The following is an 88,390-nucleotide window of genomic DNA, read 5'->3' on the forward strand; positions in this document are numbered from 1 at the left end:
AGGTTACGCAACGCACAGAAGAATAATGCAGTAGATAACTAACTAATTCGTAACCTATTACTATTATGAGCGATTACCCAATGCTCATTTCCAATAAATTACACTCTTTTCGTAACTTCGGTTTGCAAAATTATGAAAAAAAACAAGTAAGTTGTAACCCTATATAGGCTCAAATATAACGTTTTTTAACGAATGGCAGCTAGCATATCAAATAGGAGAAAGAATAGAAAGAAGCACAACCACTCCTGAAGTAAAGATGCGATATAATATGTACCGTAAGGTGAAGCTTGCTTCGCGGTGAATGCGGTAGCTATCGGGGTGGCAGCAGCTATCTCCGTGAAATTCCGCCAACCTGAAACTGGGACGCTGACCGGATGCATCGGTATGTTGTGTCTGTCCGTCTGTGTGATGATTGCCTTGTATAACGGATGCGGCTTCTGGACCTATGAACTGCTGATGTTCGCATTACTTTTCACAATGGGACTGACCTTTACTTCCTCCACCACCTTGGCGATGGATAGCGAACGCCGTTACGCCGGAGCAGCTTCCGCCCTGTTGGGAGCACTCTGTTTTGCTTCCGGAGGTATTGTTTCTCCGTTGGTCGGCTTGGGAAATATCCTTGTATCTACCGGAGTTACATTTGTGGTCTGCGCCATCTGTTCCCTGCTTTGTGCACTATGGGCGATGAGGAAAGTACCGATGAAAGTAGCAATGTGCCGGATTTTCCGTTAAAGTGAGATTGTTTCAAAAATAAAAGTCATGAGGAAGTTAAAGCTTAAACTCCCTCATGACTTTTATAATTTACTACCAGCATAATTATAATTACTACCAGTATAAACAGACTGAAATAAAACTACAGTTTTATCTCTTCCGTGAATATCTCCCCGAAACGATTCTTAACCACCACCTTGACAGATTTTGCATCTTTAGAAGGCTGTGCACGGAAAAGATGACGTGTGCGATAACCCGTTTTCTTTCCCTTTACCATATTGATATAATCCTGATCCTCATCGTCAAAAGCCTGCATAGCACCTTTCAACACTCCATCCTCGTACCAGTTTACCGTATACGTCCAGTCCCAATCCCAGATATTGGCTACCACATAGTCTTTCTGGCTTTCAAACTCTCCCGGTTGGTAAAGCCGAAACTGATAGTCCGGCGAACACCCTGTTGCCTTGTAACGCCATTTCACATCATCACCTTTCACTTGTACCACCAGATAACCGTTTGGTGCTCCGCAACGATTCACGTGTCCTGCCCACCATGCGCCGCAGGCCGCTCCGATATTATGTTCGTAAATGGTAGGGGCGGGCAACTGATTTTCATAAAAGTGCGTGTGTCCGGAGAAAATATGTACTTGGTAAGGCCTCAACAGTTGGAAAAGCGCATTGGCGTTGCGCGCATTTCCCCCCGCAGCTACCGTGTTATTAGCTACTGGAGCGTGAACGTTCAGGAACACGATATTTCCTTTAGGCACATAACTTAAATCTTTTCTCAACCAGTCCAAATCTTCCGGCGTGAAGCGTTCCGTGTATTTCTTGTTGCCGTCGTAATCAATATCCTTCATTGCTATCACATGCACTTTACCGATATTGAATGAATAGTTGGCCGGGCCGAATGACTGATAATAATTCTGTTCCCCATAACCATCCGCCGGATGATCCGTCTGCGTTATAGATTTGTAGAGCAGGTTGAAGTCGTGGTTTCCCATCAGTTGGAACATCGTCATTCCCAAGTTGGACACCGCTTGCCGGTAAGGAGCGTACAGGTTCATGGCATCCCACACCAGATCCCCCAGTCCCATGCCGATGATTTCGAAGTTCTTTAGTGAGTCGGCAGTCTGTTTCAGATCGGGCACTGTTTCCGTGCGGAAGCGGTCCAGTTGCTTTTCGTTTCTCACTTGCGGGTCGGAAAGGACGATGTAGACGAATTCATCCACCGGCTTCTGCCGTTTAGTCAATACGAAGTCACATTGGTTTTCGCTTTTCCCGGCATCCAGATATTGATAGAAACCATCTGCTACCCCCTCTTTGGAAGGAAGCTCATACGCTGCCGGAGTAGAGATGTAAACCATTGGATAACGTGTCGGATCAGTGTTCAGAACATAATTTCCTTCTGCATCAGTCGTATTGAAATGTGCCCCGTCTGTCACCACTACACCGCTGATGGGTTTACCTGTATTATCTTTCACACTACCTTTCACCACCGTCTGACCAAAGGCGGCAATAGCGTTCAGCTGGAAAAGCAAAACCGCTGCAAACAGCGTTTTTCTAAAATTGATCTTTTTCATTGCTTATAACTTTCTTAAAGTAACCTGATTGAATAATGCGATAATTTCTTCCGGTTCATCTGCCGACTTGAGAGCCTCCTCAAAAGACTTGCTGTTATCATCGAAACACATCACATTGGCGCAATCCAGAATATGACCCATGTTGAATGTAGCAACTTCCCGGCTCACCTCTTCTTTCTTCAATGCCTTCTTATAATATTTATTCACCTTATTAACCGCCTTGTAAATAGAAGGCTTCAAAATTTCGACCGAAGAATCCGTAAATCCGATTGTTACATCATACTCATGCGTATAATTCTGGATGAAAGTATTCCATTTTCCGGTAATGTCACTCCCCAGATAATGTTCCGCTTCAAACACTGGTTTGGTAGTCGGGATTTCTCCATACACGTCGAATATAAACACCGCTTTCGGCTTTTTGCCTACGGGAGTAGCTTCTTTTTCGTTTTTGGAAATATGGTTTTTTCCGGAGATATTCTCGTTCATGGCGAGCTCTCCTTTTTGCGCCGTTGCTGCCATCGTTATAACTAACACAACAGCCATACTGATTATTCTTTTCATATTCATTGAATTTTAAAGATTGATTGAAATGATAATTATTGCCGCAATCTTGGTGACCGACACATTCATTTATTGCTGCCACATCAGTCGGATATGGAAGTCATCGCCTCCCATGTTCGCTTTAGCCGCCTGATAATTCTTCAGATTAGTACGCTGCAGAGCAGATGGATATTTAAAGCGTTTCGGCATTTTGTTATTAGCATTTGCGATGCCGGGCCCCACAGGTAACACAGGAAAACCGGTACGGTTATATTCAAACCACTGCTGATAATCGCAGAAGAACAGTGCGACAAACTTCTGGTTCATGATTCGTTCCAGCGTATCATCATAAGCAGCTTCCGGATTTTCAAAATAATGGTCAGGCATTTTCTGTCCCCACTGTTCGATAGCCGCCTGCACTCCCTTCTGATAAGCCTCTTTGGCAGCGCTACTTCCTCCGTCGATCACTCCTTTTTTCAGTAATTCCGCTTTGATGAATTCCACTTCGGCATAAGGCATCATGGCAAGTTTCATAGGTGCCTTCGCCATTTCCTGATTCAGTCCCGAAGCAGTGATTGAAGGGAACGTCTGATAACCGCTGGGCAAACCCACATAATCTTTAGTCTGGTCGGGGAGAGTGACCTGTGTTGCATACACCTGCAGACGGGGATCGTTCCAACCTTTCAGCAGATTAACAAAGAACTCTGAAATCTGAACATAAGAAGTGAAATCCTGTGGACGGGTGAGCGGAGCTTCCTCCGGATAAGTTCCGCTGATGGCAAGCAGGGCAGCATCATCGTTCGATTCGAATACCGGATAAGTGGCGGGATCGGTCAGCATGGTACGCAGCTCCTGTTTCGCGTTGAATTCCGGCACGTCGATCACCCGGAGCAGTGCACGCAGACGGAGCGAGTTGCAGAACTTCTTCCATTTCAAAATACCGGTTGCATCCCCTTTGGACGTCTTGTACAACATTTCGCCCGATTGGTTGTAGATCAACCCGTTAGCTTTGTCGAACAACTCGTTAGCTGTTTTCAGATTGTCGATAATCTGTTGGTACACCTGCTGCTGGGTGTCGAACTTCGGTGCAAGTATTCCCTCGTCGGCGGAGCAGGCTTCGCTCATCGGAATATCACCGAAGGCATCCGTCAGAATCTGGTATAACCAACATTGCAAAGTCAGCGATATAGCATCGTAGTTGGGTTGTTTGGAGGCTTCCGGCAATTTTCCGGTGAGGCGCATCATCTCTTTGGCGTTGTTGATCCATTTATAATAAGTAGTCCATGTGCCGTCTCCTTCGCTGTCCGTCATATACCACCATCCCACACCGTTGGTGCTGCTGGTAGATACGGCGCATTGCATCAGGTCGTAGGTATAGCTGTTGTAGCGTTTCCAGTTGTAGACCGATGTTTCGTATAAAATCGGGTTGAGCAGCGTGCCGGGATTCACCTCATCCATGCGGGTGGGGTCTGTATTGAGTTCGTCGAAGCTGGTGCAGGAAGTCGTGCAGAGAGCTCCGCACAAAGTCATTCCCCATACTATATTTTTGAAAAGTTTATTGGTTTTCATAAGTCAGTGTTTAAAAAGATACGTTAATATTCAGTCCGAAAGTACGTGCCGTAGGCAGTGAGCCCGTCTCCACACCGGTCACCATCGAACTTCCGTTGAGGGCGGCAGATTCGGGGTCGAACAGAGGATAGTCAGTGATACAGAACAGGTTGCGTGCGTAGAGTGCCACCGATGCTTTGCTGAACGGTGTTTTCTTCAGTGTGCTGTTCGGCAACTTGTACTCCAGTCTCATTTCGCGCAACTTGAGGAATGAAGTGTCGAACGTGTTAGTTTCCACATTGGCCATCCGGTAATATTCCTTATAATAACTTTCCACGGTCACCACTTTGGTGTTTGGCGAGTAAGTTCCGTCATCGTTCTTCACTGTTCCCGGAGCAATCATGTACATCCCGTCTTGTGGTGAAAGTCCGGCGGCAGCGATGCGCGGGTCGTCTTTCGACATATAAAATTCCGTTCCCGGCAGACGTCCGTTCAGGGTATGTTGCAGTTTTCCCTGTTCCGTCATTTTGTGGTGCGAGTGCGAGTACATTTTACCTCCCACCTGTCCGTCGAGCAGGACGCTAAGCGTGAAGTTCTTGTAAGAAAATTCATTGTACAGTCCGGCTTTCCATTTCGGATAGGCCGTGCCGACGTATTCGATCTCTCCCGAACGTTCGGGCAATCCGTTGTCGTTGATGACCACATTTCCTTCCGGGTCGCGTACCAGTTTATATCCCCAGAGATCGCCCGTAGTTCCACCCACACGTCCGATGATAGACACACTACCGATACTGCTGATTAACTGGTTCTCATCCGCCCCTTCCGCCAGTGAGAGAATCCGGTTCTCGTTCTTAGACCAGGTGAAAGTAGCATTCCATCGGAAATCCCTGCTGACTACCGGAGTAACGTCCAACTGGATTTCGTAACCGCGGTTGCGGACGCATCCCGAATTGATGGTAGCTTTGCTGTAACCTGTGGTCGGGTCCATCGGAGCATCCAGAATCTGGTTTTTGGTGCGGTTATAATAGAATGTGAAATCGAGTCCGATGCGGTTGTGAAACATACGGAAGTCGAATCCCGTTTCGTAATTGGTCGAAATCTCCGGTTTGAAATCCTGATTATAGAGCGTAGAAGATACGATGGCCGATCCGGGGAAATCGCTCGTGCCATAATAGGGCGATGTCTTGTAAGGGTCTGTGTCATTGCCCACCTGTGCCAGCGAACCTCTCACTTTCAACAGACTGATCTGTTCCGGCAACGTGAACCACTCGTTCATCACTGCACTGACGCTGACCGACGGATAGAAGAAAGAACGGTTACTTTTCGGCAGGGTAGACGACCAGTCATTGCGCCCGGTGACATCGAGAAACAGTTTATCCTTATACGAGAAATTGGCCGTGAAATAAAGACTGTTCAGCGCTTTCTTTTTGATAACCGTCTGCACGTTCGGGTTGGAAACACCGTTTGCCAGTTTGTATACTCCCGGCGTAATCAATCCTACCACCGAGGCAGCCAACATATCGTAGCTTTGTTGCATCATGTTTCCACCTGCCGAAGCGTTGACACGCAATCCGTTGGCGAATGAATCATGGTAAGTAAATAAAGCATCGCTGTTTAATTCATAATCGAACACATTCTGTTTCTTGAAAAACCCGTTTCCGAAAACCACGTCACTGATAGGACGATGCTGTTCGCGTTGGTCGGCTGACAACTGGATACCGGACCGGATCATGAAATCGAATTTACTGTTGATGCGCAGATTGGCAGAAATGGATGATACATTACTGTGTTTCTCCGAAGGATTTTCAGATTCGTATAGAATGACATACGGGTTTCCGATAAAGGAACTGTACGGTTGGAGCTGTTTCACATTTTCCTGTCCGGTACGCCACATCGGACGCAACCAGTCGAGGTTGACATTCGGATTCTGGAAGATAAGGAAGTAGGAGATAGAGTTACTGTTATATCCCAGTGCAGGCGTGTTGTTGAGCTTGCGGTACGTATAACTCGACTTGAAATTAATGCGCAGTGCCCTCGAAATCTGCTGTTGGGCGGAAACCATGGCGGTGATACGCTGGAAACCTGTATTGGGGAGAATCCATTCGTTCTTAGTGTGGGTGATGGACGCCCGTACGCTGCCCCGGTCGGATTTTCCGGTCAAGGCTACCGAGTTGGTCAGGGTGTATCCTGTCTGGAACAAATCTTTGCGGTTGTTTTTGTACGCTACCCAAGGGGTGGCAACAGAAGCGCGTCCCTGCGTTACGGGGTCATATTGGTAGAACAACCTGTTGGCGTCGAAACGTGCTCCGTAGGCGCTACTGGTTCCGCTAGTGCTTGCGTAACTGCCGTCTTCCGCTTTCCCGTAAGAGTAATAGGGCTGGCCTTCGTAGATAGAACCTGCCGGACCGATATTGCTCGGCAATCCCTGTCCGAATTCATACTGGTAATCGGGCCATCTCATCACATCGTCAATACTGAAGTTACCGCTGTAAGACACACCGATACCTTTGGGTGCACCCGCTCCCGATTTGGTAGTCACCATAATCACGCCATTGGCTGCACGCGTACCGTACAAGGCTGTCGCACTGGCCCCTTTTAATACTTGGATGCTTTCGATATCATCCGGATTGATGTCGGAGAATCCGTTACCATAGTCCACGGAAAGTTCGCTGTTTGAACCTGCACCGTAGGCAACACCCGGATTGGTCATCGGACTACTCATCGGTACACCGTCCACTACCACCAATGCGTCGTTTCCGTTCTGGTTCAGCGAGACGTCCCCCCGCAGCGAGATACGGCTCGAATTAAGCGGACCACCGGAAGAGATAACACTCAATCCGGCTACCTTGCCGTTCAGTGCCGTCGACCAGTTGGTGGGCAGGGCACTCGTAATCATATCCCCTTTCACGGTTTCCGTGGCATATCCCAATCCTTTTTCTTCACGTTTGATCCCCAGGGCAGTCACCACCACATCATTCAGTTGTTGCGACTCTTCCGCCAGTTTTACGTTCATCGTATTGCCTGCATAGTTCTTCTGTAGCGTTTTATATCCCACATAACTGAATACAAGCAAATCCTTTTGAGTCAATGTTTTCTTAGTCTTCAGGGAGTAGTTTCCGTCGATGTCGGTCACCGTGCCGTCTGTCGAGTTTTTCACAGCTACGGTAGCCCCGATTAACGGTTCCCCGCCTTCACTTGTGATTTTTCCTTTCACTGTTGTCTGTGCGTATGCAGAGCCACAGCACAAGAGCCCAATCGACAGAGAAAGCAGCCATTTGTTTCTTTTCATAATCTTTTACCTTGCTTCTTTTAATTTATTAAATGAAATAAAGTTATTCACACCCGTGTTTTTGTTTCACGGTGCAAAGGAATGCAAGGCAGATTAAGATAGTATTACAGATCTGTTAACAATCTGTGTTGTGCGATAAATACAAATTAATAAAATAAATGGAGGCACGGATTACACGGTTTTAGTTAATAAAAGAACCGCGTAATCCGTGCCTAATAATCTAATAATAAAAGATTATTTTACTTGATTAGATAGAATACTTACTCTGATACTCTTTCGGCGACATTCCCTCGTGCCGTTTGAAGTACCTTCCTAAATACGACTGATCGGGAAAACCAAGTCGGTCGGCTATTTCCTGAATCGTCAGTCCGGTGGATTGAAGCAACACTTTTATCTCCAGGATGGCAAAGTCGTCGATAATCTTTTTGGCAGCCTCGCCCGTCACGCTTTTGCAAATACCTGTCAGGTATTTGGTGGAGATACACAGTTTGCTGGCGTAGAAAGTCACTTCCCGTTGTGAGATACAGTTTTCATGTACCAGTGCGATGAAATTCTTAAAGATTTCATCCTGCCGGCTTCCTCCTTCGATTTCCTGTCGGTCGAAGTAGCGGTAACACTTATCATAAATATCCAGCATAAACGACTGGAGATGATTTTTGGCGATCTGGTTGCGGAAACGGTTTTCACGATCGTTGTATATAGCTGTTGTGGCACGCATTAACCCGTTGATTGCTCCTGTGCTTTCATCCTTGAGTGTATAGCACGGTTTTTCTTTGATGAACCGGAAGAAGATCGGCTCGAAACGGAGGCAGGCTTCGCGAAACATTTCTTTGGGAAATCCGAAGAAAGAAGCTGTGAAATCGCTGCTGTTGCCATTGATGCGGATAATCGTTCCCGGCAAGAGCACGATTTGAGTGTTTTCTACTATTTCATAGTCTTTCAGGTCGATTGTGACGTGTGCCCATCCGCTTCTGCAAAAATAGATGGCACCCCCTTCCAGTTTCCACAGGCGTTGCATAATTGGAGACAGGTTTTCGTCCATTCCGGCAACGAACGGTTCATAAAGTATGGCTAGGCTAGAGTTTTTTGATTCCATTGTTGTTCTTATTTTGGGTACAAAAATAGGACTTTTTCACTAAATATCGGTTTTAATGTTCCTAAAATGAACAAAACTGAAGATACTAAGTCCAGTTTCCTATGAAGAAAACAGTCTACCTTTGCCGCGTTCAAAAATAGTTAAATAGGTAACAGAAAATGAGTAAAAAGGTATGTAAAGTGAAGCAAGGGCTATTGTTGCTCTGCTGTATGGTAGCTGCTACGGGCTGTAAACAAGCTCCTCCGGCACAAATGGAAACAGAATACGAAGTGATGACCGTTTCTCCGGCCGACCGGATGATTTCAAGCGCCTACTCGGCGACCATCCGCGGACGTCAGGATATTGATATTTACCCCCAGGTAAGTGGTACGCTGACTAAAGTCTGTGTAACGGAAGGGCAGCGTGTAAAGAACGGACAGACATTGTTCATCATCGACCAAGTGCCGTATGAAGCTGCTTTGCAGACGGCAGTGGCAAACGTTGAATCGGCCAAAGCCTCTCTGGCTACAGCGCAACTGACGTATGACAGTAAAGAGGAACTGTATAAAGAGAACGTAATTTCCTCTTTCGATTTGAGTACGGCAAAAAACTCCCTGTTGGCTGCCAAAGCACAGTTGGCACAGGCCAAGGCGCAGGAAGTGAGTGCCCGCAATAATCTTTCTTATACGGTTGTGAAAAGTCCGGCCGACGGAGTGGTAGGCACGTTGCCTTACCGTGTAGGAGCTTTGGTTAGTTCCGCCCTTGCCCAGCCGTTGACTACCGTTTCCGACAATTCGGATATGTACGTCTACTTCTCCATGACGGAAAACCAATTACTGGGACTGATCCGCCAATACGGTTCTAAAGAGGAAGCATTGAAAAATATGCCTGCCATCGACCTGCAACTGAACGATAAGTCAGCCTACTCCGAACGGGGACAGATTGAATCTATCAGCGGAGTGATCGACCGTTCGACGGGTACGGTCAGCCTGCGTGCAGTTTTCCCGAACAAGGAAGGATTGCTGCATAGCGGTGGTGCGGGTAATGTGATTGTTCCTGTTCAAAAAACAGCTGCGCTGACCATTCCACAGGCTGCCACTTTCGAAATACAAGATAAGAGATATGTCTATAAGGTAGTGGACGGCAAGGCTCAATCCAGCCAGGTACAAGTGACCCGTGTCAATGGCGGTCGGGAATTTATTGTAGATGAAGGATTGGCACCGGGAGATGTGATCGTGGCAGAAGGAGTAGGTTTGCTTCGTGAAGGTACTCCGGTCAAGGCAAAGGCTGCTCAAACTCCAGTGGCAGGAGTGACAAATGCTAATCAATCCTCATCAACAGAGACAACAACGAAGTCTCCGGCAACTACTACTACTGAAAATTAAACAAGGAGGAATCATTCATGAATTTAAGAACCTTTATAGAACGCCCCGTATTATCGGCAGTCATCTCTATCACGATTGTCGTAGTGGGTATCATCGGGCTGTTCAGCTTGCCCGTTGAGCAGTATCCCGATATTGCTCCGCCTACCATTATGGTGAGTACCACCTATTATGGCGCCAGTGCGGAAACATTGCAGAAGAGTGTTATTGCGCCTTTGGAAGAGGCGATCAACGGAGTGGAAGACATGACCTACATGACTTCCTCCGCCACCAATTCCGGTTCGGTGAGCATCACCGTCTATTTTAAGCAGGGCACAGACCCCGATATGGCGGCTGTCAACGTGCAGAACCGTGTATCACGTGCTACGGGACAACTTCCGGCGGAGGTAACCCAGGTCGGTGTGACCACTTCCAAGCGTCAGACGAGTATTCTGCAGATGTTCTCATTGTATAGTCCGGACGACAGTTACGACGAGAACTTCCTGTCCAACTATATCAGCATCAACCTGAAACCGCAGATTCTTCGTATCTCCGGTGTGGGCGACCTGATGATTATGGGCGGTGAATATAGTATGCGTGTATGGATGAAACCGGACGTGATGGCGCAGTACAAACTGATTCCGTCCGATATCACCGGTGTGCTTGCCGAGCAGAATATCGAATCGGCTACCGGTTCGTTCGGTGAAAATTCCGATGAGACTTATCAGTATACGATGAAGTACACCGGACGTCTCATTACTCCCGAAGAATTCGGGGATATCGTCATCCGTTCCACCGACAATGGCGAAGTCTTGAAACTGAAAGACGTTGCCGATATCCAACTGGGACAGGACAGCTACGCTTACCACGGTGGTATGGACGGTCATCCGGGTGTATCCTGTATGGTGTTCCAGACGGCAGGTTCCAATGCGACCGAAGTAAACCAGAATATCGACAAACTCCTCGAAGAGGCAAGCAAAGACCTTCCGAAAGGCGTGGAACTGACGCAGATGATGAGCTCCAACGACTTCCTGTTCGCTTCCATTCATGAGGTGGTGAAAACGTTGATCGAGGCTATCATTCTGGTTATCCTTGTGGTGTACGTCTTCTTGCAGGACTTCCGTTCTACATTGATTCCGCTGGTCGGAATTGTGGTTTCCCTGGTGGGTACGTTTGCTTTCATGGCGATAGCCGGATTCAGTATCAACCTGCTGACCCTGTTTGCGCTAGTGCTCGTTATCGGTACGGTGGTGGATGATGCCATTATTGTCGTCGAGGCGGTGCAGGCGCGGTTCGATGTGGGCTACAGGTCGTCATATATGGCAAGTATCGACGCTATGAAAGGAATCAGTAATGCCGTTATCACCTCTTCGCTGGTATTTATGGCGGTGTTCATTCCGGTGTCCTTCATGGGCGGCACTTCCGGTACGTTCTATACCCAGTTCGGTTTGACGATGGCGGTTGCGGTAGGTATCTCCGCTATTAACGCGTTGACTTTGAGTCCGGCTTTGTGTGCACTGCTGCTGAAACCTTATATTAATGAAGACGGAACGCAGAAGAACAACTTTGCGGCACGCTTCCGTAAGGCTTTCAATTCGGCTTTCGATGTGATGGTGGATAAATATAAGACGATTGTATTGTTCTTTATCAAGCGCAGATGGTTGACATGGTCGTTGCTGGCTTGTTCCGTGGTATTGCTTGTGTTACTGATGAATAACACGAAGACCAGTCTGGTACCCGACGAAGATCAGGGTGTTATTTTCGTGAATGTAAGTACGGCGGCAGGCAGTTCGCTGACAACGACGGATAAGGTGATGGAACGTATCGAAAAACGCCTGATAGAAATACCTCAACTGAAACACGTGCAGAAAGTGGCCGGTTACGGATTGTTGGCAGGACAGGGTAGTTCGTTCGGTATGTTGATTCTCAAACTGAAACCGTGGGACGAACGTCCGGGTGATGAGGACAATGTGCAGTCGGTGATCGGTCAGGTATATGCGCGTACGGCTGATATCAAGGATGCCAGTGTGTTCGCCATCTCCCCGGGTATGATTCCGGGTTACGGTATGGGTAATGCGCTCGAAATCCACATGCAGGATAAGATGGGCGGTGATATGAACGAGTTCTTTACCACCACCCAGCAATACTTGGGAGCTTTGAACCAGCGGCCTGAAATATCGATGGCTTATTCGACGTTCGACGTTCGCTATCCGCAGTGGACGGTAGAGGTGGATGCGGCTAAATGTAAGCGTGCAGGTATCACGCCCGATGCAGTGTTGAGTACGCTGTCCGGTTATTACGGTGGACAGTATGTGTCCAATTTCAACCGTTTTTCTAAAGTGTACCGTGTCATGATTCAGGCCGATCCGGTGTTCCGTTTGGACGAAACTTCCCTCGATAATGCTTTTGTGCGTATGTCGAATGGAGAGATGGCGCCATTGAGCCAGTTCGTTACGCTGACCCGTAGCTACGGTGCGGAATCGTTGAGCCGTTTCAATATGTATAACTCCATTGCGGTAAATGCGATGCCGGCCGACGGATATAGTACGGGAGACGCCATCAAGGCTGTGCAGGAAACTGCCGAACAGTCTCTTCCGAAAGGCTATGGCTATGATTACGGAGGTATCACCCGTGAGGAAAACCAGCAGAGCGGTACGACGATCATTATTTTCGGTATCTGCTTCCTGATGATTTACCTTATTTTGAGTGCGCTTTATGAGAGCTTCATTATTCCGTTCGCTGTGCTTTTGAGTGTGCCTTGCGGATTGATGGGTAGCTTCCTTTTCGCCTGGATGTTCGGACTGGAGAATAATATTTATCTGCAAACAGGTTTGATTATGTTGATCGGTCTGCTGGCGAAGACGGCTATTTTGCTGACGGAATATGCTGCCGAACGTCGTAAAGCAGGTATGGGGCTGATTGCTTCTGCGGTCAGTGCGGCTAAAGCCCGTCTGCGTCCGATTCTGATGACGGCATTGACGATGATTTTCGGTCTGTTCCCGTTGATGATGTCAAGTGGAGTGGGAGCCAACGGTAACCGTTCATTGGGTACGGGTGTAGTAGGTGGTATGACCATCGGTACGTTGGCGTTGCTCTTCATCGTGCCTACTTTGTTTATTGCTTTCCAGTGGTTGCAGGAACGTTTGCGTCCCGTGCAGAGCGTCCCGACGCATGACTGGCAGATTGAAGAAGAAATCAAAGTGAGCGAGGAAGAAAAATCTAAAGCTGGAAAAGAATAATTGATGATTAAAGGTTTTAGACCTGAATTAAAATAAGAACTAATGAGAAAAATAATCATTCTGTCCGCAGCAACGCTTATATTGAGTAGTTGCGGTATCTACAATAAATACAAACCGGTATCGGAAGTTCCCGAAGGACTTTACGGCAGCGAGTCTGTTGCTGCCACCGATACGGCAAACTTCGGTAACCTCTCGTGGCGGGAGGTCTTTACCGACCCTTATCTGCAGAATTTGGTGGATTCGGCACTCTTGCGCAACACCGATATGCAGACTGCCCATTTGCGTGTGAAAGAAGCGGAAGCCACGCTGTTGACGTCCAAACTGTCTTATCTGCCTTCTTTGTTTCTGGCACCGGAAGGAGCTGCCAGCAGCTTCGACCGTGGAAAGGCTACACAAACTTATTCGCTGCCCGTGACTGCTTCGTGGGAACTGGATATTTTTGGAAAGGTGACAACAGCAAAGCGTCGTGCGAAAGCTGCCTACGAACAGAGCAAGGAATATGAACAGGCTGTCAAGACGCAGTTGGTAGCATCCGTTGCCAATACGTATTACACCTTGCTGATGCTCGATTCGCAGTATGAGATAGCTGTGGCTACCGAAGCTGCCTGGAAAGAAAGTGTAAATGCCACCCGTGCCATGAAAAAGGCCGGGATGGTGAATGAGGCCGGACTGGCGCAGACGGAGGCTACCTACTTCAATATATGTACCACCGTACTCGACCTGAAAGAGCAAATCAATCAGGCGGAAAATTCACTGGCACTTTTACTGGCAGAAACTCCCCACAAAATACAGCGTGGCAAACTGGGAAATCAACAGTTGCCGGAAAACTTCTCCGTGGGTGTTCCCTTACAGATGCTTGCCAACCGTCCTGACGTGCGTAGCGCAGAATTTTCGTTGGCACAGGCTTTCTATACAACGAATGCCGCACGTGCCGCTTTCTATCCTTCCATCACGTTGAGCGGCAGCGCAGGGTGGACAAACAGTGCAGGGAGCATGATTGTCAACCCGGGTAAGTTCCTGGCCTCCGCCGTGGCTTCCCTGACGCAGCCTTTGTTTAATAAAGGAGCGAACATCGCCCAACTGAAAATAGCGAAAGCCCAACAGGAGGAAGCCCGCCTTAGTTTCGAACAGACCTTGCTGAACGCAGGCGTGGAAGTGAACGAGGCACTGGTGCAGTACCAGACTGCCCGCGAGAAAGCCGACTACTACAACAAGCAGGTGGCTTCTCTGCAAACAGCAGCCAAGAGCACAAGCCTGTTGATGAAACATGGCAACACCACTTATCTGGAAGTATTGACCGCCCAACAGACGTTGCTCAACGCGCAACTGTCACAAGTGGCGAACCGCTTTACCGAAATCCAAGGCGTAATCAATTTGTATCAGGCATTGGGTGGCGGCCGTATGTAGGGAGGTATGTATGAATCCAGAAACACTGCGTTGCCGGATACTCGACTACACCAAGCGGGAAATGTACCAGCATGGTGCCGACGGGTTGACGATGGATGATATAGCCAGGGGAATGAAGATGTCGAAGCGGACACTCTACAAGCTCTTTCCCAGCAAAACGAGTCTGTTCCGTGTCTGTCTTTCTGATTTTGCTAACGGAATCAGAAGCCAGATCCAGCAAAAACAGATACGGATGGACAGCTCGTGCATGGAGGCACTTTTCATCACAGTGGATGGCTATCTCACCCTGCTTCATTCGCTGGGGAAGAAGTTGCTGATGGATATTGCTACCGACAGGGAATACCGTGCTGCTTTCGAGCGGGAGGAGGCTTTCTGGTTGCAGCAGTTGATTGATGTCTTGACGCATTGTAAGATTTGCGGTTATCTGCTTCCCGGAGTCGATCCCGACCGTTTTGCACCGGATTTGCAGGAGGTCATCTACCAGAGCAGCTTGCAAGGCACCCCGTACCTGGTGCAGCGTATGTTGAACTATACGCTTCTGCGGGGGCTTTTTAAGATGGACGGTATCCGTTATATTGACGAACACCTGAAACCTGATAATTTGAATGTTTGTGTATGAAGAGAAAGAGGTGGACTACCCTGCAAAGGGAGCTCACCTCTTTTTATTTTCTTCGTTCGTAAACGGTTGGTTACAACATAGTGCCTTTATGAATCCGATTACTTTATAACCCTTCGATTATGCTTAAAGGTAAATCGGTACATTCGGCGATAGACTCATTGTCTATCCCTTTGGCTTTCATGTTCCGGGCTATTTTCAGCTGGGTTTCTTGTGCACCTTTTTGTTCAGCTGCATCCATTGTCACCAAATAATCTCGGTACACTTTGACGCTATTGTCGTATCGCTCCCTGTCTTCCGGAGACATAGAAGCCACATCAGCGATATCTTCCAATTTCTCGAAGACAGCTTTTCGTGCCTTGAACGGCATGCGTTTTAAAGTTTCCATATTATTTAATATATAAATCCAACGTTCAAAATTCGTTTCGCATTCCTCTTCGTTTTTGTTGAAGAGAGGGAGGGCGATAAAGATTTCCCGGAACTTATCCGAGAAGAGTTCTCCTGTTTCCCTGTCACTTAGAATAACATCTGTGCGGAGTTTTATGTTCTTGTCGATAATGAAATTCATCAAGAAAACTCCGTATACGGCTTTTATTTCAAACTTCCATTCATTGCCTACCCTTCCTTGATTGATGATGGCACGCGATAAATAATAAATCGAGCGTTCTTTGAAGTTGCTTTGCATACGGTTCTGCATTTCAACGATGATTTTTTCGCCTGTGTCCGTGGTGCAATATACATCATAGATAATACCTCGTCCTTCCGGATAGAGCGGCAATTGCTCATTATTCAAAAACTGTAAGTCCGTTATCACTCGTTCACCTTCGAGCAGGTCGTTCAGAAATTCGATTAGTAAATCCTTAGACACTTCTCTGCCGAATATTAGTTTGAATCCGTAGTCGGTGAACGGATTGATAAATTTACTCATTGTTTTGGGTCGCTTCTTTTTATGTTTTGCAAAGAGACGTTTCTCTTTATACATAAAAAAGAGGCTTTTTCTTCGTACTACAAAGGTACGATAATTCTTGGTTTTCCATCCCTTTTGCAGTAAAAATAAAAGGTTCCTTGTTTATAGGCAGACTTTTCCGCTTTATCTTCCCCTGATTAGCTTTTTCAGTGTCCCGTTGTAGGTGTTTTCAAATTCCGTCGGATGATTGAGTGCCCAAAGAATGTAATCACCCGGTTCATTCTTTTTGAGTAGGGTAGGGCGGTATTGGGAACTAAGAATTTTCCATAAAATACCGCCGGGGCCTCCCAATTCTTTACGTCGGGCAAGGGCGACAATCGCTTTTACGGTCTGTTCGTTCCGGATGCCGATAGTTTGCATATTAAGTAGAAGTATAGCTTCCGAGCCTCCTCCCGCTTGCATCCCTTCCGAAACCGTTTCTTTTCCAATCGATTTATCCAAAGACAAACCCTCTACAACGACAGGCGAAGCCTGAAAAACGCTGTTTGACGGAACGGGCGGCATGCTCCTCTCATTCTCCTTTCCGTCTTTTCCTTCCCTCTCTGTCTCTATGTCTTTTTTTATTTCAGGTTTGATTTCATTTTCCATATTCCTTTCCTGTTTACCTTTGATATCTGTATCCGTTTCTTCTTTTGTTTGTGGCATTGTTGTAGCAAATTCATGGGGTTTTGTAACATCTTTGCCGGAGTCATCCGTATTTTCCGGTTCTATTTCACTACTCTCCTCCTTGATAATCCAGAAATGTTCCAGGGGTAATTTATATTTTCTCCGGCTGTCGGTGATGATTTTATGATATTGTTCCTGAATCGCCTGTGAAGTCAGTACGCCATACTCCTTATATATAAGATCATCGAACAGCCCCACTGACAGGCAATCATCAATGATGGCCTGCATTTCCTCCTCCCCGCAACACGCTTCCTGGGCGATGTCGAAAAGAGTGTCTTTGTTCCACAAAATATAATAACCTTTTTCTTTATAGATGAGGCAGAGCAGCGAAGTGAGTGCGGCAATCCCTGCCGCGTGGTGGCGACAGGAGATGCGGCGTACTTTTCTGTCCTGCAGAAAATTGACATCGAGGGGGAAATAATCTAATCCGGGTTTGGAAATGCGGGCCATGATGATAAAATGCTGGTTGTAAATGGTTGATTATTACTGAATAAATTCTGCTTTTACATCGAAGCAGGGGCAAGATTTTATATACTCGTCAGGTGAGATAATGCCGTCTCCATTGAGGTCAGGACTGGTGTCCCGATGCCCTATCACCTGCTTCAGAGAAGGGAAGACAAGGCGCAAATCTTCTACCAGCCGGACGAGCGCTTCACGTTGCGCTTCCGTTCGTGTGTCGGCAGGCCGGCCGTTCCTGTCCAATCCGCCAATGTAGCAGATGCCGATAGACCGATGGTTCCAACCTGTACAATGCGCTCCGTCGAGAGCAACATCTCTTCCCGGTTCTATCGTACCGTCGAGACGGATGACGAAATGATAACCGATAGAACGAAAACCACGTTGACGATGCCAGCGGTCGATGTCGGTAGCGGTAAAATCCTGTCCCGCACGAGTGGCGGAACAGTGGATGATGATCGTGTCTTTCATGGCAGAATCCTCCTTTCCTGTTTGCAGACGGCACGTGAGATAACCCCGAACGCAATAGCCTCCTCTTTGGACAGTTGGCGGTAATATTGCTTTGTTACTGAATGGAGCACCGGAGAGAAGGGAGCATCCATCGGCGGCGTTATCGTTTGATTAGGCATGGTGGGCCGATTAGGTATTGTCGTCCGATTAAGCACTGTGGTCTGGTTAGGCCTTGTCTGAACCATAATAAAAGCATCTCCCCGATGATGTTGCACACGCAAGGCGTGTTGTTTCACGCGGTCCGGATGCTTTAGTTGGAGGATAAGCCAGTTTCGGTGCGCAGGCTTCAGACGTTCCTCTCTGACCATTTCTTTCATAGACGGGTAGGCACGCAATACTTTCCCCGTTGCATCCGTAACGGCGAAAGGTGTTTGATGAGATCCCACTCCCGTACGTCGTAATCCCGTCCGGATGGCGTGCATCATATTGGTGTATGCATCGCACCATTCGAGGTTTGACACGTGGTTGTTCATCGTATTGCCATCGAGGTGGTTAATCTGTGGCAGCTGCTCCGGGTTGGGGATGAATGCTTTGGCAACCAAACGATGAATTTTGTATTCGATACAAACACCTTTATTCGGCAGTATGACAGTTTCGTAACCGGTCCCCATGATTTTGGCACAAAGGATCAACTTTGATCTGCCCTTGAAACTCAATACCCGTCCGTGATCTGAAATCATATAGTCGGGGTTTTCTTCAATAAATCTCCAATTTTCCATACTTGATATTGATAATGTTAATAAAATTATACTCTGTTAAAAAATAATCGTTTTTCTGAATCATGCGGGGAGAAACGGCGTTTCCTCCATCTGTTAAACGGCGCTTTCTGGTGCGGAGAAACGCTGTGGTCTGTATGTGTTAAACGGCGTTTCTTCCTCCTCCTCCGTATGAGGTTCGAGCCGTTCGGCACAATGAATCAGAAACTCCAGTTCTTCCCGGCAGCCTTGAATGGCCTCGTATAGCGAATCTACGTTATACTGTCTGCAAAGCGCCTCCCATTCTTTTCGTTCCTGCCCGTTCATTCCGTTCTTTTGCAGATTCATTTTTACTTGTTGCTGTCTTGCCCGTCCGTTTCGATATCCAGAAAATTTTCAGCGTGAAAGGTGCGCCAGCCTTTGGCTTCGATATCATAGTAGACAACGAACGTATTTTCCGGTTTGGGTAGATACGGACGGTGGAAACTATGTTCATATCCGGTGAGGGTGCCGGTGGCATGTCGGATGGTTCCATCCTGTTTGGTGTAGCGGAAACAGACATTTCCGTGATGCATCTGCCGGATGAGAGCCCCTATCCGGTGAGCCGTGACGAGTGCATCGTGCCGGTTCATACCGTTGTTTTGCCGGATGACGGCAGCTTGCTTCATTAGCTGTACCCGTTGGAAGGAATGATTTTTTTCAGTTTCAGTCATTTTGATTCGTTTTAATGATTTGATTATGGGGACAAAGGTAGAGAGCAGGTAATGCAAAGGCTGTCCAAGCTTGAACCATAATGAAACGTTGAAACTTTTAGTGCAGGAATGCTTTCTCTTTTTTAGCGCAAATCACAGCTTTTGGAACGAGTGATTTCTTTCCTCTTTGGCAGATTTTATTTCATCTATTTTCTTGATAATACCGGTAAGGTAGAAAATGGGTACCCCAAACCCTCTTTCTTTGTGAAAATATGGATGAAAAATATAGAATGTGTCATGCTTGAACATATATGTTAAAATAAGCATTGTACTTTTGTCGTGAATTTTATATGTAAATATTAAATAAAATGTAAAAAAATGACTAAGGTAGAAAGAGAAGTGGTTTTTAACAGTGAAAATGGTCAGAAAGAAATGACCGGTGTACGTCACAGCGACGATGATGTTAAGAAGAAAGTAATTGATTGTGTTTTTAAGTTGGGGCAACTGAATAATATTCCAGAAAAATATGTTGAAAAGAATTCGGATTGTTCGCGTTCGTCCGTGGGGCGTGTGTACAGGTGTAATTTCGACGGTCGGAGTCCTATACCAAATTGGACAACTATCTTTAATTTTTTCTCTTGTGTGATTGGAAAGGCAACGATTATTGTCAATATTCCGGAGGTGTTGTGCTGGATTCTGAAGCTTTTTCTAGGAGATTCTGCGGATGTAGGCTATACAGTTGATGATAGTCATCATATTCGTATAGATATTCAGTTTCATGACGATAAAACACTGTTCCTGGAGACTGGTGAAAAGGAAGGAAAGGTGAAGAAAAAAGATGGAAAATAGAGGAAAGCGGGAGGGGAATTACCAAGTTCTTGATGAACTTGGTACATTATTGATAACGAACTTTCCATCGAGGTCGGTGGTGGTTCCTATAGATGTACCTTTAACTAAAACGGATGCTCCTATGACGGGCTGGTTGTCTTCCTCGGAGAAGACAACGCCCATTACCTTTCTGGAGGTTTGAGCGATTGCCAGGCTAATGCCTGCTAGCAGGCAGGTTAATAACAGCGTTAGTTTTCTTTTCATATAGTTTTTATATAGTAGAATAGTCTGTTTTGCTATCTTACGATTCGCAAAAGTAACCACTTTTTTAGAAAAACAAAGAAAAATATGAAAAAAATATGAATTTGTGCTGTCGATACAAAATACTTGTAGCAAAAGGACTTAAATACAAGATAAGTACATGAAAGGCGGTTTCTTATTTCTTTTTGGTGATTAATAAACGAAAATAAGTATCTTTTTGATAAATAAATGTGGATAAATTCGTAGATAAGATGTTTAATAACACATAATAATCTGCAAATAAATAATTGCAGGTAGAAAAAAGATAGTTTATTGGACAAAGAAAGAAATTCTATCCGTAGTCTCTTATATTAATACCCTAATTGGGGAGACGAGAGTTGCTGCCGGACTTGAAGTTTGCTACATGAAAGATATTTTCTACCTTTTCAGTAAGTAGATAAAAAGCAAAAAAGGACGATTTATTTTGCGTTTCACTTCCTTTTTTGCTTTTCTTATTCCCCTTTCTGTATTTTCTTTTTTATATTTATTAAATATTTTGTGCTCAAGCACTTATGGAAGGAGGGGCAGAAAATGCATGAGTTCATCAAGAACTTTGCAAATCACCTATGTCGGCATGAAGTCGCAGGATGTTCCCATCAAGTCCGGGACCATCAAGGTAATGATGAAATCCGATTCCGAAGTATTACAGGAAGTGGTAGTGACCGGTATGCAGAAAATGGATAAACGTCTTTTTACCGGAGCCACCAAACAATTAAATGCCGATAATGTGAAGCTGGACGGTTTGCCCGACATTAGTCGCGGACTGGAAGGTCGTGCGGCAGGAGTTTCCGTTCAGAATGTTTCGGGCACTTTTGGAACTGCCCCCAAGATTCGTGTGCGTGGAGCCACTTCCATTTACGGAAGTTCCAAACCGTTGTGGGTTGTTGACGGCGTGATTCTGGAAGACGCCATCGACGTAGGTCCCGATGATCTTTCCTCCGGTGATGCCGAGACACTGATTAGTTCCGCCATAGCCGGACTGAATTCCGACGATATCGAGAGTTTCCAAATTTTGAAAGACGGTTCGGCAACCTCCATTTACGGTGCACGTGCGATGGCAGGCGTTATCGTAGTCACCACTAAGAAAGGACGTGCCGGAGTCAGCAAGATCAGTTATACGGGCGAGTTCACCACCCGTGCTATCCCCAGCTACAAAGAATTCAATATCATGAATTCGCAGGAACAGATGGGAATCTACAAAGAAATGGAACAGAAAGGCTGGTTGAACAGTGCCGACCTTTTCCGCACCAGAGACACCGGAGTGTACGGTCGTATGTACCGCCTCATCGACGAATACAACAACAGTAACGGCCAACGCGGACTGCTCAACACCACCGAAGCCCGTAACGCTTACCTCCGCGAAGCGGAAATGCGCAACACTGACTGGTTCGACGTGCTTTTCACCAATGCCGTTTCGCAGAACCATTCCGTCAGCATCACCGCCGGAACGGAAAAATCCTCTTTCTATGCCTCCTTGAGTGCCATGCTCGATCCGGGTTGGTACAAGCAGAGCAAGGTGAAACGCTACACGGCCAATGTGAACACAACCTATAATATATATAAAAATCTGTCGCTCAACCTCATATCCAACGCCTCCTACCGCCAGCAGAACGCGCCGGGAACGATGAACTCCACCCTCGACATCGCATCAGGAAAGATGTCCCGCGGATTCGACATCAACCCTTATTCATACGCGCTCAACACAAGCCGCACACTCGACCCCTCTGTGGACTATATCAGCAACTACGCCCCATTCAATATTCTCCACGAACTCGACAATAACTACATCGAAATCAATATGGTCGATGTGAAATTTCAAGGCGAGATGAAGTGGAAAGTGATTCAGGGACTCGAATTGAGTGCCCTCGGAGCCGTTAGATACCAGACTTCATCGCAGGAACACAACGTGCTCGACGACGCCAATCAGGCAATCGCCTACCGCACCGGTATGGACGACGCCACCATCCGCGAGCAAAACAAATTGCTCTATACCGACCCCGACAACCCATACGCCCTGCCTATCACCCTGCTGCCCGAAGGCGGTATCTACCAGCGTCAGGACCGCCGTATGCTGGGACTCGATTTCCGTGGAACACTCTCATGGAATCATCTTTTCGCCGAAAAGCACATCACCAACTTCTTTGCCGGAATGGAAGTGAACAGCCTTCAAAAAACATATTCCTCTTTCCAAGGCTGGGGAATGCAATATTCGATGGGGGAAATTCCGTCCTACATCTACCAGTTCTTTAAGAACGGCATCGAATCCGGTTCGCGCTATTACAGCCTGGGACACTCCGAAACCCGGAGTATAGCCAGCTTCTTCAACGCCACGTATTCTTACGACGGACGCTACACCCTCAACGGCACTTTCCGCTATGAAGGAACCAACCGCATGGGACGCAGCCGTTCATCCCGCTGGCTACCCACATGGAACCTGTCCGGTGCCTGGAACGTGCATGAAGAATCTTTCTTCAAAGCGCTGCAACCCACCCTTTCCAACCTGACACTGAAAGCCTCATACTCCCTCACCGCCGACCGCGGCCCGGCGGAAGTGACCAACTCGCAAGCCATCATCCGCAGCTTCTCGCCCTACCGCCCCTTTACCGACATTCAGGAAACGGGACTTTATATCGATGACATCGAGAACAGCGAACTCACTTACGAGAAAAAGCATGAGCTGAACATCGGCATCGACCTCGGCCTGCTCGAAAATCGCATCAACTTCTCCGCCGACTGGTACCAGCGTAACAACTACGACCTGATCGGTGTAGTCCCCACACAGGGAGTAGGCGGCGTCATCAACAAATATGCCAACGTAGCCACCATGAAATCTCACGGTGTGGAATTTACGCTCTCCACCCGCAACATCCGCACGAATGATTTTTCATGGAACACAGACTTTATCTTCTCCTATGCCAAGAACGAAGTCACCCAGCTGAAAGGACTCACAAGTATGATGGAACTCGTTTCCGGCAACGGCTTTGCCCGCGAAGGATACCCCGTGCGCGGACTCTTCTCCATCCCTTTTGCGGGACTTGATGAAGACGGTATTCCGCAATACCTCATCGACGGAAAAGTGACTAGCACCAGCATCAACTTCCAGGAACGCGAAAAACTGGATTACCTGAAATACGAAGGTCCTACCGATCCCACCGTCACGGGAAGTTTCGGTAATGTATTCACCTATAAAGGCTTCAAACTAAATGTCTTTATGACTTACTCTTTCGGCAACGTAGTCCGCCTCAACCCGGTGTTCAACTACAAATATTCCGACCTTACCGCCATGCCGCGTGAATTCAAAAACCGCTGGACTGTTTCCGGCGACGAAGCGAGAACGAATATCCCGGTGATACTTAGCGACCCGCAATATAGGACGAATACATCGCTTTATCTTGCCTACAACGCCTACAACTATTCTACGGAGCGCATCGCCAAAGGCGATTTTATCCGCATGAAAGAAATATCACTGATGTATGAGTTCCCGAGAAGCTGGATCGCTCCTGCCAAAATATCCAACCTGTCGCTCAAGTTGCAGGCTACCAACCTCTTCCTGATCTACGCCGACAAGAAGTTGAACGGGCAGGACCCCGAATTTGTGAACACCGGAGGGGTGGCATCCCCCGTTCCGCGTCAGTTTACCCTCACCCTGCGTCTGGGACTGTGATTGTAACCCCCAATAGAGAACCCGAAAAAATATACGATAGATGAAGACGAAAATAAACCATATACTCCCTGTGCTGCTGCTCACCGCAGCTTCCGGTCTGACTACCGTTTCCTGCAATGATTTTCTGGACAAAACACCGGACAACCGCACGGAACTGAACACCGACCAGAAAATAGCCAAACTGCTTGTATCGGCCTATCCCGACGTATCGCCCAACGAACTGTTCGAACTCTACAGCGACAACTCCGATGATAGCGGCCCCACCTACGGTTACTACCAGCTTTCCGAAAAGGAATGTTACAACTGGGAAGATACCAAAGAGGAATATCAGGACACACCCAATTCCCTTTGGGGAGGTTATTACGGTGCAATTTCAGCCGCCAACATGGCACTCAAGGCGATAGAGGAGAAAGGAAATCCGGCATCGCTCAACCCGCAGCGCGGTGAAGCACTGGTGTGCCGTGCCTACTGCCATTTCATGCTGGCAACTATCTTCTGCAATGCTTATGACACTCATGCCTCCGAATCGTTGGGAATCCCCTATATGGAAGACGTGGAAACCACCGTGTCTCCCCGTTACGAGCGCGGCACGCTGGAAGAAGTGTACCGGAAAGTGGAGCGTGACCTCCTGGAGGGAGTGGAACTGATTTCGGACGACGGATATTCCGTCCCCAAATACCATTTCACCCGCAAGGCCGCCTATGCCTTTGCCGCCCGTTTCTACCTTTATTATATGAAACCCGATTTCTCCAACTGCGACCGGGTGATTGACTTTGCCACCCGTGTGTTGGGCAGCAACCCCGACGACCTGCTCCGCGACTGGGAAGCATTGAGCAATCTTTCCGTGAACGGAAATGTGCAGGCAGATGCGTATATTGCTTCTTCCAATGAGGCCAACCTGCTGATAAGCAGCACCGTCTCCAACTGGGGCGCACTCGGAAGCGACTACCTGGTAGGCCCGCGTTACTTCCACAACCAAACGCTCGCCACCAGCGAAACCTGTCTTTCTGCAGGACTGTGGGGCAGCTCGGATTATTTGTATCTGAAACCTTTCTCTACCACCGGATTTGTAGCCAGCATCCTGCGCAAGAGCGGACTTTATGATGGCGGCTACCTTTATTATATGCCGGTATTGTTTTCAACGGACGAAACCCTGCTTTGCCGTGCCGAAGCATACGCGTTGAAGAAAATGTACCCCCAGTCGGCTGCCGACATCACGAGCTGGCAACGTGCCTACACCCGCAACAAATCGGCCCTGACACCCGACCAGATCAATGCGTATTATGATAAAATGAATTTCTACACGCCTTTCACGCAACAGACGCCCAAGAAACAGCTAGCTCCCGATTTCACTATCGAGGAAGGGATGCAGGAAAATATTCTTCACTGTATTCTGCACATACGCCGTGTCACTACCCTGCACGAGGGGATGCGCTGGCCCGATATCAAACGGTACGGTATTATGATTTACCGTCGCAACATGGCTACTCAACGTGTCACCGACGAAATGCCGCCGAACGACCTGCGCCGTGCCATCCAGATTCCGCGAAACGTGATCGTGGCGGGAATGCAACCTAACCCGAGAAGAAACTAACAGAGAAAAAAGTGAAAATTATGAAGAAACAGATCATTTACTCTTTGCTTGCTCTCACCACAGTCTGCCTGGGGGCTTGCAACAATAACGACGAGATAGACACCGCGAACAGCATCTTCTCTACCGAACCTCTGGAGAGAAATGCTTTCGATTACTGGCTGCTCGACAACTACACCTATCCTTATAACATCGACTTCATGTACCGCATGAAGGATATCGAGAGCGATCATAAATACAACCTCGTGCCCGCCGACTATGACAAAGCGGTGGCACTGTCGAAAATCATCAAACACGTCTGGATGGACGCTTACGTCGAACTGGCAGGAATGGATTTTCTCCGTGTCTACGTACCCAAGACATTCCACCTCATCGGATCGCCCGCCTACGAAAGTAGCGGTAACATGGTGCTCGGCACGGCAGAAGGCGGGAAGAAAATCACCCTCTACAACGTGAACGACCTCAACATAAAGAAGATCAATATCGAAAAGCTCAACGAGTATTATTTTGAAACGATGCATCATGAATTTGCCCATATCCTGCATCAGAAACGGAATTTCGACCCTTCTTTCAACCGCATCTCGGAAGGAAAATACGTGGGAGCCGACTGGTATTACTACATGACCGCCCAGGGTGCCATGCCCCGCACGGACGATGTGGCCTGGTCCGACGGTTTCGTGACGGCTTATGCCATGAGCCAGTCCAACGAGGATTTTGTGGAAAATATAGCCATGTACGTCACGCATACGCAGGCCTACTGGGACAATATGATGACGGCAGCCGGAGAATCGGGCGCTGCCATCATCAACAAGAAATTCACGATTGTCTATAACTATATGCGCGACACATGGGGGATCGACCTCAACGAACTTCGTAAAATCGTGCTGCGCCGCCAGCAGGAGATTACCGAAATTGACTTGAGCACTATTCAATAAGTGCCGGTCACCTCTTGTTTTTTTGATTGACGATTGGATGATTATTTAATTACACATTATTATGATGAAGAAAAATAGAACGATATATTTCCTGTTGGCCCTTGTCTGCCTGGGTTTGCAGTCGTGCCTCTTTCAGGAAGAAGATTATTTTGACGATTCGTCTGCCAACCGTGCCACGGCCGATGTGAAGCGTTGCAGCGAACTGCTGGAAGCAGCACCCAACGGATGGGTGATGGAATATTACGTCGGTAAGGACTACTCGCTGGGAGGTATTACCCTGCTTTGCAAGTTCGACGGCCAGCGGGTGACGATGGCTTCGCAGATAGCGGGAGCGGATGAGACGGTCAGTTCGCTTTATAGCGTCAAGTCCGAGCAGGCAACGATGTTGTCTTTCGATACCTACAATTATCTGGTGCATTATTTCGGTCAACCACAGGGAAGTATGGCCGACGACCCGAACGGAACGCTCGGAGGCGACTACGAATTCGTGATCTCCGATGCCACCGCCGACCGTATCGAACTGAAAGGCAAGAAATATGGCAACCGCATCGTGATGAAGGCTTTTTCTGCCGACCAGACGTGGAAGCAATATCTCACCCGGATAAAGAAAGTGGAAGACGATGCTTTCTTTTATGAATACGACCTGCGGATGGACGGACTCTACACCGGGCAAATGCTACGCAGCAACTATACGTTCATTGTGACCTATTATGACGAAGTTGGAAAGGTGCATCAGAAAACCGTACCTTTTATGTTTACCACCGACGGAATGCGTTTTCACGAACCGGTGACGATAGACGGACAAACCATGCAGAATTTTGTCTGGAAGAACGAGGAGATCAGCTTTGTTTGTACCGACGAAGGAGCTACGGAGGTGAAACTGGCGGGTGTCTATACTGCCGGGTATCAAAGTTACGACTATTATCCAGGCACTTACCAGATGGATTTTTATCGTCTGAACGATGCGACGAACCAGATGGAAGTGGCTTCGCAGGAGATTCAACTGGTGAAGGACGAGGACGGCAAGAGCTATTGGCTCAAAGGACTCGAATATGACATTCTGGTAACTTATGACAAGCCGCGTGGCGGACTTTCCATCTTGCCGCAATTTTTGAAGAAAGTACAGGGAGGTTACGTGTATCTGGCTATGTGGGATTTGATGAATGATTATGTTTTGCGCAGTTCGGCAATCGGTCTTATCAGTTATCCTACCACCGACGGCATTTATCTGGTGGACAATGGAGTGTGGATGGGTGAAATCTCCGGATTTATCTTCGGTGTGTACGACTCGCAGGATGAGGAGGCCTCTTTCATGGGATACACGGATGCAGTTGCAGCAATCAGGTTGATTAAAAAAACAATAGAAGAATGATATGATGAATAAGTTAGTTATACTGTTATTATCTGCGTGCTGTTTGCTGATGACAGCGTGCGACAAGGAAAACGATGAAACGGCACAAGGCTTCCGCATCATGAATGCGGACGTCGATCTGGCAGCCGGAGGCGGAACGGTGGAAGTGGCTTTGCAGGCTACCGGAGAACTGACTGCCGTTTCGGGTGCGGACTGGTGCAGGGTAATCGAAGTGACAAACGAAAAGATAACTTTGCTTGCCAGAGCCAATTATGAATATACGTCACGTGCCACGCAGGTGACCGTGAGCGATGGTAATAGCGAACAGAAAATTGTAGTGACGCAGGAGGGAAATATTTTTGCTCCCGACTCCGACCAGCAGGTGATACGCTTCGGAAATGCTCCTTCACAGACGATTGTACGTGTGAATAGTTCGTTTGATTTCAAAGTGAGCGTGCAGCGGGGAATCGACTGGGTGGAGGTGCCGGCTGCTTCAAAAGAAGATGGTTTCTTGCTTGTGTTGAAAGAGAACAAAACCGGAAATCCCCGTGCCTGCCAGTTATTGGTCAGCACCAATGAGGGGCGGAAGTTCCTTTACTACGTCTACCAGTATGAAGCGACGGACCTGCTTGGAGTGTGGGGAAATAGCCGGATTTATGTGAAATGGGATACGAAGAATATCGAAAACGCCTATCCCTTGTCGGCTACTGAAATTTCGAAGAATGTCGATGGCGAGGGATATACCATTAAGATGTCGTTGGCAAATACTCCGGCAGCGCAATATCTGAAAGACCCCGCAAAGGCTACGATTTCATTGCAGGCTACCTATGAAAATGGATCGTTTGTGGTTCCTATCGGTGCGGCACAGAAAGACTTTACGGTCGTGGAAGAAGTTGCGGATGAGGTGGCAGAAGGCGCTTCGGACGGAACGTCAGGTGGAGTATCGGACGGAACATCGGATGATGGGGCAGGTGTTGTTTTGCAAACCCTGTACGGCTTTTCTGTAGCGGCTTCTTCCAATATTTATTCGAAAGGAAATTTCGGTTTCGCTCCTGTGCTTTATCAGGACGGTTCTGTCGGAGTCAGTTTTCAGGACGTGACCGGAGCACCGGAAAGCGGATGCTACCTGGCGATAGCATTGTTTGACGGACAGCAGTTCCTGACCGGGACACTGAAAGATTGTATCCTTTTCCCGGATATTGCACTTTTCAGATAAAACGAACATAACATTGATGAATAAAGAAAAGAACTACCGTTGTGAAACGGAATGAGAATTTACTAATTCTCTCTTAATTTAACTTTACTATATGACAGGCGGGGATACTCGTGCGAAGAATGGGAATCCTTTTCCCGAGCTTACTCCGCCTTTTTTATGATTCCCGGTCGCTACGGAAGTTCTTTTCAATGATGTAAAATATATAAATCAGTCTGATATGGATAAGAAAATAATGAAGTTATTGGGTGTCTGCCTGTTCGCTGTTGCGTCTGTGGGGGTGTTGACCGCTTGCAGTGACAATGACGCCGAAAATCCGGAGGGAGGAAAACCCGGTGGAGAAGACGTAAACCCGGCGCCGGAAGTGGTGGAGTTTGTCAACTCCAACCTGGTGTACTGGGGAGATAAAGACGGAGTGGGCACAGATCATTTTGTATTGACGCTTTATACGGATATGGAAGTAGATGCTACTGGTAATCCGATAGGACCGGGCAAGATCATGGCGTTCAGCCTGAATGTCCCGCCATTTGCTTCGGAAGCTACGGAATTTCCGCTCCCTGAAGGCACTTTTGATGCAGCATTGAACGGATACACGTTTGATGAATGGACATTCAACCTCGGATATATGAATCAAATCGATCTCCCGACCGGAAAGGTGGATATTCCTGCCGGAACTTTCTACGGTGATGTGAAATCTTACTCTACGAGTGTCGATGCCGATTTGCTTTCCGGTGGTAAAATGACGGTGAAACGGCTGTCCGGTGGTGAATATTCGATTAGCGGAACATTGGTGGGCGATCTTTCCTTGAAACGTTATTTCACCTATACGGGAAAAGTAATCACCATCGACCGTCACGAAAGCAAGGATGAAACTCCTAATTCTACGCTGACCACCGATATTGCACTGAATGGATGGACGCAAGCCCGCCTGCAGGATAAGGGCGATTCTTATTATCTGCAAGATGAGTCGTGCCGGGTAGTCGAGCTTTATCTGGCGGAAGAGAGTATAAGTCTTGTCGACACTTGGCCGGCCGGTAATGGAAGAGTATTGAAGGTGGAATTTTTCGTGGAATGGGCTACGGATGTAACACAGGGTATTCCGGCAGGTACTTATACGGTGGTGGCGCGTGATAAGGAATCATATGGTATCCCGCGCGAGTTGCTGAAACCGGGAAACATAGCTTCGGGCTATCCTAACGGCTTTACTTATCCGGGAGGAACCTGGTATGAGAAACTTCAGAACGGAGCCATGAAAGAATATGCACGCATAGACGGCGGAACCATGACTGTGGCACGCGACGGTGACAAACACACGCTGACGATAGATTTTATTGACTGTGATAAGGAACACCCGAATCATGTACGTACCACTTATTCGCAGGATGCTCCTATTACCGTATTTGATTATCGTCCGCAGTAAACACGGGTGGATGGCATCATTTTACTAATAACGCGATTTTATAATTAACCCAAAAAACGAGAAATATGAAAACTAGATTTATTTCCTTTTTCTTATTCATGTTGGCAATGAGTTGTTTTGTGGCATGTAGTGACGATGATCCGGCCACTGATCCCGAACCGGAGCCGGAACTGGAACCTGTGGAAACAGTGAATACGTATACGTATAAGGATAAGACGATACAAGCTAAATCGGTGTCTTGTTTTGAACAGGATGGCATTGTGTATGTGTGTATGAGTCCGTTGCAGAGTTTGGAAACGCTTGAAGACTTTATGAATAGCGGAAAGGAATATGTGATGCTGGGAGTGGATAAGAGTCTGGTGGGCAGTCCGGTTACGGTAGGCAGCTCTGAAGGTGACGATTATGTGCTTTATTACATGGATGCCGATGGTGAGGCTATTGTAGCCGTGGACCCTTACGAATGGGAAGAGGTGCTGACGCAAGGCAAGATCACTTTGACGATGACTCCGGGTGAGAATGAGATATCGGCTGTGAAAGCTACTTTTGATTGTACGCTGAAAAGTGGCGGTAAGTTTACAGGGGAGGCTGGTTGTAGCTACAAGGCTCCTGCAAAGTTGCCCAGTGAATTTTCTTTCGGAAGTGAAGTGCGTCCGTTGAAATCGGCGGTGGCTACTGTCATCGGAGGGATTCAATACCTTTATCTTAGTCCGGACGCGGGAGTGACAACGGTGGAAGATATGTCGGACACGGAGTTCCTGATGATCGGAATCAATCCGGATATGTTGGGACAGGTATTGGATATCACGTCTTATGACGGTACGGATTATGCTTTCTATAATATGACAGAATTGGGAGCTGACGATCTGGGTGCGGTGGAGCCTTATGGATGGTCTGAAATATGTTCGGCAGGTAAGTTCAAAGTAGAAAAGACGGACGATCATGTGAAAGTAACTTTTAGCTTTACTTTGCTTTCGGGTGAAAAGTTCGAAGGTTCTTATGAGGGTGCTTATTCTGAAATTAAGCAGAGTACGACGAATATATTAACGTTGAACGGAGAAAAAACGCGTGACATCAAAGCTACTTTCTATGAAAAGACAGATGCAGGAGTAGCGTTGTATCTCACTCCGTCGGGAATTTCATCTGCTGCGGACTTGGAAAATGTAAACTCGTATTATGTGCGCCTTTTTGTTCCGAATGCAGGACTTAACGGGCAGGAGGTGGATATTACAGATACCAATCTGGCTTTTGAGTTTACTTATTATAGCCCGTATGACGAAGAAAGAATACAAATATCCAAAGGTCACCTGGAGGATGCGGCAGGTACGTTCAGTGTATCGAAATCAGCGGATAATGAATATTCATTGACGCTTAACCTCAAATATTTGGGTGATAATAGCCTTAAAATATCAGGTAACTATAACGGTGCTTTCGCGGTGTATGATACGACGATCCCGAATGAATATCGCTTAGGGGCGGACGGTACTCCGGTCACTATCCAGTCTGTGGTGATAGATAAGACGGATGCGGATATTTGTGTTATTTACCTTTCACGACAACCAGGTATCACTACTGTGGCGGGAATGTCGGCAGCGGATGCAGTGGTGCGTCTTTCGAAAACAATGCTGGATGGAGTGCTCCGCGGATTCTCCGGTGATGATGAAAATGTGAAAATCTCGATTACGTATGAAGGAGTGACTTACAGTCGGGCTAATACCACATTGGGCAATCTGGCTCTGGGAGGCCGGACTTCGGTGTCTCTTCAGGGCAATGAAGTTGAAATGACTTTTGAAGTGGTAGGTATTAAGAAATATGGCGATGCCAGTTTGTCCGGCTACTATAAAGGTGCGGTGACAGTAATAGAGTGACGATTTAATGAAGTGTATTCATGAAGAAAATCTTATTGAAATATTTAAATTTATATGTTTTATCGGGATTGCTTCTGGTGGGTTTTGCCGGATGTAGTGACGATAAAGATAATGATCCGGTAAATCCCGGTCCGGATGTGGAGGAATTGCCTTCCATCGGTACTTATTCATTCCGGGGGGAAGCGAACAGGATCGTGTCCGGTGAGGCTACTATGGACGGTGGTTATTTTACCTGTATCTTTTCTCCGGAAAAGATACAGGACGGGAAAACTAGTACTTATTTTTTGTTTTCTCTGGGTATGTATTGGGAGGGGCAAGTGGTGGATGCATCGACCTTGTACCAAAACGACCAGTATTTCTTTATTTACGAAGATCCGTTCTATTATTATTCCCAATATAAAAGGGTGACGGGAACGTTTTATGTGAAGCGTAACAACGATGAGAATGTTACTGTCAAATTGAATCTGCGGCTTCACGACGGTGTCCGTTTTAAAGCGGAGGTTACAGCCGATTTGATGAAGCCGTCGGGAGAAGGTACTCCGGAATGATATAATCCTTTTTTTATATAATGAGCGGACAGTTCGTTACAGATTATCTTGGACTCTTTATAACAGCAATCAGCAAGTTATAATTTGATTCGCGTGATCTGTGATGAAATGTCCGCTTTGCTTTGGCTTGCCTTTTTTCTTGCCTTGTTTGGCTTTATCTTTCTCCGAATGATATTTTCTTTGTAAAAGAGTCGTTTCAGGGCTCTCCTAAAAACTTGAAGAACAGCCTTACTTGTGCCGGAGTGAGCAGGATGGCTTTTTCACTATATCCGGTTTGAGCGAGTGCGGCTTGCAGTGCAGTGTTCTTGGCAATCCAACTACGGAGGGTGCGTCGTGCCGAGGCGGACTGTATGTGAGGTAGGTAAAGTCCGGCCAACTGGCTTTTGCTATAGGCTTGTATGCGGGTACGGCTCTCTGTTTCTGCTTTTGGAGTTGTTTCTGTTTTCATATTGACTGTTTTTTAGAGGTTTATTTTGTATGAACTCATGCAAAGGTACGCCTTTTTATGTCGGTTGGTTCTGTTTTGTACAGAAGCCTTTGTAGGCATGAATCGTATCAAATTGTGTTTGTCTGTTCTCTCTTGCGACGGGTTGTAACATCGTGTTTCCCTGCTTTTTTCTCTTCGTGTACTTTTGTCTTCGTAATCGGTTACAAACAGTAGTTATTTATTCATCAATCAAAAAAGAAAGGAAAACAGTATGCCATTAATTTACAAACCTTATCAGGCAACACTTGCCAACAAGGAAGGACAGAAACTTTATTATCCCCGTCTGGTGAAATTCGGGAAAATGGTCAATACGCAGAAAATGGCGGAATTGATTGCAGAAAAAGCCTCGCTGACGGCGGGTGATGTTCATAACGTGATTCGTAACCTGATGTCGGTGATGCGCGAACAGTTGCTCAACAGCCGCACGGTGCGCCTCGAAGGCTTGGGAACATTTACAATGATTGCCAAAGCAGGAGGAAAAGGAGTGGAGTTGGAGAGTAAAGTCAGCAGTTCGCAGATCACTTCATTGCGTTGTCAGTTTACCCCTGAATACACCCGTGCCGCTAACGGAAGTGCTACCCGCGCATTGACCACCGGAGTGGAGTTTGTGCACATCAAGGATGTAGCGGGTTCGTTTGTGGCCGACGATGTCGTTGACAAAGACCCGGATGACGGCGACGAACCCGGTGGCGGAGGAGGAGAAGCGCCGGACCCGGCCGCTTGACCGGAAGTGCAGCTGGCAGCTGAATCCGTAGGGATTAACTGATAAGTTTGTCAGGCAAACTAAAGCTTATTGATAGACTTATCAGTAGCCGCGAATCGGGTATAGCTGATGGTTGCACTTCGACCGATATAAAATAGATTATCAACCTTAATAGAAAAGCGAATGAAATTATTACTGGAAAAGTTGTTAGACATTCTTGAGGCTGTTCTGCGGTTCCGTCATCGGAGAAGCAGTAAGACGGAAAAAGATTAGTGTACGTGTAAAAAAATGATCCTGAAAAAAAACGAAACGTGCCGCCCGCACATAGCTCATGGAACCGGTAACAAACGTGGAGCAACTCATAAAGTGAAAGTAAAGTAAGGCTCAAGGTTCAAATGAAGAAGCTGTCTCCCGATGAATGAGGCAGCTTCTTTTTTTGTACCCATTTATTTTTTTCTATTCTTGACCGTATTCAACAAAAAAACTCTATCTTTGTTTTGTAATTGAGACACAGCATATAATGGGAAGATTTATCAATCCCTTTACCGATTTTGGCTTTAAGTTTTTATTCGGCAGAGAGGTAGAAAAGGAGTTGTTAATCGACTTCTTGAACGATTTGCTCGTAGGAGAGCATGTGATTACCGACATTCAGTTCCTTAACAGTGAACAGCAGCCGGAAGTAAAAACAGAACGAGGTCTTATCTACGACATCTATTGCGTAACCGATACCGGTGAACGTATTATCGTAGAAATGCAGAACCGGGAACAGCCTTACTTTAAAGATCGTGCCCTCTTCTATCTTTCTAGGGCCATTACGCAGCAGGCGAAAAGGGGAGTTTGGAACTTTCAATTGGATGCCGTGTACGGAGTGTTCTTCATGAATTTCGTGATGGACAAGGATATGCCCTCTAAAATCAGAACGGATATCGTTCTTTCTGACAGGGATACGGGGAAGCTCTTCAGCAACAAGTTCCGGCAGATTTTTATCGAACTGCCGAACTTCAACAAAGAGGAGGATGAATGTGAAAATGATTTTGAACGCTGGATTTATATACTAAAGCATATGGATACACTTGACCGGATGCCTTTCAAGGCTCGCAAGGCCGTCTTCGAGCGACTTGAAAAGTTGGCTTCCAAAGCAAATATGACCCAGGAGGAAAGAGCCCAGTATGAAGAAGAATGGAAAGTTTATAACGATTATTTTAATACGTTGGACTTTGCTGAACAGAAAGGCTTGCAAAAAGGTAAAGAAGAAACAGCTCGTAATTTGAAAGAATTAGGAGTGGCTGACGATATTATCATAAAATCTACCGGGCTTTCGAAAGAAGAAATCGAAAAATTATAATTTCTTTCATTTTATCGGAAAGAAAGGTTTGGTCGAAAGTGAAAAATAGTCTGTAACTTATGAAGCAAAAGATAGTTGTGGAGACTTTTAACACATTCTTTTTTCGCTAAGAGTGAAGTAGCTAAAAACTATATATGTCTTTTGGGTGAAATAAACGGAATTGGAATATTATCCACGTTAAAATCAGAAAAAAGTTTTCCGTTTTGGAAAACTTTCTGTATCAGCGAGAAAGAAATGTTTCCCGAAATTTAATGTTAAAAGCTAACCAAGCTATTAGATTATCTTCTATCTTTGTATCCGGTTTCGGAGCTAAAAGAGGTTTAGTCAATGAGGGAACGCTGTGTAAATCGGCGACAGTACCCGCTGCTGTAATTCTCTAAGAATCCGCACAATAAGCCACTGCATCGATGTCGGTGTGGGAAGGTGTTGCGAGGGAGGGATAAGTCAGAAGACCTGCCGGAACTTTTTCTTTTAGTTATCAATATTTTAAATTTAAACTTTCGGGAGTTAAAGTTATGAACTACGCGGAAATTTGTATCATCAAACGTGATGGTAAGAGAGAAGATTTCTCTATCAGTAAGATCAAGAATGCAATTAGTAAAGCATTCAGTGCAACAGGTATTCAGGATGAGCAGCAGTTGGTGGCTGACATCACTATGAACGTAATCAGTCAGTTTACTACTCCTACTATTACCGTAGAAGAGATTCAGGATTTAGTAGAAAAGTCGTTGATGAAAGTACGCCCGGAAGTAGCGAAGAAATATATTATTTATCGCGAATGGCGGAATACGGAGCGCGATAAGAAAACCCAGATGAAGCAAGTGATGGACGGCATCGTTGCTATCGACAAGAACGATGTCAACTTGAGCAATGCCAACATGAGCAGTCACACGCCTGCCGGACAGATGATGACGTTCGCTTCCGAAGTAACCAAAGATTATACGTATAAATACCTGTTGCCGAAACGTTTTGCCGAAGCGCACCAGTTGGGAGATATTCACATTCACGACTTGGATTATTATCCGACAAAGACGACGACCTGTATCCAATATGATATGGATGACCTCTTTGAACGTGGTTTTCGCACCAAGAACGGTAGTATCCGTACCCCGCAAAGCATCCAGAGTTATGCTACGTTGGCTACTATTATTTTCCAGACGAATCAGAATGAGCAGCATGGCGGACAGGCAATTCCTGCTTTCGATTTCTTCATGGCAAAAGGTGTGGCCAAATCTTTCCGCAAGCATCTGGCATCGTTCATCAATTTCTATGTCGCCATGGAAAACGGAAATCAGGCCGATGAGAAATCCATCCGCACATTGATTAAAGAATATCTTCCGTCTATCAAGACTACTGAAGCCGAACGCGAAACATTGCGCATTGCTTTGGTGGCTTTACAGATTATTATAGATAAGGAACACCTTGCCCGTATCGTTGAGAAAGCTTATCAGCAGACTCGCAAAGATACCCATCAGGCCATGGAAGGATTTATCCACAACCTGAACACGATGCATTCACGTGGCGGTAATCAGGTGGTATTCAGCTCCATCAACTACGGTACGGACACTTCTGCCGAAGGCCGCATGGTGATCGAAGAATTGCTGAAAGCTACCATTGAAGGATTGGGTACAAGAGGTGAGGTGCCTGTATTCCCGATCCAGATTTTCAAGGTGAAAGACGGAGTTTCTTACTCGGAAAAAGACTTTGAGAAAGCAATGAAAGCGGAAAATATCGAAGAGGCAATGACCGACCGTTACGAGGCTCCCAACTTCGACTTGCTGTTGAAGGCTTGCCAGACTACGGCGAAAGCATTGTTCCCGAACTTCATGTTCCTCGACGCACCTTTCAATCAGAACGAGAAATGGAGAGCGGACGATCCGAAACGTTACATCTACGAATTGGCGACGATGGGTTGTCGCACCCGTGTCTTTGAAAACGTGGCAGGAGAAAAATCTTCTTTAGGTCGTGGCAATCTTTCATTCACTACGCTGAATATGCCGAGACTGGCGATTGAAGCCCGCATCAAGGCGGAAAACCTGATAGAGGATGAACGCAACAAGGATGCCATTGAACAGAAGGCAAAAGAAATTTTCATCGAATCCGTACACCAAATGTCCGTGCTTGTAGCCGATCAGCTTTACGAGCGTTATCAGTATCAGCGTACGGCCCTGGCACGTCAGTTCCCGTTCATGATGGGAAATAATGTGTGGAAAGGCGGCGGTGAGCTGAACCCGAATGAACAGGTGGGTGATGCATTGCGCAGCGGTACGCTGGGTATCGGATTTATCGGCGGACACAACGCGATGGTGGCTCTCTACGGACAAGGTCACGGCCACAACCAGAAAGCATGGGACACGCTGTATGAAGCGGTGATGGAAATGAATAAAGTGGTAAACGAATATAAAGAGAAATATAACCTGAACTACTCCGTTCTGGCTACTCCTGCCGAAGGACTTTCGGGACGTTTCACTAAAATGGATCGTCGGAAATATGGAAAAATCCCCGGAGTGACAGACCGCGACTATTATGTCAACTCTTTTCACGTAGACGTGAAAGAACCGATCAGCATCGTTGAGAAAATCAAGCGTGAAGCTCCGTTCCACGCCATTACGCGCGGCGGACATATCACGTATGTAGAACTGGACGGTGAAGCACAGAAGAATGTACGTGCCATCGCCAAGATTGTGAAAGTGATGCACGACGAGGGGATTGGCTACGGCTCTATCAATCACCCGGTAGATACTTGCCATAACTGTGGTTACAAAGGGGTTATCTTCGATAAATGTCCGGTGTGCCAGAGTGAAAGCATCCTTCGTATGCGCCGTATAACCGGTTACCTGACAGGCGATTTGAGTTCCTGGAACTCTGCTAAACGGGCAGAAGAACAAGACCGCGTAAAACACCTGTAGAAGTGAATTTATTAGGAACTTATCCTGAAACGATTGTCGATGGTGAAGGCATCCGGTACTCTATTTATCTTGCCGGATGTTCCCATCACTGTCCTGGTTGCCACAACCCGGAGAGCTGGAATCCGAGGGCGGGGGAAGAGTTGACGGAAGAAAAAATACAGTCCATCATCCGTGAAATCAAGGCAAATCCTTTGCTGGACGGTGTTACTTTTTCCGGTGGTGATCCGTTCTTCCATCCGGAGGAGTTTCTGCTTTTACTGAAACGGGTGAAAGAGGAGACGGGGATGAATGTGTGGTGCTATACAGGATATAGCTACGAAGAAATCAAGGCACAGCCCCGCTTGAGTGCTGCTCTTGATTATATAGATGTGTTGGTGGACGGACGCTTCGAGCAGGCTCTTTTCTCTCCGTATCTGGAGTTCAGGGGAAGCAGTAATCAACGGATCTTGAAGTTGAAGTAACGACTTTTCTCCACTAAAAAAACTTATTTTTCAAAGGAAACAAAAACACCTGTACCATTGTTTTGTTTACCTTTACGAAACCAAGTGAATCATTTTTCATCACGGAGTAACGCGGTGCTTTTTTTGTAGTCGGTGGTGTTTGTGTTTGCATCCCTGCGTTGCTTTATGGTGAAAAAAGAATGACTACTTACAAGAATAAGTTTTTATGGTACAATCGATAAATTCAACTCAAAAAATAGAGGAAACCGACGGATTGCCGATGCCTAAGCGTATTTGGGCGGTGGTGTCCGTTGGATTCGCTCTTTGTATGTCGGTATTGGATATTAACATCGTCAATATCGTACTACCCACGCTTTCGCATGATTTTGGGACTTCTCCCGCTGTAACCACCTGGATTATCAACGGCTATCAGCTGGCCATCGTCATATCGCTACTGTCTTTTTCCGCTTTGGGTGAAATCATCGGTTACCGGAAAGTCTTTCTTTCGGGTATCGGCCTGTTTTGCATCACTTCATTGATCTGTGCCTTGTCCGATTCGTTTTGGACGCTAACCGTCGCCCGTATTTTTCAGGGGTTCAGTGCCTCTGCCATCACCAGCGTGAATACGGCACAGCTACGTTATATCTATCCGAAGAGCCAGATTGGGCGGGGAATGGGGATTAATGCGATGGTCGTTGCCATATCGGCTGCCGCCGGGCCTTCTGTGGCGAGCGGTATTCTTTCTATTGCCAGCTGGCACTGGTTATTTGCTATTAATGTTCCGTTAGGACTTACCGCATTGTTTCTCGGCATCAAACATCTGCCAAGGCAGGAGGAACGCTCGAAACGCAAATTCGATTATATCAGCGCCATAGCGAATGCGGTTACCTTCGGCCTGCTTATATATACGCTGGACGGATTCGCCCATCACGAGGAAATGGATTTCCTTTTCATCCAACTGGTTGTATTGGCAGTGGTAGGCACGTACTATGTGCGCCGGCAACTCACACAGACTACTCCTCTATTGCCGCTCGACCTGTTGCGGATTCCGATTTTCCGGTTATCCATCCTGACTTCCATTTGTTCCTTTATCGCTCAAATGTCGGCAATGGTTTCCCTGCCTTTTTTCCTGCAGAACACTTTAGGACACAGTGAGGTGATGACCGGACTTTTGCTTACTCCGTGGCCGTTGGCTACGCTGGTCACGGCTCCATTGGCAGGGTATCTCGTGGAGCGTATTCACCCCGGTATACTGGGAAGTATCGGGATGGTTTTGTTTGCCATCGGGCTTTTCTCGCTTTCCAGTCTGACTGCCGAATCATCTGATATAAGTATTATCCTGCGTTTGATGTTATGCGGTGCAGGCTTCGGATTGTTTCAGACGCCAAACAACAGTACAATTATCTCTTCCGCTCCTACGCAGCGTTCGGGAGGGGCCAGTGGGATGCTGGGAATGGCCCGCCTGTTGGGACAGACCACCGGAACAACATTGGTTGCCTTGCTTTTCAGCTTTGTCACTCATAGCCGGAGCACGGCTGTTTGCCTGATGGTGGGGAGTGGGTTTGCCGTTGTGGCAGCTATCGTCAGTAGCTTGAGGCTATCACAGCCTTCCACCCTGAAAAGAAAATAATGAAGTCCTGAAAGAGGATTAAGTCTTTCAGAACTTCACAGGAACATCATACAACATATTAGTAAGTAATCATTCAAGATGAACTTGAAAGATTTGACTTTCTAGTATTTCGTTTCCCGTATGACTTCTACCAGACGGCGGAAGTCTTCCGGATGCACATCACCGATGTTTCCGATACGGAAGGTATCTGCTTTTGAAATCTTTCCCGGGTAAATCACGAATCCTTTATTTTTCAGTGCATAGTAGAATGTTTTGAAGTCGAATCCTTCATGCGGATAAAGGAAAGAAGTGATGATAGGCGACTGGATGTCATCTTCGAGTAATGTTTTGAATCCGAGTGCACGCATACCTTCCACCAAAATACGGTGATTTTCGCAGTAGCGTTGGTAACGTGCTTCTACGCCTCCTTCTTCAATCAATTCGGTCAGGGCTTGTTTGAAAGCACGGACAACGTGTGTCGGTGAAGTGAAGCGCCATTTTCCGTGTCCTTTTTCCATTGTTTCCCATTGGTCGTAGATGTCCAGGGAAAGAGAGCGTGCCACTCCTTTGCAATATTTTAATTCCGAACGGCGGGCGATGATGAATCCGAATCCCGGTACACCCTGAATACACTTGTTGGAACTGCTGATTAGGAAGTCGATACCGAGTTCGTTTACATCTAAGGGGATACCTCCGAAGCTGCTCATACAGTCTACAATCAGCTTTTTACCATGCATCTTGACGATGTGGGACAGTTCTTTGATCGGATTCAGGATACCGGTCGTTGTTTCGCAATGAACGAAAGCGACATGTGTGATATCGGAGTTATTGCTAAGATAATCGTCTACATATTCAACTGATACCTGCTCTGTTTCTTCAAAAGCCAGCATGTCGTAGTCGAGATGGTAATATTCTGCAATGTTGCCCATACGGTCGCCATAGGCTCCGTTGCTACAAATCAGGAGTTTGTCTTTCGGGGTGATGGTGGCGCCTAAAACGGCCTCCACGCAATAGGTTCCGCTTCCCTGTAAAAGGATGGAAGTGTATTCTTCCGGTTTTTTAGTGGCGATGTTAACCAGGTCTTTGCGGAGTTCCTGAACAATGCCGAGGTTGTAGTCTTCGTCCCATGTACACCAGTCGGTCATCATGGCTTCTTTTACTATTTCAGAGGTGGTTAGAGGTCCCGGAGTTAATAACAAATATGGTTTCATAATGATGTTTTCTTTAGAAATGAATAAATAAATGATTTTGTTTCTTTTCTGATTGTTGGGTGCGGGCTTGAATGTTAGTTGCCGGCGTTGATCGTTTCAATCAGTGCGGGAAGTTCTTCGATAGTGCGTATCACGTAAGAAGCTCCTGCGGCAAGCATGCGCTCTTTGACATCGGCGATGCGGGCTTCGAGTTCGGAGGCAGGCATTGATTTTGTTTCTGCTTCGGTAAGTGCCATTTCATTGCTGCCGAGAATCACGCCTACACTATACACTTTCGCGTTCACTCCTTCGAGAATATCGGCAATCGTATCACCCACTTTTATAACGGCGTCGAGGCTGGGGACTGCTAATTTCGTCAGGTTCTCAAAAATCATGTAAGGAGCGGGACGTCCGGCGGGAAGCAGGTTGGGAGTGGCGCAATAATCCACGTGGTATCCTTTTGCCTGTGCGGCGGGGAGAACTACATCCATCATTTCGCGGGTATAGCCGGTGGTCGATCCTATTTTAATACCTGCGGCACGCAATTTTTCCAAAGTTGGGATTACTCCCGGAATAGGGTCTGTGTAGTTTTCGAGAGAGGCGAAGAGATGCTTCTCGAAAAGGCGGTTTAGTTCTACCACGTCTTCTTCCGTCCAGGCGCGTTGGTAACGGGCGGTAAACTGTTCGTTCACGTCAGGCATGGAAAGTAGTTCGCGGATGTGTTGAATTTTGGGTAGTCCCATTGGTTTGCGGGTCTGTACAACATCGATTACCAGTCCTTTTTCGGCAAATGCTTCGATAAAAGCAGCCACGGGGGCAAAACATCCATAGTCAACGGCTGTACCAGCCCAGTCCATAATAATACATTCAATCTTTTTCATTCTTGTTTCTATATAATATTGGTTTATTCGTCGGAAATTAATAAGAAGCGAGGGAGGGGACGGGGCAGGATTCGTTCCCGCGTATTTCACCCTGTTTCCCTTTTCTGTATTTTTGTGTCAGATAAATCATTGCTAAGGTGAACGCAAAGGTGCAGACGATTCCTACTGTCCCTGCCATCGTATTGTAGAACTCCAGCCAATTCAAATCCGGGTTGAAACATTCTTTCACTACCAATACCACCACTGTGCCTGTGTAGCCGATGGAATCGACCATCGCTATGAAGAAACCTACATTTCCCTTGATGCGGAAACAGGCGATGAAGCGGTCGAAGAAAATGGTTTGAAAGCTCAAGTAGGAAAAATAGAGGCAGAGGCTCTGGATAAATAACCACACGAGCGGAGAAAGTTGCAGGGTATGGTAGTTGAATGCCACAGTGCTAAGTGTGATTGCTCCCGCAATGACAAGGGTCAATAGAACGGAAAGTACTTTGATGTGGCTTTTCATCACTGCCAAGGTGGCGAAAATGGCCAGGATAATCAGTGTGACTACACCGTCCACTTTGGCGAATACCCACGGGGAAAGTCCGGCGGCATTGACGTCTATGATTTTCACCAGAAAGTCTTCCTTGACATCTTGCAAAACGGTGAGAAAGAGGTTGGCGAAGAAAAGCAGTGTCAATATGGGAGCAAAGCTGCGGAACAGGTTCCAGCGTTGTTGTTTGTTGAGAGTGACACGTTCCACACGCAGTGCTTTGTCTTCGGCAGTCGGTTTGGGCAGGTGATCGAGGATATAGCCCAGTCCTGCCAGCAAGGGCAATGCTACCGCACCGATCAGTGCAGGCATCCAGAACTCACTGACGTGCAGGGTGTCGACAACGAAAAGTCCGATGGATTTGGCTGTGCCGCTACTGACTGCGATACTGAGTCCGAAAAGGGAAGCGAGCAGATCCGTCACCCGGCGTCCTTCGAGGAAGCTGAAGATGACTCCCCACATACAGCCAAGCGACAGTCCGTTGAAGAACAACGCCAACACATTGAACGGGCGGGGCAGGCATCCGAAAAGAACCAAAGAGAGTTCGGCCACTAAAATAGAAACAAGAATGAATTTCAGGCGGCCTTCTCTCTTCAGTTCGGAAATAAGTTTGATCCCGATAAACTTGGATACCATATATCCGAATATCTGGATGATGCTGGTGGCTATCTTATAGTCCATACCAAATAGTTCCATGCCGTCGAACGTGGCGGCGGTGAACGGTTTGCGTAGTGCGTAGACTAATGAATAGGATAGCAGTGCCGCTCCTCCCGCATAAAGGATAAAGAGTAAATCGGAAAGTTTCTTTTGGGCCGAAGGCGACAGTTTTTCTTTGAAATTCATAATGCTATTTTTTTGTTTCCGGTGCAAAAGTAGGGTGTCGGAGCGAACGAAAAAATGAATTTCAATGAATCATATTGTATATATGAGCCTTTAAGTGTACTGAAATATTAATGTAATATTCATGCAATACAAACATAATACCTTAGTCATTCCTTTGCAACGGAATCAATTAACAAACCGAAAAATCATGGACGAACTTACGGATATTTATAAAAGAATAGAGTACCTGCGCAACAACGGGGTGAAGATGAAAGAAATTGCCGACCGGGTGGATATGGCTCCGAGTGTGTTGTCTGCTTTGTATTCGAGTGTGCTTCCCGCTTATATCGATTTATTGAAAACACGCACACCGGACGAGGCGCTGGATGAAGCTTTGGCACTGGTGAATAATGTTTCCAAGAAACGCTTATTAAATAATGTGGGATCGGTGAGGCTGTTGCTTCAGGAGATGGAACCGGACGTGCAGAGCGAGGCGGAGAATGGCAACTCTTTTATCAAGTTGCTGGGGAAAGAGGCGAAGGAGTCTGTGCAGGAGGTGTATAATTATAGCGGTATGTATCTTAGTTACAGTTTGTCGTCTTCTACGGATAGCTTGAAGATCGAGCCGTACATGATTTGTGCTTCCGAGAATAATGAGTATGTGAAGGTGGGGATGATTAATGCGTATAAGTCGGTGCATTGGGGGAGCGGGATTATCAGTAATCATCAGAACTCTTACCTGATGTTCAACGAAAGGGATTTGCCACAGTTTGCGCTGGTGACTATTTACCTGCAACTTCCGCATTATGAGTTTCCGAATATGCTGAAAGGGCTTTATCTCTGTCTGGACTACAATCATAATCCGATTGCGCGTCGTATTGTACTGGTGAAACAGTCGGATAGTACGGATGTTAATCAGTTTCTGGAGATGGAAGGGTGTCTGGTTCCGCGGGCGGAATTGACTCCGGAATTGGAGGTGTACTATAATTATACGTGTCAGGAGGGAGATTATATCAAAACGTGCACGGTGCCTTCACCTAAGTTGGATGAGACGGATTTGGAGAGAGAGAAGAAGATGTTGAAGATTTAAAGACAAACAACAATAAAAAAAGATCCCGGATGAAAATTGGTTTTTAAAACCTTTTTCATCCGGGATGATTCTTTTTATATGTTTTCTCTATCTTTCTATTGTTATATTCGCTAGAAGAAGAATCGCAAAATATCATTGAAGTTAGCCCATATCAACAGACCGAAGAGCAGAATCATACCGGTCATCTGGGCGTATTCCATAAACTTGTCGCTCGGTTTGCGGCGGGCTATCATCTCGTAGAAGAGGAAGAGCACGTGGCCACCGTCTAATGCGGGGATAGGGAGGATGTTCATGAAAGCCAGGATGATGGAAAGGAAGGCTGTCATATACCAGAACTGGTGCCAGTCCCAGGTAGCGGGGAAGATGCTGCCGATCGTTCCGAAGCCGCCCAGCTGTTTGGCTCCTTCTTTTGAGAAGAGGTATTTCATGTTTCCTACATAGCCTTTCAGGGTTTTCACACCGAGGGAGACACCTGCGGGGAAGGATTCAAAGAAAGCATATTCTTTTTTTACCATAGGGAGCAGACGGTCTGTGACGAGACAGGCGGTTACACCCATCAGGTAGGCGGAGTCTACACGCATACTTAGCGTGTCTGTTGCACCGTTACGCACATAAGTCAGCGTGATTAGACGCGGATCTATGCTGTCTTTGAGCAGGGTTGCTTCGTTTTTCTTACGTTCTGCCATCGCTTCTTTGAAGTCGGAGAAAGAGATCGGTGTTCCGTTCAGGGCGATGATGCTGTCACCTGCCTGGATTCCTGCTTGTGCGGCAGGAGAGTTCACCATTACGCTGTCTATAACGTACGGGAAACGGTAGGAGGCGAAGCGGACACTGTCTGCCAAGAGGCGTTGCATCAGGTCTTCCGGGATATAGACGGAGGCTTTTGCCCCGTTACGGATGACGCTTACTTCGCGTGCATCGGCAATCTGGCTCAACATGTCGCCGTCATAACGTTCGAAAGGAACACCGTCGGCAGAAAGGAGGATATCACCGTCCTGGAAACCTACCGCTTTGGCAGTCTCGTTGAATTCCATACCAAGAGGGGCTTCCTGTACCTTTATATATTGGTCGCCCCATGCAAAAAGAATCATGGAGTAGATGAACAGTGCCAACAGGAAGTTGAACAGTACGCCACCCACCATTATCAGCAGACGTTGCCACGCCGGCTTGGAACGGAACTCCCACGGTTGTTCGGGTTGTTTCATCTGTTCGGTATCCATCGACTCATCAATCATGCCGGCTATTTTGACATAACCGCCCAATGGCAACCAGCCTACTGCATACTCTGTGTCACTTTTCTTGGGTTTGAACTTAAAAAGGGTGAACCAAGGGTCAAAAAATAAGCAGAATTTTTCTACACGCACCTTAAACAAACGGGCAAAAAGAAAATGCCCGCCTTCATGAACGATAACGAGCAAGGATAAGCTCATAATCAATTGCAGGGCACGAATCAAAAATGTTTCCATATAGTCTATTTACAGTTTAAAGCCTTCAACTAATTCTCTACCGAAGAGAGGATATAAAGGCTATTTTCAATTTATATTAATACTAATCAATTTCTTTATTTTCTTTGTTCATCAATGGGATGAAGCGGATCATATCAGACTGGCTGCTATTTTCCTTGCTTCCGCATCCGTAGCTACATAATCGTCGTATGTCGGATTGGCGATGAAGGCAACCCGTTCCATTGTTTTCTCTATTACGTCGCTCATGCCGAGGAAGCTGATGTCGTCTTTTAGGAAAGAGGCTACCACTACTTCATTGGCAGCATTGACGATACAGGGCATATTCCCTCCGCGGTACATCGCTTCGTAGGCGAGTGCCAGGTTGCGGAACCGTTTCGTATCGGGTTGCTCAAACGTCAGATTCGTGCATTGGGAGAAATCGAGTCTGTCGAAAGAAGAGCTGATACGGTCGGGGTAGGAGAATGCGTACTGGATGGGCAGGCGCATATCCGGCATCCCAAGTTGTGCCTTGACAGCTCCGTCTTCAAACTGCACCATCGAGTGAATGACTGATTGCGGATGCACCACCACTTCGATCTGGCTGGGCTGAACACCAAACAACCATTTGGCTTCGATCACCTCAAAACCTTTATTCATCATGGAAGCGGAGTCGATTGTGATTTTTGCTCCCATTTCCCAGTTGGGATGTTTCAAGGCTTGCGTCTTTGTGACGGATTTCAGCTGTTCCAGGGTGCAAGTGCGGAACGGACCTCCGGAGGCTGTCAATATCACTTTCTCGATCGGGTTACCCACTTCTCCCGCTAAACACTGAAAAACAGCAGAGTGTTCAGAGTCTACCGGCAGAATCGGAGTGCGATATTGTTGTGCCAACTGATTAATCAGTTCGCCCGCTACTACCAATGTTTCTTTATTGGCCAACGCAATCGCTTTCTTGGCGCGGATGGCGTTGATGGTTGGTTTTAGTCCGGCATAACCGACCATGGCTGTCAACACCATGTCGATGGGGCCTGCTTCTACAATCTGACAGATAGCGTCTGTGCCTGCGTACACTTTGATAGGCAGGTCGCTCAATGCTTCTTTCAGTTCGGAATACTTTTCTTCGTTGGCTATCACTACCACTTCCGGCTGGAACTTCCGTGCCTGGGCAATCAGTAGTTCCACGCGGTTGTTGGCTGTCAGCGCATAGGCTTCGTACAGGTCGGGATGTTCTTCGATGACTTGCAGAGCCTGCGTCCCGATGGAGCCTGTTGAGCCTAGGATAGCTATTTGTTTTTTCTTTTTGTTAGTCTCTATATTCATTTTTCTATTATCACTTAAAATACGATGTATTTTTCGGGATTCACCGGATGACCTTTATACCAAAGTTCGAAATGGAGGTGCGGCCCTGTACTAAGTGTGCCGCTGTTTCCTACCAGAGCGATGGCTTCCCCTCCTTTCACGCGTTCACCTTCCTTTTTCAGGAGGGAGCCGCAGTGTTTATAGATTGAAATTAAATCCTGGTTATGTTGTACGCCAATCAGATAACCTGTCTCGGCGGTGTATGTACTTAGGATGACGGTCCCGTCCATGGTTGCCAATACACTTTCGTTGGGATTGGCGGCGATGTCGGTGCCGTAATGTTTCTTCTCGGCATTGAAGTGGTCGGACACCATACCTCGTGTCGGACGGTATAAAATGAGTCCGGTCACGTCCGGTTGGGAAGTGATGGAGGTCAGGTTATATTTTTCATTCTCTTCATACTGACGGCGGAATTCTTCTTCCCGTTTGGTACGTTCCATCAGTGTGTCTTCGCGGGCAGTGGTCAGTGAATCGAGTGTCTGCACGCTGTCGATGGATACTTTTCCACTGAAGATATCCTGAATGTTCATGATGTAAAGATTCTGCTTGTTGAGCACTTGTTGTAAAGAGTCTACACGCAGGGCATTGTCCACGATTTGTGTACGGACTTCACTGTTCATGTATCCGGGAAGGTAGTTGCGCAGCGGGGTGAAGGTGATGATGCAGGAAGCGATCAGGAAAAGTACCGCCAGCACGCAAAGTAATACGGAAAGTCCATTGAGCTTGGATACGCGAAGTCCGACAATTTCTTCAAGTGTATTTTCATTAACGATCGTTAGTTTATACTTGAACTTGAAATTTTTCCAGAAAGCTTTACTTCGTCTTCTCTTTGGCATCTCGGGTATTTACTGTTTTTACTATTTACTATTTACTATTTTCAGTGGATGAGCGGCTCATCGTTTTATTCGTTCTCACCGGTCATCTTCCAATTCCTCCAGATTGAGCAACCCTTCGGGAAGTTCCACCGTGATGAGTTTCTGTTTCTGGTCTATTCCTACGATAAATTCCTCCTGGGCGGGAACGAGCAGTTCCTCTTCTTCCGCTCCTTCAACCACGAAAAGGGTGTTTACCGTAGTGGTATCTACATCTATGACTTCTCCCAGAAGTCCGTGATGGATGTCTTCCATCTGGAAACCGATAAAGAAGTTCCAGGATAATTCGCCATCTTCCGCTTCTTCGGCGTGTTTCACGGGGAAGTAGACTTCAATGTTGGTGAACATTCGGGCACGTTCGGCACTGTCGACTCCTTCCAGTTTCACCAAGGCGGTGGAGTCTGAACGGAAGCGGTATTCTTCGATGAAGAAAGGCACGAAAATGCCATCGAGCAGGCATATCAGGTAATCACAGTCCACACGGTCGAAAATATCGTCCGTGAAGGTAAATTGCAATTCGCCGTGGATGCCGTGCGGTTTATTGAATAATCCTATCTTGTATACTTCTTCTTTCTTTATCATATCCGGGTGATTCTGGCTCCGATAGCGTTCAGACGTCCTTCGATGTTCTGATAACCACGGTCTATCTGTTCGATGTTACTAATGGTACTGGTGCCTTCGGCGCTCATGGCGGCAATCAGAAGGGCGATACCGGCACGTATATCCGGTGAAGTCAGGCGGGCGCCGCGCAGCTTGAAGCCGTGGTTGTGTCCGATGACTACGGCGCGGTGAGGGTCGCAGAGAATGATCTGTGCACCCATGTCGATCAGCTTGTCCACAAAGAACAGGCGGCTTTCGAACATTTTCTGATGGATCAGTACGCTGCCTTTGGCTTGTGTGGCTACAACGAGCATCACACTTAGCAAGTCGGGAGTCAGTCCCGGCCAAGTGGCGTCGGCTATCGTCATGATGGAGCCGTCGATAAATGATTCTATCTGGTATGTTTCCTGTGCGGGAACGTAAATATCGTCTCCTCTTTGTTCGAGCTTGATGCCCAGACGGCGGAAGCTCTCGGGGATGATTCCAAGATTTTCGTAAGAAACATTCTTGATGGTAATTTCGCTTTTCGTCATTGCCGCCATGCCGATGAAGCTGCCCACTTCAATCATGTCGGGCAGTACGGTGTGTTGCGTGCCGTGCAGTTCTTCCACGCCTTCGATGGTGAGCAGGTTGGATGCGATACCGCTGATTTTGGCTCCCATCCGGTTGAGTAACCGGCAGAGTTGTTGCACGTAGGGTTCGCAGGCGGCATTGTAAATGGTGGTCGTACCTTTGGCAAGTACGGCTGCCATGACGATGTTGGCTGTTCCGGTGACAGATGCTTCGTCCAGTAGCATATAGCTTCCCTGAAGTCTGTCGGCCGTTATTTCGTAGATACCCCGCTCTTCGTCGTAGCGGAAGTCGGCCCCTAAATTCTGAATACCTACAAAGTGAGTGTCCAGACGGCGGCGACCGATTTTATCTCCTCCCGGCTTGGAAATCAATGCCTTGCCGAAACGTGCCACCATGGGACCTATAAGCATCACAGAGCCTCGCAGACTGGAACATTTCTTTAGGAATTCATCGCTTTCCAAATAAGCCAGGTCTACATTTTCTGCTTTAAAACTATAAGAATCAATGCCTTTCTTTGCAACCGTCACTCCCATCTCCCGCAAGAGCTGAATCAGGTTGTTGACATCAAGAATGTCAGGTATATTGTTCACCGTCACTTCCTCTGCGGTCAGCAACGTGGCACAGATTATCTGCAAAACTTCGTTTTTAGCTCCTTGCGGGTGGATTTCTCCGCTAAGCCGATGTCCTCCTTCGATTACAAATGAAGCCATTAATTTTTTTAGTATTAAGTATAAAGTGTTTAGTATCTTCTTTTATTGTTTTGACGATTGTTGGTATAGTTCGTCTTCGGACGGTAGTTCTGATTCAGGCGTTCTGCCATCAGCCGGACGATATCGTCGGTCATTTGGAGTTCCCCGTTGGACAGTTCGTATAGGTCTTCGGCAATCTTTTTGTCGTCCACTGTATCTTTGTTCCATGCCAAGTAATCCTTTTTCATGTGGTTGCAGATAAGGGCAATCAGGTTTCTCTTTTCGTTTCCTTCAGGGAATTCGATCGCTTTTTTTATCAGTACTTCCAGCGTATGTCCGTAGTGACGGTAACGCATACGGGCAGTGGAGTAGGGGATATGGTCCGGGCGGGTCACCAGATTGTCCTTGCGGATGATTTCATACGGATAGTCAATATCCAGCTCAAAACCGGACATGATAGCCAGGTGGTCCCAAAGCTTGTGCTTGAAATCGGGTACATCACGCAAATGGGGGAACATATTTCCCATAATGTTGATGATGGTGTTGGCACAACGCTGACGTTCTGCACGATCCTGAATGGTCAACGCATAATCTACCATGTTCTGGATGCTACGTCCGTATTCGGGAAGCGGCATTCTTTTCTGTTGAGTATTGTATTGCATTTGTTAAATTAAAATTGAGAATTAAAAATTAAAAAATTAAAGAAGCTTTTTCGGCATGGAGGCAACGAATTCTTTCAGGTAGAAAGGTTCGAAGTAAGCCACGTCTTTATAGTCTTCATCGGCCACTGCTTTTTCTGCCAGTGGGAACATCATTTTAGCCAACGGATGGATATTGTCGATAAAATGTGCGTTCGGATGCGTGATCTGTTCGCGGCATTTGTCGGCTCCGTTTCCAAAGAAATAAACCGGTTGTTCGTTCAGGAACTCCAGGTAAGAGTTCTCATCTACGATGTCGGCGGCAACTGTACGTTTCACTTGTAGACGACGGTCATAGACGGCTGCATATACTTCCATGCGGCGGGCGTCGATCATCGGACAAAGCAAAGCGTTTTCGGGCAAGTCGTGATACAACAGCACCGGAACACTCAATACTTCCAGCGTCGGGATACCGATCAAGGGGATATTGCGCCCGTAACAAATTCCTTTCGCCATAGAAACCCCGATTCGGAGTCCGGTGTACGAACCCGGTCCGCAACTCACTGCAACGGCATCCAAAGGGATGGCATGACTGTCTATGAACGACAATGCTTCATCTACAAAAACTCCTAAAGACACGGCGTGTGAAGGGCCTTTCAAGTCTTCTTTCACAAAAATCGTCTGTCCGTCTTGACTGGCCGCTACCGAGCAAACAGAGGTAGAGGTTTCAATATTCAGTATACACGACATAAAAATCAGCTTATTAAATTGTCGCAAATTTACATGATTATTTCCAATTCTTAAAATATTCGTGTACTTTTGCACAAAACTTTAAGGTTATGATACAGTCTATGACAGGATACGGTAAAGCTACGGCCGAACTTCCTGATAAAAAAATAAATGTAGAAATCAAGTCGCTCAACAGCAAGGCAATGGATTTGTCCACTCGCATCGCTCCGGCGTATCGTGAAAAAGAGATTGAAATCCGTAATGAGATTTCTAAAGTTCTGGAACGTGGAAAAGCTGACTTCAGCCTGTGGATAGAGAAGAAGGAGGGTGCGGATGCTGCTCCCATCAATAAGGATGTACTGAAAAGTTATTATAGCCAGTTGGATTCGATAAGCCGCGAACTGGGGATTCCTTGTCCCGCACCGGAAGACTGGCTCCAACTATTACTTCGCATGCCGGACGTGATGACGAAAACGGAAATTCAGGAACTGACGGAAGAGGAATGGAGCATGGTGCATGCTACCATACTTGAAGCCATCAGTCATTTGGTAGATTTCCGCAAACAGGAGGGGGCTGCATTGGAAAAGAAATTCCGTGAGAAGATTGCCAACATCAACAGTTTGCTCGAACAGATTACTCCTTACGAGAAAGAACGTGTAGAGAAAGTGAAGGAACGCATCACTGATGCTCTCGAAAAGACGTTAAGCGTAGACTACGACAAGAATCGTTTGGAACAGGAACTGATTTACTACATCGAAAAGCTGGATGTCAACGAAGAAAAACAACGTCTTAGCAACCATCTGAAATATTTCATCAGCACGATGGAAAGTGGTAGCGGACAGGGTAAAAAGCTTGGTTTTATCGCCCAGGAAATGGGTAGGGAGATCAACACGTTAGGCAGCAAGTCCAATCATGCTGAAATGCAGAAGATCGTAGTTCAGATGAAGGATGAACTGGAACAGATTAAGGAACAGGTGCTGAACGTGATGTAAAACAGTATCTATCATTTTTAATTCTTAATTCTTCATTAAACTTATGACCGGTAAGCTAATTATTTTCTCTGCTCCGTCGGGTTCGGGCAAATCTACTATAATCAATTATCTGCTGACGCAGAACTTGAATTTAGCGTTTTCTATTTCTGCTACCAGCCGTCCTCCGCGTGGAACGGAGCAGCATGGGGTTGAATATTTCTTCCTTACGCCGGAAGAATTTCGCCAACGCATTGAGAACAACGAATTTCTGGAGTATGAGGAGGTGTATAAGGACCGTTATTACGGAACGCTGAAAGCGCAGGTAGAAAAGCAATTGGAAGCGGGTCAGAATGTGGTGTTTGACGTAGATGTGGTTGGCGGATGCAATATCAAGAAGTTTTATGGTGATCGTGCATTGTCGGTGTTTATCCAGCCGCCTTCGGTGGAAGAATTACGCTGCCGGTTGGAAGGACGTGGAACGGATGCGCCGGAAGTGATTGAAAGTCGCATCGCTAAGGCGGAATATGAATTGGGTTTTGCTCCGCAATTCGATTGTGTGATTGTCAATGACAATTTGGAAACTGCTAAAGCGGAAGCTTTGAAAGTTATCAAAGAGTTTTTGGAACAATGAATAAGCAGAAAACCGGAATCTTCAGCGGATCATTCAATCCGATTCACATCGGACATCTTGCTCTAGCCAACTACCTTTGTGAGTATGAAGGATTGGATGAAATCTGGTTTATGGTGAGTCCTCAGAATCCTTTGAAAGCACAGGAGAAGTTATGGAATGATGAATTACGTCTCGAACTGGTAAAGTTGAGCATCAGTGACTATCCTCGTTTTCAGGCTTCAGATTTTGAGTTTCATTTGCCTCGCCCCTCATATAGCGTATATACGTTGGAGAAACTGCGTGAGGCATTTCCCGATCGCGAGTTTTATTTCATTATCGGTTCCGATAATTGGGAACGTTTTGGATATTGGTATCAGTCCGAACGTATCATTAAAGAGAATCAGATTCTTATTTACCCCCGTCCCGGCTTTCCCGTCAAAGAGGAGGAATTGCCGGAAACGGTGCGTCTCGTTCATTCCCCTGTATTTGAAATCAGTTCTACTTTTATTCGAGAAGCATTGGATGCAGGGAAAGATGTTCGATACTTTGTGCATCCAAAGGTCTGGGAGACTATAAAAGAAAGATAATATACGTCTTTGAATATATTAAAATATATATCCGACAGAATATAACGGATAATTTGTCAGCCACTCCTGTTGCCGGTAATCTGACATGGAAAAACGAATGCCATGTAGTCCTGGATTCTTTTCAACAAAAGAACGCAGACTTTTCGACTGTAAGTTTTCTTCTGCTTTCACTTCAACCGGAATAATATAGATTTCTTTTTGCAATAGAAAATCCAACTCTCCTTTGGAAGTATCTGAAGACCAGTAATAAATATTCAAGCCTTTCACCGATTTCAGTTGTTGTAACACATATTGTTCGGTAATTGCTCCTTTATAATCGGTAAATAAAACATTTCCTTCCAATAATGCCTGTGGGGGGAGTCCGCTCATTGCTCCCATTAATCCGGTATCCAGCATAAATAGTTTGAATGCAGAAAAATCTTCGTATGCCGATAAAGGTATTCCACCTTTCTTTACCCGGTTTACTTTATAAATAAGGCCGGCATCTATCAACCATTCCATAGACAGTTCAAAATCTTTGGCTCTTGCTCCTTCTTTTATAACTCCATAAATGAATTTGCGATTTTCTTTTGCTAACTGTGCCGGAATCGAACGCCACACCATACGAATTCTGGGTACTTCGGCAATAGGAGCATGTTTGGAGAAATCACGATCATAAGAATCCAGTATATTTTGTTGTAACTGGCGGACTTCGGCATAGTCTTTGTGTTCAATAAAGGCATTGACTACTTCAGGCATTCCTCCTACGAAATAATACTGTTTAAGGAAGTCGGTGAGTTTAGAGCGGAAGGTAGAAATCAGGTTCCAATCTTGCTTAGCGAGCAAGCTGGCAAAAGGTTCTTGTCCGATAGCTTCTAAAAACTCGGAAAAAGAAAGTGGATATAAGTCTATAAAATCGACTTTTCCTACTGGGAAAGAATCATTTTGATGCATCGCAATCCCCAATAAAGAACCAGCTGCAATGACATGATACTGTGGTGCTTTCTCTTGGAAATACTTCATAGCTGTCAAACCGCGTGGAGCTTCCTGAAGCTCGTCAAAAAGAATTAAAGTATCCGTATTTACTACTTTTCCGGTAACTAATTGGATAGCCATTAAAATACGTTCGATATCAAAATCTTTTTGGAAAATCTCCTTCATCACTTCATTGTCTTCGAAGTTGATGTAAGCAAACTGTTTGTAAGCAGTAGCCGCAAACTCTTTCATGAGCCATGTCTTTCCTACCTGACGGGCTCCGCGAATAATCAAAGGCTTTCGTGTAGACTTTTCTTTCCAGTCATACAATTCTTGCATTGCATCTCTTCTCATACTTCTTTCTTTTATTATCAGCTACTTATAGATGCAAATGTAAGCATTAAAAGGGATATTAACAAAAAAGTAGTACATTAAAAATGTGATCTTTAACAAAAAGTCGTATCCTAAAAGTGTGGTATATCACAGAAAGTCGTACCTTAAAAATGTAGAATGCTACTATTCGGGTTGTTTTTTCATACCAAGCTACGATACTTTACTCCGTCAATCGATGAAGAGTAATAACGATGATTTCTGCCGGAGCACCAACACGGATTGGTAATTTGGAGGTTCCTATTCCGTTTGTTATAATCAAAGGTATTTTTGCAGAATTATATGCCAGTCCGGTGATGAAACGATTGCCATAGTGTGAGTTAAGTGCCGGGGCAACTCCGAATACACGGACTTGTCCGCCGTGGGTGTGTCCTGCCAGGGCAAGGTCGGTGTTAGCTACTGAAACATCTTCTATGTAATCCGGAGTATGAACCAGTAAGATGACAAAATCTTTGGGAGAGAGTGCCAGAGTAGGCGATACTCCGTTGCGCCCCAGATCAAAAGGATTGCGCACTCCAGCGATAATGATCTGCTGCCCGTCTTTACGAAGCGTATCTACTTCATGTTCTAACGGACGCATGCCGTAATGTTTCATTGTATTCACAATATCGTCGTGGCAACGTTCGTAGTCGTTATTGCCCATTACCCCATAAGTGCCCATCGGTGTTTTTACGCGTGCCAGTGCGGAAAACAAAGGTTCCACATATTCACAACCTTCCTGATAGTCACCACCCATTAGAAGCACATCAGCCTTTTGAGCAATCAGTAGGCGGACAAGGTCGTTCAGGCCTTTTTCTTTCAGCAGACTTTTGTAGTGTAAGTCGGAAATGAAAGCGATACGGAAACCTTCAAAGGCTTCGGGAACATCGCGGTGTGTAAAGTCATATTTTACTACACGGTCCACTCCGGTATAGACAGAAGATACATCTACGCTGGAAGAAGTGATTTTTGTTCCCCGCAGTACCAGATCCGACGATTCGTGTGTATCGGTAGAAGTCTTTTCCTTTGTATTCTGCTTTTTGTTTTTGGAAACATTCAGCTCTTTGAGTTGCGAGTGGTCGGGGGAGAATAACCCGGCTATGGCATTAGCCGTATCCGGATAAATAGAATCTGAATTTAAAACAGGGCGTGGCAAGGTAGCCACCATATTCTTTTTCGACTTACAGGAAACCAGCAAAAGCAATGTCAACAGGATAACAGGGTAGATTGTTTTTATTTTCTTCATCTTCTCTTAGTTTGAAGTTTTTCGGGGTGCAAAGATACGAAAAATCATGTATCTTTGTCCGTCAAAACTATTTATAATATATTAAAGTATGGAAGAAGTAAAGCGTAACTCGCTACAAGCATGGATATTAGCTGCACGTCCCAAAACGCTGACAGGGGCCATAACTCCGGTTATGATAGGTACTGCTCTTGCTGCAATGGACGGACGTTTTCACTGGTTGCCTGCACTGATCTGCTGTCTGTTTGCAAGTCTGATGCAAATTGCCGCTAATTTCATCAATGACCTTTTCGACTTCCTCAAAGGAACAGACCGGGAAGACCGGTTAGGCCCCGAACGTGCTTGTGCGCAAGGATGGATTTCTCCGCAAGCGATGAAAACCGGGATTATTATTACGGTTGCTCTTGCCTGCCTTATCGGCTGTACGTTACTCTTCTTTGCCGGGTGGGAATTGATTATCGTAGGAGTGCTTTGTGTGTTATTTGCCTTTCTTTATACCACCGGTCCTTATCCTCTTTCTTACAACGGTTGGGGCGATGTATTGGTGATTGTCTTTTTCGGCTTTGTACCCGTAGGCGGAACATATTACGTACAGGCGCTAACTTGGACACCGGATGTCACTATCGCCTCTTTAATCTGCGGACTGCTTATCGATACATTGTTGGTAGTCAATAATTATCGTGACCGCGAAGCGGATGCACGCAGTGGAAAAAGGACAGTGATCGTTCGTTTTGGCGAGAAATTCGGTCGCTATTTTTATTTGATGCTGGGGATTACCGCTTCTCTTCTCTGCTTGTGTTTCCTTCGTGAAGGTCATTTCTACGCCGCTTTTCTTCCGCAACTTTATCTGATCCCTCATTTCCTTACCTGGAAACGGATGGTGAAAATATACAGCGGTAAAAAATTAAACAGCATATTAGGCGAGACTTCGCGTAATATGCTGCTTATGGGTATTCTTATTGCAATAGGAATGTTGATAAATTGAGAATCATTTCCCGTACATCTTTTCGTAGTAACCCTGATAATCTCCGCTGGTAACTTCTTCCACCCAAGCTTGGTTGGCTAAATACCATTCGATTGTCTTTACGATACCGACCTCGAATTTAGTTTCGGGATACCATCCTAAGGCATTTGTTATCTTGGTGGGGTCGATAGCATAACGTTGGTCGTGTCCCAGACGGTCCTTAACGAAAGTAATCAGATCTTCGTTGATCCAGTCGATCGAAATATCTCCGTTTTCGTCTTTCACTTTCTTTTTGAGAACCTGACGATATTCGGGATTTTCTGCCATCAGACGGTGGATAGTCGAAATTGTCAGTTTCACGATTTCGAGGTTTGTTTTCTCGTTGTGTCCACCAACGTTGTACACTTCTCCGTCTTGACCTTCACGCACAACGAGGTCGATTGCTTTGCAGTGGTCTTCCACATAAAGCCAGTCGCGCACATTGCTACCGTCACCGTAGACGGGGAGATGCTTTCCTTCGAGGATATTCTTGATAATCAACGGAATCAATTTTTCCGGGAAGTGGTACGGACCGTAGTTGTTGGAGCAACGGGTAATCGTTACCGGCATTTTATAAGTGTCGTGGTAAGCCATTACCACCATGTCTGCACTTGTCTTAGAAGCACTGTATGGGCTGTGAGGACAAAGCGGAGTTGCTTCAGTGAAATACCCTTCGGCTCCCAATGAACCATACACCTCATCGGTAGATACCTGATGATAGCGTACACCTTTTCTCCAGGTCGGATATCCTTGTTCGTCTTTCCCCATTACCCATGCACGGCGTGCACAATCCAGTAAGTTCTGTGTTCCGAGAATGTTGGTAATCAGAAACAGTTGCGGATTTTCAATGCTGCGGTCCACATGGCTCTCGGCAGCGAAATTCACCACATAGTCAAAACGATACTCAGCAAAAAGACCGTCTACCACATCGCGGCTACAAATGTCTCCTTTGATAAAGACACAGCGTTCGTTGTCGATGTCTTTGGCAATCGTTCCTAAGTTACCTGCATACGTCAAAGCGTCCAATATCACGACTTTGATGTCGTTATGTTTGGCTAAGATGTACTTGATGTAATTTGCCCCGATAAATCCTGCGGCACCGGTCACTAGATAAGTTTTCATATTTTATTCTTTATGTTGATTTTAGGATTGTTTAGCCAATTCGATAAGGTACTTTCCATACTCGGTTTTTTCGAGCTGTTGACCCAGTAGAAGCAACTGCTCCGTCGGAATCCATCCCTGACGCCAGGCGATTTCTTCAATACAGCTGACGTAAAAACCTTGGCGGTTCTGAATAGTGGCCACGAAGTTGGAAGCTTCCAGCAGACTGTCGCAGTTACCCGTATCGAGCCATGCAAATCCGCGTCCGAAGAGTTCCACTTTCAATGTACCTTCTTCCAGATACAGACGGTTCAAGTCTGTTATCTCATACTCTCCACGTGCTGAAGGACGAAGAGCCGCTGCTTTTTCCGTCACACTGGCATCGTAGAAATAAAGTCCCGGAACGGCATAATTACTTTTCGGCACTTCCGGCTTTTCTTCCAGTGAAATCACTTTTCCCTGTTCGTCAAATTCCACTACACCATAAGCGCGCGGGTCTTTCACGTAGTAACCGAAGATGCAGGCGCCCTTTTCTATATTGGCAGCCCGGCGGAGCATGGCGGAGAAGCCCTGTCCGTAAAACATATTATCCCCAAGAATCAGACAGCCCGGTTCGCCGTTCAGGAAATCGGCTCCCAATACGAAAGCTTGTGCCAGTCCGTTAGGTTGTTCCTGAATTTTATAGGAGAAAGACATACCCAGTTCCTCACCCGTTCCCAACAAGTCGCGGAACATCGGCAAGTCGCGTGGAGTCGAAATAATCAACACTTCGCGTATTCCTGCCAACATAAGTGTTGACAACGGATAATAAATCATCGGCTTGTCATACACAGGCATGATTTGTTTGGAAATCGCTTTAGAGAGCGGATAAAGTCGGGTGGCACTACCACCGGCTAGAATAATTCCTTTCATGTTCGTCTGAGTTATTCATTAACTGCGTGCAAAGGTCGGAAAGAATTCCGACGTGGCAAAATTTTAAAATAATTTTTCAATCTGGCAGGAACATTTATTTTATTTGTCCGCCAATTCGATGACTTCCAAGTCCTGAAAGGCCCCCTGGTTGATAACAAAACGTACCAAAGTCCGTACCTTGTGGAAACCGGACATGCCGGCAGCTCCCGGATTAATATGCAACATATCCAGTGTTTTATCATATTTCACCTTTAATATATGAGAATGTCCGCTGATAAAAAGTTTGGGCGGACGTGCCATCAGACTGCCGATGATGGAAGGATCGTATTTCCCCGGATAACCGCCGATATGTTTAATCAGCACTTCTGCACCATCCACCGTGAAACGGTTTATTTGCGGATACAGCTTTCTGATTTCCTGTCCGTCAATATTTCCATATACCGCCCGGAATGGACGGAAGGCGGCTAACTTTTCCGCTACTTCCAGCGAACCGATGTCTCCGGCATGCCAGATTTCGTCACACGGTTCAAAATATTCCAGATATTTCTCGTCCCAGTAAGCGTGAGTATCAGATAATAATCCAATTCTTGTCATAAATTTCTTTGTTTAATCCCACAAAGATACTATATTTGGAAAAATCTTAAAGCACATGGAAAGCAAATATAATTATTTCAAGCGAGATATTAGTTGGCTCTCATTCAATTACCGCGTATTGTTGGAGGCTCTGGACGAGCGTCTACCGCTCTACGAACGTATCAACTTCATCTCTATCTACTCTTCCAACCTCGAAGAGTTTTACAAAATCCGTGTAGCCGACCATAAAGCTGTTGCCTCCGGCGCTACGGAAAGTGATGAAGAAACCGTACAATCCGCCCGCGAACTGGTAGAAGAAATAAATAAAGAAGTCACCCGCCAGCTGGATGACCGTGTACGCATTTATGAAGAGAAACTACTACCTGCCCTGCGCAAGAATCACATCATCTTTTATCAGGACAGACATGTAGAACCGTTCCACCAGCAGTTTATTAAAGACTTTTTCCGGGAAGAAATTTTTCCCTACCTGCAGCCTGTGCCTGTATCCAAAGATAAAATAGTCTCCTTCCTGCGGGATAACCGCCTTTACCTGGCCATACGAGTCTATCCGAAGAAAGAAGGAAATGAAGGAACTACCAGTCTAACAGAATCCCGGCAACCTCTTTACTTCGTGATGAAGCAACCCTACGCCAAAGTGCCCCGCTTCATCGAACTTCCATCCCGCGAGAAAAACCATTACCTGATGTTTACCGAAGATATAATCAAGGCAAACCTCAACCTTATTTTCCCCGGCTACGATGTTGATTCCAGCTACTGCATCAAAATCTCCCGTGACGCTGACATATTAATTGACGACACCGCCAGCAGTGCCGACCTTGTCGCTCAACTCAAGAAGAAAGTGAAGAAACGTAAGATCGGTGACGTCTGCCGTTTCGTCTACGACCGTGGTATGCCTCATGACTTTCTGGACTTTCTGGTAGACGCCTTCCATATTCAGCGTGATGAACTTGTCCCCGGCGACAAGCACCTGAATCTTGAAGACCTGCGTCATCTTCCCAACCCGAACAAATCTCTTCACAGCCTCGAAAAGCCGAAGCCAATGAAGCTGACCATCCTCGACGAAAAAGAATCTATCTTCAACTACGTTGCCAAGAAGGACCTGTTATTATATTACCCTTATCACTCTTTCGAGCACTTCATCCACTTCCTGTATGAAGCCGTGCACAACCCGGAAACCCGTGAAATCATGGTAACCCAATACCGCGTAGCTGAAAACTCCGCCGTCATCAACACCCTGATAGCCGCCGCCCAAAACGGCAAGAAAGTCACCGTATTCGTGGAACTGAAAGCCCGTTTCGACGAAGAAAACAACCTTGCCACGGCCGAAATGATGCAAGCCGCCGGCATTAAAATAATATACAGCATACCCGGTCTGAAAGTACACGCCAAAGTAGCCCTTATCCGCCGCCGCGGACTGAACGGTGAAAAAATACCCAGCTACGCCTATATCAGCACCGGTAACTTTAATGAAAAGACCGCCACCCTCTACGCCGACTGTGGCCTTTTCACCTGCCGTCCGAAGATAGTGGCCGACCTCTATAACCTCTTCCGCACCCTGCAAGGCAAAGAAGACCCGAAGTTCACCACCCTTCTTGTCGCTCGTTTCAACCTCATCCCCGAATTGAACCGCCTGATTGATCGGGAAATCGCCCTCGCCGACGAAGGCAAACAAGGCCGTATCATCCTAAAAATGAACGCCCTCCAAGACCCCGCCATGATTGACCGTCTCTACGAAGCCTCCGAACACGGCGTACAAATAGACCTCATCGTCCGTGGAATCTGTTGTCTTATCCCCGGACAGTCATACAGTCGTAACATCCGTGTCACCCGTATTGTAGACAGTTTCCTCGAACACGCCCGCATCTGGTACTTCGGCAACGACGGCAAACCCAAAGTCTTCATGGGCTCCCCCGACTGGATGCGTCGTAACCTCTACCGCCGCATCGAAGCCATCACCCCCATTCTCGCCCCCGACCTGCGTGACAGCCTCATCGAAATGCTTAATATCCAGCTCGCCGACAACCAAAAAGCCTGCTGGGTAGACGACAACCTGCGAAATATATTCAAAAAAAGAGCGCCCGGCACCCCCGCTGTACGAGCCCAATACACCTTCTATGACTGGTTAAACAAAACAAATAACTAAAAAACAACCAACTAATTAACTAACATAAGAATCCCATACCCGTGTCCTGCAACTTACAACACCCCACACGGCCTTCCCGCAACGTTCCCGCTGCACATCCCCGTTATACGCCCTTACTACATGGCTTCCCTCGCAACAACCACACCGACATCTCATGCAACCTCCCCCACAACGCCCACCCCGCACGCCCCTCCGGCCTACTTTTTTCTCCGTCAAGCGAGCCCCCGTAACGGAGCGTCAAAAAGGGCAGACTGTTTGAGCGTAGCGAGTTTCTGCCCTTTAGCGCAGTGCAGGGAGCGAGTAGGAGAAAAAAGTCAGCCTTGAATTTTTCTTTGCTTCTTTCTTTTGTTTCAAGACAAAAGAAAGACGATTACGAGACAAAAGAAAGATGATTGTAACATAAATGTAACATGTATGACACCTCCCTGCAACGTCAAATCCCGTCCTTTGCAGCCGGAAACAACATACACATATATTTATTATGGAGACTATTTATTTATGCATTATCATCTTCCTCTTTGTACTAGCTGTTTTCGATCTGATAGTCGGAGTCAGTAATGATGCAGTTAACTTTTTGAACTCTGCGGTAGGCGCCAAGGCCGCTTCGTTTAAAACCATTCTTTTCATAGCCGGTATTGGTATATTCATTGGCGCTTCCCTGTCCAACGGTATGATGGACATTGCCCGGCACGGCATCTACCAGCCCGAGCACTTCTACTTTGCCGAAATCATGTGCATTCTGCTGGCCGTCATGTTGACCGACGTAGTACTGCTGGACGTATTCAACTCCATGGGGATGCCCACCTCTACCACCGTTTCACTAGTCTTTGAACTACTCGGAGGTACCTTTGCCCTCTCACTTATCAAAGTACATAATAGCGATACCCTCGGTCTGGGCGACCTCATAAACACCGACAAAGCCCTCTCCGTCATCATGGCGATCTTCGTCTCCGTCGCTATCGCCTTCTTCTTCGGAATGCTTGTACAATGGCTTGCCCGTGTGATATTCACTTTCAACTATACGAAAAAGATGAAATACAGCATTGCCCTCTTCGGAGGTGTAGCCGCTACCGCTATCATCTATTTCATGCTTATCAAAGGACTGAAAGACAGCTCCTTCATGACCTCTGAAAACAAACACTGGATACAAGACAACACACTGATGCTAATCACCGTTTTCTTTGTATTCTTCACCGTACTGATGCAAATCCTTCACTGGATGAAAATCAATGTTTTCAAAGTCGTCGTACTGATGGGAACCTTCGCTCTGGCTCTCGCTTTTGCCGGTAACGACCTTGTCAACTTTATTGGCGTTCCCCTCGCAGGTTTCTCCTCTTTTTTAGATTACACCGCCAACGGAGAAGGAAATCCGAACGGCTTCCTGATGACCTCCTTGCTGGGACCTGCTAAAACACCGTGGTATTTTCTTATCGGAGCCGGAGCCGTCATGGTCTACGCCCTCTGCACCTCTAAAAAAGCACATGCTGTAATTAAAACATCTGTCGACCTTTCCCGCCAAGATGAAGGAGAAGAAGCATTCGGAAGTACTCCGATCGCCCGCACAGTAGTCCGCATCAGCATGACACTTGCCAATGGAATCTCCCGAATAATGCCGGACGGCAGCAAAAAATGGCTTGACTCCCGCTTCCGCAAAGACGAAGCAATCATTGCCGACGGAGCTGCTTTCGACCTTGTCCGCGCTTCTGTCAACCTGGTATTGGCCGGTCTGCTCATCGCCTTGGGAACCTCCCTGAAACTTCCCCTTTCCACCACCTACGTAACCTTCATGGTAGCTATGGGTACTTCTTTGGCCGACCGCGCCTGGGGACGTGATTCAGCCGTTTACCGTATCACCGGCGTATTAAGCGTCATCGGAGGCTGGTTCATCACCGCCGGAGCCGCCTTCACCATCTGTTTCTTCGTAGCTCTCGTACTCCATTATGGAGGTAACATCTCTATCATCGCCCTCATCGGTATAGCTGTATTCATCTTGATCCGTAGCCAGGTGATGTACAAGAAACGCAAAGCGAAAGAACAAGGTAACGAAACGCTGAAGCAACTGATGCAAACCACAGACAGCACAGAAGCCCTGCAACTGATGCGTAAGCACACCCGCGAAGAACTTTCCAAAGTATTGGAATATGCAGAAACAAATTTCGAACTGACTGTCACTTCATTCCTTCATGAAAATCTGCGAGGATTGCGTCGTGCCATGGGGTCCACTAAATTTGAGAAACAGCTCATCAAACAGATGAAACGTTCGGGCACCGTCGCCATGTGTCGTCTCGACAATAACACCGTACTCGAAAAAGGACTTTATTACTATCAAGGCAACGACTTCGCCAGCGAATTGGTCTACAGTATTTCCCGCCTCTGCGAACCTTGCCTCGAACATATCGACAACAACTTCAACCCATTGGACGCCATCCAGAAAGGTGAATTCAGCGATGTATCCGAAGATATCACCTATCTGATTCAGCAGTGTCGTAAGAAAATGGAAAACAACGAGTACAACGACTTCGAAGAAGAAATCCGTCGTGCCAACGACCTCAACGGACAGCTTTCACTATTGAAACGTAAGGAACTGCAACGCATCCAAAGCCAATCAGGAAGCATCCGGGTGAGCATGGTGTATCTCACGATGGTTCAGGAAGCACAGAACGTAGTCACTTATACCATCAATTTGATGAAAGTAAGCCGTAAATTCCAGATAGAAACTGAAATGCCGTAAGGACGAAAAGCAAGGATCGTCCACTGAATAACGGACGAATCATACTCCGCACGGAAAGGACTGTCTGATAAACCCTGTTTACATAGGAGGGGGTGTATCAAACAGTCCTTTCTTTTTCAGAAATAGGTTTAAAAAAGCTCTATTCTTTAGTATTTGATCTGGTAAAATTGTATATTTATAGTCGATAAGATACTTGAGACGATTTTAGATGCAATGATATAAAAACGAAATGAATGAAATATCAGTTAGAAATAACCACCTTACTGGTTCCTGTCAATGTGCATCAACTGTTTGAGAAATGTGAATGGCCTGAACTAAACTGTTTTGACAGAGAAATGGTTGAAGGCTATTTCTCTGATTTGGTGAATGGTATTCAAACCGATGAGGCTTTGGACGATTGGACGCTGACCGTTGTCCTTTATATCGGCACTTATTTGGGAGCCAACCATATCAGTATCTGGAAACATGGAATCACCGATACGGTAACTAAAGAAAAAGTGCTGACGATAGGTATACCTCTTCCTTGTAGTAAAACCATTCGTTGGGGAGTGAAGAAGAAAGGACGTTTTACGGGTAAAATACCGGATGAAAGCTTTAGGAGGAATAACAGACTCCTTCCCGTCAACTTTGCAAAATATGATAATATGGAGACCTATATAGAAGATAACATCCGGATAGCCCTTTTGAACCTGTTTGAAGTTGGTTTTACCCTGAAAGGATATAAAGTAAAGAAGCGGTAATAAGTAACTGAATTGTAATCAAACTTCTTTTTCATAGGGATTAAACTTGCTTATCCCGGCAGGAAAACGTATCTTTGTTGGTAAGAAAACTATAACCGCAAGTTCTGATTATAAAACCGAAACTTTTGATTATGTAATCAGAAGTTTCAGTTATAAAACCAGAACTTGCGGTTTTAGTTTGTCCTATAGGAAAAACAACTTTTCCTGTAGGGGAGAACAAGTTTTCTACCTATAGCGAGTAAGTTTTCTATTAATAATCAATATTTCAAATAAACTTTAGTATTATGGCAATGTACGTAATGGAAGAAATGCCCGATATTCATGGAACGGGCGAACAGGTACTTTATCCTCGGTTTGCAATGATAGATCAGGTATCTACCGAGGATTTAATACGTCAGATAGCATCCAGCAGTGGTTTTAATGTCGGAGATGTGGAAGGCGTAATTACACAGATCGGTATTGAAATGGCACATCAGATGGCAGAAGGCAAGTCTGTGAAGCTGGATGGTATCGGAACATTCTCTCCTTCGTTGGCGTTATGCAAAGATAAAGAACGCGAAAAGACCGGAGAGGGTGAAACCCATCGTAACGCACGAAGCATTGTGGTGGGGAGCGTGAACTTTCGTGTAGACAGGAAGATGGTGAGGCGTATCAACGGAAGATGTCTGCTGGAAAGAGCTCCGTGGAAGTCGCAACGCTCTTCACAGAAGTATACACCGGAGCAACGACTAGCATTGGCTGTTAGATATCTGGAGGAACATCCTTTTCTGACGGTCTACGAATACCGGAAACTGACAGGTCTGCTGCGCACGGCGGCTACCAATGAATTGCGCCAATGGGCGTATACGCCCGGTTCCGGTATCGGGATTGATGGTAGAGGAACACATCGGGTGTATATAAAGAAAACATAATTCATCATATTTGTATGATGATACTATACAAATACTTTATATCTTTGTAAAACAATGACATAAATCGCGATTTAACCATACCACTGAAAATATGAAAACAAAAACTTTATTAGGCTTCTTTCTCCTCTCTCTCATGACTTTTTGTATATCAGCCTGTCAAGATGATGCAGAGATTATTTTATTTAGCGGTTCCGAATTAATCGACGAAACGGGAACCTGTACGAACACGATTTCTTCTACAGTCCTGTATCTTAATGGATGGGAAGTGTCTTTACATATAAAGGTGAAAATGATGTAGAGAAACAACACACCTTCTTTAATTTTAGCCCGTATTTAGGAACTCAAAGTCTTACAAGAGAAAGAGGTCCGATTACTACGGCATGGTTGGAAGATGTATCTGATTCACCTTATCTCGAAGATGTTTTACCTGCAGATAGAACGGTTGTATATTGGGTGGATACAATGATCTTCAGTTTATCTGCGGAGGATTTGTAATCATTTGTACGGGCTTTATTGTAAAGCCCGTATACGTACTTCGGTTGTTTTCTCATTTTTCAATCCTTCTTTTACTTTATTGATATCCGTATTTCCGTAATGATAAGGATACAAAATGTGCGGCTTGATAATTTGAGTTGCACGTATCGCTTGTTCCGGTGTCATGGTGTAGGGTTGGTTGACTGGCAGGAAAGCGATATCAATATCTTTCATTTGGTTTAGTTCTGGAATATCTTCTGTATCTCCGGCGATATAGATGCGGGTCCCTCCCAGAGTAAGAATATAGCCGTTGTCACGTCCTTTGGGATGGAACTTATCTCTGCCGGGAGTCGTATTATAGGCCGGTACGGCTTCCAGTTTCATATCATCTGCCAGTTGAAGCACATCACTGTTCTTCATTTCCTGTCCTCTGTTCAGCATTTTCCGGCAATTAGGATTAGCAATAATTCTAGTCCCGCTTGTTTCGATAGCTGCTATTGCTTTGGTATCGAAATGGTCTCCATGTTCATGCGTAATCAGGATGAAATCCGCCTTCGGCTGTTGTGTATAGTCGGCGTAATCGGATACTGGATCAACGAATATTTTTTGTCCTGCATATTCCAGCAATAAGCTCGCATGTCTGAAGAAAGTGATCTTCAGGCTTTTCCCATTTTGGGTGGTAAATGAATCCATTTCAAAGTTTTGCATCTTTGTAGTCAGGTTAGTTGGGTTGTTAAATGAATGGGAATAAGAAAATCCGTAAGAAAAGCATAATACGAATGCTAATAATAGATTCTTTTTCATATCTGTACAGAATTTGGTTCCCTGCAAAGATAAACATCCGGGAGGATTTATCGGTTCACATTTGAAATGATTCTCTTCGAAATTAACTTTCTTTTTGTGGTAAATAAAAAGGCACGGAAAATCTTTCATTCCCGTGCCTTTTCTTAGTATTTGATACCTTTACGGTATTGTTATGCGTTCAAAGCCTGTTCGATATCAGCAATGATATCATCCGCATTTTCGATACCTACCGATAGGCGGATCAGGTCCGGACGTACACCGGCTTCCATCAGTTGCTCATCCGTCAACTGGCGGTGAGTATGGCTTGCCGGATGGAGCACGCAACTGCGTGCATCGGCTACGTGAGTAACGATAGCGATGAATTCCAGTGAATCCATAAACTTGATAGACACATCACGTCCGCCTTTCAGACCAAAGGAGATGACTCCGCAAGAACCGTTCGGCATATATTTCTGTGCCAGGCTGTAATATTTGTTGTCCGGCAGACCACAGTAGTTTACCCAAGCTACTTTCTCATTTTTAGAAAGATATTCAGCCACTTTCTGTGCGTTACGGCAGTGTTGAGGCATACGTAAGTGCAGTGTCTCAAGTCCCAGATTTAATAAGAAAGAGTTTTGCGGGCTTTGGATGCTGCCGAGGTCACGCATCAGTTGCGCAGTTGCTTTGGTGATGTAGGCACCTTTGCCGAATGCTTTCGTGTAAGTCAGCCCGTGGTAAGACTCGTCCGGCGTACAAAGTCCCGGGAATTTTTCTGCGTGAGTATCCCAGTCAAAATTACCGCTATCTACAATACAGCCACCTACGCTTGTAGCGTGTCCGTCCATATATTTGGTAGTAGAATGAACTACGATGTCAGCTCCCCATTCAAACGGGCGACAGTTGATAGGAGTAGGGAAGGTGTTGTCAACAATCAAGGGGACCCCGTGACTGTGTGCGATACGTGCGAACTTTTCAATATCCAACACTTCCAGAGAAGGATTGGAAATTGTTTCGCCAAACAAAGCCTTTGTATTCGGTTTGAAAGCTGCAGAAATTTCTTCTTCGCTGGCATCCGGATTTACGAAAGTCACATCGATGCCGAGTTTCTTCATCGTCACTCCGAACAGGTTGAACGTACCTCCATAAATAGCGGAAGAACAAACGAAGTGATCTCCTGCCTGGCAGATATTAAAAATGGCATAGAAGTTGGCTGCCTGACCGCTGGAAGTCAGCATAGCGGCTACACCACCTTCAAGAGCGGCGATTTTGGCGGCAACGGCGTCATTCGTTGGATTTTGCAGGCGGGTATAAAAGTAACCACTGTCTTCCAAATCGAACAGGCGGGCCATTTGCTCGCTGGTATCGTATTTGAAAGTTGTACTTTGATAGATGGGCAATACGCGTGGTTCGCCTTTTTTAGGCGTCCATCCAGCCTGTACACACAGGGTTTCCGGTTTGAATTGTTTTGCCATAATGTTATCGGGTTTTAATGTTTTATTTCAAAAAATGTTTTAATGCTGCAAAAGTAGGGAAAATAATTGTATTTTTGCCCTGTTTATGAGTGAAATGATAACTCTTGCGAAGGAGATAGTTAATGTAGTTATGAAAAATAAACTCTATATTCTTTTATTCTTAGCTTTTCTTTTTTCGGGCACAACTCTTTGGGCGCAGCAGAAGGCAACTCCGAAGGCGGGTGAGGGCATCTCTTCTTTTCTGTTGAGGCACAACCGTTCTCCGAAGAAGTATTACGACGATTTTATAGAGTTGAATAAGCAGAAGCTGGGAAAGAATAATGTGCTTAAAGTAGGCGTGACTTATGTTATTCCTCCGGTAAAGAAATCGACAACTACTTCTGCCAAGACTACTCCTGTCAAAAATACGGGTGCCAAGAACACAACTTCCGAAAGCGCCGGGACAAAGCAACCATCTTCAAAAGCTAAATCGACAAAAATAGGAACCACCATCAACGAACCTCTGTTTGGAAAGCAACTGGCTAATGTGAAAGTCACTTCCAACCGTCTTGCCGGTGCTTGTTTCTATGTGGTCAGCGGACACGGAGGTCCCGATCCGGGAGCTATTGGAAAAGTGGGTAGATACGAACTGCATGAAGATGAATACGCTTATGATATTGCACTCCGTCTGGCACGTAACCTGATGCAGGAAGGAGCCGAAGTGCATATCATCATTCAAGATGCCAAAGATGGTATTCGTGATGATTCGTATCTGTCGAACAGTAAACGTGAGACTTGTATGGGGGATGCAATTCCTTTAAATCAAGTGCAACGCCTTCAGCAACGTTGTGATAAAATAAACGCCCTTTACCGGAAAGATCGTAAGAATCATTCTTATTGCAGGGCGATTTTTATTCATATCGATAGTCGTAGTAAGGGAAAACAAACGGATGTCTTTTTCTATTATTCGAATAAAAAAGGAGACAGCAAACGACTGGCGAATAATATGAAAGATACGTTTGAGTCAAAATATGATAAGCATCAGCCTAATCGGGGTTTTTCCGGCACAGTGAGCGGGCGCAACTTGTACGTGCTTTCCCATACCACTCCCGCTTCCGTTTTTGTGGAGTTGGGCAATATCCAGAATACGTTCGATCAGCGTCGGTTGGTGATAAATTCCAATCGTCAGGCACTCGCAAAATGGCTGATGGAAGGCTTCCTGAAAGATTACAAGGAGAAGAAATAACATTTTTACTTCTCCTTTCGTGAACAAAATAAAAATCTGAATGTTTTATATATGCAAATCGCCTGATGGCTACTTGTAGGTATGCGAATATATATAGGCTAGTGAATATGCCTCCCCGGCATAACAGGAAGATTGCATAGTAGTTTTGTCGTGTTTTATTTTGTGTTTGTGTTGTGACGGTGCTGCGATGTGAATCGGGGTGCCGTTTTTTTTTCGTTTCTCTTGAATTCGTTAAAGAGCACGTTATTTCATTTTCTTATCATATTATTGAATAAAATCTTATCAATCCTGTGAACAAAATCCGGAAGTGTATGTTATTTATTGTGCAAATCGCCTGATAAAGCTTCTTGTGTGTATGCGAATATAGATAAGTCAAGCAAGGTATGCCTCCCCGGCATGACAGGAAGATTGCATAGTAGTTTTGTCGTGTTTTATTTTGTGTTTGTGTTGTGACGGTGCTGCGATGTGAATCGAGGTGCCGTTTTTTTATGTATATAAAAAGACTTACTCATAAAAAGAGGGCTTACAAAGATTCTAAAGTATATCGTAGAATCTATGTAAGCCCGTCTTGATGGGAGGGTGCTTTATGCACACCTTATCTAGTTGTTATAAAGGCATATTACCGTGCTTCTTGGGTGGATTTGTCTGCATCTTGTTTTCCGTCATTTCCAACGCCTGAATCAGACGTTTGCGAGTCTGTCTCGGATAAATGATTTCGTCAATATATCCCAGTTCGGCAGCTTGATACGGAGTAGCAAACTTTTCTTTGTAGGCTTCCAGTTCCTTAGCTTTTGTTGCTTCGTCAGCTTTGCGGAACAGGATATTGATGGCGCCGTCTGCACCCATCACTGCAATTTCTGCGCTGGGATATGCGAAGTTCACATCAGCTCCGGTCTGCTTGGAGTTCATTACGATATAAGCGCCGCCGTAAGCTTTACGGGTAATAACAGTCAGTTTGGGAACAGTAGCTTCTGCGAACGCATAAACTATTTTTGCGCCGTGACGGATGATACCGTTGTTTTCCTGCGTATATCCCGGAAGGAATCCCGGAACATCTTCGAATGTAATCAACGGAATATTGAAACAGTCGCAAAAACGGATAAAACGACTTGCTTTGTCGCTGGCGTCGATATCAAGAACGCCGGCAAGATAAGCCGGCTGATTGGCTACGATACCTACCGAACGACCTGCCATGCGGGCAAAGCCGATGATGATATTCTTTGCAAAGTTCGGCATGACTTCGAAGAAATAACCGTTGTCTATCACGCGTTCGATAATGTCTTTCATATCATACGGTACGTTCGGATCTGCCGGAACGATTGTATCCAGAGAAGCGTCTTCGCGGTTGGTTTCGTCGGCGCAAGGTTGTTTCCTGGCTTCATCCATATTATTCTGCGGTAAGAAAGACAACAGTTCGCGGATACTCATCAACAGTTCTTCTTCGGAGTTGCACATAAAATGCGTCACACCGCTCTTGCTGCTATGTGTCATTGCGCCACCCAGCTCTTCTTTGCTTACTTCTTCATGAATCACGGTTTTTACTACATCGGGACCAGTCACGAACATGTGACTTTTTTCTTTCACCATAAAGATGAAATCGGTAAGGGCAGGAGAGTAGCAAGCGCCTCCGGCACAAGGACCCAGGATGGCCGAAATCTGTGGAATCACACCGCTGGCCATTGTGTTCTGATAGAAAATATCCGCATAACCGGAAAGACTTTCGATGCCTTCCTGAATACGTGCGCCACCCGAATCATTCAAAGCGATAATCGGTGCGCCGTTCTTCAACGCAAGTTGTTGTACTTTTACAATCTTTTTGGCATTGGAAGCAGACAGTGAACCGCCATATACGGTAAAGTCATAAGCGTAAACAAATACCTGGCGACCGTCTACTTTTCCGTAACCTGAAACAATACCGTCTCCTGGAATTTTGTTTTTATCCATGCCATAGTTCGTACAACGGTGAACCATCAATTTATCCAGTTCAACGAAAGTACCTTTATCGAGCAACATGTCAATACGCTCGCGAGCAGTCATTTTGCCGCTTTCGTGTTGCTTCTCTATTTTATCAACGCCTCCACCAAGAGAAGCGATGCGGTCACGTTCTTCGAACGTGGCGTATGCTTTATTCATTTCTTCCATAATGCAATCCGTTCTTATATTATGCAATCGGTTCTAATGTTATTAATGTCTGGTCGCCGGTTATGTTATCACCTTCCTGAACCAGAATTTCTTTAATGCGGCAGTCTGAAGTCACTTTGTAGTTACTCTGCATCTTCATGGCTTCGATAACGATAGCGGTGTCTCCCGCCTTCATTTCCTGGCCGACTGCAACAGGTATTTTCACTACTTTGCCCGGCATCGGAGAAATGATACAGTCATTCTGTTCTTCTTCCCCTTTCTTGCGCATACGCAGATATTTTGCCTGGCTGTCCACTATTTCTACATTGAAACTGCTATAATGCGTATTCACTTTATAGCTTTTTCCGTTATCACGGCGAATCAGCTGTGCGTTCGAACTGCGTCCGTCCATCAAGATGTTGCAAGTACCGTTTTCTGCCATCACTACGTCTGCTTCAAACGTTTTTCCATCAATGGTGAGCACTACCTTGTTATCTTCCTTGCTGACCAGTTCTACTTCGGCCACGCGGTTTCCTATATGAATTTCCATAATTGAATTCTCTTTGTTAAAATTTAGATTCTCAACACACCCTTATGCAATCCGAACTCTTTCCACTTGCTGATAGGGCGGTTGTCGGCAGCCATACCGCTGTTGTTCTCTTCGAGATTCATCAAATAGTCTATATAAGCAGCGATCAGGGCAATATTTTCGGAATATTCGCTGGTGCGCGTAATCCGTTGTTGCAGAAACTCGCTGTTCTTGGCGATGAATCCTGTGTCATAATGACCTTCTACAAAATCAGGAGTATCCATGATGGCACGCAGATAACTGATGTTGTTTTTCACTCCGGTCAATTTATATTCGTGGAGAACACGACGCATCCGCTCAATCGCATATTCGCGATTGGTAGCCCACACAATCAGTTTACCGATCATCGGGTCATAGTAGATCGGAATTTCATATCCTTCGTATACATAACTGTCAATACGCACACCGATACTGTTCGGCTCTGTAATCTGTTTGATGATACCCGGACTTGGCATGAAATTCATTTCAGTGTCTTCGGCACAGATACGACATTCGATAGCGTGCCCGCGTTGCTGGATATTCTCTTGTTTCAGTTGAAGCACTTGTCCGTCGGCAACTTTAATTTGCTCTTTCACCAAATCTACTCCGATCACTTCTTCCGTAATTGGATGTTCCACCTGCAAGCGGGTGTTCATCTCAAGGAAATAATAGTTGCGGTGTTTATCAACAAGGAATTCGATAGTACCCGCACCGATGTAGTTCACAGCTTTAGCCGCCGCTACCGCTTTTTCACCCATGTCTTTTCGCAGTTCGGGAGTGACGAAAACCGAAGGAGTCTCTTCCACGATTTTCTGGTTACGGCGTTGCACGGAACATTCGCGTTCGCACAGATGAATGACATTTCCATGCTTGTCACCAAGAATCTGGAACTCGATGTGATGAGGCTCTTCAACGAACTTCTCCAGGTAAACCGTGTCGTCGCCAAAGGAAGACAATGATTCGCTCTTGGCAGTGGTATAAGCTTCTTCCACTTCTTCGGCACTGTGGATGAGGCGCATACCTTTTCCACCACCGCCCATAGAGGCCTTCAGCATCACCGGATAGCCGATTTTATTGCAAAGCTCTATGGCTTCTTCCACGCTTTTCAGGTTGTCTTGTGTGCCGGGAACTACGGGTACTCCCGCTTCAATCATTTTGATACGGGCAGCAATTTTATCTCCCATAGCTTCCATTGTTTCCGGATTGGGTCCGATAAAGATGATTCCTTCTTCCTGACATCGACGGGCGAAGGTGGCATTCTCGGACAAGAAGCCGTAACCCGGATGAATGGCGTCTGCATGAGCTGCTTTTGCCACTTCGATGATTTTTTCTATATTCAGATAACTCTCTTTGGATGCTGCCGGCCCTACGCAATAAGCTTCGTCTGCATAAAGCACGTGCTTCGCGGTCCGGTCTGCTTCGGAGAAGATAGCGATACTCGTTATCTCCATTTCCCGGCAGGAACGCATCACCCTTACGGCAATTTCACCGCGATTGGCTACTAAGATTTTTTTTATCATACTTTTTTCAATTAAGTACATACTTATTAATGTCTTCCCGTCTAATGGATATACTCCACCCGACGAAAAACAGTATTTTTTTGATTTGGGGCTTAACAAGTGATACTCTTTCTCCTAATCCACGAGGAGAGGGGCGTCTTACACAAAATGGCAGGTCTTCTGACTGACTCTTGTCTTATTTTCCTTCCCGAATAACATCAGTGGCGTTAAATTAGTTCAATTATAAGACATTGAACAGAGTTTCACAGCAGCGGGACTGTCCGGGATTTACACCCGGTTCCCTATTAATCATCGTCCGTTGGATACGGATTCTGAACCATTTTGGGGGGCAAAGATAAATAAATATTGAATAGGATGTTCCTTTTTTGCACGAAAGTTTCAATTTTGTGCAATGCTTGTCCTTAGTCCGGAAGATAAAGTGATAGGAGCAAAGTATGATGCGGAGAAGTCTTTTCATCGTACGGAGATGATTTGCTTGGATATTAATAGCTGGTCGGGTAAATGCAAACGGGTTTGATTCTTTAATTTGTGTGTAACCTTGCTTCTTTTCTAAACCATCTTTCTCCTGATATTGTTAGGTTGATAGTTATTAATTAAAAGGAGATATTCATTATGAAAGAAAAGAAAATAGCTCGTGAAGAAAGAAACCAGGAGAAGCTAGCTAACGGTGATTGGCTAATGGCAGAGTTTTACGCAACGTGGTGTCCTCACTGCCAGCGCATGAAACCGGTTGTTGAAGAGTTCAAGAAACTGATGGTAGGAACATTGGAAGTGGTGGAAGTGGACATCGACCAGGAGCCTGCCCTTACTGATTTTTATACGGTGGAGTCGACTCCTACCTTTATTCTTTTTAGAAAAGGGCAACAGCTTTGGCGGCAATCCGGCGAATTACCTTTGGAAAGATTGGAAAAAGCAGTGAAAGGATTCAAATTCTGAAAAAGATTTTAATCTAACTCCACGGATATGGATTTTGTCACTTTTGTCACAGATAGTATAAAGAAAGCACATGTATACTGTGCTGCTTGGATACAGTTATTTTAATAAGGTGATAGCAGTTTTTATCTAATACTTCTTGGTTTTAACTAAGTTTGATAGAACTGCTATCATTATATCCACTTTTTTAGTGTATTCTTGGAAAAACTACTATCTTTGTACTGTCGTAATAATTAGAGAAATGGTTATTGAGTTTGAAAAGGAGTATCTTTCAGAACTTTATTATGAAGGTAAATGTAACGATAAGAAGCATCGTTTTCAACCTCAAGTAATAAGGAATTATGTGAAGCGAATTGTCACTTTGGCTGAAGCATTGAATGTAGAAGCGCTTTATCCTTTAAATTCGTTGAATTATGAAGTATTGACAGGGAGTAAAAAAGATATTTCCTCTATTCGGATTGATAAACAATATCGACTGGAATTTAAAATATCGACTACGGACTCTGAACCAATCATAACTATTTGTTCTATTATTGACATAACAAATCATTATAAATAAGAATAGTATGTCTAACTTAGGGTATTCTTTTATTCCGGTGCATCCGGGAGAGATTATAAAAGAAGAATTACAATCTCGTGGTATATCGCAGAAACGATTTGCGGAAGTGGTAGGCGTGTCTTATACGATGTTGAATGATATATTGAATGGGCGTCGTCCTGTATCTACGGATTTTGCCTTATTGATTGAAGCTGCTACCAATATAAATGCGGAAATGCTGATGAATATGCAGACAAGATATAATATGCAGATTGCCCGAAAAGATAAGAATGTTATAGCGCATTTGGAGAACTTACGGAAAATATGTGCCACATTGTTATAATTTAGTTCAACCTCAACTCATGCAGGCATGCCTGCACTTCTTCAAGACTGCCGGTATGTTTTCCTTCATCATCCGACAGTTTGATACATTCCCTCCACTCCTGATTGACATTCATCTTGCATTGCGTCAGTTTCATCACGATGTTCGAAGGTTCGAACCCGGTATCGTTGGTGAGATTGGTGCCGATTCCGAAAGAGCAGCGGATTTTGTTTTTGCAGTATTCTTGAATGTCTAATGCTTTTGTAAAGTCGAGGGCATTGCTGAATACGATGGTTTTGGTTGTCGCGTCGATTCCCAACTCTTTGTAGCGGGCAACCAGTCGGTCGATAAACTCAAATTCATTACCGGAATCGCAGCGCACACCGTCGAAAAGTTTAGCTTGTTTACGGCTAAGGTTACTAAGGAAGATGCCGGAAGTATAGGTATCGGAAAGTGCGATACCCAAATCACCGTCATAAACATTCACCCAGTTTTCGAGTGCCATATAATTGGCATGTTTATATCCGAACTGTGCTCCATGAAACATAAACCATTCGTGAGGGTGAGTCCCCATCATTTTCATTCCATATTTCATTGCGAAGTTGCAGTTGGAAGTCCCGGTGCAATATTGCGCTGTCTCGTTCAGTCTTTTGATAACAGTTTCCTGCACATCAATAGAGAATCTTCTCCGTGTACCAAATTCTGAAAAGCGGAGCTGATGTTGGTTCGATAACTCTATTTTCTCCGACAGTTTGCAAAGAATCCCGTTCATGTCTGCTACATGGCCGAAGAACCGGTTTTTGATTTCAGAAACAATAGCGAGCAAAGGCACTTCATATAAAGTCACTTTATAAAGCAAGTCAGTCACTTCGATGTGGAGATGACAGGCTTCATCCAGATGAATATCAATCTTATTCGGGTCGAAACGAAAAGAAGACAACCACTCCCAGTAGACTCTCGGGAGAAATCTGCAATTCTTCGTCATGTATTCCAACTCCTCTTCCGTGAATCTCAACTGACTAAGATTCTTGATCTCTGCCTTGAGTGTTTCCAGAAAAGCTTCGGTATACTTTGTTTCGTTCCGGTCATTGAAACTAAAAGTACCCATTGCATAGGGGAACAGTTTGATATAAGCGTACGAGGTGGTAAACTTATAGAGGTCTGTATCTAGTAGTGTTTTAACAATCATGACGTTCGTTCTTTTCTATTAATAACGTTGTAAAGTTAGTATTTGTTGAACGAAATAATAGCCTGCTGACAGATAATTATTCCATTTTTGGGATCGATTTATACCTGATTATCTGATATTATCATTAATTTTGCCGTAATTATGTATTAAATAAAAGATATTTGGTATGAAAAACGCTTTGGTATATAGCTGCGTATTACTGTTGTTATCATGTGGCGGAAAAACCGGAGGAACTTCGCAATCTTCTTCCACGAATCAGGAAACACAGGAAAACGCTTTAAGCGAAAAAACTACTGCTATTTCCGAAGCTTTCTCTATGGATTTTTATAAAGGAAGTGATTGGATTATTCCTGATACGCTTTCCGAATCATTGCTAAAAGAACCGGAAGCATCTTCTTTGAAGGTCTATGACTCCGACAGTATTTGCCGGAAACAAGTAGATGGCGTGGAACGTTGTTTTTACAAGGACTCATTGATGAACGGTGCTTATAAGCACTTTTATTTTCGCTCGACTGATTCTTTTGTGTCGGAACCCTATTATTCGGTAGTTGTTTATAAAGACGGAATAAAGAACGATACGGTGCGTCATTACAGTATCTCTTCCCATTGTATGACAAGTCGTATAATCACTCTTGACAGTATTTGTGAACTTTATCAATCTTATTATTCCAACGGATATCCCCATATCTTTTACCAGGCTACACGAGGTAAACTTAATGGAGTACGTCAGAGATGGTATTATGATGGAAAGCCGGACTGGTTTGAACACTATAAAGATGGGAAGCTAAACGGAGAGGAAATGAGATGGCATGCCAACGGACATCTATGGCAGGTTAATCATTATATTGACGATCAGGAAGTGTTACCGACCGAATGTTGGTATTATAGCCATTCGGAATACGCTTATAATGACCCTGACGGGGTAGCGGAGGCTCCCGACTGGTATGAGTATAAATATCAGGCATCAGAAGGGACTCCCTTTTATTACATTCAAGAAATTTATGCATTGGAGAACGGCAAAAAGTATCTTCTGAAACGAAAATATTTTGAAAAGGATTCCGATGAGCCGATATACTTCATGGATGATAAGTGTGATTCTGTAAAACGAAGCATTGTGACGGTCGGAACTCAAAAGCGGCTGGATATAAGGAATTATTCTGGCGGGCGGCTACGTCGTTTCGAGAGTTATCCGTACTCGGAGAAAGGCGTGCCGGGTGTCATGACTGAAATTTATTCTGAAGAAGGCAACCGGATTGAAAAGAGTATGTATGACTATCATAGTGGAAGAATGATCTCCTTGCGTATGTATAGCAATACAGGGGCAGACGTGAAAAAACTTGAATTTGCTGAATATACGAATATGAAGGCGGATAGTTGTAATAAACAGCTTGATTCTGGTAAAGGGCGTTATACAGACAATCAGAATAAACTGTCCGTGCGCTGGAAAAAGGGGGAACTCGCACTGCTGAATTCTCCGGCGAAAGAAGATGAAGATGGATTTATAAAATGGTACTATGATGGGTATCAGTCTGATTACGGTCTGCATTTTTTTCACTATTCAGGGTTTGAGAGCTGGGGCTATTTTGTGATGAGTGATGTTACAGGAGAAGTTTACGAATATCGTAGTATAGATACCCCTTTATTCTGTGGAAAATCCGGTCTTTTCCTTGTCGTAGATGAAAATCCGTATAAGGAAGAATGTTATGTCCGCGTTTACAAGATGCTTCCCGAAGGACGTTTGGCGGAAGTTGCCGCACTCAATCGGGGAGGAGGGGATTATTTTGAGGTTGATTTGGACGATTTTGTCTGGGTGGGTGAAAGTTCATTCATTGCCAATAAAAAAACGTCGGAAGATGAACTTCAATGTGACTTTTATGGAGGATGCTCTGACAGTTGCCTGGAAGAGTACAGGAAGTGTGGCTATCTGCAAATCGACGAAGACGGCTGGGGGTATGTGCGCGTCGATCTTCGTCCTGATGCTTTGCAGACTAAGCAGGAGCTTCCGTCTTCACTAGAAGCTATTAACGAAATGAATGCATGGGTAAAGTCATTGTGAAACCCAGAAACAATGGAAAATCATGCATCCACTCTTCCCCCTTTTTGATAGATATTTTAAGATCATTACTGTCTATTCTACTAATTCCCGGTTGCATCCGCTATTGATAAATAGCGAAAGAAGCCATATTCCCATTATTGTCATTTTATTCATTGTATTAAAGTTATGTTCTATGATAACGCTACTGTCGGGTTATGAGCAGTCAGGCCACCATCTACGACGATTGTTTGTCCCGTGATGTACCTTGCATCGTTCGAAGCCAGAAAAGCGATGGCAGCTGCGACGTCTTCCGGTTCTCCTAAATAAGGAGTGGCACATTGGCCGAGAAAGATGTTGCGTACATCTTCATTCAGGTTATCCAATGCCGCGGGGGTAAGTACCAATCCCGGGGCTACGGCATTGCAGCGGATATTTTTCTTTCCCATTTGGGTAGCGATGTATTTCGTCAGGTTGATGACGCCCGCTTTGCTGGCACCATATAATGTACCGTTAGCATCAGCAGTAAGTCCGCTTATGGAAGCTACGTTGACAATGTTTCCGCCGCCATTGGTAGTCATGATAGGGATGACCTGTTGAGAAAGGTACATAGTGCAGCAGAGATTCAGGTGGAATGCCTCGTCAAAGTAATTGATATCCAGCTTCTCGATGTTAAGGTCACGTTTGGGATCGGTTCCTCCTACATTATTAATCAGTACATCTATTCGTTGATATTCATTCATAGAAAAATCAATCAGCTCTTTGCAACTCTGGAGTTCGGTGGCGGAGAAATAAACATGGCGCACGTCGGCCCCTGCATGAGTAAGTTCGTTGGCAAGCTGTTCCGCCTTTTTTTCAGAATGGTCAGCGATGACTACTTTGCCCCCTTCGGAGACAATGCGGCGTGTGGTTGCTTCGCCGATACCACCGGCAGCACCGGTGATGACAACTACTTTATTTTCGAATCTGTTCATATATTGTGAATTTGATGGTTACCTTCTATTAGAAACAGATGGCAGAGGAATTTGTTAGACCTCATAAACGCTCTTTAATAAGATAAGGTGTCCGATTGGAAAACATTTGCATCTCCTCCGGTTTTATGCCTTGATTATTTAAGAAAACTGTTAAATGTTAATGTCCGGCGGCTTATTTGTTAATGCGGTTCAGATTCTATTAAACCATGTTATAAGATACGCTGCATCGGGCCGAAAATTTGGAGATAACCGAAAAGTCCGTATCTTTGTACTGTGTTTTTCATAGTATTAGATTTAAGGTTAACAAAAGATTGGCTGTCTGGGATAGATAGCCTTTTTTTATGCCTGTAAGTCAGATGCGGATCAGGAAGATTAAAACAACGAATATTGGTTATCTCGCAGACTCTTCATCTCCCGTTCCTTTACTATATCATCTTCGGATAAATGACCGATGAGCAACGGCGAGTTTTTATCATGTTTCTTCATATTATATGCTGCTGTATTATAATTACCTTTGATGGCATAGCAATAAACACATCCGTTCAGACAACTTTCATAAGTCCCGATATCAATACTTTCGATACAGTTGCAGATATTACGCTGGTTTTTATCCTTTTGAGCAAGGATAGGATAACCGGTGATCTTTTCAATCAGCCCTTTATCAATGCACAAGCCGCTGGGAATACCCAAATGTCTTAAATCTACCTTGACGGTACAAGTGTCCAGCTGTATACCGGGATAAATATCTATTGTCTTTTTAAAGGAGACGGCCATTTCTTCTATTTCCTCTTTGGTCAGCGGATTGATGTTGAATGGTTGTATCGAGTTTCGGATATGGGGGTAATGATCTATAAATCCCAACATACATTTCGAGGTATGGTCTTTGAGTTCATGGGCAATCCGGGCGAATGCTTCCTGGTGGAAAGAAACGTTGTATTCCTCATTCGTCAGTATCGGATCATATCTCCAAATCATTTTTTCTCTGCCAATTTTGTCTGCCAGCTTTTTAAAGGTATCAATTCGTTTATCGATAGATGGCAAACGATTCTCCAATTTTTCTCCGTAAGGGTTGAGTGTAAATTGGAAGTAATAGTTGTAATCCTGTAATTTATCCAGCTGGTTAAGCATCGGGGCCGGGTTCTTGGTCCAGAATACGAAACAATCAACCACAGCAGGAGATAAGGAAATCCTGCTAATCATTTTCGGATGATAAGGATTGGGCACTAATACATATCCTTCTTTTATCCGGTTGAAAAACCATTGAGAATAGAATGCCGGAATATCTGTCCGGCGGCTGGCACTGATTATCATAGTTCAAAGTTACGAAAAAAAACAATGTCGTTTCCATGATTAGCCTTTTTTTCTATTCTTACTTATCCGGGGAGCAACTTATGTGAATGAATATGTTAAATGTTAACGGATGAAGTCTGAAATGTTAATGCGATTCTCGGAGTATTAAACCCTGTTACAATATCGTCTGTTTAGGCGCTGAAATTTGCTATTTATCTGAAATATGGTACCTTTGTACTGTGTTTTTTTCATAAGTATTAGATTTAAGGTTAACAAAAGATTGGTTGCTCGTGATGAGTAGCCATTTTTTGTTTTTATACACGTTGGTTGCTTATTCCTTAATCATCGTTAGCAGCATTTTAAATTTCTCCACTACACTTCTCGAATATGCATTGTTTGTCTATAACAAAAAACGATTTTTATTGTTATAGTACGAAAGACTTAATAAACGAACCATTATGAAGAAGAATATTTTATTTTTCGGAGCACTTGTAGGTGCTCTCTTGTTGGTTTCTTGTTCGGGAGGAAACAAGAAACAGGCTGCGTCCTCTGTCGCTTCGGAGGAATTGGACAATGCCAGTAAGGTGATAAACTATTATCATACATCGCTTATCGTGTTGAGGCATGTAGCCAATGCGAAAGACATAAATGCAGTTTTGGGATATATGGAACAGACAGGAAAAGTTCCTGAAGTATCTCCGATTGCACCACCTGAAGTATCTGCCAGAGATACAGCGGAATTGATGGATCCGGGAGATTATTTTAATATAGAAGTCCGTCAGAATCTGAAGCAGAGTTATCGAGGACTTTTCAGTGCAAGGACGCAATTCTATGATAATTTTAATAAATTCCTCTCTTACAAGCAGGAAAAAGAGACTGCAAAGATCGGCAAGCTCCTCGACGAGAACTATCGGCTTAGTGTAGAAATGTCGGAATATAAACAAGTGATCTTTGATATTCTAAGCCCTCTGACAGAACAAGCTGAAAAAGAACTGCTTGCCGATGAACCGTTGAAAGATCAAATCATGGCCATGCGTAAGATGTCCGGCACCGTGCAAAGCATCATGAATCTCTATTCACGCAAACATGCGCTGGATGGTATGCGTATTGATATGAAGATGGCCGAACTGAAGAAAGAACTCGAAGCTGCAAAGAAACTTCCTGCTGTCACAGGTTATGATGAAGAACAGAAGAATTATTATAGCTTCCTGACTTCCGTAGAATCATTTATGAAAGATATGCAGAAAGCCAGAGATAAAGGTAGCTATTCCGACGAGGACTATAATGCGATATCGGAGGCCTACGAATACGGACTTTCCGTTATCTAAAGAATCTTCCTCTGTTTGAATGTGAGCTACAATCATGCTCTTTCAAACAGAGGATGTTTTTTTATTAAGAAAAGGTTTGCCGTCTTTTCAATTGTACCTTATTCTCAAATAAGGATCCTGCCTTAAATCCTTATCTGTTTATCATTCCGGCATATCTGTTCTTAATAGGACGACTCCCTAATTTATAAAAAGTCCTTTTTTTACTATACCTCTTTAAACAGGAGCTTTACTTTTGCATTTGAATTAAGAAATAATATCTTTGCTCTATGCAATCATTTCAACTCATAAAACCCTGTTTGGCGCTTGCTCCTTATATACGGCATTACTGGATATTGCAAGACGATTCAGTGACTCCGGTTTCCGAACGGACTCTGCCCATTGGCTGTATGCAACTGGTATTTCATAAAGGGAAACAACTCCTTTTGTCGGGCGAGTCGGAACTACAACCTCAATCCTTTATTTCCGGACAATCGGTCGGCTTTTCGGATGTACAGTCGACGGGTAGGATTGAAATGATTACTGTTGTTTTCCAGCCTTATGCAGTTAAAGCATTGTTTCATATTCCCAGCCATCTGTTTCACGGACAAAATGTAGATACCGATGCGATGGAAGATGTAGAACTGTCGGATTTGGTGAAACAGGTCACTGACACTTCTGATAATGCCGTTTCTATTCGTTTGATAGAGCAGTTTTTCCTTCGTCGTTTATACACCCTTCCGGAGTATAACCTCAAGCGGATGTCTGCTGTGTTTCATGAAATAAACCTCCAGCCGCAAATCAACATTGCTCATCTGTCGGAAACGGCCTGTTTGAGCAGTAAGCAGTTTGGACGTATCTTTGCCGATTATGTCGGCACTACCCCCAAAGAATTTATTCGTATTGTCCGTATGCAGCGGGCATTGTCAATGTTGCAGCAGGATGCCACTATTCCTTTTGTACAAGTAGCTTATGAATGTGGCTTCTCCGATCAGTCTCACATGATAAAGGAATTCAAACTCTTTTCCGGTTACACCCCTGCAGAGTATCTTTCTGTCTGTGCTCCTTATTCCGATTATTTTTCCGAACTTTAAAGATGTCCCTTTTTTCCTATCAGGCTTCCTCGTGTTGCCCTACTTTTGCAGTGTCTTTGCAAAGGCTTAGTAGTAACGATAAAAAAGAAACGAAATGAAAAAACTAATTGCATTTTTTGAGATTCCTGCTTCCGATTTCCATCGGGCTGTCGATTTTTACGAAACAGTATTAGGTATGCAACTTCCGACTTTTGAATGTGAAACAGAAAAAATGGCTTGTTTCACAGAAGAAGGTGAAACCGTCGGTGCTATCTCTTATGCTTCAAATTTCGACTTTCTTCCTTCCACGCATGGAGTGCTTATCCATTTCAACTGTGAGGAAATAGAACAGACCTTGGAAAAAGTACTTCTGAAAGGAGGGAAAGTAGTCATTCCCAGAACAAAGATTGAGGCGGACGGCAAAGGATGGTTTGCCGTATTCACTGATAGTGAAGGAAACCGGATTGGCATTTATGCTGAAAAATAACAGGTAGGAGAGAGGAAGGCAGCCTGTTATAGCATAATATGCTTTTAGATGCGGATAACGCAAAATGACACGGATAAGAAGATTACAAATCTGCTAAATCCGTGTCATCCGCGTCTAAAAGATAGACTTATCAGGGTTTTGCACTGTCCCCCCAAAAAAGTCAGACGTTAAATCACATCTTTATTCATTCTCTTTATTCCGCCATTTGTCTGTCCGCATTATTCTACCGGAATATAAATTTCCGTCAACAACTCTTCGGGAGCAGTGTCGCATGGATTGTTCAGATAACGTTCCGCGCTGGCTTCATCCCGCAGCGTACATTCCATTTCAGGCAGACACTTTCCGTAAATCGTATCATACACAGCTTGCAAATTGTCATACGGACCTTTATACAAGAAGATAGCATAACGTCCGGCCGGGATCACCTTAAATCCGACATCACTTTTGGGGGCTACCTTTACAGGCATTACCATACATACGTCTGTACGCAGTTTTTCTGCCGGTGTCACTTTCGGATCATCGTGATAGATGCAAAGCGGGCTGAAATCTCCCATCGGCAACTGTTGTTCTTTGATGAATTGGAATAAACGGCCCCAGGTGCCACCGTAATCATTCAGTTTGTAATCGCCGGTGAGGCGGATATAAATCACATTCCGTTCGGAAACGTTTCTGATCTCTCTTTTTAGTTCCAGGTCTGGCCTGATAATCGCTGGTTTCATAATTACAAAGTTTTTATTGTTTCTATACTCTAAAGGTGAAATGCCATAAAATTGCTTGAACACTTTCGACAACGAAGAAGGAGAAGAGTAACCAATCCGATAGGCTATGTCGGCAATCGGAACATCCGAGTAGCGGAGTAGACGTGCGGCAGCTTCTGTCCGCGTCCGGACAATAAACGTACCAATCGGTTCACCGAGAAAAGCTTTCATGATCCGGTGAAAGTAAAAAGGAGAAAAGTTTGAAATTCTGGCCAGAGATTTTAAATCAATGTCTTCTCCCAAATGTTGGTTGATGTATTCCACTACAACATTTACGCACTTTTGATATTCTTCTTTCGTTGTTTTTTTCTGTTGCATAACTTATTCTGGTATTTCACTCCGCAAAGGTATTGGTAAAAAAGCGAAATGACTTGTCCGATATTGCGGAAATGTCAATTTCCTATTTTCTTTCTGTGATTGCCCGATTCCTGTTTTGAGAATTTATTTTGATATATAATGTTCCTTTTAGTGGTGTTATGGTACGAATTATTACCAAGTTTTTAATCACTAGACGCGAAATTGATTTCTTTGTTTTAAATAATGTCAAAAACTAAAACAAAAAAGTTAGTTTTGTTATAAACAATTATTAAAATGACTATATTGTAACCAAATTATTAATAAAAATAGCCATGGATAAAACAATTGTAGGGAACAATGCCGGAAAAGTTTGGTGTGCCCTGAAAGAAATTGGTGAAATTTCAATACCTGAATTGGCAAGAAGATTAAACCTAAGCGTAGAAAGTACAGCATTAGCAGCCGGTTGGCTAGCAAGAGAGAACAAAATTTGTATCCAGCGGAAGAACGGATTAATTGCTTTATCTGATGAAAGCACTTTCCCTTTTAGCTTTGGATAATTACAGATTTTGCGAGTGAGTATCTTTGGATTTCCGTTAACTTGTAAGTAAGAAAATGTCGATATAAGGTATCACATGCAAAGTTTGAACTTAAGAAGTTTAATATTTAAAAGAGTTGCTCCGTAATAGGGCAACTCTTTTAACGTATAATAAACGTATAAAAATGTCGAATCGTTCTTGTTGATAGGTAAAATATAGATACTTATATTTCGCAATAATAATAGTCGATTTTTCTTTAAAAGTTCTACTTTGGAGGATTTGTTCAGAATCCTACCCGCTTTCTTCCTAAAGAGAAATCCATGCCTTCGTAATTATAGATTTCAGCCAGTGTCATAGGTTGTGTCTGTTGGGGGATATCCAGTCCTTCTTCCTTTATCAGTTGGTTTACTTTGTCGGTTGTCAGGTCTTTAAATTCGTACCGGGCAGCCAGACGTCCTTTTCTAAGCAAGGCTTCGTCGATATCTTTTAGTGGAGCGTTGAATGTGCAGATAAATTTGATACATAATTCATCGCTTAATAGTCCGTCGCTGATATTCAGTATGTTGACTAGTCCGGCATTCATGCGGTTTCCTCCGTTGCGGCTTGATAATAGCTCTTCGCAGTCTTCTACGATAAAGATCGAATTCTTTTGTTGACGGATAAAAGTGATAAAGCTAGGGTCTGAAAGTTTGTCTACCAGGTCGCCGCTCATATAAATCATTCTCTTTTTTCCGAGATTGATGAGATGACGGATATAAGTTGTTTTCCCCGTACCTTGTTTCCCGTGCAGAATGATTAAACCGCTTTTATTCTCCTCTAATAGGAAGTTTTCGATTTCAGCGGCTACGGGAGCAAAATCATTGTTATAGTGGCGGTCAATCTGAATGGCCGGCTTATTGATTTGCGATTGTTTCAGGCTGAAGTAGTTATGAGCGTATGTTACTATAAATAGGTTGTTCAGTTTCTCATTCTCCTTTTTGTGGTTTTCGCAAATCTGATTGATGCGATCGATTTCTTCCTTATCAATATTGGAATAGGCTATTTTTATGCAATTATCAAAATAGCCAATCATTAAATTCTTCTTGCAGATAACGATGCAATCGTATAACTCTTTTGTAGATGTATCTTCTTCCTCCTCCTCTTCCTCTTTTTCATTCTCAAAATGATTGCAATATATATGCTCGAATATATCGAACGCATCGTCTTGCTGATAAAGTTTTTTGATTTCTTTCAGGAAATCTTGGTTTACTTTATATTTCACCATTTTCATAGAAGGGAATCGTTTGAATATCTGATAGAATAGACTACAAATGCTACTGTCGCTGAACCAGCCTGTGGAGTAATCGAAAATATCTGTGAAATCTGCGAGTGTGTATTCTTTACTCATTTTTTCTTTTTATATAAATAGGACGGCAAAGGTACTAAATAAATCTATGATATGGACTTATCCGATTTCTCATTTTCTTGAAAAACATTGGTATGATAGTTTCCTGCATTTATATCAGCGCGCCCCCTGCAAACGATTTTTGGTTCTTCGTCAAATTTGGTGGTACTTCTTCTATTGTGAATAAATAATCTTCGCTCTCAGTAGTTTAATTCCTGCCCTATTGTACATCTGTCTTTTTACCGCTTTAATTTTATTCACT

74 protein-coding genes, 2 pseudogenes and 2 riboswitches are annotated in these 88,390 nt (G+C 45.1%); of the genes and pseudogenes, 38 read left to right on the forward strand and 38 right to left on the reverse strand.

Annotated elements, in window-relative coordinates:
• Positions 1 to 288 precede the first annotated feature (288 nt).
• Positions 289 to 732 (forward strand): annotated as a pseudogene (locus tag N5O98_RS17540) (Bcr/CflA family drug resistance efflux transporter); the annotation flags it as partial.
• Between the two features lie 121 nt (positions 733 to 853).
• Here N5O98_RS17540 and N5O98_RS17545 read toward each other — a convergent pair.
• The 5 genes from N5O98_RS17545 to N5O98_RS17565 form a co-directional block, all read right to left on the reverse strand.
• The gene (locus N5O98_RS17545) at positions 854 to 2,290 is read right to left on the reverse strand and encodes a calcineurin-like phosphoesterase C-terminal domain-containing protein (protein WP_004310100.1); all 1,437 of its coding nucleotides are present in this window, start codon (positions 2,288 to 2,290) and stop codon (positions 854 to 856) included.
• Positions 2,291 to 2,293: 3 nt separating this feature from the next.
• Positions 2,294 to 2,851, reverse strand: coding sequence for a hypothetical protein (locus N5O98_RS17550; RefSeq protein WP_008998758.1), 558 nt, complete (start codon positions 2,849 to 2,851; stop codon positions 2,294 to 2,296).
• Between the two features lie 69 nt (positions 2,852 to 2,920).
• Positions 2,921 to 4,399, reverse strand: coding sequence for a SusD/RagB family nutrient-binding outer membrane lipoprotein (locus tag N5O98_RS17555; RefSeq protein WP_118161300.1), 1,479 nt, complete (start codon positions 4,397 to 4,399; stop codon positions 2,921 to 2,923).
• Between the two features lie 10 nt (positions 4,400 to 4,409).
• Entirely contained in the window at positions 4,410 to 7,667 is a 3,258-nt protein-coding gene (locus N5O98_RS17560) for a SusC/RagA family TonB-linked outer membrane protein (RefSeq protein WP_004321754.1), read from the reverse strand.
• A gap of 247 nt (positions 7,668 to 7,914) precedes the next feature.
• Complete coding sequence (locus N5O98_RS17565; protein ID WP_118161299.1) at positions 7,915 to 8,763, reverse strand: helix-turn-helix domain-containing protein; 849 nt, start codon at positions 8,761 to 8,763, stop codon at positions 7,915 to 7,917.
• Between the two features lie 158 nt (positions 8,764 to 8,921).
• Between N5O98_RS17565 and N5O98_RS17570 the strand changes: the two genes are divergently transcribed.
• The 4 genes from N5O98_RS17570 to N5O98_RS17585 are packed head-to-tail and all read left to right on the forward strand — an operon-like array spanning position 8,922 to position 15,368.
• Positions 8,922 to 10,127 carry an efflux RND transporter periplasmic adaptor subunit gene (locus N5O98_RS17570; protein WP_118161298.1) on the forward strand — a complete coding sequence of 402 codons (1,206 nt, stop codon included), beginning with the start codon at positions 8,922 to 8,924 and terminating at the stop codon, positions 10,125 to 10,127.
• Between the two features lie 17 nt (positions 10,128 to 10,144).
• Positions 10,145 to 13,342: an efflux RND transporter permease subunit gene (locus N5O98_RS17575; protein WP_118161297.1), complete on the forward strand. Its 3,198-nt coding sequence runs from the start codon at positions 10,145 to 10,147 to the stop codon at positions 13,340 to 13,342.
• Positions 13,343 to 13,384: 42 nt separating this feature from the next.
• Positions 13,385 to 14,749, forward strand: a complete 1,365-nt coding sequence (locus N5O98_RS17580; protein ID WP_118161296.1) for a TolC family protein — start codon at positions 13,385 to 13,387, stop codon at positions 14,747 to 14,749.
• 10 nt (positions 14,750 to 14,759) lie between these two features.
• A complete protein-coding gene (locus N5O98_RS17585) occupies positions 14,760 to 15,368 on the forward strand; it encodes a TetR/AcrR family transcriptional regulator (protein ID WP_004326045.1) in 609 nt (202 codons plus the stop codon).
• A 103-nt stretch (positions 15,369 to 15,471) separates the two neighbouring features.
• Here the strand turns inward: N5O98_RS17585 and N5O98_RS17590 are convergent, their stop codons facing one another.
• The 6 genes from N5O98_RS17590 to N5O98_RS17615 form a co-directional block, all read right to left on the reverse strand.
• On the reverse strand, positions 15,472 to 16,293 hold the full coding sequence (locus N5O98_RS17590; RefSeq protein WP_022200246.1) for an Rpn family recombination-promoting nuclease/putative transposase: 822 nt from the start codon (positions 16,291 to 16,293) through the stop codon (positions 15,472 to 15,474).
• Between the two features lie 162 nt (positions 16,294 to 16,455).
• Complete coding sequence (locus N5O98_RS17595; RefSeq protein WP_004296747.1) at positions 16,456 to 17,448, reverse strand: DUF4373 domain-containing protein; 993 nt, start codon at positions 17,446 to 17,448, stop codon at positions 16,456 to 16,458.
• 33 nt (positions 17,449 to 17,481) lie between these two features.
• Positions 17,482 to 17,925, reverse strand: coding sequence for an N-acetylmuramoyl-L-alanine amidase (locus tag N5O98_RS17600; RefSeq protein WP_004296748.1), 444 nt, complete (start codon positions 17,923 to 17,925; stop codon positions 17,482 to 17,484).
• Positions 17,922 to 18,683 (reverse strand): HNH endonuclease, encoded by a 762-nt coding sequence (locus N5O98_RS17605; protein WP_118161295.1) that lies wholly within the window; start codon positions 18,681 to 18,683, stop codon positions 17,922 to 17,924. The genes N5O98_RS17600 and N5O98_RS17605 overlap by 4 nt, the downstream gene beginning before the upstream one ends.
• Positions 18,684 to 18,776: 93 nt before the next feature.
• On the reverse strand, positions 18,777 to 19,007 hold the full coding sequence (locus N5O98_RS17610) for a hypothetical protein (protein WP_004296750.1): 231 nt from the start codon (positions 19,005 to 19,007) through the stop codon (positions 18,777 to 18,779).
• A gap of 2 nt (positions 19,008 to 19,009) precedes the next feature.
• Positions 19,010 to 19,372, reverse strand: a complete 363-nt coding sequence (locus N5O98_RS17615) for an SH3 beta-barrel fold-containing protein (protein WP_004296751.1) — start codon at positions 19,370 to 19,372, stop codon at positions 19,010 to 19,012.
• A 357-nt stretch (positions 19,373 to 19,729) separates the two neighbouring features.
• On the opposite strand from N5O98_RS17615, the gene N5O98_RS17620 reads away from it, so the two are divergent.
• Positions 19,730 to 20,200, forward strand: a complete 471-nt coding sequence (locus tag N5O98_RS17620) for a hypothetical protein (RefSeq protein WP_004296754.1) — start codon at positions 19,730 to 19,732, stop codon at positions 20,198 to 20,200.
• Between the two features lie 18 nt (positions 20,201 to 20,218).
• Here the strand turns inward: N5O98_RS17620 and N5O98_RS17625 are convergent, their stop codons facing one another.
• On the reverse strand, positions 20,219 to 20,443 hold the full coding sequence (locus tag N5O98_RS17625) for a carboxypeptidase-like regulatory domain-containing protein (RefSeq protein WP_004310107.1): 225 nt from the start codon (positions 20,441 to 20,443) through the stop codon (positions 20,219 to 20,221).
• Between the two features lie 571 nt (positions 20,444 to 21,014).
• Here N5O98_RS17625 and N5O98_RS17630 point away from each other — a divergent pair.
• The 8 genes from N5O98_RS17630 to N5O98_RS17665 all read left to right on the forward strand — a co-directional run bounded on the left by N5O98_RS17630 (position 21,015) and on the right by N5O98_RS17665 (position 33,066).
• On the forward strand, positions 21,015 to 24,143 hold the full coding sequence (locus N5O98_RS17630; RefSeq protein WP_004326044.1) for a SusC/RagA family TonB-linked outer membrane protein: 3,129 nt from the start codon (positions 21,015 to 21,017) through the stop codon (positions 24,141 to 24,143).
• Positions 24,144 to 24,183: 40 nt separating this feature from the next.
• The gene (locus tag N5O98_RS17635; protein WP_004296760.1) at positions 24,184 to 25,737 is read left to right on the forward strand and encodes a RagB/SusD family nutrient uptake outer membrane protein; all 1,554 of its coding nucleotides are present in this window, start codon (positions 24,184 to 24,186) and stop codon (positions 25,735 to 25,737) included.
• Between the two features lie 20 nt (positions 25,738 to 25,757).
• Entirely contained in the window at positions 25,758 to 26,669 is a 912-nt protein-coding gene (locus N5O98_RS17640; protein ID WP_004326042.1) for a zinc-binding metallopeptidase, read from the forward strand.
• A 61-nt stretch (positions 26,670 to 26,730) separates the two neighbouring features.
• Positions 26,731 to 28,041: a DUF4302 domain-containing protein gene (locus tag N5O98_RS17645; protein ID WP_004296764.1), complete on the forward strand. Its 1,311-nt coding sequence runs from the start codon at positions 26,731 to 26,733 to the stop codon at positions 28,039 to 28,041.
• A gap of 1 nt (position 28,042) precedes the next feature.
• On the forward strand, positions 28,043 to 29,236 hold the full coding sequence (locus N5O98_RS17650; RefSeq protein ID WP_004310111.1) for a BACON domain-containing protein: 1,194 nt from the start codon (positions 28,043 to 28,045) through the stop codon (positions 29,234 to 29,236).
• A 217-nt stretch (positions 29,237 to 29,453) separates the two neighbouring features.
• Positions 29,454 to 30,653, forward strand: a complete 1,200-nt coding sequence (locus N5O98_RS17655; RefSeq protein ID WP_004310112.1) for a hypothetical protein — start codon at positions 29,454 to 29,456, stop codon at positions 30,651 to 30,653.
• 65 nt (positions 30,654 to 30,718) lie between these two features.
• Positions 30,719 to 32,518, forward strand: a complete 1,800-nt coding sequence (locus N5O98_RS17660) for a hypothetical protein (RefSeq protein WP_022200250.1) — start codon at positions 30,719 to 30,721, stop codon at positions 32,516 to 32,518.
• Between the two features lie 20 nt (positions 32,519 to 32,538).
• Entirely contained in the window at positions 32,539 to 33,066 is a 528-nt protein-coding gene (locus N5O98_RS17665) for a hypothetical protein (RefSeq protein WP_004296771.1), read from the forward strand.
• A 196-nt stretch (positions 33,067 to 33,262) separates the two neighbouring features.
• Here N5O98_RS17665 and N5O98_RS17670 read toward each other — a convergent pair whose 3' ends face one another.
• Complete coding sequence (locus N5O98_RS17670; RefSeq protein WP_004296773.1) at positions 33,263 to 33,514, reverse strand: DUF4248 domain-containing protein; 252 nt, start codon at positions 33,512 to 33,514, stop codon at positions 33,263 to 33,265.
• Positions 33,515 to 33,764: 250 nt separating this feature from the next.
• On the opposite strand from N5O98_RS17670, the gene N5O98_RS17675 reads away from it, so the two are divergent.
• The 5 genes from N5O98_RS17675 to N5O98_RS17695 all read left to right on the forward strand — a co-directional run bounded on the left by N5O98_RS17675 (position 33,765) and on the right by N5O98_RS17695 (position 40,580).
• Positions 33,765 to 34,277: an HU family DNA-binding protein gene (locus N5O98_RS17675; RefSeq protein ID WP_004296776.1), complete on the forward strand. Its 513-nt coding sequence runs from the start codon at positions 33,765 to 33,767 to the stop codon at positions 34,275 to 34,277.
• Between the two features lie 499 nt (positions 34,278 to 34,776).
• On the forward strand, positions 34,777 to 35,601 hold the full coding sequence (locus N5O98_RS17680) for an Rpn family recombination-promoting nuclease/putative transposase (protein ID WP_004310114.1): 825 nt from the start codon (positions 34,777 to 34,779) through the stop codon (positions 35,599 to 35,601).
• Between the two features lie 287 nt (positions 35,602 to 35,888).
• Positions 35,889 to 36,076, forward strand: a riboswitch (cobalamin riboswitch).
• A 40-nt stretch (positions 36,077 to 36,116) separates the two neighbouring features.
• Positions 36,117 to 38,510 (forward strand): anaerobic ribonucleoside triphosphate reductase, encoded by a 2,394-nt coding sequence (locus N5O98_RS17685; protein ID WP_004296781.1) that lies wholly within the window; start codon positions 36,117 to 36,119, stop codon positions 38,508 to 38,510.
• A 2-nt stretch (positions 38,511 to 38,512) separates the two neighbouring features.
• A complete protein-coding gene (gene nrdG, locus N5O98_RS17690; protein WP_004296782.1) occupies positions 38,513 to 38,971 on the forward strand; it encodes an anaerobic ribonucleoside-triphosphate reductase activating protein in 459 nt (152 codons plus the stop codon).
• Between the two features lie 205 nt (positions 38,972 to 39,176).
• Complete coding sequence (locus tag N5O98_RS17695) at positions 39,177 to 40,580, forward strand: MFS transporter (RefSeq protein WP_004296786.1); 1,404 nt, start codon at positions 39,177 to 39,179, stop codon at positions 40,578 to 40,580.
• Positions 40,581 to 40,681: 101 nt separating this feature from the next.
• Here N5O98_RS17695 and N5O98_RS17700 read toward each other — a convergent pair whose 3' ends face one another.
• The 3 genes from N5O98_RS17700 to N5O98_RS17710 form a co-directional block, all read right to left on the reverse strand.
• The gene (locus N5O98_RS17700; protein WP_022200251.1) at positions 40,682 to 41,770 is read right to left on the reverse strand and encodes a 2-aminoethylphosphonate--pyruvate transaminase; all 1,089 of its coding nucleotides are present in this window, start codon (positions 41,768 to 41,770) and stop codon (positions 40,682 to 40,684) included.
• Positions 41,771 to 41,844: 74 nt separating this feature from the next.
• Positions 41,845 to 42,630: a phosphonoacetaldehyde hydrolase gene (gene phnX / locus N5O98_RS17705; RefSeq protein WP_004306877.1), complete on the reverse strand. Its 786-nt coding sequence runs from the start codon at positions 42,628 to 42,630 to the stop codon at positions 41,845 to 41,847.
• 37 nt (positions 42,631 to 42,667) lie between these two features.
• Positions 42,668 to 44,005, reverse strand: a complete 1,338-nt coding sequence (locus N5O98_RS17710) for a DUF5690 family protein (protein WP_004296790.1) — start codon at positions 44,003 to 44,005, stop codon at positions 42,668 to 42,670.
• A gap of 187 nt (positions 44,006 to 44,192) precedes the next feature.
• Between N5O98_RS17710 and N5O98_RS17715 the strand changes: the two genes are divergently transcribed.
• Positions 44,193 to 45,074 carry a hypothetical protein gene (locus N5O98_RS17715; protein WP_008998748.1) on the forward strand — a complete coding sequence of 294 codons (882 nt, stop codon included), beginning with the start codon at positions 44,193 to 44,195 and terminating at the stop codon, positions 45,072 to 45,074.
• A gap of 110 nt (positions 45,075 to 45,184) precedes the next feature.
• Here the strand turns inward: N5O98_RS17715 and rseP are convergent, their stop codons facing one another.
• The 7 genes from rseP to tsaB all read right to left on the reverse strand — a co-directional run bounded on the left by rseP (position 45,185) and on the right by tsaB (position 52,000).
• Positions 45,185 to 46,540 carry an RIP metalloprotease RseP gene (gene rseP, locus N5O98_RS17720; protein ID WP_004296792.1) on the reverse strand — a complete coding sequence of 452 codons (1,356 nt, stop codon included), beginning with the start codon at positions 46,538 to 46,540 and terminating at the stop codon, positions 45,185 to 45,187.
• A gap of 129 nt (positions 46,541 to 46,669) precedes the next feature.
• Entirely contained in the window at positions 46,670 to 47,839 is a 1,170-nt protein-coding gene (locus N5O98_RS17725; RefSeq protein ID WP_004308958.1) for a 1-deoxy-D-xylulose-5-phosphate reductoisomerase, read from the reverse strand.
• A gap of 14 nt (positions 47,840 to 47,853) precedes the next feature.
• Positions 47,854 to 48,714: a M23 family metallopeptidase gene (locus N5O98_RS17730; protein ID WP_004296794.1), complete on the reverse strand. Its 861-nt coding sequence runs from the start codon at positions 48,712 to 48,714 to the stop codon at positions 47,854 to 47,856.
• Positions 48,715 to 48,789: 75 nt separating this feature from the next.
• Positions 48,790 to 49,332, reverse strand: coding sequence for a ribosome maturation factor RimM (gene rimM / locus N5O98_RS17735; protein ID WP_004296795.1), 543 nt, complete (start codon positions 49,330 to 49,332; stop codon positions 48,790 to 48,792).
• Positions 49,329 to 50,633, reverse strand: a complete 1,305-nt coding sequence (murA, locus tag N5O98_RS17740; protein WP_004296796.1) for a UDP-N-acetylglucosamine 1-carboxyvinyltransferase — start codon at positions 50,631 to 50,633, stop codon at positions 49,329 to 49,331. Before murA ends, rimM begins: the two co-directional genes overlap by 4 nt.
• 29 nt (positions 50,634 to 50,662) lie before the next feature.
• Entirely contained in the window at positions 50,663 to 51,274 is a 612-nt protein-coding gene (locus N5O98_RS17745; protein WP_004296797.1) for a DUF4290 domain-containing protein, read from the reverse strand.
• A 36-nt stretch (positions 51,275 to 51,310) separates the two neighbouring features.
• A complete protein-coding gene (tsaB, locus tag N5O98_RS17750; protein ID WP_004306883.1) occupies positions 51,311 to 52,000 on the reverse strand; it encodes a tRNA (adenosine(37)-N6)-threonylcarbamoyltransferase complex dimerization subunit type 1 TsaB in 690 nt (229 codons plus the stop codon).
• An 89-nt stretch (positions 52,001 to 52,089) separates the two neighbouring features.
• Here tsaB and N5O98_RS17755 point away from each other — a divergent pair, with 89 nt between their 5' ends.
• Genes N5O98_RS17755 through nadD form a run of 3 tightly spaced genes read left to right on the forward strand, consistent with a single transcriptional unit; the run spans position 52,090 to position 54,147 of the window.
• The gene (locus N5O98_RS17755; RefSeq protein ID WP_004296799.1) at positions 52,090 to 52,971 is read left to right on the forward strand and encodes a YicC/YloC family endoribonuclease; all 882 of its coding nucleotides are present in this window, start codon (positions 52,090 to 52,092) and stop codon (positions 52,969 to 52,971) included.
• A 43-nt stretch (positions 52,972 to 53,014) separates the two neighbouring features.
• Positions 53,015 to 53,581 carry a guanylate kinase gene (gmk, locus tag N5O98_RS17760; RefSeq protein WP_004306884.1) on the forward strand — a complete coding sequence of 189 codons (567 nt, stop codon included), beginning with the start codon at positions 53,015 to 53,017 and terminating at the stop codon, positions 53,579 to 53,581.
• On the forward strand, positions 53,578 to 54,147 hold the full coding sequence (gene nadD / locus N5O98_RS17765) for a nicotinate (nicotinamide) nucleotide adenylyltransferase (protein ID WP_004296801.1): 570 nt from the start codon (positions 53,578 to 53,580) through the stop codon (positions 54,145 to 54,147). The genes gmk and nadD overlap by 4 nt, the downstream gene beginning before the upstream one ends.
• A gap of 18 nt (positions 54,148 to 54,165) precedes the next feature.
• On the opposite strand, the gene N5O98_RS17770 is transcribed toward nadD, so the two are convergent.
• Together N5O98_RS17770 and N5O98_RS17775 are read right to left on the reverse strand one after the other, a co-directional pair.
• Complete coding sequence (locus N5O98_RS17770) at positions 54,166 to 55,455, reverse strand: ATP-binding protein (protein ID WP_118161294.1); 1,290 nt, start codon at positions 55,453 to 55,455, stop codon at positions 54,166 to 54,168.
• 199 nt (positions 55,456 to 55,654) lie between these two features.
• Positions 55,655 to 56,716 (reverse strand): metallophosphoesterase, encoded by a 1,062-nt coding sequence (locus tag N5O98_RS17775; protein WP_004306886.1) that lies wholly within the window; start codon positions 56,714 to 56,716, stop codon positions 55,655 to 55,657.
• Between the two features lie 88 nt (positions 56,717 to 56,804).
• On the opposite strand from N5O98_RS17775, the gene N5O98_RS17780 reads away from it, so the two are divergent.
• The gene (locus N5O98_RS17780) at positions 56,805 to 57,698 is read left to right on the forward strand and encodes a 1,4-dihydroxy-2-naphthoate polyprenyltransferase (RefSeq protein ID WP_004296804.1); all 894 of its coding nucleotides are present in this window, start codon (positions 56,805 to 56,807) and stop codon (positions 57,696 to 57,698) included.
• A gap of 3 nt (positions 57,699 to 57,701) precedes the next feature.
• On the opposite strand, the gene rfbB is transcribed toward N5O98_RS17780, so the two are convergent.
• The 3 genes from rfbB to N5O98_RS17795 all read right to left on the reverse strand — a co-directional run bounded on the left by rfbB (position 57,702) and on the right by N5O98_RS17795 (position 60,323).
• A complete protein-coding gene (gene rfbB / locus N5O98_RS17785) occupies positions 57,702 to 58,838 on the reverse strand; it encodes a dTDP-glucose 4,6-dehydratase (protein WP_004308968.1) in 1,137 nt (378 codons plus the stop codon).
• A 21-nt stretch (positions 58,839 to 58,859) separates the two neighbouring features.
• The gene (rfbA, locus tag N5O98_RS17790) at positions 58,860 to 59,729 is read right to left on the reverse strand and encodes a glucose-1-phosphate thymidylyltransferase RfbA (RefSeq protein ID WP_004296806.1); all 870 of its coding nucleotides are present in this window, start codon (positions 59,727 to 59,729) and stop codon (positions 58,860 to 58,862) included.
• Positions 59,730 to 59,828: 99 nt separating this feature from the next.
• Complete coding sequence (locus N5O98_RS17795; protein WP_004296807.1) at positions 59,829 to 60,323, reverse strand: metallophosphoesterase family protein; 495 nt, start codon at positions 60,321 to 60,323, stop codon at positions 59,829 to 59,831.
• A gap of 55 nt (positions 60,324 to 60,378) precedes the next feature.
• On the opposite strand from N5O98_RS17795, the gene N5O98_RS17800 reads away from it, so the two are divergent.
• From N5O98_RS17800 to N5O98_RS27510, 5 genes and pseudogenes are all read left to right on the forward strand, one after another.
• Entirely contained in the window at positions 60,379 to 62,466 is a 2,088-nt protein-coding gene (locus N5O98_RS17800) for an RNA degradosome polyphosphate kinase (RefSeq protein WP_004296808.1), read from the forward strand.
• Positions 62,467 to 62,947: 481 nt separating this feature from the next.
• Entirely contained in the window at positions 62,948 to 65,197 is a 2,250-nt protein-coding gene (locus N5O98_RS17805; RefSeq protein ID WP_004308971.1) for an inorganic phosphate transporter, read from the forward strand.
• Positions 65,198 to 65,430: 233 nt separating this feature from the next.
• Positions 65,431 to 65,937, forward strand: a complete 507-nt coding sequence (gene imm9 / locus N5O98_RS17810; RefSeq protein ID WP_004296812.1) for an Imm9 family immunity protein — start codon at positions 65,431 to 65,433, stop codon at positions 65,935 to 65,937.
• 284 nt (positions 65,938 to 66,221) lie between these two features.
• Complete coding sequence (locus N5O98_RS17815) at positions 66,222 to 66,848, forward strand: HU family DNA-binding protein (RefSeq protein WP_004296814.1); 627 nt, start codon at positions 66,222 to 66,224, stop codon at positions 66,846 to 66,848.
• Positions 66,849 to 66,939: 91 nt separating this feature from the next.
• Positions 66,940 to 67,343 (forward strand): annotated as a pseudogene (locus N5O98_RS27510) (hypothetical protein).
• A gap of 15 nt (positions 67,344 to 67,358) precedes the next feature.
• Here the strand turns inward: N5O98_RS27510 and N5O98_RS17825 are convergent.
• Together N5O98_RS17825 and N5O98_RS17830 are read right to left on the reverse strand one after the other, a co-directional pair.
• Positions 67,359 to 68,255 (reverse strand): MBL fold metallo-hydrolase, encoded by an 897-nt coding sequence (locus N5O98_RS17825; protein ID WP_182423464.1) that lies wholly within the window; start codon positions 68,253 to 68,255, stop codon positions 67,359 to 67,361.
• A 41-nt stretch (positions 68,256 to 68,296) separates the two neighbouring features.
• The gene (locus tag N5O98_RS17830; RefSeq protein ID WP_118161293.1) at positions 68,297 to 69,577 is read right to left on the reverse strand and encodes an O-acetylhomoserine aminocarboxypropyltransferase/cysteine synthase family protein; all 1,281 of its coding nucleotides are present in this window, start codon (positions 69,575 to 69,577) and stop codon (positions 68,297 to 68,299) included.
• A gap of 130 nt (positions 69,578 to 69,707) precedes the next feature.
• Here N5O98_RS17830 and N5O98_RS17835 point away from each other — a divergent pair, with 130 nt between their 5' ends.
• Entirely contained in the window at positions 69,708 to 70,802 is a 1,095-nt protein-coding gene (locus N5O98_RS17835) for an N-acetylmuramoyl-L-alanine amidase family protein (RefSeq protein ID WP_008770778.1), read from the forward strand.
• Positions 70,803 to 71,408: 606 nt separating this feature from the next.
• Here N5O98_RS17835 and N5O98_RS17840 read toward each other — a convergent pair.
• Genes N5O98_RS17840 through accC form a run of 3 tightly spaced genes read right to left on the reverse strand, consistent with a single transcriptional unit; the run spans position 71,409 to position 75,011 of the window.
• Positions 71,409 to 72,944 (reverse strand): acyl-CoA carboxylase subunit beta, encoded by a 1,536-nt coding sequence (locus N5O98_RS17840; RefSeq protein ID WP_118161292.1) that lies wholly within the window; start codon positions 72,942 to 72,944, stop codon positions 71,409 to 71,411.
• Between the two features lie 19 nt (positions 72,945 to 72,963).
• Entirely contained in the window at positions 72,964 to 73,473 is a 510-nt protein-coding gene (locus N5O98_RS17845) for an acetyl-CoA carboxylase biotin carboxyl carrier protein subunit (RefSeq protein ID WP_004316076.1), read from the reverse strand.
• Between the two features lie 23 nt (positions 73,474 to 73,496).
• Positions 73,497 to 75,011 carry an acetyl-CoA carboxylase biotin carboxylase subunit gene (gene accC, locus N5O98_RS17850; RefSeq protein ID WP_004308984.1) on the reverse strand — a complete coding sequence of 505 codons (1,515 nt, stop codon included), beginning with the start codon at positions 75,009 to 75,011 and terminating at the stop codon, positions 73,497 to 73,499.
• A 132-nt stretch (positions 75,012 to 75,143) separates the two neighbouring features.
• Positions 75,144 to 75,347: riboswitch (cobalamin riboswitch) on the reverse strand.
• A 276-nt stretch (positions 75,348 to 75,623) separates the two neighbouring features.
• Between accC and N5O98_RS17860 the strand changes: the two genes are divergently transcribed.
• The 3 genes from N5O98_RS17860 to N5O98_RS17870 all read left to right on the forward strand — a co-directional run bounded on the left by N5O98_RS17860 (position 75,624) and on the right by N5O98_RS17870 (position 76,825).
• The gene (locus N5O98_RS17860) at positions 75,624 to 75,947 is read left to right on the forward strand and encodes a thioredoxin family protein (protein WP_022199079.1); all 324 of its coding nucleotides are present in this window, start codon (positions 75,624 to 75,626) and stop codon (positions 75,945 to 75,947) included.
• Positions 75,948 to 76,185: 238 nt separating this feature from the next.
• Positions 76,186 to 76,503: a type II toxin-antitoxin system RelE/ParE family toxin gene (locus tag N5O98_RS17865; RefSeq protein ID WP_004308987.1), complete on the forward strand. Its 318-nt coding sequence runs from the start codon at positions 76,186 to 76,188 to the stop codon at positions 76,501 to 76,503.
• Between the two features lie 7 nt (positions 76,504 to 76,510).
• Positions 76,511 to 76,825: a HigA family addiction module antitoxin gene (locus tag N5O98_RS17870; RefSeq protein WP_004308988.1), complete on the forward strand. Its 315-nt coding sequence runs from the start codon at positions 76,511 to 76,513 to the stop codon at positions 76,823 to 76,825.
• Position 76,826: 1 nt separating this feature from the next.
• Here the strand turns inward: N5O98_RS17870 and pncB are convergent, their stop codons facing one another.
• Positions 76,827 to 77,993 carry a nicotinate phosphoribosyltransferase gene (gene pncB / locus N5O98_RS17875; RefSeq protein WP_004308989.1) on the reverse strand — a complete coding sequence of 389 codons (1,167 nt, stop codon included), beginning with the start codon at positions 77,991 to 77,993 and terminating at the stop codon, positions 76,827 to 76,829.
• A 166-nt stretch (positions 77,994 to 78,159) separates the two neighbouring features.
• Here pncB and N5O98_RS17880 point away from each other — a divergent pair, with 166 nt between their 5' ends.
• Complete coding sequence (locus tag N5O98_RS17880; protein WP_004308990.1) at positions 78,160 to 80,049, forward strand: toxin-antitoxin system YwqK family antitoxin; 1,890 nt, start codon at positions 78,160 to 78,162, stop codon at positions 80,047 to 80,049.
• Between the two features lie 170 nt (positions 80,050 to 80,219).
• Here N5O98_RS17880 and hdhA read toward each other — a convergent pair whose 3' ends face one another.
• Together hdhA and N5O98_RS17890 are read right to left on the reverse strand one after the other, a co-directional pair.
• Complete coding sequence (hdhA, locus tag N5O98_RS17885) at positions 80,220 to 80,999, reverse strand: 7alpha-hydroxysteroid dehydrogenase (RefSeq protein ID WP_004308991.1); 780 nt, start codon at positions 80,997 to 80,999, stop codon at positions 80,220 to 80,222.
• A 372-nt stretch (positions 81,000 to 81,371) separates the two neighbouring features.
• On the reverse strand, positions 81,372 to 82,310 hold the full coding sequence (locus N5O98_RS17890) for a DUF1848 domain-containing protein (protein ID WP_004308992.1): 939 nt from the start codon (positions 82,308 to 82,310) through the stop codon (positions 81,372 to 81,374).
• Positions 82,311 to 82,747: 437 nt separating this feature from the next.
• Between N5O98_RS17890 and N5O98_RS17895 the strand changes: the two genes are divergently transcribed.
• From N5O98_RS17895 to N5O98_RS17905, 3 genes are all read left to right on the forward strand, one after another.
• Complete coding sequence (locus N5O98_RS17895) at positions 82,748 to 83,617, forward strand: DUF6845 domain-containing protein (RefSeq protein ID WP_022199078.1); 870 nt, start codon at positions 82,748 to 82,750, stop codon at positions 83,615 to 83,617.
• Positions 83,618 to 83,883: 266 nt separating this feature from the next.
• On the forward strand, positions 83,884 to 84,687 hold the full coding sequence (locus N5O98_RS17900; protein WP_004308994.1) for an AraC family transcriptional regulator: 804 nt from the start codon (positions 83,884 to 83,886) through the stop codon (positions 84,685 to 84,687).
• 94 nt (positions 84,688 to 84,781) lie between these two features.
• Positions 84,782 to 85,153 (forward strand): VOC family protein, encoded by a 372-nt coding sequence (locus tag N5O98_RS17905; RefSeq protein ID WP_004308995.1) that lies wholly within the window; start codon positions 84,782 to 84,784, stop codon positions 85,151 to 85,153.
• A gap of 218 nt (positions 85,154 to 85,371) precedes the next feature.
• Here N5O98_RS17905 and N5O98_RS17910 read toward each other — a convergent pair whose 3' ends face one another.
• Positions 85,372 to 86,229 (reverse strand): AraC family transcriptional regulator, encoded by an 858-nt coding sequence (locus N5O98_RS17910; protein WP_004308996.1) that lies wholly within the window; start codon positions 86,227 to 86,229, stop codon positions 85,372 to 85,374.
• A gap of 311 nt (positions 86,230 to 86,540) precedes the next feature.
• Between N5O98_RS17910 and N5O98_RS17915 the strand changes: the two genes are divergently transcribed.
• On the forward strand, positions 86,541 to 86,765 hold the full coding sequence (locus N5O98_RS17915; protein WP_004308997.1) for a winged helix-turn-helix domain-containing protein: 225 nt from the start codon (positions 86,541 to 86,543) through the stop codon (positions 86,763 to 86,765).
• 262 nt (positions 86,766 to 87,027) lie between these two features.
• On the opposite strand, the gene N5O98_RS17920 is transcribed toward N5O98_RS17915, so the two are convergent.
• Positions 87,028 to 88,131 (reverse strand): AAA family ATPase, encoded by a 1,104-nt coding sequence (locus tag N5O98_RS17920; RefSeq protein ID WP_004308998.1) that lies wholly within the window; start codon positions 88,129 to 88,131, stop codon positions 87,028 to 87,030.
• Positions 88,132 to 88,390: the final 259 nt, after the last annotated feature.

This window comes from Bacteroides sp. LFL-34 (assembly GCF_027257075.1).
GTDB classification, from domain to species: Bacteria; Bacteroidota; Bacteroidia; order Bacteroidales; family Bacteroidaceae; genus Bacteroides; species Bacteroides ovatus.

Coding starts and splice junctions, on each gene's coding strand:
- N5O98_RS17545 (WP_004310100.1), bottom strand. CDS start 2,290: ATGAAAAAGATCAATTTTAGAAAAACGCTGTTTGCAGCGGTTTTGCTT.
- N5O98_RS17550 (WP_008998758.1), bottom strand. CDS start 2,851: ATGAAAAGAATAATCAGTATGGCTGTTGTGTTAGTTATAACGATGGCA.
- N5O98_RS17555 (WP_118161300.1), bottom strand. CDS start 4,399: ATGAAAACCAATAAACTTTTCAAAAATATAGTATGGGGAATGACTTTG.
- N5O98_RS17560 (WP_004321754.1), bottom strand. CDS start 7,667: ATGAAAAGAAACAAATGGCTGCTTTCTCTGTCGATTGGGCTCTTGTGC.
- N5O98_RS17565 (WP_118161299.1), bottom strand. CDS start 8,763: ATGGAATCAAAAAACTCTAGCCTAGCCATACTTTATGAACCGTTCGTT.
- N5O98_RS17570 (WP_118161298.1), top strand. CDS start 8,922: ATGAGTAAAAAGGTATGTAAAGTGAAGCAAGGGCTATTGTTGCTCTGC.
- N5O98_RS17575 (WP_118161297.1), top strand. CDS start 10,145: ATGAATTTAAGAACCTTTATAGAACGCCCCGTATTATCGGCAGTCATC.
- N5O98_RS17580 (WP_118161296.1), top strand. CDS start 13,385: ATGAGAAAAATAATCATTCTGTCCGCAGCAACGCTTATATTGAGTAGT.
- N5O98_RS17585 (WP_004326045.1), top strand. CDS start 14,760: ATGAATCCAGAAACACTGCGTTGCCGGATACTCGACTACACCAAGCGG.
- N5O98_RS17590 (WP_022200246.1), bottom strand. CDS start 16,293: ATGAGTAAATTTATCAATCCGTTCACCGACTACGGATTCAAACTAATA.
- N5O98_RS17595 (WP_004296747.1), bottom strand. CDS start 17,448: ATGGCCCGCATTTCCAAACCCGGATTAGATTATTTCCCCCTCGATGTC.
- N5O98_RS17600 (WP_004296748.1), bottom strand. CDS start 17,925: ATGAAAGACACGATCATCATCCACTGTTCCGCCACTCGTGCGGGACAG.
- N5O98_RS17605 (WP_118161295.1), bottom strand. CDS start 18,683: ATGGAAAATTGGAGATTTATTGAAGAAAACCCCGACTATATGATTTCA.
- N5O98_RS17610 (WP_004296750.1), bottom strand. CDS start 19,007: ATGAATCTGCAAAAGAACGGAATGAACGGGCAGGAACGAAAAGAATGG.
- N5O98_RS17615 (WP_004296751.1), bottom strand. CDS start 19,372: ATGACTGAAACTGAAAAAAATCATTCCTTCCAACGGGTACAGCTAATG.
- N5O98_RS17620 (WP_004296754.1), top strand. CDS start 19,730: ATGACTAAGGTAGAAAGAGAAGTGGTTTTTAACAGTGAAAATGGTCAG.
- N5O98_RS17625 (WP_004310107.1), bottom strand. CDS start 20,443: ATGAAAAGAAAACTAACGCTGTTATTAACCTGCCTGCTAGCAGGCATT.
- N5O98_RS17630 (WP_004326044.1), top strand. CDS start 21,015: ATGAGTTCATCAAGAACTTTGCAAATCACCTATGTCGGCATGAAGTCG.
- N5O98_RS17635 (WP_004296760.1), top strand. CDS start 24,184: ATGAAGACGAAAATAAACCATATACTCCCTGTGCTGCTGCTCACCGCA.
- N5O98_RS17640 (WP_004326042.1), top strand. CDS start 25,758: ATGAAGAAACAGATCATTTACTCTTTGCTTGCTCTCACCACAGTCTGC.
- N5O98_RS17645 (WP_004296764.1), top strand. CDS start 26,731: ATGATGAAGAAAAATAGAACGATATATTTCCTGTTGGCCCTTGTCTGC.
- N5O98_RS17650 (WP_004310111.1), top strand. CDS start 28,043: ATGATGAATAAGTTAGTTATACTGTTATTATCTGCGTGCTGTTTGCTG.
- N5O98_RS17655 (WP_004310112.1), top strand. CDS start 29,454: ATGGATAAGAAAATAATGAAGTTATTGGGTGTCTGCCTGTTCGCTGTT.
- N5O98_RS17660 (WP_022200250.1), top strand. CDS start 30,719: ATGAAAACTAGATTTATTTCCTTTTTCTTATTCATGTTGGCAATGAGT.
- N5O98_RS17665 (WP_004296771.1), top strand. CDS start 32,539: ATGAAGAAAATCTTATTGAAATATTTAAATTTATATGTTTTATCGGGA.
- N5O98_RS17670 (WP_004296773.1), bottom strand. CDS start 33,514: ATGAAAACAGAAACAACTCCAAAAGCAGAAACAGAGAGCCGTACCCGC.
- N5O98_RS17675 (WP_004296776.1), top strand. CDS start 33,765: ATGCCATTAATTTACAAACCTTATCAGGCAACACTTGCCAACAAGGAA.
- N5O98_RS17680 (WP_004310114.1), top strand. CDS start 34,777: ATGGGAAGATTTATCAATCCCTTTACCGATTTTGGCTTTAAGTTTTTA.
- N5O98_RS17685 (WP_004296781.1), top strand. CDS start 36,117: ATGAACTACGCGGAAATTTGTATCATCAAACGTGATGGTAAGAGAGAA.
- N5O98_RS17695 (WP_004296786.1), top strand. CDS start 39,177: ATGGTACAATCGATAAATTCAACTCAAAAAATAGAGGAAACCGACGGA.
- N5O98_RS17700 (WP_022200251.1), bottom strand. CDS start 41,770: ATGAAACCATATTTGTTATTAACTCCGGGACCTCTAACCACCTCTGAA.
- phnX (WP_004306877.1), bottom strand. CDS start 42,630: ATGAAAAAGATTGAATGTATTATTATGGACTGGGCTGGTACAGCCGTT.
- N5O98_RS17710 (WP_004296790.1), bottom strand. CDS start 44,005: ATGAATTTCAAAGAAAAACTGTCGCCTTCGGCCCAAAAGAAACTTTCC.
- N5O98_RS17715 (WP_008998748.1), top strand. CDS start 44,193: ATGGACGAACTTACGGATATTTATAAAAGAATAGAGTACCTGCGCAAC.
- rseP (WP_004296792.1), bottom strand. CDS start 46,540: ATGGAAACATTTTTGATTCGTGCCCTGCAATTGATTATGAGCTTATCC.
- N5O98_RS17725 (WP_004308958.1), bottom strand. CDS start 47,839: ATGAATATAGAGACTAACAAAAAGAAAAAACAAATAGCTATCCTAGGC.
- N5O98_RS17730 (WP_004296794.1), bottom strand. CDS start 48,714: ATGCCAAAGAGAAGACGAAGTAAAGCTTTCTGGAAAAATTTCAAGTTC.
- rimM (WP_004296795.1), bottom strand. CDS start 49,332: ATGATAAAGAAAGAAGAAGTATACAAGATAGGATTATTCAATAAACCG.
- murA (WP_004296796.1), bottom strand. CDS start 50,633: ATGGCTTCATTTGTAATCGAAGGAGGACATCGGCTTAGCGGAGAAATC.
- N5O98_RS17745 (WP_004296797.1), bottom strand. CDS start 51,274: ATGCAATACAATACTCAACAGAAAAGAATGCCGCTTCCCGAATACGGA.
- tsaB (WP_004306883.1), bottom strand. CDS start 52,000: ATGTCGTGTATACTGAATATTGAAACCTCTACCTCTGTTTGCTCGGTA.
- N5O98_RS17755 (WP_004296799.1), top strand. CDS start 52,090: ATGATACAGTCTATGACAGGATACGGTAAAGCTACGGCCGAACTTCCT.
- gmk (WP_004306884.1), top strand. CDS start 53,015: ATGACCGGTAAGCTAATTATTTTCTCTGCTCCGTCGGGTTCGGGCAAA.
- nadD (WP_004296801.1), top strand. CDS start 53,578: ATGAATAAGCAGAAAACCGGAATCTTCAGCGGATCATTCAATCCGATT.
- N5O98_RS17770 (WP_118161294.1), bottom strand. CDS start 55,455: ATGAGAAGAGATGCAATGCAAGAATTGTATGACTGGAAAGAAAAGTCT.
- N5O98_RS17775 (WP_004306886.1), bottom strand. CDS start 56,716: ATGAAGAAAATAAAAACAATCTACCCTGTTATCCTGTTGACATTGCTT.
- N5O98_RS17780 (WP_004296804.1), top strand. CDS start 56,805: ATGGAAGAAGTAAAGCGTAACTCGCTACAAGCATGGATATTAGCTGCA.
- rfbB (WP_004308968.1), bottom strand. CDS start 58,838: ATGAAAACTTATCTAGTGACCGGTGCCGCAGGATTTATCGGGGCAAAT.
- rfbA (WP_004296806.1), bottom strand. CDS start 59,729: ATGAAAGGAATTATTCTAGCCGGTGGTAGTGCCACCCGACTTTATCCG.
- N5O98_RS17795 (WP_004296807.1), bottom strand. CDS start 60,323: ATGACAAGAATTGGATTATTATCTGATACTCACGCTTACTGGGACGAG.
- N5O98_RS17800 (WP_004296808.1), top strand. CDS start 60,379: ATGGAAAGCAAATATAATTATTTCAAGCGAGATATTAGTTGGCTCTCA.
- N5O98_RS17805 (WP_004308971.1), top strand. CDS start 62,948: ATGGAGACTATTTATTTATGCATTATCATCTTCCTCTTTGTACTAGCT.
- imm9 (WP_004296812.1), top strand. CDS start 65,431: ATGAAATATCAGTTAGAAATAACCACCTTACTGGTTCCTGTCAATGTG.
- N5O98_RS17815 (WP_004296814.1), top strand. CDS start 66,222: ATGGCAATGTACGTAATGGAAGAAATGCCCGATATTCATGGAACGGGC.
- N5O98_RS17825 (WP_182423464.1), bottom strand. CDS start 68,255: ATGAAAGATTTTCCGTGCCTTTTTATTTACCACAAAAAGAAAGTTAAT.
- N5O98_RS17830 (WP_118161293.1), bottom strand. CDS start 69,577: ATGGCAAAACAATTCAAACCGGAAACCCTGTGTGTACAGGCTGGATGG.
- N5O98_RS17835 (WP_008770778.1), top strand. CDS start 69,708: ATGAAAAATAAACTCTATATTCTTTTATTCTTAGCTTTTCTTTTTTCG.
- N5O98_RS17840 (WP_118161292.1), bottom strand. CDS start 72,944: ATGGAAGAAATGAATAAAGCATACGCCACGTTCGAAGAACGTGACCGC.
- N5O98_RS17845 (WP_004316076.1), bottom strand. CDS start 73,473: ATGGAAATTCATATAGGAAACCGCGTGGCCGAAGTAGAACTGGTCAGC.
- accC (WP_004308984.1), bottom strand. CDS start 75,011: ATGATAAAAAAAATCTTAGTAGCCAATCGCGGTGAAATTGCCGTAAGG.
- N5O98_RS17860 (WP_022199079.1), top strand. CDS start 75,624: ATGAAAGAAAAGAAAATAGCTCGTGAAGAAAGAAACCAGGAGAAGCTA.
- N5O98_RS17865 (WP_004308987.1), top strand. CDS start 76,186: ATGGTTATTGAGTTTGAAAAGGAGTATCTTTCAGAACTTTATTATGAA.
- N5O98_RS17870 (WP_004308988.1), top strand. CDS start 76,511: ATGTCTAACTTAGGGTATTCTTTTATTCCGGTGCATCCGGGAGAGATT.
- pncB (WP_004308989.1), bottom strand. CDS start 77,993: ATGATTGTTAAAACACTACTAGATACAGACCTCTATAAGTTTACCACC.
- N5O98_RS17880 (WP_004308990.1), top strand. CDS start 78,160: ATGAAAAACGCTTTGGTATATAGCTGCGTATTACTGTTGTTATCATGT.
- hdhA (WP_004308991.1), bottom strand. CDS start 80,999: ATGAACAGATTCGAAAATAAAGTAGTTGTCATCACCGGTGCTGCCGGT.
- N5O98_RS17890 (WP_004308992.1), bottom strand. CDS start 82,310: ATGATAATCAGTGCCAGCCGCCGGACAGATATTCCGGCATTCTATTCT.
- N5O98_RS17895 (WP_022199078.1), top strand. CDS start 82,748: ATGAAGAAGAATATTTTATTTTTCGGAGCACTTGTAGGTGCTCTCTTG.
- N5O98_RS17900 (WP_004308994.1), top strand. CDS start 83,884: ATGCAATCATTTCAACTCATAAAACCCTGTTTGGCGCTTGCTCCTTAT.
- N5O98_RS17905 (WP_004308995.1), top strand. CDS start 84,782: ATGAAAAAACTAATTGCATTTTTTGAGATTCCTGCTTCCGATTTCCAT.
- N5O98_RS17910 (WP_004308996.1), bottom strand. CDS start 86,229: ATGCAACAGAAAAAAACAACGAAAGAAGAATATCAAAAGTGCGTAAAT.
- N5O98_RS17915 (WP_004308997.1), top strand. CDS start 86,541: ATGGATAAAACAATTGTAGGGAACAATGCCGGAAAAGTTTGGTGTGCC.
- N5O98_RS17920 (WP_004308998.1), bottom strand. CDS start 88,131: ATGAGTAAAGAATACACACTCGCAGATTTCACAGATATTTTCGATTAC.